General features: G+C 48.1%; 87 protein-coding genes and 1 rRNA gene. 55 read left to right on the top strand and 33 right to left on the bottom strand.

The window, feature by feature from the left end; genetic code table 11:
* Positions 1-407: 407 nt before the first annotated feature.
* Positions 408-1,139: an LPS export ABC transporter ATP-binding protein gene (lptB, locus tag ACYVFD_RS33915; RefSeq protein ID WP_461095042.1), complete on the top strand. Its 732-nt coding sequence runs from the start codon at positions 408-410 to the stop codon at positions 1,137-1,139.
* Between the two features lie 42 nt (positions 1,140-1,181).
* Here lptB and recO read toward each other — a convergent pair whose 3' ends face one another.
* Positions 1,182-1,874 carry a DNA repair protein RecO gene (recO, locus tag ACYVFD_RS33920; RefSeq protein WP_461095043.1) on the bottom strand — a complete coding sequence of 231 codons (693 nt, stop codon included), beginning with the start codon at positions 1,872-1,874 and terminating at the stop codon, positions 1,182-1,184.
* Positions 1,875-2,003: 129 nt separating this feature from the next.
* Here recO and ACYVFD_RS33925 point away from each other — a divergent pair, with 129 nt between their 5' ends.
* Both ACYVFD_RS33925 and ACYVFD_RS33930 read left to right on the top strand, forming a co-directional pair.
* Positions 2,004-2,840, top strand: coding sequence for a fumarylacetoacetate hydrolase family protein (locus ACYVFD_RS33925; RefSeq protein ID WP_461095044.1), 837 nt, complete (start codon positions 2,004-2,006; stop codon positions 2,838-2,840).
* A 44-nt stretch (positions 2,841-2,884) separates the two neighbouring features.
* Positions 2,885-3,475 (top strand): Uma2 family endonuclease, encoded by a 591-nt coding sequence (locus ACYVFD_RS33930; RefSeq protein ID WP_461095045.1) that lies wholly within the window; start codon positions 2,885-2,887, stop codon positions 3,473-3,475.
* Between the two features lie 23 nt (positions 3,476-3,498).
* Here the strand turns inward: ACYVFD_RS33930 and ACYVFD_RS33935 are convergent, their stop codons facing one another.
* Together ACYVFD_RS33935 and ACYVFD_RS33940 are read right to left on the bottom strand one after the other, a co-directional pair.
* Complete coding sequence (locus tag ACYVFD_RS33935; RefSeq protein ID WP_461095046.1) at positions 3,499-4,641, bottom strand: 5-(carboxyamino)imidazole ribonucleotide synthase; 1,143 nt, start codon at positions 4,639-4,641, stop codon at positions 3,499-3,501.
* Between the two features lie 90 nt (positions 4,642-4,731).
* Positions 4,732-5,436: a head GIN domain-containing protein gene (locus ACYVFD_RS33940; protein WP_461095047.1), complete on the bottom strand. Its 705-nt coding sequence runs from the start codon at positions 5,434-5,436 to the stop codon at positions 4,732-4,734.
* Between the two features lie 247 nt (positions 5,437-5,683).
* On the opposite strand from ACYVFD_RS33940, the gene ACYVFD_RS33945 reads away from it, so the two are divergent.
* Positions 5,684-6,382: an ABC transporter ATP-binding protein gene (locus ACYVFD_RS33945; protein WP_461095049.1), complete on the top strand. Its 699-nt coding sequence runs from the start codon at positions 5,684-5,686 to the stop codon at positions 6,380-6,382.
* Here ACYVFD_RS33945 and ACYVFD_RS33950 read toward each other — a convergent pair.
* Positions 6,347-7,219, bottom strand: a complete 873-nt coding sequence (locus ACYVFD_RS33950; protein ID WP_461095051.1) for an aminotransferase class IV — start codon at positions 7,217-7,219, stop codon at positions 6,347-6,349. The two genes, ACYVFD_RS33945 and ACYVFD_RS33950, sit on opposite strands and share 36 nt — an antisense overlap.
* Positions 7,220-7,260: 41 nt before the next feature.
* On the opposite strand from ACYVFD_RS33950, the gene ACYVFD_RS33955 reads away from it, so the two are divergent.
* The 8 genes from ACYVFD_RS33955 (at position 7,261) to ACYVFD_RS33990 (ending at position 14,834) form a co-directional block, all read left to right on the top strand.
* A complete protein-coding gene (locus ACYVFD_RS33955) occupies positions 7,261-8,769 on the top strand; it encodes a TolC family protein (RefSeq protein WP_461095052.1) in 1,509 nt (502 codons plus the stop codon).
* 88 nt (positions 8,770-8,857) lie between these two features.
* Positions 8,858-10,276, top strand: coding sequence for an efflux RND transporter periplasmic adaptor subunit (locus ACYVFD_RS33960; protein WP_461095054.1), 1,419 nt, complete (start codon positions 8,858-8,860; stop codon positions 10,274-10,276).
* Between the two features lie 140 nt (positions 10,277-10,416).
* Positions 10,417-11,421 carry an NAD(P)H-dependent glycerol-3-phosphate dehydrogenase gene (locus ACYVFD_RS33965; protein WP_461095056.1) on the top strand — a complete coding sequence of 335 codons (1,005 nt, stop codon included), beginning with the start codon at positions 10,417-10,419 and terminating at the stop codon, positions 11,419-11,421.
* A 514-nt stretch (positions 11,422-11,935) separates the two neighbouring features.
* Positions 11,936-12,523: an RNA polymerase sigma factor gene (locus ACYVFD_RS33970; RefSeq protein WP_461095057.1), complete on the top strand. Its 588-nt coding sequence runs from the start codon at positions 11,936-11,938 to the stop codon at positions 12,521-12,523.
* Between the two features lie 95 nt (positions 12,524-12,618).
* The gene (locus ACYVFD_RS33975) at positions 12,619-13,632 is read left to right on the top strand and encodes a S1C family serine protease (RefSeq protein WP_461095058.1); all 1,014 of its coding nucleotides are present in this window, start codon (positions 12,619-12,621) and stop codon (positions 13,630-13,632) included.
* A 70-nt stretch (positions 13,633-13,702) separates the two neighbouring features.
* Positions 13,703-13,987 (top strand): hypothetical protein, encoded by a 285-nt coding sequence (locus ACYVFD_RS33980; protein WP_461095060.1) that lies wholly within the window; start codon positions 13,703-13,705, stop codon positions 13,985-13,987.
* Positions 13,988-14,107: 120 nt separating this feature from the next.
* Positions 14,108-14,356 carry a MoaD/ThiS family protein gene (locus ACYVFD_RS33985; RefSeq protein WP_461095061.1) on the top strand — a complete coding sequence of 83 codons (249 nt, stop codon included), beginning with the start codon at positions 14,108-14,110 and terminating at the stop codon, positions 14,354-14,356.
* A 67-nt stretch (positions 14,357-14,423) separates the two neighbouring features.
* Positions 14,424-14,834 (top strand): molybdenum cofactor biosynthesis protein MoaE, encoded by a 411-nt coding sequence (locus tag ACYVFD_RS33990; protein WP_461095063.1) that lies wholly within the window; start codon positions 14,424-14,426, stop codon positions 14,832-14,834.
* A gap of 79 nt (positions 14,835-14,913) precedes the next feature.
* Here the strand turns inward: ACYVFD_RS33990 and ACYVFD_RS33995 are convergent, their stop codons facing one another.
* A complete protein-coding gene (locus ACYVFD_RS33995) occupies positions 14,914-16,035 on the bottom strand; it encodes an endonuclease/exonuclease/phosphatase family protein (RefSeq protein ID WP_461095144.1) in 1,122 nt (373 codons plus the stop codon).
* 196 nt (positions 16,036-16,231) lie between these two features.
* On the opposite strand from ACYVFD_RS33995, the gene ACYVFD_RS34000 reads away from it, so the two are divergent.
* From ACYVFD_RS34000 to ACYVFD_RS34070, 15 genes are all read left to right on the top strand, one after another.
* Entirely contained in the window at positions 16,232-16,744 is a 513-nt protein-coding gene (locus tag ACYVFD_RS34000) for a ribosome maturation factor RimP (protein WP_461095064.1), read from the top strand.
* 90 nt (positions 16,745-16,834) lie between these two features.
* Entirely contained in the window at positions 16,835-18,079 is a 1,245-nt protein-coding gene (gene nusA / locus ACYVFD_RS34005) for a transcription termination factor NusA (RefSeq protein ID WP_461095066.1), read from the top strand.
* Positions 18,080-18,246: 167 nt separating this feature from the next.
* Positions 18,247-21,711, top strand: coding sequence for a translation initiation factor IF-2 (infB, locus tag ACYVFD_RS34010; protein WP_461095067.1), 3,465 nt, complete (start codon positions 18,247-18,249; stop codon positions 21,709-21,711).
* A gap of 251 nt (positions 21,712-21,962) precedes the next feature.
* Complete coding sequence (locus ACYVFD_RS34015; protein WP_461095068.1) at positions 21,963-22,316, top strand: S-adenosylmethionine decarboxylase family protein; 354 nt, start codon at positions 21,963-21,965, stop codon at positions 22,314-22,316.
* Between the two features lie 5 nt (positions 22,317-22,321).
* Positions 22,322-23,611, top strand: coding sequence for a DUF4178 domain-containing protein (locus ACYVFD_RS34020; protein WP_461095069.1), 1,290 nt, complete (start codon positions 22,322-22,324; stop codon positions 23,609-23,611).
* Positions 23,608-23,802, top strand: coding sequence for a hypothetical protein (locus ACYVFD_RS34025; protein ID WP_461095070.1), 195 nt, complete (start codon positions 23,608-23,610; stop codon positions 23,800-23,802). Before ACYVFD_RS34020 ends, ACYVFD_RS34025 begins: the two co-directional genes overlap by 4 nt.
* Positions 23,803-23,815: 13 nt before the next feature.
* Complete coding sequence (locus ACYVFD_RS34030) at positions 23,816-24,022, top strand: DUF350 domain-containing protein (RefSeq protein WP_461095072.1); 207 nt, start codon at positions 23,816-23,818, stop codon at positions 24,020-24,022.
* Entirely contained in the window at positions 24,015-25,562 is a 1,548-nt protein-coding gene (locus ACYVFD_RS34035) for a polyamine aminopropyltransferase (protein WP_461095074.1), read from the top strand. The genes ACYVFD_RS34030 and ACYVFD_RS34035 overlap by 8 nt, the downstream gene beginning before the upstream one ends.
* Positions 25,552-27,198 (top strand): FAD-dependent oxidoreductase, encoded by a 1,647-nt coding sequence (locus ACYVFD_RS34040; RefSeq protein ID WP_461095076.1) that lies wholly within the window; start codon positions 25,552-25,554, stop codon positions 27,196-27,198. The genes ACYVFD_RS34035 and ACYVFD_RS34040 overlap by 11 nt, the downstream gene beginning before the upstream one ends.
* Positions 27,195-28,244, top strand: coding sequence for a hypothetical protein (locus ACYVFD_RS34045; RefSeq protein WP_461095077.1), 1,050 nt, complete (start codon positions 27,195-27,197; stop codon positions 28,242-28,244). The genes ACYVFD_RS34040 and ACYVFD_RS34045 overlap by 4 nt, the downstream gene beginning before the upstream one ends.
* On the top strand, positions 28,241-28,945 hold the full coding sequence (locus ACYVFD_RS34050; protein WP_461095078.1) for a metallophosphoesterase: 705 nt from the start codon (positions 28,241-28,243) through the stop codon (positions 28,943-28,945). The genes ACYVFD_RS34045 and ACYVFD_RS34050 overlap by 4 nt, the downstream gene beginning before the upstream one ends.
* A gap of 201 nt (positions 28,946-29,146) precedes the next feature.
* Entirely contained in the window at positions 29,147-31,246 is a 2,100-nt protein-coding gene (locus tag ACYVFD_RS34055; protein WP_461095080.1) for a BatA domain-containing protein, read from the top strand.
* A gap of 43 nt (positions 31,247-31,289) precedes the next feature.
* Complete coding sequence (locus ACYVFD_RS34060; RefSeq protein ID WP_461095081.1) at positions 31,290-31,955, top strand: SGNH/GDSL hydrolase family protein; 666 nt, start codon at positions 31,290-31,292, stop codon at positions 31,953-31,955.
* A 256-nt stretch (positions 31,956-32,211) separates the two neighbouring features.
* Entirely contained in the window at positions 32,212-32,727 is a 516-nt protein-coding gene (locus ACYVFD_RS34065; RefSeq protein WP_461095083.1) for an inorganic diphosphatase, read from the top strand.
* Positions 32,728-32,733: 6 nt separating this feature from the next.
* The gene (locus tag ACYVFD_RS34070) at positions 32,734-33,228 is read left to right on the top strand and encodes a DUF421 domain-containing protein (protein ID WP_461095084.1); all 495 of its coding nucleotides are present in this window, start codon (positions 32,734-32,736) and stop codon (positions 33,226-33,228) included.
* Between the two features lie 68 nt (positions 33,229-33,296).
* Here the strand turns inward: ACYVFD_RS34070 and ACYVFD_RS34075 are convergent, their stop codons facing one another.
* The 3 genes from ACYVFD_RS34075 to ACYVFD_RS34085 all read right to left on the bottom strand — a co-directional run bounded on the left by ACYVFD_RS34075 (position 33,297) and on the right by ACYVFD_RS34085 (position 36,594).
* Positions 33,297-34,781: a DEAD/DEAH box helicase gene (locus tag ACYVFD_RS34075; protein ID WP_461095085.1), complete on the bottom strand. Its 1,485-nt coding sequence runs from the start codon at positions 34,779-34,781 to the stop codon at positions 33,297-33,299.
* A gap of 132 nt (positions 34,782-34,913) precedes the next feature.
* The gene (locus ACYVFD_RS34080) at positions 34,914-35,687 is read right to left on the bottom strand and encodes an SDR family NAD(P)-dependent oxidoreductase (protein ID WP_461095086.1); all 774 of its coding nucleotides are present in this window, start codon (positions 35,685-35,687) and stop codon (positions 34,914-34,916) included.
* 91 nt (positions 35,688-35,778) lie between these two features.
* The gene (locus tag ACYVFD_RS34085) at positions 35,779-36,594 is read right to left on the bottom strand and encodes a phytanoyl-CoA dioxygenase family protein (protein ID WP_461095087.1); all 816 of its coding nucleotides are present in this window, start codon (positions 36,592-36,594) and stop codon (positions 35,779-35,781) included.
* A gap of 179 nt (positions 36,595-36,773) precedes the next feature.
* On the opposite strand from ACYVFD_RS34085, the gene ACYVFD_RS34090 reads away from it, so the two are divergent.
* Positions 36,774-37,913, top strand: coding sequence for a BamA/TamA family outer membrane protein (locus tag ACYVFD_RS34090; protein ID WP_461095088.1), 1,140 nt, complete (start codon positions 36,774-36,776; stop codon positions 37,911-37,913).
* A 79-nt stretch (positions 37,914-37,992) separates the two neighbouring features.
* On the opposite strand, the gene ACYVFD_RS34095 is transcribed toward ACYVFD_RS34090, so the two are convergent.
* Positions 37,993-39,201 (bottom strand): aspartate aminotransferase family protein, encoded by a 1,209-nt coding sequence (locus ACYVFD_RS34095; protein ID WP_461095089.1) that lies wholly within the window; start codon positions 39,199-39,201, stop codon positions 37,993-37,995.
* Between the two features lie 43 nt (positions 39,202-39,244).
* On the opposite strand from ACYVFD_RS34095, the gene ACYVFD_RS34100 reads away from it, so the two are divergent.
* The 3 genes from ACYVFD_RS34100 to map all read left to right on the top strand — a co-directional run bounded on the left by ACYVFD_RS34100 (position 39,245) and on the right by map (position 43,229).
* The gene (locus ACYVFD_RS34100; protein WP_461095091.1) at positions 39,245-40,441 is read left to right on the top strand and encodes a hypothetical protein; all 1,197 of its coding nucleotides are present in this window, start codon (positions 39,245-39,247) and stop codon (positions 40,439-40,441) included.
* 249 nt (positions 40,442-40,690) lie between these two features.
* Positions 40,691-42,391: a sodium:solute symporter family protein gene (locus ACYVFD_RS34105; RefSeq protein ID WP_461095092.1), complete on the top strand. Its 1,701-nt coding sequence runs from the start codon at positions 40,691-40,693 to the stop codon at positions 42,389-42,391.
* Positions 42,392-42,467: 76 nt separating this feature from the next.
* Positions 42,468-43,229, top strand: a complete 762-nt coding sequence (gene map / locus ACYVFD_RS34110; RefSeq protein ID WP_461095093.1) for a type I methionyl aminopeptidase — start codon at positions 42,468-42,470, stop codon at positions 43,227-43,229.
* A gap of 51 nt (positions 43,230-43,280) precedes the next feature.
* Here the strand turns inward: map and ACYVFD_RS34115 are convergent, their stop codons facing one another.
* Complete coding sequence (locus ACYVFD_RS34115; RefSeq protein WP_461095094.1) at positions 43,281-44,507, bottom strand: DUF4249 domain-containing protein; 1,227 nt, start codon at positions 44,505-44,507, stop codon at positions 43,281-43,283.
* A gap of 197 nt (positions 44,508-44,704) precedes the next feature.
* Positions 44,705-45,607, bottom strand: a complete 903-nt coding sequence (locus ACYVFD_RS34120; protein WP_461095095.1) for a DUF2911 domain-containing protein — start codon at positions 45,605-45,607, stop codon at positions 44,705-44,707.
* Between the two features lie 64 nt (positions 45,608-45,671).
* Between ACYVFD_RS34120 and ACYVFD_RS34125 the strand changes: the two genes are divergently transcribed.
* Positions 45,672-46,205 (top strand): NUDIX hydrolase, encoded by a 534-nt coding sequence (locus ACYVFD_RS34125; RefSeq protein WP_461095097.1) that lies wholly within the window; start codon positions 45,672-45,674, stop codon positions 46,203-46,205.
* Between the two features lie 85 nt (positions 46,206-46,290).
* Complete coding sequence (locus ACYVFD_RS34130; RefSeq protein WP_461095098.1) at positions 46,291-46,710, top strand: hypothetical protein; 420 nt, start codon at positions 46,291-46,293, stop codon at positions 46,708-46,710.
* Between the two features lie 69 nt (positions 46,711-46,779).
* Here the strand turns inward: ACYVFD_RS34130 and ACYVFD_RS34135 are convergent, their stop codons facing one another.
* From ACYVFD_RS34135 to ACYVFD_RS34155, 5 genes are all read right to left on the bottom strand, one after another.
* Positions 46,780-47,367, bottom strand: a complete 588-nt coding sequence (locus ACYVFD_RS34135) for an O-methyltransferase (RefSeq protein ID WP_461095099.1) — start codon at positions 47,365-47,367, stop codon at positions 46,780-46,782.
* Between the two features lie 91 nt (positions 47,368-47,458).
* Positions 47,459-47,971 carry an O-acetyl-ADP-ribose deacetylase gene (locus ACYVFD_RS34140; protein WP_461095101.1) on the bottom strand — a complete coding sequence of 171 codons (513 nt, stop codon included), beginning with the start codon at positions 47,969-47,971 and terminating at the stop codon, positions 47,459-47,461.
* A gap of 23 nt (positions 47,972-47,994) precedes the next feature.
* The gene (locus ACYVFD_RS34145) at positions 47,995-49,698 is read right to left on the bottom strand and encodes a S8 family serine peptidase (protein ID WP_461095102.1); all 1,704 of its coding nucleotides are present in this window, start codon (positions 49,696-49,698) and stop codon (positions 47,995-47,997) included.
* Entirely contained in the window at positions 49,652-50,350 is a 699-nt protein-coding gene (locus tag ACYVFD_RS34150) for a hypothetical protein (RefSeq protein ID WP_461095103.1), read from the bottom strand. The genes ACYVFD_RS34145 and ACYVFD_RS34150 overlap by 47 nt, the downstream gene beginning before the upstream one ends.
* A gap of 13 nt (positions 50,351-50,363) precedes the next feature.
* A complete protein-coding gene (locus tag ACYVFD_RS34155; protein ID WP_461095105.1) occupies positions 50,364-51,293 on the bottom strand; it encodes a LysR family transcriptional regulator in 930 nt (309 codons plus the stop codon).
* 111 nt (positions 51,294-51,404) lie between these two features.
* Between ACYVFD_RS34155 and ACYVFD_RS34160 the strand changes: the two genes are divergently transcribed.
* Positions 51,405-52,382 carry an EamA family transporter gene (locus ACYVFD_RS34160; RefSeq protein WP_461095106.1) on the top strand — a complete coding sequence of 326 codons (978 nt, stop codon included), beginning with the start codon at positions 51,405-51,407 and terminating at the stop codon, positions 52,380-52,382.
* Between the two features lie 88 nt (positions 52,383-52,470).
* Here ACYVFD_RS34160 and ACYVFD_RS34165 read toward each other — a convergent pair whose 3' ends face one another.
* The 5 genes from ACYVFD_RS34165 to msrA all read right to left on the bottom strand — a co-directional run bounded on the left by ACYVFD_RS34165 (position 52,471) and on the right by msrA (position 56,956).
* Complete coding sequence (locus tag ACYVFD_RS34165; RefSeq protein WP_461095107.1) at positions 52,471-52,974, bottom strand: hypothetical protein; 504 nt, start codon at positions 52,972-52,974, stop codon at positions 52,471-52,473.
* Between the two features lie 94 nt (positions 52,975-53,068).
* Complete coding sequence (locus ACYVFD_RS34170; RefSeq protein WP_461095108.1) at positions 53,069-54,121, bottom strand: hypothetical protein; 1,053 nt, start codon at positions 54,119-54,121, stop codon at positions 53,069-53,071.
* A gap of 103 nt (positions 54,122-54,224) precedes the next feature.
* On the bottom strand, positions 54,225-55,238 hold the full coding sequence (locus ACYVFD_RS34175; RefSeq protein WP_461095109.1) for a hypothetical protein: 1,014 nt from the start codon (positions 55,236-55,238) through the stop codon (positions 54,225-54,227).
* Between the two features lie 76 nt (positions 55,239-55,314).
* Complete coding sequence (locus ACYVFD_RS34180) at positions 55,315-56,007, bottom strand: hypothetical protein (RefSeq protein ID WP_461095110.1); 693 nt, start codon at positions 56,005-56,007, stop codon at positions 55,315-55,317.
* A gap of 280 nt (positions 56,008-56,287) precedes the next feature.
* Entirely contained in the window at positions 56,288-56,956 is a 669-nt protein-coding gene (gene msrA / locus ACYVFD_RS34185) for a peptide-methionine (S)-S-oxide reductase MsrA (protein WP_461095111.1), read from the bottom strand.
* Positions 56,957-57,103: 147 nt separating this feature from the next.
* On the opposite strand from msrA, the gene ACYVFD_RS34190 reads away from it, so the two are divergent.
* Positions 57,104-57,700 (top strand): MiaE family protein, encoded by a 597-nt coding sequence (locus ACYVFD_RS34190; RefSeq protein WP_461095112.1) that lies wholly within the window; start codon positions 57,104-57,106, stop codon positions 57,698-57,700.
* A 565-nt stretch (positions 57,701-58,265) separates the two neighbouring features.
* Complete coding sequence (locus ACYVFD_RS34195) at positions 58,266-61,316, top strand: PD-(D/E)XK nuclease family protein (protein WP_461095113.1); 3,051 nt, start codon at positions 58,266-58,268, stop codon at positions 61,314-61,316.
* Positions 61,317-61,384: 68 nt separating this feature from the next.
* Here ACYVFD_RS34195 and ACYVFD_RS34200 read toward each other — a convergent pair whose 3' ends face one another.
* A complete protein-coding gene (locus ACYVFD_RS34200) occupies positions 61,385-63,190 on the bottom strand; it encodes an acyl-CoA dehydrogenase (protein ID WP_461095114.1) in 1,806 nt (601 codons plus the stop codon).
* A gap of 154 nt (positions 63,191-63,344) precedes the next feature.
* Here ACYVFD_RS34200 and ACYVFD_RS34205 point away from each other — a divergent pair, with 154 nt between their 5' ends.
* From ACYVFD_RS34205 to ACYVFD_RS34220, 4 genes are all read left to right on the top strand, one after another.
* Positions 63,345-63,875, top strand: coding sequence for a DUF2911 domain-containing protein (locus ACYVFD_RS34205; protein WP_461095115.1), 531 nt, complete (start codon positions 63,345-63,347; stop codon positions 63,873-63,875).
* A 347-nt stretch (positions 63,876-64,222) separates the two neighbouring features.
* Positions 64,223-65,098, top strand: coding sequence for a hypothetical protein (locus ACYVFD_RS34210; protein WP_461095116.1), 876 nt, complete (start codon positions 64,223-64,225; stop codon positions 65,096-65,098).
* A gap of 87 nt (positions 65,099-65,185) precedes the next feature.
* Entirely contained in the window at positions 65,186-67,141 is a 1,956-nt protein-coding gene (locus tag ACYVFD_RS34215) for a sialate O-acetylesterase (RefSeq protein ID WP_461095117.1), read from the top strand.
* Between the two features lie 61 nt (positions 67,142-67,202).
* Positions 67,203-67,916, top strand: a complete 714-nt coding sequence (locus ACYVFD_RS34220) for a hypothetical protein (RefSeq protein ID WP_461095118.1) — start codon at positions 67,203-67,205, stop codon at positions 67,914-67,916.
* Positions 67,917-68,047: 131 nt separating this feature from the next.
* Here the strand turns inward: ACYVFD_RS34220 and ACYVFD_RS34225 are convergent, their stop codons facing one another.
* On the bottom strand, positions 68,048-68,422 hold the full coding sequence (locus ACYVFD_RS34225) for a co-chaperone GroES (RefSeq protein ID WP_461095119.1): 375 nt from the start codon (positions 68,420-68,422) through the stop codon (positions 68,048-68,050).
* 159 nt (positions 68,423-68,581) lie between these two features.
* Positions 68,582-68,791 carry a membrane protein insertion efficiency factor YidD gene (yidD, locus tag ACYVFD_RS34230; RefSeq protein WP_461095145.1) on the bottom strand — a complete coding sequence of 70 codons (210 nt, stop codon included), beginning with the start codon at positions 68,789-68,791 and terminating at the stop codon, positions 68,582-68,584.
* A gap of 166 nt (positions 68,792-68,957) precedes the next feature.
* Here yidD and lgt point away from each other — a divergent pair, with 166 nt between their 5' ends.
* The 4 genes from lgt to ACYVFD_RS34250 all read left to right on the top strand — a co-directional run bounded on the left by lgt (position 68,958) and on the right by ACYVFD_RS34250 (position 74,668).
* Positions 68,958-69,803: a prolipoprotein diacylglyceryl transferase gene (gene lgt / locus ACYVFD_RS34235; protein ID WP_461095120.1), complete on the top strand. Its 846-nt coding sequence runs from the start codon at positions 68,958-68,960 to the stop codon at positions 69,801-69,803.
* A gap of 287 nt (positions 69,804-70,090) precedes the next feature.
* A complete protein-coding gene (locus ACYVFD_RS34240) occupies positions 70,091-72,157 on the top strand; it encodes a S9 family peptidase (protein ID WP_461095146.1) in 2,067 nt (688 codons plus the stop codon).
* A 65-nt stretch (positions 72,158-72,222) separates the two neighbouring features.
* On the top strand, positions 72,223-73,884 hold the full coding sequence (locus ACYVFD_RS34245; RefSeq protein WP_461095121.1) for a M1 family metallopeptidase: 1,662 nt from the start codon (positions 72,223-72,225) through the stop codon (positions 73,882-73,884).
* A gap of 154 nt (positions 73,885-74,038) precedes the next feature.
* On the top strand, positions 74,039-74,668 hold the full coding sequence (locus ACYVFD_RS34250) for a transposase (RefSeq protein ID WP_461095122.1): 630 nt from the start codon (positions 74,039-74,041) through the stop codon (positions 74,666-74,668).
* A 71-nt stretch (positions 74,669-74,739) separates the two neighbouring features.
* Here the strand turns inward: ACYVFD_RS34250 and ACYVFD_RS34255 are convergent, their stop codons facing one another.
* The 3 genes from ACYVFD_RS34255 to ACYVFD_RS34265 all read right to left on the bottom strand — a co-directional run bounded on the left by ACYVFD_RS34255 (position 74,740) and on the right by ACYVFD_RS34265 (position 78,788).
* The gene (locus ACYVFD_RS34255; RefSeq protein WP_461095123.1) at positions 74,740-76,140 is read right to left on the bottom strand and encodes a S8 family peptidase; all 1,401 of its coding nucleotides are present in this window, start codon (positions 76,138-76,140) and stop codon (positions 74,740-74,742) included.
* A 58-nt stretch (positions 76,141-76,198) separates the two neighbouring features.
* The gene (locus tag ACYVFD_RS34260) at positions 76,199-77,146 is read right to left on the bottom strand and encodes a carbohydrate kinase family protein (protein WP_461095124.1); all 948 of its coding nucleotides are present in this window, start codon (positions 77,144-77,146) and stop codon (positions 76,199-76,201) included.
* A gap of 106 nt (positions 77,147-77,252) precedes the next feature.
* Positions 77,253-78,788, bottom strand: a complete 1,536-nt coding sequence (locus ACYVFD_RS34265; protein WP_461095125.1) for an MFS transporter — start codon at positions 78,786-78,788, stop codon at positions 77,253-77,255.
* 227 nt (positions 78,789-79,015) lie between these two features.
* Here ACYVFD_RS34265 and ACYVFD_RS34270 point away from each other — a divergent pair, with 227 nt between their 5' ends.
* Positions 79,016-80,452, top strand: coding sequence for a BamA/TamA family outer membrane protein (locus tag ACYVFD_RS34270; RefSeq protein ID WP_461095126.1), 1,437 nt, complete (start codon positions 79,016-79,018; stop codon positions 80,450-80,452).
* A 63-nt stretch (positions 80,453-80,515) separates the two neighbouring features.
* Here the strand turns inward: ACYVFD_RS34270 and ACYVFD_RS34275 are convergent, their stop codons facing one another.
* Both ACYVFD_RS34275 and ACYVFD_RS34280 read right to left on the bottom strand, forming a co-directional pair.
* The gene (locus tag ACYVFD_RS34275; protein ID WP_461095127.1) at positions 80,516-81,229 is read right to left on the bottom strand and encodes a LytR/AlgR family response regulator transcription factor; all 714 of its coding nucleotides are present in this window, start codon (positions 81,227-81,229) and stop codon (positions 80,516-80,518) included.
* Positions 81,226-82,236 carry a sensor histidine kinase gene (locus ACYVFD_RS34280; RefSeq protein WP_461095128.1) on the bottom strand — a complete coding sequence of 337 codons (1,011 nt, stop codon included), beginning with the start codon at positions 82,234-82,236 and terminating at the stop codon, positions 81,226-81,228. The genes ACYVFD_RS34275 and ACYVFD_RS34280 overlap by 4 nt, the downstream gene beginning before the upstream one ends.
* Positions 82,237-82,809: 573 nt before the next feature.
* Between ACYVFD_RS34280 and ACYVFD_RS34285 the strand changes: the two genes are divergently transcribed.
* From ACYVFD_RS34285 to ACYVFD_RS34310, 6 genes are all read left to right on the top strand, one after another.
* Positions 82,810-83,475 (top strand): DUF4395 domain-containing protein, encoded by a 666-nt coding sequence (locus tag ACYVFD_RS34285; RefSeq protein WP_461095129.1) that lies wholly within the window; start codon positions 82,810-82,812, stop codon positions 83,473-83,475.
* A 240-nt stretch (positions 83,476-83,715) separates the two neighbouring features.
* The gene (locus ACYVFD_RS34290; RefSeq protein WP_461095130.1) at positions 83,716-85,257 is read left to right on the top strand and encodes an aminotransferase class V-fold PLP-dependent enzyme; all 1,542 of its coding nucleotides are present in this window, start codon (positions 83,716-83,718) and stop codon (positions 85,255-85,257) included.
* A gap of 300 nt (positions 85,258-85,557) precedes the next feature.
* Positions 85,558-87,522, top strand: a complete 1,965-nt coding sequence (locus ACYVFD_RS34295) for an SPFH domain-containing protein (protein WP_461095132.1) — start codon at positions 85,558-85,560, stop codon at positions 87,520-87,522.
* A 119-nt stretch (positions 87,523-87,641) separates the two neighbouring features.
* Entirely contained in the window at positions 87,642-89,396 is a 1,755-nt protein-coding gene (locus ACYVFD_RS34300; RefSeq protein WP_461095133.1) for an ABC transporter ATP-binding protein, read from the top strand.
* Positions 89,380-91,143 (top strand): ABC transporter ATP-binding protein, encoded by a 1,764-nt coding sequence (locus ACYVFD_RS34305; protein WP_461095134.1) that lies wholly within the window; start codon positions 89,380-89,382, stop codon positions 91,141-91,143. Before ACYVFD_RS34300 ends, ACYVFD_RS34305 begins: the two co-directional genes overlap by 17 nt.
* Before the next feature lie 60 nt (positions 91,144-91,203).
* On the top strand, positions 91,204-91,785 hold the full coding sequence (locus ACYVFD_RS34310) for a hypothetical protein (protein ID WP_461095136.1): 582 nt from the start codon (positions 91,204-91,206) through the stop codon (positions 91,783-91,785).
* Between the two features lie 21 nt (positions 91,786-91,806).
* On the opposite strand, the gene ACYVFD_RS34315 is transcribed toward ACYVFD_RS34310, so the two are convergent.
* From ACYVFD_RS34315 to ACYVFD_RS34330, 4 genes are all read right to left on the bottom strand, one after another.
* Complete coding sequence (locus ACYVFD_RS34315) at positions 91,807-92,940, bottom strand: energy transducer TonB (RefSeq protein WP_461095137.1); 1,134 nt, start codon at positions 92,938-92,940, stop codon at positions 91,807-91,809.
* A gap of 75 nt (positions 92,941-93,015) precedes the next feature.
* Positions 93,016-95,028 carry an alpha-amylase family protein gene (locus ACYVFD_RS34320; protein ID WP_461095138.1) on the bottom strand — a complete coding sequence of 671 codons (2,013 nt, stop codon included), beginning with the start codon at positions 95,026-95,028 and terminating at the stop codon, positions 93,016-93,018.
* 124 nt (positions 95,029-95,152) lie between these two features.
* The gene (locus tag ACYVFD_RS34325) at positions 95,153-96,223 is read right to left on the bottom strand and encodes a branched-chain amino acid aminotransferase (protein WP_461095139.1); all 1,071 of its coding nucleotides are present in this window, start codon (positions 96,221-96,223) and stop codon (positions 95,153-95,155) included.
* A gap of 114 nt (positions 96,224-96,337) precedes the next feature.
* Complete coding sequence (locus tag ACYVFD_RS34330; protein WP_461095141.1) at positions 96,338-96,889, bottom strand: cob(I)yrinic acid a,c-diamide adenosyltransferase; 552 nt, start codon at positions 96,887-96,889, stop codon at positions 96,338-96,340.
* Positions 96,890-97,132: 243 nt separating this feature from the next.
* Between ACYVFD_RS34330 and ACYVFD_RS34335 the strand changes: the two genes are divergently transcribed.
* The 4 genes from ACYVFD_RS34335 to ACYVFD_RS34350 form a co-directional block, all read left to right on the top strand.
* Positions 97,133-97,642, top strand: coding sequence for a hypothetical protein (locus tag ACYVFD_RS34335; protein ID WP_461095142.1), 510 nt, complete (start codon positions 97,133-97,135; stop codon positions 97,640-97,642).
* A complete protein-coding gene (locus ACYVFD_RS34340) occupies positions 97,635-98,852 on the top strand; it encodes an S-adenosylmethionine:tRNA ribosyltransferase-isomerase (RefSeq protein ID WP_461095147.1) in 1,218 nt (405 codons plus the stop codon). Before ACYVFD_RS34335 ends, ACYVFD_RS34340 begins: the two co-directional genes overlap by 8 nt.
* A 110-nt stretch (positions 98,853-98,962) precedes the next feature.
* Entirely contained in the window at positions 98,963-100,264 is a 1,302-nt protein-coding gene (tyrS, locus tag ACYVFD_RS34345) for a tyrosine--tRNA ligase (RefSeq protein ID WP_461095143.1), read from the top strand.
* A 435-nt stretch (positions 100,265-100,699) separates the two neighbouring features.
* Positions 100,700-100,819: ribosomal RNA gene (locus ACYVFD_RS34350) — 16S ribosomal RNA — on the top strand; the annotation flags it as partial.

Genomic DNA, 100,819 nt, shown 5'->3' on the forward strand with positions numbered 1-100,819 from the left:
GCCGTAGCCCGTTTGAAGGTTTTAGCGAACAGAGTACCTTTGCTCAGGAGTTGACGCAGGTGATTCTGATGTTCATCGCTCAGCATTACGTGTTGCTTTTTCATACTCCTAAAATACTATAATACTTAGTTTACAGTGTAATAAGGTAGAAATACCGCAATAAGGATGGTCATCATGCGAGCTCAATTTTACTTGACACCCGCCCAATTTTCGATAGTATATGGCTAATCTGCGATTCGAAAGGCGAAAGGGTCGGCAATAGCTTCCTAATAAATGTTAATAATAGCCACCTGGACTGGATCGGCGTCAAAAATGCTTGTCAGTACGTAGGAATAGCCCGACCTTTGTGGCTGTGGCTGCGTATTGAGCGTAGTCGGGTTCAGGCTGTTTTGCTGTTGTGTATCCGAATGATCCTCAGAACTGAAAATTTAATAAAGAAATACGGCTCCCGGCTGGTCAACAATAACGTATCGTATCAGGTCGAAACGGGCGAAATTGTGGGGCTCCTCGGACCAAATGGTGCGGGTAAAACGACCTCCTTTTACATGGCGGTAGGGCTCATCAAACCCAATAGCGGTAAAGTTTTTATTGACGATACCGATGTGACCGACTTGCCTATGTACAAACGAGCGCGACTGGGACTGGGGTATCTGGCGCAGGAAGCATCTGTCTTTCGGGATTTATCTGTCGAAGAAAATATCCTGGCTGTGCTCGAAATGACCAGTTTGCCCAAACAGCAACAGAAAGAAAAGGTCGAAGAGTTGCTGGAAGAATTTAGTCTGACACACGTACGCAAAAGCAAAGGCAAGGTGTTGTCGGGGGGCGAACGTCGCCGTACGGAAATTGCCCGTGCGTTGGCTGTCGATCCCAAGTTTATTTTGCTGGATGAACCGTTTGCGGGTGTCGATCCCATTGCTGTGGAAGATATTCAGAGCATCGTGGCTAAGCTCAAACATCGCAACATCGGTATTCTCATTACCGACCACAACGTAAACGAAACCTTGTCTATCACCGACCGGGCCTATTTGCTCTTTGAAGGCAAAATCCTGAAGCAGGGTACCGCCGAAGATTTAGCAAACGATGAGCAGGTTCGTCGGCTATACCTGGGCCAGCACTTTGAGCTGAAACGGAAAATCTAAGTAGAGCGGACTGTCGGCCCTTGCCGTGGAAACTGCTTTACATTATCCCAACACTTCTCGTAGAACCGGCAGTGATTTTACTTCGCCGATCGAATCGATGTGGATCTGGTAATACGCTACCAGCGCATCCACTAATTCATTTCGGGCAGATCGGGCAAGTTTAATGGAGGTGCCAAATGGCAGACGAAGCATCGTATTGAGCGCTACCTCCATCTCGGTGTCAGGCAGAAAAGGATACGAGTTTTCGCGGAGCTGATTTTCAAATTCGCGGGCCGATTCAGGGCCGAAGCCTAAATAAAACGAAAGCTTGAGCAAAAAGGCGAGGTGGAAGTTCTCGAAGTTCGTTTGCGCCTGTTCGAGAAACAAAACTGAATTGACCAGGTATTGGAATAGCATCGGGTTTGGTGCTTCTTCTTTCAGGACCTTGTTGAGTAGTTCGGTCACAAACAGCGCAATGGTCGATTTGCTGACATCGAAGGGAATGCTTTGAAAAGGATGACTTGTTTTAATCTCCGACAATCGATGTAAATCACGGTCGGGTTTGTTATAAACCACCATATCCAGCAGGGTAAGCGGCTGAAACAAAGCGATTTTGTTAGTCTTACTTCGGGCGGTTCGGACACTGTTGACCAGGTACCCTTGCAGGCCAAATTCTTCGGTGTAGATTCGGGCAATAATGGAGGTTTCGCGGTAACGTATGTAACTAAGGGCAATTCCCTGCGTCTTTTGCAGCATTTGAGTTGACCGCCGAAGCGGGAGTGCGTGAGTCTACTAAGATAACTCTTTTTCCACAAAATTCCGGATAGAGCGATAAAGTAAAAGTGGAAACAAACTTTCTTTGCAAAAGGTACTTCCTTTTAGTCTATGAAACTATATAAAACCCGTTCCGGCATCGTTGTAGAGAACGAAAATGCGTTTTACACCATGCCCGATGCAGATTGGGATGAACTGGTAAACCGGGATGATTTACACGAATTTTTAAATACGTTTACAGCCCTTCCGCCCATATCCGATGAAGGGCAGGCCTGGATACAGGCTGGATTGCTGGCTCCCATTAGTCGGCAGGAAGTCTGGGCGTCGGGCGTAACGTACCTGCGTAGCCGGGATGCCCGTATGGAGGAATCCAAAAAATCGGGGGGCGATAATTTCTACGACCGCGTTTACGATGCCGACCGACCTGAGTTGTTCTTTAAAGCAACGCCCGAACGGGTAGTAGGGCCGGGAGCAAATGTTCGTATCCGGGCCGACTCGAACTGGAATGTACCCGAACCCGAACTGACCTTATTCATAACTTCGGCTGGGAAAATTGTAGGCTATACCTGCGGCAATGACATGAGTTCGCGGAGTATTGAAGGCGAAAACCCGCTATATCTGCCACAAGCCAAATCCTATGATGGCAGTGCGGCTCTGGGCCCGTGTTTATACGTCCCCGAAGCGCCTATTTCACCAGAAACGATGATCCGTCTGGAAATTGTTCGGAATGAACAGGCTGTATTTTCCAACAGTATTGCCATCAGTCAGATGAAGCGGCAACATACCGAACTGGTTTCGTTCCTCTTTCGGGAGTGCTCGTTTAAAAATGGCTGCTACCTGATGACTGGCACCGGTATCGTGCCTTCCGATGATTTTACCCTTCGTTCGGGCGATGAAATCAGCATTACTATCGATGGCATCGGTACATTGACCAACGTGGTTGAATAGGCGCAGGTTTTCCGTATTTTTGGCAGAAACCTGCGTTTTCAGTCATGATTACTAACCTTTCGCAACTTGATCCGAATGGTATATATACCTACGCGGATTATCTGAAATGGCGTTTTGAAGAAAGTGTAGAGCTTATCAAAGGTAAGCTCTACAATATGTCGCCTGCCCCCCGTGCAAAGCATCAGCGAATAACTATGCGTATTTTACGGGATTTGTTCAATCAATTTGATCAACGGTCCTGCGAGGTATTCGCAGCTCCTTTCGATGTTCGCTTGCCGAATCCAGACTATGAGCCGGGGTTCAATAACAAAATTCATACGGTTGTTCAACCTGACATCAGTATTATCTGTGATCCTGATAAAATCGACGAGTTTGGATGTGTTGGCCCTCCTGACTGGATTATTGAGATAACATCACCGTCTACGCACAAGAAAGATTTCAACGAAAAATTTGATTTATACGAATCGGCTGGCGTTCGGGAATACTGGATTGCGGTCCCTAAGAGTGCAGAAATCTATACATATGCTTTGAAAGATGGACGTTTGGAGGAAGGAGAGGTATATGAACAACATACCAAAGCTACCTCCAAACTCTTTCCCGAATTATCGATTGACCTTGACTGGATTTTTGCCTGATTCAATAAATCGAAGGGGATAGGTTATTCGGAGGTAATCACTTTTATGCCCTTCCGAACCTCGCCAACTTTTTCGCGTAAAGCATCCAGAGAATCGTCCATAACCGTAACGTGTCCCATTTTTCGGAAGGGTTTGGTAATGGCTTTTCCGTAAAAGAAGGGGAATACACCTGGCATAGCCAACAGCGTTTCCAACCCTTTGTACTGTGCAGGTCCTATATGGCCATCTTCACCGAGCAGATTGATCATGGCGGCTGGCTGATAGGCCGATGTATCCCCTAACGGGTAATTCAGAATGGCCCGCCAGTGTTGCTCAAACTGCGAGGTTACGTTGGCGCGGATTGTTTGGTGGCCGCTATTGTGAGGACGAGGAGCCACTTCGTTGATTAACACATTGCCTGCTTTGTCAAGAAATAATTCGACCGCCAGTAACCCTACAATTCCAAAAGCGTCGGCGGTTTTACGGGCAATGGTCTGGGCTTTCTGATTAATATCATCCGTTATTTCGGCAGGAGCGAAGAGGTATTCAACCAGATTGAGTTCAGGGTGAAATACCATTTCGACAGTCGGGAACGTCTTTACCTCTCCCTGCTCATTCCGGGCTACAATTACAGCCAGTTCTTTTTCGAAGTCGACGGCTTTTTCCAGTACACCCGGCGCATCGAACGCTTTACCAACATCGGCCACAGTCGCGATGCGCTGTACACCCCGACCATCGTAGCCATCGCGACCGAGTTTATGAAAAGCTGGTAAAAAATCAAGCTGTTGAATCTCAACCATGGCGACATCGGCTCGGTTGTCGGTCAGGATAAAATCGGCAGTTGGGAGGTTATGGTCCCGGTAAAATTTTTTTTGAAGGCGTTTGTCCTGAATGGTGCGAATGACCGATGGCTGAGGAAACACACGCTTGCCTTCGCGTTCGAGGGCTTCCAGGGCTTCTACATTAACGCGTTCGATTTCGATAGTTAAAACATCGACTGTTTGTCCAAACTGGTAAACGGTGTCGTAATCGGTCAGTGATCCCTGCGCAAACTGGCTGCATAGGTGCCGACAGGGAGCTTCGGCATCAGGATCGAGGATATGAACGCGGAGGTTCCAGTCAATTGCGGCTTGTAACAGCATCAGGCCAAGCTGGCCCCCGCCTAATATACCAATAGTAGGTGTCACTTCTAGTGAAAGAGCGAAAGAGTGAAAGAGCGAATTCGGGAGTAAAGTTACCGTTTCGCTCTTTCACTCGTTCGCTCTTTCGCTCTTTTTCTAATCTCTCCGCTTAATATCGCCACCCCCCGACTCGCTTTTCGACAGCACTTTGGCCGAACCAGAGTAATAAATATCGGCACCACCCGATGCTTTCATGGTCAACTCCTGGTTGGCATTCACGTACACATCTGATCCTCCCGACGAATTCGCATTGCAGACATCGACGGTTAGTTTCCGGGCATCCAGGTCGGCACCGCCAGAGCCGTTTGCATTGAGCGTCCGGGCCGAGCCCTGTAATGTTGCATCAGCGCCACCCGATGCCGATACGTTCAGTTCATCGGCTTTAAGTTCTAATTTTACATCTGAGCCGCCCGATGCCTCAAGGTTCAGATCGTTGAAGGTCAGGCGTCCTTGCCCAAATACATCAGCACCACCTGATGCGTGTAAATTCGACAGTTGTTTAAAGGTTACGTAGGCTTTCACGTAGTTGTTACGGCCGAAATTCCAGCCGCTGAACCCTTTACGCTCAATATACAGTTTCAGTGTACCGTTTTTGACTTCGGTAATTACCCGATCTTCATCAACCCCTTTGGCTTCGAGGGTCACCTTCTCCGAATTGCCCTGGGTTAGGTATAGATCGATACCGCTACTGACACTCAGGCCGGTGAAACCCGAAACTGATCGGTCTTTTTTCCAATCCTGCGCATTCAGCGTATAAACACTGGTTGTTAGAATAATTGTCGTTAAGAAGATGGCTTTCATTGCTAAAATGGTTTTTGGATTTTTGAAGAAGATGACAAAACTTTCGGCTACGTTGCATGGCAGACAAAAAAGATGTCCGATTTCAATGGTAGCTTTGTCCGTTACCGGACGGTAGAAAATAAGAATTCTCTATACAGCTCTATTAGTCAATTGGTTGTGAATTTGGCACGACGGTTGAGTAACATTGGTAAATGGCAATAGAGCGATCTCTTAACTGAACTAATATAATTTCAAAAGTAAACTAAATATGATTCAACTCCGCAACGTCTCGAAGTTCTACCCAGCGGGTTTTGGCCGGGTGTATGTGTTGCGCAATATCAACCTCGACATTGCCCAGGGCGAGTTTGTTTCCATCATGGGACCGTCGGGATCGGGGAAATCGACCCTGTTGCATATCCTGGGTTTATTGGAAGAACCTTCCGAAGGCGAATACTTCTTTGATGACCAACCTGTACAGAAACTGTCGGAGAAGCGTCGGACAGAACTGCACCGTACCCGAATCGGCTTTGTGTTCCAGGCCTATCACCTGATTGATGAACTGACAGTCTACGAAAATATCGAAACACCATTACTCTATAAAGGCTTGAGTGGCTCGGAGCGGAAAAGCCGCGTAGCCGAATTGCTCGACCGGTTCAACATGGTCGCCAAAAAAGACCTGTTCCCATCGCAGTTATCGGGTGGTCAGCAGCAGTTGGTCGGTGTTGCACGGGCATTGGCCGCTGAACCATCGGTTATTTTTGCCGATGAACCAACGGGTAACCTCCATTCCGATCAGGCCCGCGACATTATGGAACTGTTCCGCGAACTGAACAAGAAAGATGGAGTAACGATCGTACAGGTAACTCACTCCGAAATCAATGCGGAATACGGCAATCGTATCCTGCGACTGAAAGATGGCTGGCTGGAAGATTCAGCTGTGAAGTTGAGCGAACAGGACGTTAAGTAACGCTTTCGCATCCGGCGACGAAGCCACCCTGATGCTGTTTACCTGGCGTATCCACTGAATGCCCATCACGTTCGTGCAGAACACGACTTCGGCCTGTGTAAGTATTGCTGGTTGGAATAGTCCTTCCTGAACATCGATGTCAGTACGAGCGGCTAGCCGGAGCAATTGTCGACGCAGTATACCGTTGATACATCCTGTTTCGAGCGAAGGCGTAAAAAGGGTATGCTGATTAAACCAGAAAAGGGTAGACGCTAAACATTCGGCCAGATTGCCGTTGGTGTCCAGCAGAATGACGTCGTCGAATCCATGCTGTTGTTTGTGCAGTCCAGCCAGTACATACGGAAGGCTATTGATGGTCTTAAATGCTGAGACGGGGGATTTCGATACCCGATAATCTTCGTAAATACCCACCGTCGCTTTATCGCTAACCGAAAACGGACTGCCTGGTTTGGTCGTAATCAGCAGATTGAACTGGTTCTGGGTTGGTGTATATAAGCCACCCGGCTGGCGCCAGACCTGAACCTTGATCCGGGCAGGCTGATCGGTCAGGTTATTGGCCGACAAGAGCGTCTGAATCTGTTGGAAAATTCGTTCGGCGAAGTGAGTTTCGGGTGGGTTCAGTCGGAGTGCAGCCATTCCTGCGGTGAGCCGGGCCATGTGGTCAGCCCAGAACCAAACCTGTTGATCTTCGTACCGAATTGTTTCAAAAAGACCATCGCCATATTGAAAAGCCCGGTCATTGGCCGACAGGCAAAATTCATTCTCAGAAAGTACATCCGAATTATAAACCAGAAACATCCTTAGTTTGCGCCGTTTATCCCAAAATGATAGTGGCACCGAAGGTAAGTTTGTAACATTGAACCATCAAAATTATGAGTATGCAGCGCGTGCTTTTTTTAGGAATCGGAATCGTTGGGTGTTTACTAACCACCAGCCTGACGACTGTACGGGCGCAGAGCGCATCGACGGCTGTAACGGCATCGACCGGTGCTGCCAAAACAGATACACTGCCCGTGTTGAATTTGCCGCAGTGCATTGAAATTGCTCTGAAAAATAATATCACCGTTCGTCAGGGACAGTTACAGGTACAAAACAGTAACCTGCTCCTGAAACAGTCCAAGTATAATCAGTTACCGACCATTAACGGCTTTGCCTCCCAGGGATTTAGTGCGGGTCGGAATATTAACCCTGGAACCAACCAGTTTACCGATGTAGCCGTACGGTCCAATAACTTCCAGCTTTCCGGTTCGATGCCTATTTTTCAGGGGTATCAGCTTCGGAACCTGATTCGGCAGAACCAGACCATTGTTCAGGCTACCGAGAAAGAACTGGCCGCTACCGAAAATAACGTTATCCTGAATGTGATTCAGCAGTACCTGAACGTACTGACCGGGGCCGAGCAATTGAATGTTGCCCGTCGGCAGGCCGAGACGTCGCGATTACAGGTAGATCGTACGCAGCGCCTGGTCAACGCAGGTTCGGCTCCTGAAGCCAATCTATATGAAATTAAGGCGACACTGGCCAATGACGAACTGGCTATTGTAAACGCTCAAAATACTGTCGATCTGGCAAAACTGGCGCTTCTTCAGGCGATGAACCAGCCGGGTGGACAACCCTTTGAAATCGAGTATATCAAGCTTCCCGACCCACGTATCGAAGGATATGAAGTATCGGCTCTGCAGGTATATGAAAGCGCTCTGGCTACTCAGCCACAGGTTATTGCTGCAGATTTGCGGACGCAGAGTGCTAAAATTGGCATCGATGTAGCCAAAGCCGGCCTTTATCCACGACTCTCCGTCAGCGGTAATTTATCGACGCTTTATTCTACAGTAGGGCTTCAACGTTTTGTTGCCGATGGAACGACTAATGTGAATTCAACAAGTGCCCTGGTAACCTTGGGTGGTATAACGCAACCCGTTACGATCAGCACGACCTCGCCGGGGGGCTATAATGAAACCTATCGCTTTGGGGAACAATTGAGTAATAACCTCAACCGGGGCGTTTCGCTGAACCTGAACATTCCGATTTTCACCAACCGCCAGTTCCGGACGAACGTAACGAGTGCAATCATTCAGCAGCAAAATGCCCAATTGATTGCCGATAACACCCGCTTGCAGTTGCGTCAGCAAATTGAAACGGCGTATACCAACCTACTGGCGGCATCAAACCGGTATCGGGCCACTGAAGCGTCGGTAGCTTCGCTGGAGCGAGCGTTCCAGGCTTCCGAAAGTCGGTTCAATGCCGGCGCAATCAATGCCGTTGACTATAGCCTGGCCAAACTTCGGCTGGACAATGCACGGGCGCAGTTGGTGCAGGCAAAATACGACTATGTTTTCCGGACGAAAATTTTAGATTTTTACCAAAATAAACCGCTTAGTTTTAATTAATGAGCGAAAGAGCGAAAGATAGAAAGAGTGATCGTTACCGATCGAAAACACTCTTTCGCTCATTCATTCTTTCGCTCTTTTATTCATTATGAAGAAGAAATCGAACCGTATCTGGTGGATATTAGGTGGCGCACTTGTACTGATCATTGGTGGCCTGGTAGCGGCCAAACAGTCCGGAATTATCGGAAAACCCAAAGCTACTGAAGTCGATTTTGCTTCGGTCAAACGATCCAATATAACCGAGCGGGTAAGTGCATCGGGTCGTGTGCAGCCGCAGGTTGAGGTGAAAATCAGCCCCGATGTATCAGGGGAAATTATCGGCCTGTATGTCAACGAGGGCGATCCCGTAAAAGCCGGACAACTATTGTGCCGCATTCGTCCTGACAACTACGAGTCCATGATGGCCCGCGCTAAAGCCACTGTCAACCAGAGTAAGGCGCAGCTTGAACAATCCAAAGCATCGGTAGCGCAGTCGAGTGCGCGATTGATTCGGGCTAAGGCCGACTACGAACGCAACAAAAAACTCTTCGCCGATAAAGTTATTTCATCCGCCGATCTGGAAACCAGCGAAGCCAACTACAATGTGGGCCAGCAGGAAGTAGAAGCGGCCAAAGCTAACGTTCGGGCGGCTCAGTTCAACATTCAGAGTGCCGAAGCCAACCTACGTGATGCCAGCGAAAACCTTCGCAAAACCACCATTTATTCGCCCGTAAACGGAACTGTTTCCAAGCTCAACATTGAGTTGGGCGAACGCGTTGTAGGGACCTCGCAAATGGCCGGTACCGAAATCATGCGCATTGCGAACCTGCAAAACATGGAGGTACGCGTGAATGTCAACGAAAACGACATTGTTCGGGTCAATCTGGGCGATACGGCCGATATTGAAGTGGATTCCTACACGACGGCTGGTCGCAAATTCAAAGGAGTTGTGTATGAAATAGCCAATACGGCCAATGGAATGACCAGTTCATCGGGATCGGCGGCTGCCGCTTCAGTATCGAGCGATGCCGTAACCGAATTTGAAGTAAAAGTCAAAATCCTCAATAATTCCTACGCCGATCTGTTGGCCGAGAAAGATAAAAAAGGCTATCCGTTTAAGCCCGGTATGACCGCTTCGGTCGAAATTATTACTGACCGCAAACTGGGCGTACTCGCTGTTCCGATTGCGGCTGTCACAACACGGGGGGCCGACTCTACAGCCATCGACACGGAGAAAATGGCGGATAATAGCAATGGGACGGTGGCCGAAAAGCCTGCCAATCAGACGGAAAAGAAAGACAAGCCTAAAGAAATCGTCTTCGTCAATGTCGGTGGTAAGGCCAAACAGCGCGAAGTCAAAACGGGTATTAGTGACTTTGAAAATATCGAGATTATATCGGGCCTGAAACCGGGTGAGCAGATCATTTCGGGGCCATTTATTGCCGTGTCGAAGAAGCTGAAAGACGGCGAGCTGATCACCAAGCGCGACCCCAACAAGAATAAGAAAAAAGAAGAGAAAGACGAGTAAATCAGAACCGGGATTGAAGGGATTAGAGGATTAAACAGATTTTGTATTTTACGATAGCTTCCATGAAGCATTGAACAAAATCTGTTTAATCCTCTAATCCCTTCAATCCCGGTTCTGATTTTATTTCTTTTCTTTACCCCATGAAAGTAACTCAACCCGTTCGACTGACTATGGTGGGGGGAGGAAGCTGGGCTACCGCGCTCATTAAAATCCTCTCCGAAAATAATGTCAATATAAAGTGGTGGCTTCGCAAAGCCTCTGATGCGGAACACATTAAGAAGTTTGGCCATAATCCCAGCTACCTGAGCGATGTACAGATTAACACGCGGAAGGTAAAAGTTTGTACCCGAATCCGGGATGCCGTCCGCGATAGTGAATGTATCATCCTCGCCGTTCCAGCCGCTTTTGTAGCCGATGCACTTAAAGGGTTAAAGCCAGAACATGTTGCCGGTAAATACATAGTCTCGGCCATTAAAGGCATGATTCCCGATGCCAATCAGCTCGTAACGGATTGGGTCAGCGATCAATATGGCGTTCCGACTGAGCGTATATCGGTCATAGCCGGACCCTGTCATGCCGAGGAAGTGGCCCTTGAAAAACAATCTTACCTGACCATTGCTTCATCTGCTCCTGCTTCGGCCGAGAAGGTAGCCAATCTGCTTCGCTGCCGGTTTGTACAGACGACACCCGTCGATGATATTTACGGAATCGAGTATAGCGCGGTTATGAAAAATATCATTGCTCTGGCTTGCGGCATTACCCATGGCCTGGGTTATGGGGATAATTTTCAGGCCGTGCTGGTATCCAATGCTATGCAGGAAATCCGGCGATTTGTCGATGCGATCTATCCCAAGCATCGTGATTTAAGTGGTTCTGCCTACCTGGGTGATTTGCTCGTTACCGCCTATTCGCCATTTAGCCGAAATCGAACGTTCGGAACCTTAATTGGCCGAGGGTACACGATTCAGTCGGCCCAGGCCGAAATGAATATGATTGCCGAAGGGTATTATGCGGTAAAAAGTATTCATGCCATCAACCGTAAATTTGGTGTTGATATGCCCATCACGGATGCCGTCTACAATATTTTATACGAACGCGCGGCCCCTACGCTGGAGATGAATTCGCTAAAAGGTGTGTTGATGTAGAAACGTGATACTTCGCGTCTCATTGGCGTCAACAATAAACCATCAATTCAGCATACGCAACTGGTTGCGTCGCTACAATTAGCCAAAATAAAAAGCCCCCTGACCTGTCAGAGGGCTTAATACCGTATATAGCGATGTCGGTAAAAGTTACCGGCAGTTGTGCCTTAGCAAAAATTACTTCGCGCTATCAGCAGACATCGTCGAAGCCGAATCCGTAGCCATGGTAGAGTCTGTAGCTGCAGTAGAGTCAGACATCATGGTCGAGGTAGAATCGGTCGTAGTCGACTCGGTTTCAGTTTTTTTCGAGCTGCAAGACGTAGCTAGGGCGATCATAGCCATGAAAAAGAAGGCAGATTTCGTGATTGCTTTCATAGTTTTGAGAATGTTTTCGTTTAAGTGATTAATGATTAATGTCAACCTTAATACCCTATTGGAAAAAAGGTAACCCAACTTTTTTTAATTTTTTTTTGGGTTACGTATCAGGCATTTTTGTATTAAGTAATGACTCGACTAAATGAAGGAAAGTAAGCACCCCGTGTTGGCTGATGAAGAGTTGCTTATGGGGTTGGCTAGTGGCTCCGACGACGCCCTCGTGCAGTTGTATCGGCGGTACTTTCCGATGGTGCTTCACTTAGTGATGACCAATAGTGGTACCGAGGACGATGCGAAAGATATTTATCAGGAAGCATTGATTGTGCTGTATGAAAAAGTGAGGAGTGGCTCACTGGAGTTGCATTGCCAGGTAAAAACCTACCTGTATTCTGTAAGCAGGCGATTGTGGCTTAAACAACTGGCACAGCGGAGTCGATTTATGGTGCGCGATGTTGACTCGCCGGTGTCGGACGAAGTAGCGCTGGACCATCTGACTGATGATCTGGCTGCACACGAAGAACGTGACCGCCAGTTTGACCTGATGGCTGATTCGCTTGACCGACTTGGGGAACCCTGCCGGACACTATTAGAGGATTTTTACATCCAGCATCTGAGTATGCAGGATATTACCGAAAAGTTTGGCTATACCAATGCCGACAATGCCAAAACGCAGAAATACAAATGCCTGATGCGGCTGAAGCGGCTCTTCTTTTCGGAGTATAAACAGTGAGAAAAAAGTTATAAAATCATAGAGTTATATACTAGTAACGTGTATCTCTATCGCTACAACTATATAACTTTTGAACGCTACAACTTTTCTTAAATATGGACGAGGAAAGAGATATAGAGAACGCTTTGCACGCTTATGGCGAGCGAATTCGGTTTAAACAGCGACTGGCTAAAATTCATGCAGGAACCGACATGGATGCCATGCGTCGGGCGGCTAATTCGTATCAGTCTGATCTGGAAGAGTCCGGGCAAATCCGTGGCTTATGGAAAACCTACCGTACTACGTTGGCGGTGGCGGCCTCAGCGGCTATTATTACTACATTTGGCTCTATTTTCCTGTATCGCTCGTATCAGCAAAGTCATAAGCAGGAACAGCAATATAGCCAGTTAAGTAAAGAGATTCAGGCTGTTAAGTCCTCTCAGCGAAAACTGTTAAGTGACCTGAACGGACGTAGCCGTGCGCTGAGCCTAAACCCTGGTCAGGTGGCCGGTACGGGTTTTTTGTTAACCGGTGATGGATATTTCGTGACGAATAATCACATCGTTCGAGAGGCCGATTCGGTATATGTACAGAGCAATAAAGGCGAAGTGTATAAAGCCCGGGTTGTTTATGCCGATCAGGCACACGATCTGGCTTTTCTTCAACTTTGTGACGACAGTGCTTTCCGACCCCTGCCATCGGTTCCGTATAGCTTCGATGCCCACTCATCCGATTTAGGGGAACGTGTTTACACGCTAGGGTATCCGCGCGAAGAGATCGTATATGGCGAAGGGTATTTAAGCTCGGGTACTGGGTATCGAGGTGATTCAACCGCTTATCAGGTAGCTATCGGTGTCAACCCCGGAAACTCGGGCGGGCCGCTTCTGAATGAGAAAGGTGCCGTAATTGGCATTATCAGTGGTAAACAAACCACATCGGAAGGGGTAAGTTTCGCTGTAAAAACGAACTATTTACTTGAATCCCTAAATAGTATCCCTGCCGACTCGCTGAAAGGGCAACCAGTGCGGTTGAACCGGAAAAATACACTGGCGACTTTGCCTCGTAAGCAGCAGATCAAGCGTATGCAGGACTATGTTTATCAGGTAAAAGTGTTTAAGCATAAAGAATAAAAAACGGCCATTATGGCCAAACAATGCGTACCCTGTTTAGGTTATTGAGGTTAAATATAACTCAACAACCATGAAAAAACTCGCAATACTGACTACTCTGCTCGTGATGTCGACTGGCATCGTCGTGTTCGCTCAGGATACCAAGGAAAAGGCAAAAGAAGCCGCTCATCAGGCTAAGGAAACAACTAAAGCGGCCGGTCGTAAAGTAGGACGTGAAGCCGATAAAGCCGGTGACAAGATATCGACTGCCGCCAAAAACACGAAAGAAGACGTAAAACAGGGTACCGATAAAGCACTCAACAAGGCCGATCGTAAAATGAAAAAGGCCGAACGGAAGCTGGATAATTCGAAATAGATTTTAGCTCAACTCAAGAAACGGTGCCATCTAAAAGGTGGCACCGTTTTTTATTGCCTTCAACGAACTTCAATCCGCTCCTACGATGTTATTCCGATACGTCTTATTTTTGATCCGTTTATGAATTCATCGGTTTCGGTTTTATTGTTCGGAATCACCCGCGATCTGACAGGGCAGTCGTCTGTATCGGTGCCTCTGTTGGCAGAAGCTCGTGTTAGTGATTTATTGAGTCAATTGCACCAGCAATATCCTGCTTTGGCTGGTATTCGATCCATATTAGTAGCTGTTAATGGAGAATATGCAGAAACCGACCATGTCCTCAGCGTTAACGACGAAATTGCATTGATTCCTCCTGTTAGCGGAGGGTAAACGAATGATGAATTATGAATGATAAATTATTCGGAATACAACACATTTATAACTTATCATTTATTTGATGGTCACACTTACTTCAGACCCTATCGATGTAACCGCTGCTCTACATGATTTGCAGTCGTCACAGGCGGGGGCTATTGATTTTTTTCTTGGGGTTGTTCGGGATAATACCCAACAGCGTTCGGTTGATCGTCTCGAGTATGAAGCCTATGACCGGATGGCCATCTCCGAAATGCAAAAAATTGCTGACGAAGCCCAGCAACGATGGCCCATTCTTCGATATACTATCATTCATCGGACGGGGATTCTACAAATTGGTGAAATCGCTGTTCTGATTGGGGTGGCTACCGCTCATCGGGCCGATGCCTTCGAAGCCTGCCGATTCATTATCGACACTATCAAACAAACCGTACCTATCTGGAAAAAAGAAGTATTTACCGATGGCGAACAATGGGTAAATGCCCATCCATAAAGTAGTTAGGAGCGAGGAGTGAGAATGGCTGACGCACAGTTTTTATGATGCGTCAGCCATTCTCACTCCTCGCTCCTAACTACTTTAAGAGATATGTTCCCGCAATGGGATAGTGGTCGGAGTAGGTGACGGTGTTGATCGTCTCAAAATTCAAGACGGGCAGTTTTGGGTCGTGAAACTGATGATCGATACGGATGAATTTAGGCAATCGATTATAAGAAAAGCCAAAACCTCGTCCAGCATCTTCAAAACTATTGGGTAAGACCCGACGCATTCGCTCGTAGACGACACTGTAGGGTGTATCGTTATGGTCGCCGGTTACAATGACAGGATAAGGACTCAGACGGATAACCTTTTCTACCTGTCGTACTTCATCGTTTCGGTTGATAAAACCTAGACGCAGCGCACTCAAAACACCACGGGTTTCGTGTTGTACCCCTTTCATCTCGTTCTGCCGAAGTACCCGACCTACCCGAATACCCATCGAATGCAGGTGAACGTTAATTACACGGATGGTATCTTTTCCGATTTTAATATTGGCCCAGACCAGTCCGTTGTGGCCATCAAAGACTTCCTGGCCGGAGGCAATAATGGGGAATTTTGAAAAAATAGCGATGCCAATATCGCCATGAGGTTTGTGCGCTGCTTCAGGATGTAGTAAAGCTGTATAAGCGTATCCTGCCTGCTCAAATCGGCCAAGGAGATCATAGGCCGGTATATTAGCCTGCGTAAATGCTTCCTGAAAGCATTTGATCGGAGCATCATAGCGCAGAACAAAGTTCAGCATCTGTTGCGGGAGTATCTTGTTTGCTTTTGACGATGGCTTGTCACCGTCGCCAAACTCGCTAAACTGATGAACGTTGTAGCTAAAAACTTTTATAGAAGTTCCCTTTCCTGGGGAGTCAACAGGCGAATGCCAGACAAATGTGCGGGAGCCTAACAGAATAACACCCAGGATAAGAACAAGTCCCGATAGCCAACTCCGCCAGGGCCGGGAGGTCAGCCACAGGCAAACGACAACCAGGTTTAATCCCCAAACGATGGGTATACTGATCATGATCATTCCGGCCGACCAGTGCTCAATCTGTAAACTGTACAGTAACCAATAGGCAAGGCAGGTATACGCAGCCAGCATTAGATTGATCGACCAAAGCAACGACCGAAAAAAAAAGGCAATGAGTTGTCCGACCCGAGTTCGTATTGTCATATTGGTGGGCTAGAGAGCGCCAAATAGCTAGTTTCTGAGCCAAAAATAAGGTTTTGCTTTGGCAACGTATATAAGCGAGTTCACCTGATACTTGCTAAACCCACAAAAACCTATTATATTTGTGGCATTAAAACCATATGGCATTGATTAAAAAAGGGAGTCGCACTCCCTTTTTTGTTAGCCCTACCTTATGGACGATAAAGCAAAAGTAACCGAACTGCTCCAGCCTTATTTAAATAATGAACAATTCTATATTGTTGATTGTCAAGTAGCTGGTCGGCAGGGAGGCCGGATTAAAGTCACTGTCCTGCTGGATAGCGATGAAGGAATTACTATTGATGAGTGTGCCGAAATCAGTCGTAAATTAGGCATACAAATGGATGAGATGAATTTTTTTGGTGATTCACCTTTTACGCTAGAGGTTTCATCACCAGGGGTCGATTATCCGTTAAAATCAATGCGTCAGTATGTTCGTAATATTGGCCGTCAACTGGCAGTGACATTGACGGACGGAAAAACGCAGAAAGGTAAATTGGTTTCGGTAGCCGACGAACATATTGTTCTGGATATTGAGCCAGAAAAAAAGTCAAAAAGTAAAAAGAAAAAAGAAGCTGATTTACTGGTTGAACCGGCACCGGTTGGCCCTACGCCAATCCCGTTTGAGCAGATTAAAAAAGCGAATGTAGAGGTATCTTTTAAATAAAGTCGTCAGTAAATAGTCAATAGTCATTAGTGAAAGCAACTTTACTAGGACTATCGGCCGAAGACTACCGGCTCTTCACTAACTAATAAAATGACCAGTGGACTTTTAATTGAATCGTTTGCTGACTTTGCCCGGTCGAAAAATATTGACCGGCCTACGATGATCGCTATTCTGGAAGATGTTTTCCGGACAATGATTCGTAAAAAATATGGCACCGACGAAAATTTCGACGTAATCATCAACGCTGAAAGCGGTGACCTCGAAATGTGGCGGACACGCGAGATTGTCGATGATAATTCTGAGGATATTTGGGATTACGATAAAATTCCGCTTGCCGAAGCCCGCAAAATTCAGGATGACTTCGAAGTTGGCGAACAGGTAGCCGAAGAGGTAAAACTGGAAGATTTTGGGCGCCGGGTTGTACAAACAGCTCGCCAGACACTGATTCAGAAGATAAAGGATATGGAAAAAGAACTCCTTTATCAAAAATACAAAGATCAGGTAGGCGACCTCGTTAGTTCCGAAGTATATCAGCTTCTGAAGCATGAAATTATTCTGGTCGATAGTGAAAACAACGAACTGAGCCTACCCCGAACGGAACAGATCCCGAAAGATCGTTACCGGAAAGGCGAAGCGGTGAAAGCTGTGATTAGCCGGGTCGACATGCTGAATGGAACGCCTAAGATTGTTTTGTCTCGCACATCGCCCGTATTTTTGGAGCGCCTTTTTGAAATTGAGGTACCTGAAATTTACGACGGACTGATTTCGATTCGTAAAATTGTCCGGGAACCGGGCGAACGGGCTAAAGTCGCTGTTGAATCGTACGACGACCGCATCGATCCAGTTGGTGCCTGCGTTGGGATGAAAGGGTCGCGTATTCACGGGATTGTTCGTGAATTGGGCAACGAAAACATCGACGTAATCAACTATACCGAAAACCTCGAACTGCTCATCAGTCGCGCATTGAGTCCAGCTAAGATCAGTTCGATGCAGATTGATCGTGACAACAAGCGGGTGTCGGTTTTCTTAAAACCTGATCAGGTGTCGCTTGCTATCGGGAAAGGTGGTCAGAACATTAAGCTCGCCGGACGGTTGGTAGATATGGAGATTGATGTATTCCGCGATAATGAAGGTCAGGAAGACGATGAAGACGTTGACCTGATGGAGTTCTCCGATGAAATCGACGACTGGATGATCGAAGAGCTTCGCAAAGTGGGTCTGGATACGGCCAAGAGCGTACTAGCCCTGAGTAAAGAAGAACTCGTTCGCCGGACCGATCTGGAAGAAGATACAGTTGAGGAAATTCTCAATATTCTAAAACAGGAGTTTGAGTAAAGTAAAATGTACAATGAATAATAAAAAATGAACAGCTAGATAGTAGTGAATCCGTGTTCATTTTTCATTATTCATTGTACATTCTTAAAATAAGGGATTTTAATTCCCGTAACTATTGTTCATACCATAGGAACAACCATTAAATTTGCCGAATATAGACCGAACGTATGGCAGAAGAAAAGTCAATGCGCCTGAGCCAAGTGGCAAAAATTCTCAACAAAGGGCTTTCCTCTGTTGCGAGTAGTCTGTCTGCCAAAGGGTTTAAGGTTGAAGTAAATCCTAACACCAAAATCAACATGGAACAGTTGGAGGTGTTAGCGAAAGAGTACAAATCAACGGAACTCCTGAACGGAGCTCGCCGGACCGAATCGTCGGTTACCGTTGCCGAGCCACCGCGTTCTCGGGAGGAGGATGTCGTTGCCTGGCGTCGTGATGATACCGGACGACCAATTGTCGAAAAGAAACCCGAACCAGCTCCGGCTGAGTTGCCTAAAACTCCAACGGCAGAACCTCGCTCAATGCCACAAACGGCTCAGACAGGTTTGCCAGGATTGAAAGTGGTGGGTAAAATCGATTTGAATCCAAAACCAGCAACTCCGCCTGTGAACCAGGCGAAAGCAACACCACCACAGGAAGTAAAAACACCTGAACCACCGAAACCAGTCGAGAATCGGCCTCAGCCGAGTAGCGTTGTTACGCCTATACCTGAGCCACCGAAACCCGCTGTGGTTCAGCCACAAGCTGAAGTTGTAAAACCTGTAGAGACACCACCAGCCCCAACGCCAGTTGTTGAGGTGAAACCCACTCCAACACCTGTACAAGTGTCTCCGCCAGTCAATACACCAACACCGTCCGCTCCAAAGGAAACTCCCCCTGTCGTTGTAAGCCAGCCGAAACCGCAGCCTGTTCCGGCTCCGCAGGTAAAAGCAGAACCGGAAAAACCCGTTGTTACGCCAGAGCCTCCCAAGGCTACGCCTGCACCGACACCACCTGTACAATCCAAATCAGAGCCTCCACAGGCTAAACCGGCGGTTACTCCTGCTGTGGCAAACGATGATGAGGAGAATGTACCTACCGAAACCATACGGGCAGCCGGTAGCCATCAATTGGGTGGATTGAAAATTCTGGGTAAAATTGAGCTTCCTGTCAATAACCCTCGTCAGGGACAAGGTGGAGGTAATAATAACAATAACGCAGACAAGAAAAAGCGCAAGCGGATTCGTGGTGGGCGTGAAGGAGCATTAGGAAGTACATCTCAACCCCAACAGGGTCAGGGCGGACCAACTAACCGGAATGACCGTGGCCCTCGTGATGGTGATCGGGGACCTGCTAACCGGAATCCAAATGATCGTAACCAGAACGATCGTAATCAGGCAGGTGGACAACGCGATGGCAATCGCCAACCGAACCAGGCGGGTGGACAACGTGATGGCAATCGCCAACCGAATCAGGCGGGTGGACAACGTGATGGAAACCGTCAGCAGAATCAGGCTGGTGGGCAACGCGATGGAAACCGGCCACAAACTCAAAATACGGACACTGACCGTAACCAGTCCAATGCTAATCGCGGAGGAGCCGGACAGGGTCAGGGTCAAACTGCGAATACCAATAACCGCAATCAAGGTGGCGGAGCTGGTGGACGTAATACCAACAATAGCGGTCGTGACCGAGACCAGCGGGGTAATCGTGGAGGCAATGACCGGAATAATAATCGCCGTGAAGCACCTACGCAGGCCGATGTTCGGAAAGCCATTCAGCAGACCAATGCCCGAATGCAGGGCAATACGCCTAATCGGGGAGCCGATCGCCGACGTGACCGCCGGAATCAGCGTGAAGAAGATCGTCGTTTGTTGAACGAACAGGAAGAACTGGAAGCAAAAACGCTGAAAGTGACCGAGTTTGTGTCTGCTAATGACTTGGCATCGCTGATGGATGTGTCGATCAACGACGTTATCTCAGTTTGTCTGAACTTGGGTATGTTCGTGTCGATCAACCAGCGGTTAGATGCCGAAGCGATCACCGTTATTGCCGATGAATTTGGTTATGATGTTCAGTTTGTATCGGCAGAAGATGAAACCGAAGCCGGTATCGATGTTGAAGCCGATGATCCGGGAGATTTACAGCCACGTGCACCAATTGTAACCATCATGGGGCACGTTGACCACGGTAAAACCTCGCTGCTTGACTATATTCGTCGGGCGAAGGTAGCGGCTGGTGAAGCGGGTGGTATTACACAGCACATCGGTGCCTATAGTGTAAAAACCTCCGACGATCGAATGATCACGTTCCTCGATACACCGGGTCACGAAGCTTTTACGGCCATGCGGGCACGGGGAGCTAAAGTAACTGACGTAGTTATCATCGTGATCGCTGCCGACGATAGTGTGATGCCGCAGACTCGTGAGGCTATCAACCACGCACAGGTAGCTGGTGTTCCCATTGTATTTGCTTTCTCGAAAGTAGATAAACCGGGGGCCGATGCTGAGAAAATTCGTACCGAACTGGCAGCCATGAACTTCCTTGTTGAAGAATGGGGCGGTAAATACCAGGCGCAGGAGATTTCGTCGAAATCGGGTATGGGCGTTGACGACTTACTTGAAAAAGTGTTGCTTGAAGCCGAACTGCTCGAGTTAAAAGCGAATCCTGACCGTCGGGCTCTGGGTACAGTGATCGAAGCATCTCTTGATAAAGGCCGTGGATATGTATCGACCGTTCTGGTTGAAAATGGTACGCTTCGTCAGGGCGATATAATGCTCGTAGGCGCTCACTATGGCCGTATTCGGGCGATGACCAACGATCGTGGCGACCGGATTAAAGAGGCTGGTCCATCGACTCCTGTTCAGATTTTAGGTCTGCCAGGTGCTCCGCAGGCAGGAGATAAGTTCAACGTAATGGAAACGGAGCGTGAAGCCCGCGAAATTGCGAACAAACGCGAACAGCTTCTTCGTGAGCAAACCTTACGGACCCGCAAACACATCACCCTGGAAGAGATCGGTCGCCGGAAGGCTATCGGTACCTTCAAAGAGCTGAATGTAATTGTGAAAGGTGACGTGGATGGTTCGGTAGAAGCCCTGTCGGATTCGCTGCTTCAACTCTCGACTGAAGAGGTACAGGTGAACATCATCCACAAAGCTGTGGGGCAGATTTCCGAATCGGATGTACTGCTGGCTTCGGCATCGGATGCGGTCATCGTTGGCTTCCAGGTTCGTCCGTCGTCGAGTGCACGTAGACTGGCTGAGCAGGAGCAGATCGAAATCCGTCTCTACTCGATCATTTACGACGCTATCAACGAGGTGAGAGATGCCATGGAAGGCTTGCTGGCACCAACCGTTGAAGAAGTGATTGTCGGTAATATTGAAGTTCGCGATGTGTTCAAGATCAGTAAAGTAGGTACGGTGGCAGGTTGCTACGTGACCGAGGGTACGATCAAGCGGAACAACAAAATCCGGATTATTCGCGACTTTATCGTAATCCATACCGGCGAAATCAGTGCGCTGAAACGCTTCAAGGACGATGTGAACGAAGTGAAAACAGGCTACGAATGTGGCTTGAGTATCAGAAACTTCAACGACATCGAAGTTGGTGACATAATCGAAAGCTTCGAACTGAAAGAAGTTAAACGTACGCTATAGTCCGAACCGGGATTTATATGATTTAACTGACCGACTTTGATTTAATTGGTAGCTTTCTACGAAAGCAGAATCAAAGTCGGTCAGTTAAATCATATAAATCCCGGTTCAGAATTGCCCCAACAGGTTTTGCCGGTTGGGGCTTTTTTATGCTTGTTAGCCAATCCAATAATCGAATTTCTATTTTTTGAGTAGATTAGCCGAGCCGATCATTTTTTGAGTAGATCGTTCACTGCCGGGCTTAACCTATTCACATGACTGCCTATCGACCAGGCTTGCACGTACTGGCTACCTTCTCGTCTACGGCCGATCAACTGATCGATGCTGTGGGGTGCCAGAAAATTTTCGACCAGTTGATTGAGTCACTTAATCTCTCGAAAGTTGGGGAAGTGTATCATATGTTTCCCAATGGAGGGTTTACGGCTGTTGTCTGCCTGACCGAGTCGCATGTGTCTATTCATACCTGGCCCGAATTAGGGATCGCCACCTTCGACGTATTCCTGTCAAATTATCTGCATGACAATACAGCAAAAGCTCGTCAGTTTTATGATGGAGTAGTGCGTCACTTTTCAGCCACCGAACTTTCTAAACAGGAACTCACCCGATGACTGACATGGCTACCTTCGGCCAGACACCTCCGTCGGCCACGCTTGATTGCCCGAAGTGCCAAACTGAAATTACGTATTACGATGTAGCGGGGAGTTCCTATTATGGGTGCCCGGCTTGTCATGCGTTTTTTTGGTATGAGTTTGAGAATCCACCACAGATTCTGACAGCCTTTTCCATTTCGGCTTCTCCGGTTGTGTTACCGATCGGAACGGAGGGTTATATCAACAACCAGTTTGTTCGGGTGGTTGGCTTTATTCATAAGCGAGAGACCGGGACAACCTACGATTGGGTTGAATACATGCTGTTGCAGAAAGATGGAAGCTACTGTCAACTCTCTGAATATGACGGACATTGGATGCTCATTGAGCCGACAGGAAAGCAGTATCAGGCATACCGTGATCAGTCTTATTATGTACGGGCGGAAGATCGGCAGTATAAACTTTTTAGTCAGTATAAAGCTGAAGTTATCAATGCAGTCGGTGAGTTTGACTGGAATATTCTGGCCGATGAACAATTAGCGATTTCTGAATACATTCAGCCACCTTATATGCTGGTTCACGAACAGGACCAGCAGCGATCCGATTGGTATAAAGCTCGTTATGTAAAACGGGCTGAACTGGCAACGGCCTTTGGCATAACCGAAAAAAGTCTGCCGCAACCTGTTGGGGTAGGGGCAATTGAGCCAAGCGATGCGAATAAGGATGTTTGGAAGGCCACCTGGCGATTTACGAGGCTGACGCTGGTTTTGATTTGTGTGCTCCAGGTTGTTTTGATGATTGCCAGGCCATCGAAAGAATTAGTGAATCAGTCACTCTATACTCAACCCGATTCGGCTGGTGTCAGTAAACCCGTCATTACCTCTACGTTTGAGGTGAATGGACCAACGTCACTGGTCATCGACTTGGCGGCAACTAGCCTCACCAACCACTGGCTTGAGTTAAGTATCAACCTGATCAATGAACAATCGGGCCGGGTGTATGAAGTTTCTAAGTCGCTGGAATTTTATGAAGGGGTGGATGGTGGTGAAAGCTGGACAGAAGGAAGCCGAATCGAAGAGGCTATTCTGTCGCGGGTGCCATCAGGACGATACCACATGAACATCTACCCCGTATCGGAAAAAGATCAGACGATTTCGTATACTGTACGGGTTCGCCAGAACAGAGGACTAGGGTCGAATCTAGTTGTATTTGTTTTATTACTGGCTATTTACCCGATCATACTCGCTTTCCGTCTCGGATCGTTCGAAACCCGGCGGTGGGCTAATAGCAACATTGAAAACGAAGAAACAGAATGAACATCGAGTTTTCAAAAATCAAATTCTACGTTCTGGTGGTACTGGTCGCACTGGGTGTGTTTACATGGGCAGGCTTCACCGGTACGCGTCTGTTAGGCGATGATAACCTGAGTGACGATAAAGACAATAGCTACTACGGAAGCTCGGGGCGTTCCTATGGTTCCAGCCATCGACATTTCTATCACAAATAACCTCTACTCCCACATGGAATATAAGTACATAACCGCATCCGTCGTTTACTCGCTGCTGGGTATTATTATTCTGATCGTCTGTTTTGTGGTGATCGAAAAAATTGCCCCCGAAAACCTCTGGAAAAAAATTGTTGACGAACAAAACGTAGCCCTGGCCATTTTAGCGGCTGCGTTTATGATTGCGGTGGCCATAATTATCAGTTCGGCCATTCATGGTTAACGCCCGGAAACAGGTACAGTCAACGTCGGAATTGCGTCCATTGCACTGGTTATTGCTGGTGTCGGTGTTTGTCATTGCTACCTGCGGACTCATCTATGAGCTGGTAGCAGGAACTTTGGCGAGCTATTTATTAGGTGATTCCGTTACGCAGTTTTCAACGATCATTGGGGTGTACCTTTTTTCGATGGGCATTGGTTCCTGGCTCTCGAAGTACCTAGACGGGAATCTATTAAAATGGTTTATTCAGATTGAGGTTCTGGTAGGGCTGGTAGGTGGTTTTAGTGCGCCGTTGCTATTTGTCTTATTTGAACAGGTTGCCTCCTTTCGATTGCTGCTTTATCTCCTGGTTGGGCTCACCGGCACCTTGGTCGGACTGGAGATTCCGTTGCTGATGCGCATTCTGGAGAACCAGATTACTTTTAAAGATCTGGTGTCGCGCGTGTTTACCTTCGATTATATCGGCTCGCTGTTGGCTTCGCTCGTATTCCCATTGTGGCTTGTACCCCAATTGGGCCTGATCCGCACGTCGTTGTTTTTTGGCTTGTTAAACGTGGGTGTCGCTGGCTTTCTACTCTATCGATTTACCGAAACGCGACCCTACCGACCTACTTTTGCGGCTGTTTTAGTGCTGAGCATAAGTGGATTAACGGCTGCGTTTGTGTATGCCGAACAAATTATGGCGTATAGCGAAGGGGCTACCTTTCAGGATGCCATCATTTATAGCAAAAGCACGCCCTATCAACGCATTGTGCTGACCCGAAACAATCGTGAATTACGGCTTTATTTGAATGGGAATCTGCAATTTAGCTCGGCCGACGAATACCGCTATCACGAAGCGCTGGTGCATCCGGCGATGCAGGCCCGGCCAACTGCCCGTCGCGTGCTCGTATTGGGTGGGGGCGATGGCCTGGCAGTACGGGAGTTGCTGAAATACCCCGTGATTCAGCAAATACGACTGGTAGATCTGGACCCGGCTATGACTTCTCTATTTCGTCAAAACCCGGTTCTGGTAAAGCTCAATCAACGGTCACTGCTGTCGCCTAAAGTGCAGATTATCAACAGCGATGCCTTTACGTGGGTGCGGCAGGATACAACGCACTATGATGTGGTAGTTGTCGATTTTCCTGATCCCTCCAATTACTCGATTGGAAAATTATACAGTACTACATTCTATGCTGAATTGGAAAAGCGACTGGCCCCAGACGGGCTAATCGTGGTGCAATCTACCTCTCCTTATGTGGCCCGAAAATCGTTCTGGTGCGTTCGGAATACCCTGGCTGCGGTAGGCTTTCAGACGATCCCATATCATACGTATGTTCCCTCGTTTGGTGAATGGGGATACGTGTTAGCCCTTCGAAATAAGCATTGGCGAATTGGAGATTCTCTCCCGAACGGATTGCGTTACGTCAATACCCAAACCCTTCGCGATATGCTATATTTTCCGCCCGATATGGCAGAAATGCCAACGGAGGTGAATAAATTGAACAATCAGGTTCTGGTACAGTCGTTTGAGGAAGAATGGGCGCCCTATGGACAATAATTCCGATTTGACCAACCGTCGTCAGTTTCTGGTGCAGGCTGGCACAGGTGCTGCCGCGCTACTGGTTGGCTCTACTGCTTTGCCTTCCTGCGCACCGGCCCGTTCGGTTAGCCATATTCAGGGACGTATTCTCGGAGCGAATCATCAGGTCGGGCATAAGCTACGGTCAATTGCAGATCTAGCCAAATTGCCGGTTAGCGAGCAAGTTTCAACCGATGTGCTAATTGTGGGCGGTGGTGTTGCCGGTTTGTCGGCTCGTCGGTGGTTGCAGAAGCAGGGAGTTCGGGACGTAATGTTACTGGAAATGGCCTCGCAAACGGGCGGGAATGCAGCTTATGGACAAAACGACGTTTCGGCCTATCCATTAGGTGCTCATTATCTGCCTGTGCCCGATATCCGAAATGAAGAATTGCTCCAGTTTCTTCAGGAGTGCGAGGTGATTACCGGTTATAACGACCAGAAGCTGCCCATTTATAACGACTATTTTCTTTGCCACGATCCGGAGGAGCGTTTGTTTATCAATGGATTATGGCAGGAGGGATTGGTGCCAGATGCTGGTTTGCCGAAAGAAGATAAACAGCAGATCGCTCGTTTTTTTGCGTTAGTAGACCGACTAAAACTAGCCAGAGGAACTGACGGTCGTGATGCCTTCGCCATCCCCCTCGAACAATCGTCGACTGATGATCAATTTCGTTCATTAGATACCCGTTCGTTTGCCAGCTATCTGACTCAGGAAGGCTTTACCTCGCCTTATCTGCGTTGGTACTTGAATTATGGTTGCCGTGACGATTATGGAGCAACGCTTGAGAACACATCGGCCTGGGCGGGGTTGCATTACTTCGCATCGCGTAAAGGAAAAGCAGCCAATGCCAATGCCTCTTCGGTACTGACCTGGCCACAGGGCAACGGCTTTCTGGCCGATCAGTTGCGCGATCAGGCCGATTCGCCGATCCGATCCAACCTGCTGGCCTATGACCTACAGTATAATCAATCAGGCGTAACGGTTCGAGCCTATAATGCATTGACGAATGAAAATCTTGTGCTAAAGGCGAATCGGGTTATACTGGCAACACCGCAATTTATCAGCAACAGATTACTTCAAAAGCTTGCCCCGGAACGTAGTGCTTCGGTAGAATTTCAGTACGCTCCTTGGCTAGTGGCCAATCTGACTGTATCAGGTTTGCCGCAGGGGAGGGGATTACCGCTCTGCTGGGACAATGTGCTGTACAATACGGCGTCGGTCGGGTACATCAACGCCAATCAGCAGGATTTGCGCGACAGCCCCCAAAAAGTAATCACTTACTACAAACCCCTGACCGATACGGAACCCGATTTGGCCCGTCGAACAGCCTATGCAACTCCCTACGAGCAATGGCTTTCTCAAATTCTGGATGAACTGGAGTTGGCCCACCCCGGTGTTACGGCTTATGTGTCGCAGGCCGATGTCTGGTTGTGGGGGCATGGTATGATTGTACCATCACCCAGCTTTATTTGGGGCGACGAACGGCAGAAAGCGGCTCAGCCATTGGCCGACCGTATATTTTTCGCGCATTCCGACCTGAGTGGCATCTCTATTTTTGAGGAAGCCTTTTATCAGGGTATCCGAGCGGCCCGGGAGGTGGTCGATGCCGTATGAACCAACCCTGGATCAAAAACCCCCGTTTCGATGGTGTGTTTATGCTGGCTCCACCATTTGTAGCACTCAGTATTGTGCTGCTATTGCCCGAGCGGTTTCGTACTACCGACGAAATGCCCCTGATCGGCTGGGTACTTTTAGTAATGCTGGTCGATGTGGCCCATGTATATAGTACCTTATTTCGGACCTATGCGAATTCTACACGTTTTCAGAAACAGAGACTACTATTTCTGGCAGTACCCCTGATTTGCTATCTGACGGGAGCAGCCTTGTATACTATGGGTGGGCTTTGGTTCTGGCGAATATTGGCGTATCTGGCAGTCTTCCATTTTGTTCGGCAGCAGTATGGGTTTCTGCGTATTTATAGCCGAACGGAAACAAGCCCTGCCTGGGTGGTTTGGCTTGATACCGTTGTAATTTACGCAGCTACCCTGTATCCTATCCTTTGGTGGCATCTAACTCCCAATCGTCATTTTACCTGGTTTGTGGAGGGCGATTTTATCCAGCATGAAGCCGAAACCTTGAAACGGCTGCTGACCGGATTATATGTTTGTTTACTGATTGGATATGTAGGCAAAGAAGGGTGGCTCTACCGGCAGCGTGCGTGGTTAAATGTACCCCGAAACTTACTAGTTCTGGGAACGGTTGTTTCCTGGTATTTTGGTATCGTTCAGTTTAATGGCGATCTGGCCTTTACGATGCTCAATGTAGTATCTCACGGAGTTCCATACATGGCGCTCATCTGGGTGAGCGATGGGAAAAATGTGTTCCCTGAAAAAAAAACTACTTCTTTTTGGCTGAAATGGGCTTCCAGAAACCGTTGGGTCACTTTTCTTGTTGTACTCATTTTGCTGGCTTATCTTGAAGAAGGTTTGTGGGATGGCTTGATCTGGCGGGAACATGCAACTGTTTTCGGCTGGTTTCAGACACTCCCGGCCGTATCCAACAAGCAATTGATGGCGTTGCTGGTACCCTTACTGGCATTGCCGCAAATGACCCATTACGTGCTGGATGGCTTCATCTGGCGCGGCAAACAGAAATTATGACTATTCTTACCATTAGTGACATTCATGGTCGAACCGTTTGGAAAGAGATCAATACCGCTACCTATGATCGAATTGTTTTTCTAGGCGATTACACCGATAGTTATGTGTTCGATGATGAAACAATTTACAACAACCTGCTCGATATTATTCAGCTAAAACAGAGCCAGCCTGATAAAATCGTATTACTCATTGGAAACCACGATGCGCAGTATATGCATTTTCCGCATTATCGGTGCTCGGGATTTCGGGGATTAGCGCAACCTGCTCTGAGTGAGGTATTTGATGAGTATGGAATGCTATTTCAGATTGCGTATCAACAACGGACGTACCTCTTTACGCACGCAGGTGTAACGAATCGATGGCTGGCCCGGTTGCTGGCGAATACCGATAATCATACACTGACCGTAACACCGGATTATGATCTGGCAGAGTTATTGAACGACGTTCATCAGCGGTCTATGTCTTACAGGAATTTGTTGTTTGAAGTAGGCCCCCGGCGTGGTGGTCATGATCCATCTGGAGGGCCAATCTGGGCGGATCGGTATGAAACTAAGCTTGACTATCTGACTGGTTTTCATCAGGTTGTAGGACATACACCTATAAATGAGTTTACTACATTTGGTGATGCCTACGGGTCGATTACCTATACAGATGTGTTGCAAACCAAAACAGCATTTTACGAAATCACAATCCCTGACTAACTTAGACTCAAAGAAGCGATTGGCTTGGCAAATCTGCTTCCGAAAAAACGAAAGGCCTATGGCGATTCGTTTAAAATAAAGAGATCATTACGTGGTCATTTATCGTCATTGATAGTCATTTATTCTAGTAAGCAACGAATGACCACGAATGACGATAAATGACTACCGAATGACCATGAATGACTTTCCCGTTTCGTCTGAATGAATTTCCTATATCCTACATTCCTGTTTGGCCTGATGGCCGTATCGGTTCCGATAGCCATTCACCTGTTTAATTTCCGACGAACCCGGCGGGTATTTTTTACCAATGTAGCCTTGCTGCGGACGGTTCAGACAGAGACCAAATCATTTCGGCGGCTAAAACACTGGCTTATTCTGGCCTGTCGTTGCTTATTCCTGATTTGTCTGGTGCTGGCGTTCGCGCAACCCTTTATTCCGAGCAAAAATAAACTGGGTTTATCACGGCAGGGCGTTACGAGCTTATACGTCGATAATTCGTTCAGTATGCAGAATGAACGGAATACCAAACGGTACCTCGACATTGCCATCAGCAAACTGGATGAGTTACTTACCCTTTTTCGGAATGCCTCTTCACTGCAATTGATAACCAATGATTTTTCGGCGGCTGAGCAACAGGCCGGTACGGCTGAATCGGTGCGCGACCGGGTTACCTCTATTCGTTTTGCCCATACACCCCGTACACTGGAAACGGTTTATCGTCGGCAGCGAAATCTGCTGAGTTCGCTGAATCCAAGCGGGCGAAATCAGTTGTTTTGGTTTTCTGATTTTCAGAAAAGTACAGTGGGTGATCTGGCAAGGCTGAAGATCGATACGACCGATCGACTGTTTATTGTACCATTGGATGCCCAGTCTACTAAAAACGTATATGTCGACTCGGTCTGGCTTAGCACGCCTTTCATTCGCGAATTGCAGAACAATAGCGTAAATGTCAAACTAAATAACGCAGGTCGGGAAAATGTCAAAAACCTGCCTATCCGACTTTATCTGGACGATACACAAACCTCAACTGCATCGGCTACGCTGGCTCCGGGTGGATCGGTTACGGTAGCGCTTAATTTCAACGTCACGTCGAAAGGATTCCATAAAGGGCGCATCGTCTTCGAAGATTTTCCCATTACGTTCGATAACCAATACTTTTTTGTGATCGAAGCGTCGCCCGCTGTTCGGGTATTACACTTGTTTGAACAAAAAGCCAGTTCGCCTACCCGTTCGACTGATTATGTCGATGCAGTTTACTCAAACGATAGTCTCTTTGTCCGGCGGAGTTTCAATGCGCAGAATTTCGATGTCGGCCAACTGAAAGAAACTGACCTGGTTGTGCTGGAAGGTGTTTCGGACATAAGCGGTACATTACGAACCGAACTGGAACGATTTGTCCGGCAGGGGGGAAGCCTGACGATCATTCCGCCCATAAATCCTAACGCAGCTTCATACGAGCCTTTCCTGCGGACACTGGGTATCGGCAGCATTCAGGTAACGGCATCGACTGGTGGGACGCCATCCCCATTGCCCGTGGCCGACCCGGACCGACGAAACCCGTTCTTTATCGATGTATTTCAGCAGAGTTACCAATCTGACCGATTGAATATGCCGATGGCAGCTCCGGTCTGGCGGTGGAGTTCGGGCGATCGACTACTAAGCCTACGCGATGGAAGCCCCTTACTGACACGTACAACGGTTGGTGGGCAGGGGGCTCGTCAGGGAAGTGTTTATGTGCTGGCTAATCCACTGTCGTCGGCTTATGGTAATCTGGCCGAACACGCCCTGTTTGTGCCTGTCATGTATAAAATGGCTGCGATGAGCGTTCGCCCCCAACGGACGGCCTATTCCTTCGGCGATAATCTGATTACCATTCCCGTGGCGAATCCGTCTGAAAAGACGGTTTATAAACTGAAACATGATAAGCTTGAAATCATTCCGATCCAGCGCGTTGTTGGCAATCAACTATTGCTCGAAATGCCGAAGAGCAACGAACTGGCGGCCGGACAGGAAGTAGAAGCAGGTTATTATGCGCTACAACTGGATGGGAAAACTGAGCGGTTGCTGGCCTTTAATCATGGTAACCAGGAGTCATCGATGGACTTTTATTCGGCCGACGAGTTACGCCGTACGTTTGGCAGCCAGCCCAATGTAGAGGTATTCGACAGTATTCAGGATGGGGATTTTGTGCAGGTACTGGAACAGGAAAATCTGGGCAAAAGTCTCTGGAAATATTTTCTGCTGGCTGCCTTAGGCTTCCTGCTGCTCGAAGCAGGGCTGGTGCGATTTATGAAAGGGTAGAAAGGTTTCAGGTAAATTTGCGCTTCCGCTATCTTTGCTGACTATGAAAACACTCTTTCGCTTTTTTGTGATGCTAGTAGCCGTTGGCTTGCTGGCTATGACGGTTGCTAAGCCAACTCGCGTCGTTTTTTTCGGTGATTCCATCACCCAGGCCGGTATCAAGCCCGGCGGCTATATCGATAAGTTGAAAACCATGCTCCCAGCCGATCAATATGAATTGATTGGGGCAGGTATCGGAGGAAATAAAATTTATGACCTGTTCCTGCGTATGGACGACGACGTGATCGCCCAAAAGCCCGATGTCGTCGTAATTTGGGTTGGAGTCAATGACGTCTGGCATAAAGCCACATCAGGTACCGGCACTGATCCTGATAAGTTTATCAAATTTTACGAAGCGGTTGTCAAAAAGTTACAGGCAGCTAATATTCGGGTGGTCTTGTGTACACCAGCCGCCATTGGCGAAAAAACAGACATGACCAACCAGCAGGATGGCGATCTGAATCAGTATAGCCAGTTTATTCGTAATATCGCTAAACAATCTAATCTTCCATTGGTCGACCTGCGTAAAGCGTTTCTGGACTATAATCTCAAAAACAATCCCGAAAATAAAGACCGGGGTATCCTGACCACCGACCGCGTCCACCTCAACGATGCGGGCAACCAGTTTGTGGCTGAGCAAATGCAGAAAGTGCTGGCTGCTGCTAAGTAATTACGAATTAATCTTTTTTAGCCGTGCCACAGTTCCAAACTGTGGCACGGCTTTTTTGTGCCTAGTGTAATGCATTTAGGTTTTGTTAATAGACCGTTTGTAGGCAAAATGACTCAATCAACAAACTATTAGGGTATGCTATAGTTATGGGGCTAAGGCGACTTAACAATTTCGTAACATAGGTACAATATGGTTTGAATTAACGTTTCATCCGAAGCGAACCATTGAAGTGACAACCTAGTAAACCGTAATACATATGAAACTTCCGAAGGCATTTGTTGATGAAAAAGCTGGACACGTAAATGTGATCATCGAAACGCCCAAAGGCAGCCGGAATAAATACACCTTCGATCCTGAAACCGAGCTGTTTAAGCTGAAAGGTATACTCCCTGCAGGTACGGCTTTTCCACTTGATTTCGGATTTATACCCGGTACGAAAGCTGATGATGGTGATCCTGTGGATGTATTGGTGCTAACCGAGCAGGAATTGGTATCCGGCTGTTGGCTGGAGTGTCGATTACTTGGGGTACTTGAGGCCGAACAACAGGACAAGGAAGGTAAAACTGAGCGTAATGACCGATTAGTAGCTGTTCCGCTGGTATCGCACGACTACGGACCGATAACAACCATCGACGATATGGGTGAAGAGCGTCTGAACGACATAACCCATTTCTTTGAATACTACAATGCTATGAAGGGCGGGAAATTTAAGCTTAAAGCCTACCATGGCCCTGATAAGGCAATCTCGCTTGTGAAGAAACAAACCACCTGACCGACTATGATGACCGAACTATTTGGCGATTTGCTTCATAAAGACGATCAATTGACCGATGGCCAGATGATATGCCGGGCAGTTGTCGCATTTCTGCTGACTGTTGCGTTGGTACGGTTGGCTGGTCGTCGTTCGTTTGGGATGCGTTCGCCCTTCGATACCGTTATTTCGCTTCTTTTAGGGGCTACGCTTAGCCGGGGTATCGTTGGTGCGTCATCATTTACGGGGGTACTGGGCGCTTGCTTGGCACTGGTTATCCTGCATCGATTACTCGCTTATTTGTGCATCCATAGTCCAGTATTAAGTCGTTTGGTAAGTGGTAGGAATAAGGTACTATACGAAAATGGCCATTTCAATCACAGCAACATGGAGGCTATGCTGGTAAGCGAACAGGATTTGCAGGAAGCCGTCCGGTTAATTGGTCAGAAGTCTACGATAGACGAGGTGAAAGCAATATTAATTGAGCGGAACGGACAGATAAGCGTAGTAAGGAAAGAATAGAACTTCCGGCAACAAAAAGGCCAGTATATCCTAACCTGGGATATACTGGCCTTGTAATGAGAATGTTATTAATAATTCTTATCGGAACCGAAATTTAGAAAGCGGCTGTTTCCGCTCCCACGACCGGGTTTGTTTTCGGGAGCACCCTGTTTCGAATGATGTTGTTTAGTCTCCGAGGGACGTCCGAATGATCGATTTTTATCTCGCTGTCCATCGGGACGATTTCCTTGATTCCGTACCTGATTTTTGTTGTCGGAGGGGTTCTGCTGCCGATTGGTATGGACACTCGGACGTTGGCGCGACTCCTGTTTTGGTTGACTCCCTGATCCATTCGGACGGTTAGCTTGCTGAGCGTTCCGCCGATTTTGCCCCTGACGTTGTGGAGGAGCAGGTGTTACTGCGGCTGTGGCAACATCGAGCACATAAGGATGGTCCGTAACGACGGGAACATTTTTGCCAATCAACTTATGAATGTCTTTCAGATAGGCCGTTTCTTCAGCATCACAAAACGACAAGGCAATGCCATCGTGCCCCGCCCGACCTGTTCGGCCAATGCGGTGGACATAGGTTTCCGGGATGTTGGGCAGTTCGTAGTTGATTACGTGCGAAAGCTCATCCACATCAATACCACGGGCCGCAATATCCGTAGCGACTAATACTCTTGTTTCGCGGCTTTTGAAATTTGAAAGAGCACGCTGACGAGCATTCTGTGATTTATTCCCATGAATGGCTTCGGCCTGAATTCCCGCTTTCAGCAAATCTTTGGCGACCCGATCAGCACCGTGCTTGGTACGGGCAAAAACCAGCGCCGACCGGATGTTGCGGTCGTTCAGGATATGAACCAACAACTTTCGCTTGTCTTCTTTACCCACAAAATACATTGCCTGCTGAATGGTATCGGCTGTCGATGAAACCGGCGTTACCTCAACTTTGGCTGGATTGTGCAAAATCGTGTCGGCCAGTTTCGCTACATCAGGGGGCATTGTGGCCGAGAAAAACAGCGATTGACGACGTTCGGGCAAACGCACAATAACTTTTTTGACATCGTGAATAAAGCCCATATCGAGCATACGGTCGGCTTCGTCGAGAACAAAAAACTGAACATCACGAAGGTTGATAAAGCCCTGGTTCATCAGGTCAAGCAGACGGCCGGGGGTAGCGATCAATACATCGATGCCGGCTTTTAAGGCATTAACCTGAGCATGTTGCGAAACCCCACCAAAAATTACCGTATGACGTAGATCGAGGTGACGGCCGTAGGCGGTGAAGCTTTCGGCAATCTGTATGGCCAACTCGCGGGTTGGGGTCAGGACCAGTGTTTTGATGCGTCGGGGTGTTTTCGGATTTTTCGCTCGTTCCTCATTAAGTAACTGCAAAATGGGAATCGCAAAAGCGGCTGTTTTACCCGTGCCGGTTTGCGCACAGCCCAATAAATCACGGCGGCCCAGCAAGATGGGGATAGCTTGTTCCTGAATGGGGGTTGGGGTGGTGTATCCTTCCTCGGCAAGTGCTGTAAGGATAGGATCTATTATTGATAAATCGGAAAATTGCATGTAATGGTTGGACGTCGGCAGGCAATAAATCCGGGTTTATGGAAAGTTAGCATCCAGCGTCTTGATATAGTTATATGTCTACAACTACGATGTAACAAATAAAGTGCCATTTACTGGCGAAATGCAAAATGACTACTCGTAAATACTGCCAGCCGTCTTTTCAACTAGCCCTTTAGGAAGTAGCCAGGCCATAAATTTACCCGCTTTATTCAGGAGGCCCGTTACTAGTTCCGTTTGCCCTGCTAAGGTTGCCGAAACAGCTTGACGAGCCACTTCCTGGGGCGTCATGTTTACTTTTTCGGCGGCTTTTCGACCTTTCTCACCAATTTGAGCACGATCAACGAAGTTGGTATCTGTAGACCCAGGACAGACACAGGTAACTGATACCGATGAGCGTTTTAACTCCTGATGAAGGCCCCGGCTAAATTGGAGGACAAACGCTTTTGAGGCAGAATACAGACTCAGGCCTGGTACGGCCTGATAAGCAGCCGAACTACCAATGTTCAGAATATAAGCTTTGGGCTGTTGCCGGAGTACAGGCAGAAACAGATAAGTCAGCTCTACAAGAACCGTCATGTTGACCGCCATCATGTCCGTATGCTCGTTAAGCGGGTGCTTTTCGAAGGGGCCACTTAGTCCATAGCCTGCATTGTTGACCAGCATCTGAACTGTATAGCCCTTCTGCTGACACCAGGTATATACCTGTTGAGCCGCTCCGGTTGCGGCCAGGTCTACTGCCAGGAAATCGGTTTTGATTGTATGTTCACTGGCGAGCTGACCAGCAGCTTCCCGTAGCAATGTTTCGGAGCGAGCTACCAGTAAAAGGTCAAATTTTTGACGGGCCAATTCGGTAGCAATGGCTAAGCCAATGCCCCGGCTAGCTCCAGTAATAAGGGCGTAGGCCATAAAAAAGGGAGGAAAGAAAAAAGGAGAAGGGAAAAGGGAAGAAGCCTTACGTCGGTTTCTTTCTCCTTTTTCCCTTCTCCCTTCTCCTGTCTTAAATATTGACTTTCGAAATAAAACGGTGATAGAACGGCGTTTTGCTGTTCTCGTCCTTAGGCATGTATTTGCCCGTTACAACCGGAACGTACATCACCCGCCGACGGCTGGCTTCACCGAAATAAGGCGATTGCTGTGCCCGGTGCCAGAGCCGACCGTCGTGTACCGACAGGTCACCCGCATTGATGTCGAAGCCAACTTCATGTTTGTCGGGTTCGTTGTCGACGAAATACTTTTTGCGGAACAGCATCTTTAAAATTCCCTGCTTGTGTGTGCCTGGAATTACCCGAAGGCCACCGTTTTCATAGGGAGTAGCATTCAGGTGGATGCCTACGTTGAGCATCGGCATGATGCGCTGGCCGAGGAAAATGTCGCGGGGGCTATCGGTATGCCAACCCATCTGCGAGAACTTACTGTTGGGCGTACGAACGTAGTGGTTCAGAATAAGTCCGTCTTTTTCGATTTCAGCAATACGTCCTTCGTAGGGCTGAAGCAGGTCGACAACAGCCTGAAGACGAGGGTCCTGTAAAAATTCATGAAGGGCAGTACTATGCTGCGAGAGGAAGCACATGCGCTGAATCATGGAATTGCCTTCCTCATCCTTACCAAATTTTAACGGAACACCATTTACCTTATCTCGTCCTTCGTCAAGCCATTGTTTTTCGATTCGCTCCGTTTCACTGATAAAAAGTTTAACTGTTTCGGGTTCAATGAAGTTACGGAATACAATGACACCATATTTGTTGAAGAACTGGCGTTGTTCCGGTGTAATAGATTCGCCCAATGTAAAAGGCGGTAAGTTTAATTTGCTCATATCGGTGGTTTACTAATCGGAGGTTCCGTAGTTGATGCCAACCCGTCGGCTGCCCCCCTATTGAACGGGTGCAGACTGTATCGGTGAATAAAAGCCCAAATCTACGAAATTTACAATTTTAGGATTACTTTGCCGCAATTTAATTAATGCGAGTTTAATTAACGGTTAATTCGTTTACAGTGTCAATTTTACTTGATAAAAGGTTGGTATTGCTGTTAATCAGTCAATTATTGGGCCTAGGGCAACTTATTCAGGCGCAGCCCGACACCATTCGTGTTCCGCGTGAACCCATTCCCAGTCAGCTAATCCGAACGCGAAATACGCTGATTTTGCCCTTAGTAGCCCGTTCCATCGAAACAGACTGGTCTTTTGGGCTGGCGGGTTCATTCACGTTTCGATTCAATAAACACGATACCCTCACCCGTACATCAAACACGCAGGCACTGGCATTATACTCCCTTCGAAAGCAATTTATTGCGGCTGTGAATGGAACAACTTATTTTCCGGGCGAACGAATTATCCTAAATCACCAATTGTCCTATAGCTATTTTCCCGACAAATTTTGGGGACTTGGGAAAGATGCGCCCGACGAGCATGTTGAACCCTACATCTTCAAGCAATATTACATTTACCTGCATTTTCAGCGGAAGCTTAAAGAACGCGTTTTTGCCGGACTGATTTATGAGTATCAGCGATTACTGGATGTTGATTATCAGGCGGGTGGTCTTTTCGATCAATTGGCGGTTATTGGTCGTCAACCCTATCACATCTCCGGAGCCGGGTTAAGTCTGACCTACGACTCGCGGAATAATGCATTTGCTCCTGATCGGGGAGGATTTTTACAGGTGTACTTCAATCACTTCAATCCGGTGTTTGGCTCAAATTTTCGATATACCAACTACGTCATTGATTTTCGGCGTTTTCTTCGAATTTATCGACAACAGGTGCTGGCCATTCAAGCCTACGGGTTCTTTAATAGAGGGGATACGCCCTTGCGGAGTTTAGCCAGCTTTGGTGGGTCTAATAGCATGCGGGGGTTTTACGATGGTCGCTACCGCAGCGAAGATCAGATTGTGGCTCAGGCGGAGTATCGGGTCCCCTTATTCTGGCGATTGGGTGCGGTCGGATTTTTTGGCGTTGGCAATGTAGGCGATAACCTGCGGGAATTGAATTTTCAGGAACTTAAATACTCCTTTGGGGGAGGTCTCCGCCTGTCGCTGAATCAGAAAGAACGGCTAAACCTTCGTATCGACTACGGTTGGGGCATTGGCCAAAGCGTATCGAACGGCTTGTATTTTCAGCTAGGCGAAGCGTTTTAATTGGTATTGTCAGGTATGGTCAAGAGTAGTCAAGTATTGTCAGGAATCGTTACGTATTACCCCTAACCACCTTTGACCATCACTTGACCTTTTCAATTGCTTGCAGAATTACCCCACACGCTTCCCGGATTTGTTCTTCCGTAATGAGTAGAGGAGGAGCTATCCGCATGGAATTGTTACAGAACAGGAACCAGTCGGTGATGACGCCCAGTCCCTTTTGACTGCTTTCAATAGCACGGTCGATGATGGGTTTTAAAATCTCGAATGAATCGAATTCAACGGCCAGCATCAGCCCTTTTCCGCGTATTTCCCGGATGCTCGGATGACTGAGCAACTGCCTGAACAACTGGCCTTTGGCTTCCGCCTGATCGTGTAATTTTTGTTCCTGGATGACCTGCAACGTGGCCAGTGATGAAGCGCATGATACAGGGTGCCCGCCAAATGTTGTAATATGCCCCAGAATCGGATTGGTCTTAAACACGCTCATCAGATCGGACGAACTAATGAAGGCGCCAATGGGCATACCTCCGCCCATTCCTTTGGCGCAGAGTAGAATGTCGGGTATAACCGAAACGCCCTCAAATGCCCAGAAGGTACCCGTACGCCCGTAACCAGTCTGAATCTCATCGAAAATCAATAAGGTTCCCGTCTCATTGCAGCGTTGGCGAAGCGCCTGGAAATAGGCGGCTTCCGGCACGCGGATACCCGCTTCGCCCGCAACCACTTCGATGATTACGGCAGCCGTACGATTCGTAATTTGATCAAGATCAGTCGGATTGCCGTGTCGAATATGCCGAATATCGGGTAGGAGAGGACGGAAGTTTCGTTTAAAATTTTCATCACCGGAAAGCGAAAGAGCTCCCTGGGTTGAGCCGTGATAGGCGTTGAAACAGCTAATGATTTCGCTCCGGCCGGTATACCGTTTAGCCAGTTTCATAGCTCCTTCAACCGCTTCGGTCCCCGAATTGGTAAAGTACACATTGTTCAGGCTTGGGGGTAATGTTTGGGCCAGTGCGTGCGCCAGTTGGGTTTGGGACGTCTGGATATATTCGCCATATACCATCAGGTGCATATACTTATCCAACTGCTGCTGAATGGCTTCCAGAACACGCGGATGCCGATGTCCAACGTTACTCACCCCAATGCCCGAAATGAGGTCTATATAGCGTTTGCCGCTGGTTTCGTATAAATAAATGCCTTCAGCCCGGTCGATTTCCAACCCTAACGGGAAATCGGAGGTCTGAGCTATGTGCTGGAAAAATAATTGTCGGTGAGTAACCGTTTGCATAAAAAATATCAACGCCAATTCTTCAACCTTAACGTCATCAATCGTGAAAACAGTTCTCCTCGTTCTGCTCTTTTGCCCATTTATCCTACAGGCGCAACTTATTAAAATAACGCCAGAAGATACTTATCGAAAACATTCCTACCTGATGCTTCGCGATGGTTCGGTCGTACGGGGGCAGATTGTCCGACAGGATAGTTCGATCATCAGTGTTCGGGTTCGGGGTGGTGATCTATCCTATGTTGAGGCCGATCAGGTAGTGAAAATAGTAGCTGATCGGCCGAAAGAAGAGGAAATGGAGCGGAATGATCGAATTGCTTCGGCAGTCTTTTTGCTCAAGGATGGCACTCGGCTGCCCGGCACATTTGTGAAGAAAAATGAGACCATGATTACCGTTCGAAAAGCGAATGGTCAGTTAACATATTTTGAACCAGAACTGCTCGTACGGGTCGATACCGTATGGAATGAAGGCGACGCGGTAAATGGATCAGACCAAACGGGCTATGTTAATCGGTTCTCACCGTTTATGTTGTTGAATCCTACTGCGATTAACGCTGAGAAAGGTCGGTTTTATTACCGCAACACCTGGCTATACAACGAGTTTGATTACGGCATTACCAAATTCTGGAGTGTTGGAGCAAGTTTTGCCACACCGATCCCTTTTCTGACTCTGGAGGCCGATGCGCCGTTTGCCTACGATGGCTTCCTGACCACCAGTTCTAGGTTATTTACCAAACTAAGCGTATCCCTCAGTGACAAAATTCGACTGGGCGCCAATGTTATCTACCAGGATAAAAGTATTTATGGCTATTATACAAGGGGGCCATTGACGTTCAATGTGTTGGCAACCTTTGGCAGTACCCAGCGAAATGTAACAGCAGGATTTGGGCTGATCGATTATGGTAAGTATCGGTATTATTATGCTACGCCGATGTCTTCGCCAAACTATTTTAGTGTACCCATTGATAATCAGCTCTATATAACGTTGGGCTTTATGCAGAAGGTATTACCTGGACTAACACTGATCAGCGACAATCGTATCAATTTAGGAGACTTCCACTATTATCCAAACGACTTGGGCGAGCGGGTATCCTTATCGTTTGCGTTCCGGATCGATCGACGTCGGCATGCCTTCGACCTCGGATTTTACACGCAGATTTTCAGGAATGGACTAGACTATAAGGAACTGCCCATACGTGGGTTGCCTTATCTAAGCTACAACCTTTTGATTGGGCATGAGTAGGTAGATGCGATTCTGGCATTTCGTTTGTACGGTCTAAATAGAAATCAGCCATTCCTTCGAGTTATTCGAAGTCGATACATCTATTTCCGCTAATTTCGCCGTTATAGATCCGACAATCCATTCATTCATGACCCGTAACCCATCCGATTTGCCTCCTTTTGTTCGCTCCTGGCCTCAGCTCTATGCTATCGTCATCGGTAGTTTAGTGGCCGAAATGCTCCTATTTTACGCTTTAATGCGCTGGTTATCATGAGTATTCTGGATTGGAGTGTACTCTTAATTACACTGGTGGGCATTATTGCTTATGGCATCATTCGAAGCCGTGGAAGTAGGAGTATGAACGATTACCTGCTGGCCGGGCATTCGTTGCCGTGGTATCATGTGGGGCTATCGGTGATGGCTACGCAGGCCAGCGCCATTACGTTTTTGTCGGCACCGGGACAGGGGTTTACCGACGGTATGCGGTTCGTACAGTTCTATTTTGGACTCCCGCTGGCTATGGTTGTCCTGTCGGTGACGTTTGTGCCGATCTTTCATAAGCTAAAAATTTTTACCGCCTACGAGTTTCTGGAATCCCGTTTCGATACGCGGGTTCGTACCCTCACAGCGGGGTTGTTTTTGCTCCAGCGTGGCTTATCGACGGGGCTGTCCATTTATGCGCCTTCTATCATTTTATCGACCATTCTGGGCTGGAATATTTACCTGACCAACCTAATTATGGGCGGTATTGTGCTGATTTATACCGTTACGGGAGGTACAAAAGCCATTTCCTACACACACTTGCAGCAGATGGCCATTGTAACCTTTGCGATGGCCCTGGCAGGTTACCTGACCGTGAAACTGCTGCCCGATGGCATTGGCTTTGTCGATGCCTTGCACGTAGCAGGTAAGGCCGGACGAATGAACCTGATCGACCTGAAATTTGATCCAAATAGTCGGTACAATATCTGGTCGGGACTGATTGGTGGCTTTTTTCTGCAACTGTCCTATTTCGGTACCGACCAGTCGCAGGTGGGGCGGTATTTGACGGGCGAAACCATCGGGCAAAGTCGGCTTGGCTTGCTGATGAACGGGCTGTTGAAAGTACCGATGCAGTTTTTGATTTTGCTAGTAGGGGTGCTGGTGTTTGTCTTTTACCAGTTCAATCCCTCGCCCATCTTTTTTAACAAGCAGGAAACCGACCGATTAAAGCAAAGTGCCTACGCCCGCGACTATCAGCTTGCCGAAATCAAACACCAGAATCTGGCAACCCAACGCCAACGGGCTGTCCTCGATATGCAGGCTGCCCTGCAAACCGACGACCAGGCTGGTCAGGAAGCGGCCGGTACGCGGATTCGGGAAACCGACGAAGCACTGAAAGGGGTCAAGACTGACGTGACCAACCTCATCAAAAAGGCAAACCCAGCCGCCGATACTAACGATGTAAACTATGTGTTCCTGCGATTTGTATTGGACTACCTCCCGCACGGATTGATCGGATTGCTGATTGCCGTCATTTTTGTGGCCTCAATGGGGTCGATAGCTTCGGCCTATAACTCACTGGCTTCCAGTACGGTTGTAGACGTATATAAACGCCTGCTACGGCCCGATGGCGATGATGCTTTTTACGTACGGGCATCGCGCTGGGTCACCATCGGTTGGGGTGTTTTCTGCATTATCGTGGCCCAGTTTGCCAATCAGTTCGGCAGTATGATCGAAGCGGTCAATATCCTGGGGTCGTTGTTTTACGGGGTTATTCTGGGCGTGTTTGTGGTTGCCTTCTACGTCAAATCTATTGATGGCAAGGCCACATTCTGGGGAGCTATCCTTGCGGAAATATTAGTAATATTAAGCTGGTACTTCGAGCTAACTGCTTTCCTGTGGCTCAACGCCATCGGGTGTCTGCTAGTAGTAGGAATTGCCTGGGTCTTGCAGCGTATATGGGGAAGAGAAAGTATTCCAAACGGATAAATGGTTGTATAATTTTAATGGATATGAATCTTGTGGACTACTAAATTGTAGATTATACAACCAGAACCACAACGCTATGTCATTGAAATCGGAGGAGGACCTGATCGGTGTGCAGCAGATTAGCTACATTGTTGGCTCAACCCTGAAGTGCATGCAGCAATATGCCCGACCAGGAATGTCGACGCTTGAATTAGATCAATATGGACGCCAACTGCTGGAACAGCATGGTGCCCGATCAGCGCCTAAGCTCACCTATGGCTTTCCGGGTTGGACCTGTATCAGTTTAAATGAAGAAGTCTGTCACGGCATCCCGTCGGCCAGGCGGATTCTCCAGGAAGGCGATTTAGTCAATATCGATGTGTCTGCCGAACTCGATGGCTATTGGTCCGACAATGGAGGATCGTTTGTGGTGGGGCAGGATATTCATCAGCATAGTGATTTAGTCGAAGCCTCAAAGCGAATCCTGGCCAAAGCGATCAGCCAGATTCGAGGAGGGGTGCAATTGGCCGAGATTGGTCGTTTAATTGAAACGGAAGCCAAACGAAATGGGTATCGGATCATTAAGAATCTGGCGGGTCATGGCATAGGCCGGAGCCTGCATGAAGAACCGCATGAAATTCTCTGTTATTATGATCGATCCAACAAAACCCGTTTTCGAAAGAATTCCGTTGTAGCCATTGAGACGTTTTTATCCACCAGGGCCACTTATGCCCATGAGAAGGGAGATGGCTGGACCTTGGTCGCCAAAGACAGTTTTGCCGTGCAGCATGAACAAACGATTGTCGTAACCGATGATCAACCAATTATCCTGACAGCCGCGAACCAGTTATGGGATTAAAGGATTGACAGCTTTATTGCTATCGAATACAATCCACTAATACAGCAGCAATTAATCGCGCCAACCAATTGGCTTGTTGGGCGTACGACCATCACTAGGTACACAGGTCGCCGTCGGATATTCCTTGGAGCCATAGCCTCCCGTATTAAAGGGTTGCGAAGGTGGGCGATTGTTCAAAGCGATAAACAAGCCCGGAGGACGGCCTGTTGCATCCTTCCGGTCGATCCAGTCCAGCGCCACCGACACCGATGAGGCCGTAAAGTAGCCAATCACGCTTTCATGCTCATTATCCACGTTGCGTATATTTCCCACTAACCCCGTTGGCGGAGTAGCCGCCACGCCACCGTTATTTTGTGTCTGCTCCTCTACTGTCCGGTAGTACTGATAGGCTGCCTTCGTGAGCGAGGATTGGCGAATCTGCACCAAACAGGCATTCTGTTGATAAAATGGAATCTGGGCTACTGAGCGCCCCAAAATCAGCCCGCCGTTGCTATACGCATCATCGAACACACTAGTGGTATAATTACGCAAAATTTCCCAGCATTGCGTGCGACACTGGTAATCGTTGACATAGTACCCATTATCTACCTTCTGACCATAACAATCTTCAATGAGGATTGGTGGGTTCGTATCCATTAAGGAGATCACATACTCGTTATTGATACAGGTACGACACCAGTCCTGTTTCTCCCATAACAGCCAGTCCCAGCGGTAATAGTTGTGTTGATCAGCCGGGTCCTGAAAATCAATGGTAATTTCGTGCGCCCCCCGGTATTGATTGATGGTGCCATCGGCAAGGAAAGCGGGCAAACTGGCGGGGTTAAATTTTGTATGGACGCGGTCAATGGGAGGGACTGGTGCCATTACTTCGGTCATTGACCGATACTGCGTACCGTCCGAGAGGGTAAAGCGCAGTTGATAGGCGTGGCCAGGTTGGGCCTGAAAGCCTGCCGGGGAGCGGTAGGCCCCCACCGTGTCGGTCTCGGTGAAGACCAGTACCTGGGCTGAATCAACCACGACCTCGACTCGGGCTTTGGTAATGGGCAAGCTGCCAAAGCGGCCAGTTAGCGGGTCCGATTTGGCACGGTTAATATAAATTTTTTGGTCCTCATTGAGGTTGGTTAGCGTGCCATCGACTACTATCACGTTGACTCGTTGAGTTAAGGGAATTTCCAGCAAATCGACGCAGGCGGTTGGTAAGATAAGCGCCGTCAAGCCGACGAGTAGAACTAGACTAGCAGCACGCATAAACAGGAAGGTGTAGAGTAAGTAAAACATAGTAAGTGGAGTGTTCTACTTATTCTAGTTAATTTCTAGTCAATTATCAAGATTTGACCACTAACCAGCACATAACCATTTCTGACAATATTCTTTTTACATGAGGATAGTTACAACTCAGCGCTTAAAAGGTTATAAAGACAAATGCAGGCCGAATTGGCCTGCATTTGTCTTTACCCAAGAAGGTGAATACCGGATTATGCTTTTTTCTTGCCTTTGCCGCCTTTCATAGCTGGCATAGCCGGAACTTTAGCGGTGTATTCCGAAATGCTTTTCTCAATGCCATCTTTGAAGAACGGGAAGGCACCATCATTAGAAGATTGGCCCAGTGACAAAGCCTTTTGGGCTAGTGGCAATGCTTCGGCATATTTGCCCATCTTGCCCAGGATTTGCGATTTTACGTATAGATTCCGGTAGTTTTCGCCAGCCGCAATCGACTTGTCGATCCAGCTTAACGATTGGTCCAGATTGCGACCTTTTGAAAGATTATAGCTGGCAGCAGCCTGCAATACAGCCGGATCGTCGGGTTTGTCGGTAACGGCTTTGTCTACATTAGCAGCCGAATTAGCGGCCACATCTACTTTCAGATCGGCAACCGCTTTGATGTTGGCCCACACGAAATTTAGTTTGGCAGTGCTGTCGCTTACGTCGCTGAAACCGATAGTAAAGGTCTCCACTTTCTCGCTGCTTTCCATCGGAGTCAGGGTCACGCGCAGGGCGTCTTCTTCCTGCTTATACGATTGTTCGGTACTCGTCTTGTTTTTGCTGAAAATCAGCGTAGCTGAGCCTTCTTCTGGAATCGACAGGATGGCGTAGCTACCCGCCGAAAGTGTTTTGCCGTTGACCATCACATCGGTCGTCGTCGTAAACAGGGTAGGTGAGTTGGCACCGGTTCGCCATACCTTTCCGAGGGGAACAAACGAAGATGTAAACGGTTGACGGCCTTTCAAGCTTGGCCGCGAATAAGTTATGGTCATGTCGGTAGTGCCGACTGTTTGCATAACGGAGGCACCAGGGCTGGGTGAAGGCAATTTAATTTGTGCGGTGGCTAACTGAGCTGCCAGACAAAAGGTTACGGCTGTAAGCGATAACTTGTGCATAATAGTCGATAGAGTATTAAAAATACGGAAGCAAATTGCAGTTTTTACCTAACAAAAGCAACGAATGCACCGAAAGCCACTGTTAAGTTTACTTTACCAGCATACCCCCCTTGATTTGAACGAGCAGGCCATGACAGAGGCCACTATTGCCTTTGTTGAGCAACATCCCGACTGCTTCGAACGCTCATTGCTGATTGGGCACATTACTGGATCGGCCTGGATAGTTAGCCCCGATCGACAACAAATCCTATTGATTCATCACCGCAAACTCGACCGTTGGCTGCAACCGGGAGGCCATGCCGATGGCGACCCCGATGTAGCGGCTGTAGCCCTGAAAGAAGCACAGGAAGAAACCGGACTTCAATCGGTTCGACTACTCAGTCCAGCTATTTTTGATGTAGATATACATACCATTCCCAAGCGGAATGACGTGCCAGAACACGTACACTACGACATCCGGTTTTTGCTGGAAGCTGACCCGTCTGAAACATTTGGCTTTTCTGACGAAATAAAGAATATTCAATGGTTTTCAATAGAAAACGCTTATTCGTTAGCCGATTCGGAGTCTATTTTGCGATTACTGCGTAAAAAAGTGTAAAAACTATAAACCTAGTAGCTATTTTAATCGTTTTTTAATGTGACGAGGTATTAACTTTGTTGTACAACAAAACCAAAGAAAAACGATGAAATCGCTAACCTTTCTGCTTGTCGGCATCGGCATCCTGTCGATAGCTGGTCAAGCCAGTGCCCAGACGAATCGGGACGATGGTCAGAAAAAGCCGTTGAATAATCCTATGTACTCGACCGCCAATTACAAGCATCCGAATATGGCTGCTGCAGCGAGTCGATGGGAGAAAAAAGCGGGTGTTGCGGTTCAGAAACCCTCGCCCTCAGATGCACAACTGGCTAACTATAAAAATCAGCATCCAGCCGTACAACCAGTAGGCGGGGTTACGGTCGATCATACGCCTTCGACGAGTTTAGCTGATCGGAATTATAAAATTCAACGGGTCAGTGAGCCTCGCGAATCGTCGGCCGCCAATGAGTATATCGTGAAAAAACGGAATAAAAAGACGGATAGCACCACTGTGGGTGAAGACTAAACTAATGGATAATGTACAATGAATAATAATTGCAAATCAACCCATTATTTATTGTACATTATCCATTCCTCATTTGGCTTTCCAGATCAACAACTCACCGTTACCAAGCGGAACTAAGGACGTATCGAGACCAGGTGATTGCTGAACCATGCTTATAAAGTCGGCCAATTCTGCTTCGTGTGATACGGCATTATCTACTACTATCAATCCACCCGGTCGTAAAACAGTAAGCAGTTGATTCAGCCAGCCGACATACTGATTCCGTTCGGAGTCCAGAAAAATGAAATCAACGCTATTCGGCAAACAGGTTGGTAGATAATCTTCGGCGGGGGCTACCACTTGCGTAATCACATCATCGACAGCCGCTCGCTGGAAATTTGTGCGAGCCTGTGCAACTTTCCACTCATTCATTTCAATGGTAGTTACATGCCCGTTCGTAGTGCGTACCGCATCGGCCAGCCAGATGGTCGAATACCCATTAGATGTACCAATTTCGAGCACATCCTTCGACCCGGTGGCTTTGATCAGTAAGGCAAGAAAAGGGCCTGTATCGGGTGTGATGTTAAGCATTCGCTCATTACGCTGCGAAGTCTGTTGATCGTTGGTCTTCCCAAACTGCGCCAATTGGTCCAGAAAAGAAAGTAAAGTTTGATCCATATCGAATCGCCTGTTTAGGATGGAACACAGATTGTTATGATGATGATTTTAATCCATACTAATCATAATCATCATAACAATCTGTGTTCTATTAGTTTTGCGAATATAGCCTTTGCTCGTAAAGCGCTCGATTCTCGGCATCGAAGCAGACAAAAATAACCTCTTGTAGAGAGGTAGGTTGCTCTATAAATTTTCGAACGGCGGCAAGGGCTACCTCGGCGGCTTTGTCTTTAGGGTAGCCGTAAATACCTGTGCTGATGTTTGGGAAGGCAATACGCTGAAGGCTATAATCGGCGGCTATTTCCAGCGATCGTCGGTAGCAGCTCGCCAGCAGCTCAGCTTCGCCATGCGCTCCTCCTCGCCAGACTGGACCTACGGCATGGATGATGTAATTGGCCGGTAAACGATACCCTTTCGTCAGTTTTGCATCGCCTGTTTTGCAGCCGTGCAGCATCCGGCATTCAAAAACGAGGTCGGGCCCGGCTGCCCGGTGAATTGCCCCATCTACACCGCCACCGCCAAGCAAGCTAGTGTTGGCAGCATTGACAATAGCATCTACAGCCTGTTTGGTTATATCGCCCTGAATAACTTGTAGGGTTGTCATAGGGATAGTTTACTGTTTCAGGTTTACTGTTTCACCAGCTTCAGGGTGCGTTTCTTATCACCGGCTACGAGGGTCATCACGTACACACCGGCTGGCAGGCTGAGGTCAGGGAGTACCAGGGAGGTAAGACCGGAATTCACAGAGCGCTTTTGCCAAAGAATGCGGCCTTTTAAGTCGGTGAGCGACGCATCGACCAGGGTACTGGGGCTAATATCGCTCCACTGAAGTTGTAAGGGGTCACTGTTGCTAAACGGATTAGGAAACGCAATCAACGGTATACTACCCGGATCGACACCCAGTGGAATGAATGATTTTGCAATGACAGACGCTCGCTCAAAGTTTGGAATACCATACCCTAACTGGTTATCGGGAGTAGTATATTGACTCCCCGATTTTCGAAGCGCATCCGTTATTTGTGTAGCCGTCAGGCGGGGGTATGCTTGCCATAAACCTGTGGCTAAACCCGCCATTAAAGGAGTAGCAAAGGATGTACCATTGCCGGAAGCAATTGAACCAGTTGGATAGCCTACCACAGTGCTTAAACCCTGAGCATCCAGATCGGGCTTGACCCGCCCATCGGCCGACGGACCAAATGAACTGAACGAGGCTCGCTGACCGGTTGTGCCAACAGCGCCAATTGCTAGTACCGATACAGCATCGGAGGGGGCTGACAAGTAATGCCAGCCACTATTGCCCTCATTGCCAGCCGCTACGACAACCACCATGCCAGTTTCGGTAGCGATTTGAGCCGCCCGGCTGCAAAGAGCCGTTTTGCCATCCATGTTCTGGTAGGTATAGCTGGTCGATGCGTCGTCAAATTGCGTATAACCCAGGGATGAACTGATCACGTCGACGCCAGCACTATCCGCGTATTCGGCTCCAAACAACCAGTTGGCTTCTTCGATCTGGCGTTCGCTGGCGGCATCTTCGGTTCGGAGGAGGATGAATGAGGCTTTATAGGCAGTACCGTACAATTGGTTGTCGGCAGTGGCAGCAATAGCCGACAGACAGGATAGGCCGTGCGAATCGTCTTCATAGACACTACTCTCTTTTTTGACAAAATCGTACGTAGCAAGTATACGTTTTTCGTCGAAAAGGGGTTTCAGAAAACTGACTTTGTCGGCATTCTGAAATCCGGCGTCGAGCACACCGATGAGCATGCCTTCGCCATGATAGCCCTGCTGATGCATTTTGTCGGCACCGATCTGGGTGATTTGTGGCTGCGATGAACCATAATTCAGCGGCTGAACGTCACCAAATTTATTGAGTCCATTCGCAGCACTGGCTGAGGGGATAACGGAGTCGGTAGCACTCACACGCGCACTGGCCAGAGAGCGGCCAAACTCCAGCCCTTTCACAAACGACAACTGCTGGATCGTGGCAATCGTGGCATCGTTGGTTTCGACCAGAACGGCATTAAGCCAGCGCGACGAAAACCAGATTTTAGCACCCGCCTGTTGTAACTGAGTCACATAGCCAGGGTTGACGGGCAGATCGCGTTCCAGAACGGGAATGTTTTGCTTCTGCCGACGCGAGATAGACCGTTGCGACAGAAATTTATCAGGTTGGTTAACACTGTAAGGTGAATTGGCTTTGTCGCGCAGCAGCACCAGGTATTTGCGGTTCTGGCCGAAAGAGTCGAGATGGCTCAGGAGGATGAGTACAAGTAATCCAGCCAGTTTAGTCAATGCCATACGTTCGAACGCGGTAAATTTGTCGAGTGCCATAATCAATCTGTTGATGCCCAATGCAGGTTGGCGAAGCCGTACAAAACTGCAGGTGGGTCCGTTCTTTATACACTAATCCAACCCCTCGGGCATACACATCGATGCGTTTGTCCTGCGACACCAGCGTTGAGTCGTCCTGAGCAACCACCGTTACCGTATTGTCGAATTGTTTTGTCAATACGCGATACGGTTGATTTACGTTGCGGGCTACATACTCATCCGCATCGAAACCGGAAAGCTGGTTGCCATTCCAACTCGCCTGATTGCTTATGGGAAATAACAAGCTAACAAAATCTCTGCCGTTTTCCGAACGTATGGCTTCATTATTGACTAACCGGGCCGACCATACAGAGTCGGGTTGCCAGACCTGGCTGTCGTCGGCCCGTTTGTAGCGAATCAATCGATAAGCCTGCTGGCCAGTCACACTGGAATACGCTTGGCCGATCCGTTCTTTCAGTTGATAGGTTCGACTCATTGAAGAAGCAGATGGGAAAAATTGCTCCTCCTGTACGTCATAAACCCAGAACCGACCTGTTTCAAGGGGAAAGTAGTCATAGTCCGTCGATACTGGCTCCTGTAGGGATGGCTGGCAGGCCGACAGGAGAAGCAGACAGGTAAAGCAGATTAGCTGTGCGGATAGAAGAAAAACCATAGCCATTCGACGGTTAGGCAAAATAACCAGACGTAATTTCTTCGGTGCAGGCATATCCCTCACGCTCGCTCATATAGGAAGCCAGGTGCTTGATGAAGGCGGTCGTATAGGGCGGAAGTTGTTTGTTCTTCAGGGTGGCTGCATACCAGGTGCGGAGAATACGCTGTTCCGTAACCCGAACCGTTGTCAGCTGGCCCGATTGAATGTAGGGTTTTATGACCCAGGTGGGCAGAACGGCCACGCCCAGGCCCGCTTTTACCATTTCCAGAATGGCTTCGGTCAGCGTAATCTTGTACACTTTCTGAGGACGACGATGTCTGAAAAACATCATGAAGTTAGAACTCTCCTCGTCCGGGATGTTATACATGATGTAATTATAATCGGCAAATTCGTCAATCTCGACCCAACAACGATTGGCCCAGGGATGATCGGGGGCGACAACGGCAACAAATTCATCCTGAAAAAGGGGCGTATAGGCAAATTTTGGATTCTCGTCGCCTTCGGTAATGGCTACGTCAATTTTGTTTGCCAGCAAATACTGATCGGCCGCATGGAAAGGTGCTTCCAGTTCAACCTTTACATCGACTTTCGGGTAGATAGTCTGGTACTCGCGCAGAAAGCCTGCCAGCCAATGGTAAGAGGTATAGCACTGCGTGCACAACCGAACTTCACCCGATTCGGAGTCGGTCAGGCAGCGGACTTTGGCCCGTATATCGGCTACTTCCTGAAGGATTTTTTCGGCGGCCTCCAACACCACTTCACCCGCTTGCGTAAGGAGCATCTGCTTTTTATCGCGAATGAAAAGCTGGGTATTGAAATAGGTTTCGATCTCCTTTAACTGGTGGCTGAGTGCCGATTGAGTAAGAAAGAGTCGATCAGCCGCTTTGGTCAGGTTACCACTGGAAGCTACCTCTTTGACCATCTGAAGATGCCGGATTTCCATGATGAGCAGAATTCATGATTTCTACAAAAATAATTCGCTTTACTCATGATTCAAAGTACATTACCTTTGAGTTAACAAACTCGTAGACAACACCTGAAAACAGAAAAAGCTATGAATCAAACTATCACAAAAGCAGCTTCGCCTATACTGGTTATCAGCGCGTTTGCTGTCGTATATATTGTTTGGGGATCCACCTACTTTTTCATCCAGATGGCTATTCAGGACTTCCCGCCCATGCTGATGGGAGCCTTGCGGTTTCTGGCAGCGGGTTTGTTAATGCTTCTGTGGGGTATTAGTAAAGGAGAGCCTTTGTTCAATAAAAAAAGTATCCTGACCTCGGCTGTGGTGGGTATTCTGCTGCTGGTCGGCGGTAATGGAGCCGTTATCTGGGTCGAACAGAGTTTGCCGAGTGCATTGGTGGCTATCATGGTGTCGTCGGCTCCGCTCTGGTTTGTTCTGCTCGACAAACCCAACTGGAAGACAAATTTCAAAAGTCAGGCGACACTCGCTGGTTTGTTGATCGGCTTTATCGGGGTAATTCTGCTATTTAGCGAGCAACTGAGGGATCTGTTCACGGGCAACTCCAGCCAGGCCAAAACGATAGGTATGCTGCTCCTGATTGGCGGTTCAATAGCCTGGTCGTCGGGGTCGCTCTATTCAAAGCACAACCCATCGGAAGGCGGGAAAACGGTAAATGTAGCCTGGCAGATGCTCATTGCGGGGCTGGTTTTTTTACCGGCCAGCCTGCTCAATCAGGAGTTCGAACGGGTTCAGTGGGCGCAGGTATCTGTTCAGGCCTGGCTGGCATTGGGTTACCTGATTCTGTTTGGGTCGATCGTTGCGTACAGCGCCTATGTATGGCTGCTTCAGGTACGTCCGGCTACGCAAGTCAGTACTTATGCCTACGTCAATCCGGTCATTGCCGTGATCCTTGGTGTATTGTTTGCCAATGAACCAATTTCGTGGGTACAAATTGCCGGACTTGTTGTTATTCTGGGGAGCGTGCTGCTGATCAATCTGCCAAAATACCGTCAGGAAAGGGCCGCTAAGCAACTTGACGCAAAACGATTGTCGATTGCCAGTGACTAGTCGATTCGCTACAGGCCTAGGTGCGACCCCGATGGGGTCGAATTGGATATGAACGGTTTGAGCTAGGCATAGCCCTTATTGATAACCATCAAAAAATACGGCTCCAGGCGAATCGGATAATGATCAGGAGCGTGATAAACCCGACAGCAATGTACGTAAAGGGAATGTAGGTGATGGCGTAAATACGGGTTCGGTCGATGAACCACATGATGCCCATCACTGCAGCCATCAACGTCAGAAAACCGGATAGTTTGCCAAAGCCCGGTATAAAATCAAAGGGGATTTTGCGCCGGATGAGCATCAGCGTCGCAATCATGGTTAAAATCGGTAATACCTGTAATGCCAGGTTCATATCCCACACACTTTGCCGCTCAAACAGAAAGAGATAGATATTCAATGTAACGGCAAAAATGCCCGGAATACAGGCCAGATACACCAGCACAGCATACACGTATTTCCACTTTATAATTTCCTCGGCCGTAGTCCCCGACCATAAATTCACTAAAAAAGCCCCTGTCGGTATCGACGTCAGGAGCAGAAACAGCAAAGCAGGTTGGCCCGAAATAGCCTGAAAAACGTCACGGAGGGTCATAGGGGGAGGAATGATTGAATGATAGAATGAGTGAATGATTGAATATGGCTCAGCCTAAGTTATTCAATCATTCACTCATTCTATCATTCAATCATTATTTAAGCGTCAACAGATAGCCGATGGTGAAATTCGCATCCCAGTCGAATACGAACTGGTTACAGCCGGTGGCGTCGGCGATGGCTTTATAAATGTTCAGGCCTGCTTTCGATTTGGCACTTTCCAGTTTATAGGCCGATGGCGCATCCAGTACCGTATACCGTTCTTTGCCTTTACGTACCGATTTGGCCAGCTCGAAGGGAACGCCACCGATGATAAAGCAGGTTTGCCGATGGTCGGAAGGGATTTGTTTGGCTTTAGCTTTCACTGCATCAGATACCGCTGTATCGCTGGTGCCTTCGCTATAATACTTTGAGCCGTAGGTTTCCAGCGCTTTGATCGAGCCGCCTTCTTTCCACGAAATTTTAGTGTTGCCCGAGCCGATGTCGGTGACGAACGAGTTGCCTTCATAAGAGTCTGGTAGCACGGCTCGTAGGCCCAGGCTACCTTCCTGTTCAGGCGTTACAGTATTGACGAAATAGTTCAGTGATTTCAGCACTTTGATAATTTTCTGTGTGCCTTCAGCTTTAACGGCTCCTGAGCTAACTACGAAATGGATATTCCGTCCGCCCACGCCAAAGTCCAGCATCTTGCCGATATAACTTTTCAGGCCAGTCCGTACGTCGTTGTCAGTTGCCATATTCTCCAGCACCAGGCTATTGCCAAATTCAGCCTTTTCCAGCTTCCAGCGTTTTTGGTCGTCAATTCGAACAACAAACGAGTTGAATCCACTGGCTCCTAATTCAACCACCCCTTTCAGAACGCCATTTTGAGGTTCGGGAGCCGTGTACGAAAAATCCTTCTGGGGCTGGCTGCTACTCGCTTCGTCAGACGAACTCGATGAAGAGGCTGTCGATTCATCTACGGATTCCTCGGCCGTTTTGTCGTCGGCGCGGGGCATAGTTTGCGATTCGGTATATTCCTTCTCTTTGTCTTTCGACTGGAGTTTTTTCAGCGCGTCGCTACCTCCAAAATAACGGAAAGCGAAAAAAATGGCGGCCAGAATCAGGGCCGTAATAAGCAGCCGACCGGCTACGGTTAAACGTTGCATAGGAATGTTAATTTTGAATGATTGAATAATTGAATGAGTGAATGGATGGAGAGGCTGTGAAATTTATTCAGGCATTCGATCATTCACTCATTCAAAATTGAAATTAGTCTAGCAGATTCTTGTACCCGGCGTCTTTCTGTGGGGCGGGGCCGAGGTTGACGGTTTGGGGTGGGGCATCTAACTGGACCATCTTGAATTCCCCTTTGTTGTAAGCTTCAAGTAAGGCCTGGCCTTTGTCGGACAGGATACCGTTCTGAATGTCGACCCCATTGATAAAGTCCATCGACAGATCCATCGCCCGTTTCATTTCGCCGAGTTTGTTGCTCATGTCATCCTGGATGTACTCCATCGACTGATCGAAATAAAACTTCTTGTCGGGATCACCTTTGAAGATGCTGACGGCCGTTTTGAGGGCATTTGAGCTTTCCTTAACGATCTGATACTCGGTTTCTTTCAGGCGAACCTTGATCTCAGTTTCCTTGATGATATAGTCGGCACTCTGGTTTACTTTTTCCATGAATGCCAGCACCTGCTTCATGTTGCGCTGGAGTGGTAGCAACTTCTCGTTCATCTCCTGCAAACCGGCCCCCTCAATGGTGGCCAACTGAGCTGCTTCGCGCATACCTGGCTTCTCCGTCATCGAGTTGGCTTTGTTGGCTTCGGCAAATTTCTGCTTGATAGCCTCATTGTTTTCGTTGATCCGTTTGTTCAGTTTGACCAACTGACCAGCCAGCGTATTGATCTGCCCCTGCATTTTTTCGCGCTTATCTTTCAAATCCTGCACGTAGATTTTCATGATGGCGATTGGGTTCAGTTGAATCACCGTGCCCGTAAGGCTGCGCATCATCGACTTGAACAGGAAGAAGATTGCCGTCCGAACGTCTTTGCTGGTGAACAGGAAGATGAGTACACCCAATGCGCCCAGCAGCAGCGACAGTTCGAGTATGTTCGAGGTGGCCCGGATCAGAAATTCCAGAATATCGTTGAGGTGCCAGAGACCAAAACCGGCGATTCCCGCCAGTACAATCATGCCCAGTACCCCTTCGGGTCGGTTCCAGAACGATTTCTTTTCGGGACTAGAACCTCCGCCAAGTTGAGAAAAATCAGGAGTTGCCATGTTTTGATATAGGATGTAAGATGTATGCTCTATGATGTAAAATGCTTTTTGTACATCCTACCTCATATTTCATATATTATTTTAAGTACTGTGTCATTTTGGCGATGTCGCCTTTAATTTGGTCCACAAAGTGAGCAAACGTGGTTTCGTAATTTTGTTTGTTCTGTGTGATCTTGCCGCTTTGCTCAGTGATTTCTCCGCCGATGTTGGTTAGTCGGGCTGTATTGGCGTCGATCTGCTTCTGAATCTCAACCAGTTGTTTAGCCAGCGCATCGTTTTCGGTTTGCAGTCGTTTTTGTTCGTTTTGCAAGCCGCCAACCCGTTCGGCCAGGGCTGCTTCTACGCTCTTGCCAAACGCATCCCGGTCTTTATTCAGCGCTGCAATATAACCATTTGCCGTATTGGTCAATGTGGTCATATCAGTACCGCCCCCCATTGCCTTAAAGCTGGCCCAGGCTGCCTGATACTGTTTGTCTTCGGGTAGTCCCAGACTCGACAGGCTGCGTAGTGCCTCCCGAAACTCAAAGTAGTCGGGGCCGGGGGGATTGTTCTGCGCCAGTACAGTCGCAAAGTGCTCGGCAAACTTCGAATCCACCGAACCGGCTGGAACCGGAGTCGGAGCCGCTGGTGCTGGATTCGACGGCGTGGGTACCGGTCGGGGCGAAGCTGGTCCTGTTGCCGGAGCTGTACCTGTTGCTACGCCGGAGTCTTCTTCCTTGATGAAGAAGCTCAGAATTTTACTCCCAATGGATTTATCAGATTCTGGCATAAGAGTCAGTCAGTTAGCGGAATGCCCGGTTAGTTAATTGGTTAAGTGGTTGACTGGTTCGTTGGTTGATTGACGAAGCAATGTTACAAGGTTCAGTTGAATCCCACAATATCAGATTAGGCCGAACGGTTGCGGGAATGGGGAAAAGGTCGTAGAACGGGCCGAATGTTAGCAAAGGTTTGCTGTTTCAAGCTTCATGTTTCATGTTGACTGGTACATGAGTTTCTATTCGTTTGCCAAATGCCCTTATAGCCAACTTGAAACGTTAACCCTGAAACGATTACTTGTTCACCCAATCCTCCATCCGGTCCCGAAAGGTTTCGACTTTGGGTTTGGAAACGAGTTGGATATACATATTGTAATCATTGTGTTCATAATAATCCTGGTGATAGACTTCGGCCGGGAAGAATGCTTTGAATGGCTCGACCTGCGTAACCACCTTGGCCTTGTGATGACCTGATGCATTTTCGCGACGGATAGCGGCATCTATTCGGGCTTTCTCGTCAGGCGTCCGGTAGAAAATAGCCGATCGGTAATGTTTGCCAATATCGGGTCCTTGCCGGTTGAGCTGGGTGGCATCGTGCCCGGCAAAGAACGCGTCGAGCAGCACATCGTACGAGATCACTTTCGGATTGTAGTAGACCTGCACGGTTTCGGCATGGCCGGTCTGGTCGGTACCGACCTGCTCGTAGGTGGGGTAGTCGAGGTCGCCACCGGCATAGCCAGAGACCGCTACCCGAACTCCTTTCAGCGACTTCATTTCTTCCTGAACTGCCCAGAAACACCCTCCGGCGAAGGTTGCAATAGCTTCGCCGGGTTGAAGCGTGGGTATTTTGGCCGGATTGATATCAATTGTCGTACTGGCCGGTTTGTCAGTTGATTGTTGATGGCAGGCCGATAGCTGGTAAGTAGCAAAAACCAGTACAACAATGTTGGTGGTTAATTTCATAAAGGGATGACTATAATCAAGTAACAAAAAAGCAGGTTAGGGGTTTATTACGCCATCAATTTGTCGATGACTGGTTAACTTTGCCTCGTAAACCTTCCCGGAACGAACCGTGGGGAAGGTGATTTCCCAATCCAGCTATCGACGTTTATGTCGCTAACAACCTTAGGCCTTGAGCTGCCAACTGATCCCCGATGGGTCAACATTGCCGAAATGAATATCGGCGATATATTGATCGATCATGCCTATTGCGAACAGAAAGCGGCTTCCTCCTGTATTTCGTTGATTGTACAATATTCCGATAAAGAAGCCATCGTTGAAACGCTCACACCGATTGTTGCCGAAGAGTGGGGGCATTTCCAGCGCGTATTGAAAGAGCTTCGCAAACGAAACATTCCACTGGGTCGCCAGCGTAAAGACGAGTACGTGAATCAACTCCGTAGCCGACTCCGCCGACCCATTGGCGACCAGAAGGAACAGTTGATGGATAATCTGCTGATCAATGCGCTCATCGAAGCCCGAAGCTGCGAACGGTTTAAACTGCTGTCTGAAAACATTGCCGACGAAGGCCTACAGAAGTTTTACCGAGAGCTCATGATTTCGGAAGCGGGACATTACCGCACCTTCATCGAACTGGCCGAAACGTATCTACCTGCCGAGCGCGTTCGTCAACGCTGGAAAGAGTTCCTGGCCGTTGAAGCCGACATCATGGCCAACCTGGAAGTACGGGGCGATCGGATGCACTGAGTATAGCCCAAACTCTGACTTTTGAATTGTCCGGGCCAACCCTAGAATAGGGGGGCTGGGTAATAGATGAAGGGGGACTTCTAATCGTACCTGAGTAGAATTGAAATGGTAAAGTGTTATGACTTGAGCCAACTGATCACCAACCGCAGAATGCAGTAGTGACACAGAAGCGAGAAAAAGATGGCCACCAGCCAGGTAGTGACAAAAATAGGGTCAAATGATTTTGTACGATTCATGGTTACGGAGATATGGTAACATAAAGAATTGTGCATGTAAATTATACTTGCTGATTTTTGTCAAATAGTAACAATAAGTAAAGTTACTTGACTGATTTTTATCATGTAGTTTTATTGACATACAGAAAATTTGATTGAGGCACGGCTCAACCGTCAGTCTCTATTTCTATGTGAGAGACGTTTTATTGAGTAACTGGATGCCAATAGCTTATGAATAGTGAAGGGCTATTTCAGCAAATTGTCGGGCTTTCGGGCGGGAAATCGACCGTGTGAGGGTTATCTTTACTGATTGGCTGCGTGATGCAGTTTGATTTTGTACGCACCGACCCATGACGTTTCTTCAGCAAACGGCCAGACGAATTTTTGAAACCCACGGCCCCAGCCTGAGCGATGTTTGGGTGATTTTACCAACCCGCAGGGCCGTTTCCGTTTTTCTGGATGAATTAGCCGCGCTATCCGACCGTCCATTTCTGGCCCCTCATGCGCTGGCTGTCGACGATTTTATCACCCACGCGGCTGGTGTGCAATTGATCGATTCCGTCAGTCTGCTGTTTGAACTGTATGACGTGTTCAAAGCCATTGACCCGCAGGTTGAGTTTGAACAGTTTATCGGCTGGGCTTCGGTATTGCTGGCCGATTTCGATCGGATTGACCAGTACCTTATTGATACCAGCGAGCTGTTTAGCTATCTGACAGCCGCCAAAGCGCTCGAACGCTGGCAGGTGGATCAGCCTTCGTCGGCGAAACCCATATTCGAAACGCCGGGCACGTCACGTTATTTCCGTCTTTTCGAAAATCTGCATATCGCCTACAACGACCTGCACAAACGGTTGGCCGAGCAACGATTAGCCTACCGAGGCATGGCATATCGACTGCTGGCGCAAAACGTTGAGTCGCTGATCCGCGATAATCTGGCCTATGAGCGAATTTATTTTGTAGGATTCAATGCGTTAAGCCGTGCTGAGGAGCAGATCATTCGCGTACTGATCGATGCCCAAAAGGCCGAGTTGATCTGGGACGCCGATCAGTATTATATCGCCGACTGGCGGCAGGAGGCCGGGGAGTTTCTGCGACGATACCGGGATGACGGCTGGTTTTTCTCAAAACAAAATCGGGAGGATTTGGCTCAACTGTCCGATAATTTGCTGAGTACCGAAAAGACTATCCGGATTGTGGGCGTACCCAATGCTAGTATGCAGGCGAAGGTAGCCGGTAAAATTTACAGTGATTGGCAACGTGCAGAGGGCATGGAGGAGCCAGTCAGTCCCAAGCCCTCTGCCCAAGGCTCTCTGCCCGCTGCCCCAAGCCCCAAAACAGCGATTGTTCTGGCCGACGAAACCCTGCTCATTCCGGTGCTGTATGCGCTGGATGAAAACGTAACGGATCTGAACGTCACCATGGGGCTATCGCTGCGTTCGTCGTTACTTTTTACGTTGATCGATACCCTGTTCGAAATGCAGCGAACGGTACACGAGTTCCGGTCGAAAGAGGATCGAAATGGACGGGTAGCAAAGTACCACCATCGGCATGTAGTCAAGCTGCTCAATCATCCGTTTGTGAAGCAGTATGAACGCATTCGTGGCCTGATGTGGCCGGGCGATGTGCTGGAGTCGGGTGAGGAGCGGCCCCCCGAGCCATTGTTTCAGTGGATGGCCAAAGAAATTGTGCAGAATCAGCGGGTGTATCTGACCGAGAGCGAACTGAAAGTGCTGGGGCAGAATGACCCACTCGTGCAGGTGTTGTTTGCTCGTTGGCCGGAAAGCGAGCCTATGCGGGCTGTCCAGGTCTTTTATGAATTGATTGAGCTGCTCCGTGATGTGTATCGGGTCAGTCAGGATGCTATCGAAATCGAATACCTGTACCTTTTTTTTACCCTACTCAAACAACTCGAAGCGACCCTGGAACGGCAGCCTCATCTTACTCCCCATGCCCTTACCCCTTCGCCCAACGCTACTGTCACCGTGCGTAGCTTCCGGCAGTTTTTGTATGAGCTGATCCGGCAAACGAGCATTCCGTTTACCAGCGAAGGCAAAAGTCAGTTGCAGATCATGGGGATGCTCGAAACGCGGGCACTTGACTTCGAGCGGGTAATCATTTTGTCGGTCAATGAAGGCGTTCTGCCCCAGGCACGTCGACTGAACTCACTGATTCCGTTCGATATTGCTACCGAACTGAAGTTGCCCACCTATCGGGAGCAGGAAGCCGTTATGGCCTATCACTTTTACCGATTGCTTCAGCGGGCCAGCGATATCGTACTGCTCCATACAACGTCGACGGATGCTTATGGGGGGAGTAAAGGTGAACCCAGCCGGTTTATCCGACAGATTGAGCATGAACTCGTTCCCCGTGCCAAAGGAAATATCCGGCTTAGCTACCCAGCGGTTCGGTTTGGCCGGGCAGGAACCAATACGGTAGCTGATCTGACGGATTTACGCGTTCCCAAAACGAGCGCCATTCGCAAACAGCTCATCACCATGCTGACCACGAGGGGGTTATACCCTTCCTACCTGAACCAGTTTATTAGCTGCTCCATGCGGTTCTACTTCAGCCGGATCGTGAACATCGCTGAAGAAGACGATATTGAAGAGAAAATGGGAGCGGCTGAGTTCGGTAGTTGGCTGCATATGGTGCTGGAGCGACTGGACAAAGAGTACCGGCTAAAAGCATTGCCCATCGATGAAGCGATTATCAAGCACCTGCTCGAAGAGGAATTTGCTAAATCGATGAAAGGGCGGGTGATTGAATCTGGCATGAATTTGCTGCTCTATGAACTGGCGCAGAAACTGATGCTCGATTTTCAGCGTGAGCAAAGCAAATTGACCGGCCTCACGGTGATTGCGACCGAACAAACGCTGGATACATTTCTGGATGTACCTCTGGAACTAGGAGTGTCGATTCGGGTACGCATTGCCGGGAAAGTCGACCGGATAGAACAGTATGGCGGACAAATTCGGATTGTCGACTATAAAACCGGGCGCGTTGATCTGGCCGATAAAACACCTCCTGACCTGACGGAAAAGTTATTGAAGGATGGACGAGAAGAAAAAATGCGTCAGTTGTGGATGTATCGGTATCTGGCGCTCAAAAACATCAGTCATTTGGGTGGACTGCCCCGCGACAGGGCAAAGCAGGATATTTTTCCGGCTGCCGGACTTCCCGTCGAAGCCGGGTTTTATTCGTTTCGCGATCTGAGTGGCGGCTTTAAAACTAACCCCGTCCGATTCGGTGCGAACGACGATCCCGATCAGTACATCGCCGATTCCGAAGCAATTTTGCAGCAGCTCATCCGCCAGATTCTCGACCTGAGCGAACCCTTCCGAAAAACCGACCGACTCGAAACCTGCCAATACTGTGATTTTAAAGGCATTTGTGGACGTTGATAGAACACAGATTTTTATGATCTATTATGATTTACACTGATCATGAAAATCTGTGTTCTATCAAAAATCTATAACGCTAATTCTTTCTCCGTAACAATGGTCAGCACCTCGGGGTCTTTTAGTCGAACGGCCAGCCCTAGTGTTTTGGGTACTTCATAATGGAAGAAATACTTCATCGTATGGATCTTTCCTTCATAAAAGGCCAGTTCATCTCCATCTTGATTTTGAGTCAGTAGAGCCTGTTTGGCGACTACGGCCTGCTTGAGCCACTGCCAGGCAACTACTACAATACCAAAGAGTTCGAGGAACAACGTGGCATCGGAGAGATACCGTTCCATATTGCCCTGCTGGGCATAGGGCATCAGGCTGGCCACTACATCCTGCGTTCGCTTTAGCTCGGCCGTTAGCTTTTCGGCGTAGGGTTTCAGGTCGTCGTGGGTGCTGGCGTCGGCGATGGTTTTGCTGATTTCGGCAAAGAGCAACTGGGGGCCTTTTCCGCCTTTCATAGTCATCTTACGACCCAGCAAGTCCTGCGCCTGTATGCCCGTTGTGCCTTCGTAGATTGGCGTGATGCGAATGTCGCGGTAAAGTTGCTCAACCGGGAAATCTTCCGTAAACCCGTAACCACCAAACGTTTGCAGGCTCTGGCTAACCGATTGGACGCCCATTTCGGATGGGTAGGATTTCGCCACCGGCATCAGCAGATCGAGGAGCAGAAACGTGTTTTCCTTCTCTTCTCCTTCCGTTACCTCATGGAGGTCATACAGCCGGGCGGCTTCGAGCAGCAGCGATAGCGACCCTTCGGTAACGGACTTCTGGAATAGCAGCATCCGTCGGACGTCGGGGTGATTGATAATGGCCGTTTGTGGCGAATCCAGGTGATTCTTCTCGTTCAATCGCCGACTTTGGGGGCGCTCTTTGGCGTATTGAAGGGCAGCGTAATAGGCGGCCGTGGCTATGGCCGCTGCCGTCATGCCGACTCCAATACGCGCTTCGTTCATCATCTGGAACATATACGGTAACCCCTGATTCGGTTGACCGACCAGATACCCGATGGTGTTATCGTTCGAGCCCATGGTCAGGTGCATGGCCGGAACGCCTTTCTGCCCCATTTTATGATAGACCCCGGTTGAGGTGACATCATTGTCGACAAAATTGCCCTGCTCATCGGTACGGTACTTCGGCACAACAAACAGGGAAATTCCTTTAGTCCCTTTGGGGGCGCCATCGATGCGGGCCAGCATCAGGTGAATGATGTTTTCGGTGGCATCATGATCGCCCGCCGAGATAAATACTTTTTGTCCCTTGATTTTATACGACCCATCAGCTTGTGGCGTAGCCGAGGTAATCACATCTGACAACGATGATCCGGCCTGAGGTTCGGTAAGCGCCATCGTTCCCTGCCAGACTCCGCCCAACAGATTTGGTACGTAGGTTTCGACCAGCTCAGGCGAGCCAAACGAAGTAATCAGGTGAGCAGCCCCAGAGGTTAGTCCGGTGTACATCATGCCGTTGTTGGCCGCCATCACGATAAAGCCGACGCAGGAGCTGATCATTTCTGGCAGTTGCTGGCCGCCATGGTCGAACGAAAAACCGGCCCCAATCAATCCGGCTTCCCCCATGGCTTTAAGGTACTCCTTTATTTTAGGATGCACCGTCACCTTGCCGTCTTTAAGTTCGGGCTGATTTTTATCAACTTCCTTCAAATAAGGATGCATGAGCGTATCGGCAATGTAGGTTGCCGAGTCCAGCACCAGGTTGAAGGTTTCGCGGTCGTGAGCGCTGAAATAATCGTATTTAGTTAAATCTTCCGCTTTAAATACTTCGTGCAATAGAAATTGCAGATTACGCTTGCTGAAATAGGTCGTTGCCATATTGGGCTTTCGGATTAGAATAGTAGCCTGATAATTGGCTATTGGTAGGGATAAAAATACCACGTTTTGGCCTACAATTTGTACCAACATCCAAAAACTATCATTTACTTTAAGCTGTTTAGTAAAGACAGTTAAACAACTTACCAGGTTAACCATGAAAAAACTAATTGCATTAGTTGCTCTCTTACTGACCATTGCATCATTTAGTCGTGTTCAGGCTCAGTCACAGGCAAGCCCGAAAATGACTGCCGAAAGTCCGGATAAGAGCATTAAGGTCGTGTATGGCCAGCCTTCTAAAAAAGGACGGGTAATCTTTGGGCCCGAAGGCTCAAGCAGTCTGGAGAAGTACGGGAAAGTATGGCGCACCGGGGCCAATGAAGCTACAGAAGTGACATTTAAAAACGATGTGATGTTTGGCGGTAAAATGGTGAAGGCAGGTACCTACGCACTATTTACAATTCCAGGCGAGAAAGAATGGAGTGTGATTCTGAACAGTCAGCTAGGCGAATGGGGAGCTTTCGGATATGACAAAATCAAAGATAAAGATGTCGCAAGTATCAAAGTGCCGGTTTCGATGAATAAAACACCTATCGAGAAATTAACCATTACTCCATCGAACAGCAGCATTGCCATTGCCTGGGATAACATGACGGTTTCGGTCCCTGTTATGAAACATGGATCATAAAAAACGTGACCGGTTAGTCAGTAAAGTTCTCAGCGTGATTTTTAAAAAACCCAGTTTTGATAACTGGGTTTTTTACTTTATACCTGGTAGAAAAATAAGTCTTTGTCTTTATAAATTAGTAGCTACTGACGAAAAAAATGAATCGTATGAAGCAAATGGCATAAGTGGCTGTTTGTGAGTGCGTTTGCTGGCTCAAGGGCATATTTTTGACCAAATCGGGCAGGGAAATCGGAGCCTTATTGTACGTTTAGTAATTTTAATCGCTTTTTATAAAAAAAAGGTCTGTAAGTAATTAACAAACAACTATTTATCGCGTTATTTGCGATGACATATAACCGCAATCTCTTATGATAAAACACTACTTGCTGTATGTACTGCTCGGCCTGGCCGTACTACCCGCCTGTGGTCAGGGGGTTACGGACTATTATCAGTTGCCCGAAAATGGGCAGCAATATAAACGGTTGCTGAGTCGTTATGGTGGTCCTCAGGTGCGCGACCGCTGGTATGTAGCCCTCGAAGGCTTCGTCCGGACTGACCGTGCCCAGCTCGATAACTCGCTGAATGGCCTAATTCAAAGCGATCTGGTTGGTAAAGTGAGTTGGGGTGTTGTCGTTGGGTGGGCTTATCAGGAGCGCTGGATGGTAGAGGGTGGTTATTCCCGAATGCCGATCCATTCGCAAATGTCGATCAGTAACACAATTCCGACCGTATCGTTCCGGTATTCAAATGATCAAAACGCGTTTGTTCTCAGGGGCAAACGATTACTAATATCGACCAGCAAACCCTGGCTACGGTCGGGTTTTTGGGTAAGCGGTGGCATGTGGGTGGTACCGAATACCACCCAGCAGGAGGGGGTCGTCTCGCTAACAGGCAAACGTTACGCAGGACGTTGGGAAGCCTCCGAGATGTTCCAACTGACAACACAGACGACTACCAATGCCCAGACAGCCACCTTAGCTGAACTCGGTGCAGAATATAATGTCCGCCTATCCAATGCACTGGATCTAGGTTTATCTGTTCGTAAAGTATGGGGTCTTGCTAACTCCGTAACGTCGGATGTAACGTATACCGCGAATCGTTCAGCTCCCCAGCAGACTCAATTGCAGGGCGCGGGTTCGGGTATGAGCTATGGCGTTACTCTTCGCTATAATTTTGCTGTTCGACGTGCCCTGTCCAATGTTCTGGAGGTACAAGGAAAGACCAGACTGGGTAAAATTCGGTAAGCATTTTCTATAGATGTATAAGGCAGTAGGCGGCTTGATTGGCCGCCTTTTTTATGCATTGTTATCAACTCCTTATCCTTTACATACATGAAACGTTTCGCTTTGTGGTTCTGCTTTGCCAATGCCTTTATCATCCAGACCACCTTAGCTGATGTCCGATTGCCCAATGTGTTCGGCTCTCATATGGTACTCCAGCGACGAAAGCCCGTGCCTGTCTGGGGATGGGCCGATCCTGCCGAAAAAATTTCCTTAACGTTCAATGGGCAAACCAAAACCGGCAAAGCAGACAAAGGCGGCAAGTGGCAACTTATGCTCGACCCAATGGAAGCTGGTGGGCCGTATCAGTTAGTAGTAAAGGGTAAGAAAAACACCGTTTCGTTCGATGATGTGCTGCTGGGTGAAGTGTGGGTCTGTTCCGGCCAGTCGAATATGGAGTGGCCATTACGGGCGGCTGCTAATGCAAAGACCGAAATTCCCTTGGCCAACTACCCGAATATCCGTCAGTTGCTGGTCAAAAAAGACATTAGCTTGACACTTAAAGACAATATAGAAGGGGAGTGGAACGTATGTACGCCCGAAACGGCTCCCAACTTTACGGCCGTTGGTTATTTCTTCGCCAAACAACTTCAGAGAGAGCTAAACGTACCCATTGGCCTCATCAATACCTCCTGGGGAGGAACCCATTCCGAAACCTGGACCAGTCGCGAAGCCCTGAATCAAAACGACGATTTACGAATGGTTGCTAATAAATTACCAGCTACTTATGAGGACGTGTTAAAAAGTGGTTCCGAACGTACCCAGAAGCTGATCCATGGGCAGCAGGAAAGCCTGCCAACGGCTGCCGAAGTGAAAACCTGGCCTAATCCTGCCCTGAATATAACGCAATGGAAATGGATGAATGTGCTAGGTGACTGGGAGTGGAAAGGCTTACCCACGTTAGATGGAGTCGTCTGGTTTCGCCGGGAAGTGGTCATTCCGGAAGGTAGTAACCTGAAACGAGTGACGCTACAGTTTAGCCCCATTGACGATCAGGATTCAACGTATGTCAATGGACAGTTAATCGGATCAGGCAAAGGGGCTACGCCAAGATCCTATGCTTTACCCGAGGGGTTGCTGAAACCGGGTCGAAATGTGATTGCCGTACGGGTTCAGGATACGGGTGGAGCAGGCGGTTTTATGGGCGAAGCCGAACAGCTTCGTCTGTCGGGTGAGTCGTTGACCATTCCATTGGCTGGGAACTGGCAGTACCGAATTGCGTCAGTCAGTGAATCGTCGTATAAACCGGGGCCTAATACCTACGCAACGCAGTTGTTTAACGCCATGCTGAATCCACTCATTCCATATGCTATGGCCGGAACGATCTGGTACCAGGGTGAGTCGAATGCGGGCCGGGCGTACCAATACCGGAAAGCGTTTCCGCTGATGATTCAGGACTGGCGGCAACACTGGGGGTGCGACTTCCCATTCTTGTTTGTGCAGTTGGCCAGTTTCAATGCATCGAATGGCGATAGTCGGAAAGGAAGCACCTGGGCCGAACTGAGGGAAGCCCAAACTATGACGCTCCAACTACCAAACACGGGTATGGCGGTTACGTCCGATATTGGCGAGCGGTCAGACATTCACCCGAAAAACAAGGAAGATGTAGGCAAACGGTTAGCCACCGAAGCCATGCGCATTTCGTACCAGAAAGCGGGTGTCAGTACTGGCCCTATGTTCGACAAGTTGACCGTCAGTGGAAACAAAGCTACGCTCACCTTTCAGAATGTGGGGGCTGGGCTACTGGTGAAGGATAAATACGGCTATCTTAAAGGCTTTGAAGTAGCTGGTGCCGATCAGAAATTCTATTTCGCGAAAGCTGAAGTTCAGGGCGGCTCGGTTGTTGTTTATGCCGATTCGGTTGCTACTCCCGTAGCCGTGCGGTATGGTTGGGCTGACGACAATGGAGATGTAAATCTCTACAATCGGGAAGGTTTCCCGGCGGTACCCTTCCGAACGGATACCTGGAAAGGGATTACCGAAGCCGCTAAATTTGGTGAACAGTAATGCGGTTGGCCTGACTCCGATAGTTGCTGGATAGGCCAAACCGTTTTTTAAATCGACAGATATGAGTCGCTACCTTTATTGGGTCTTGTTTGGGATTCTGCTTCTAAGTGCCATTAAGGCGGAGGCACAGGTTGAGTATGGCTACAGCCGGACGATTCGCATTTACGCGCCGAATTTTAAGCCCTACAATGACATCGAAGGTTCGCCCTTTGTGCCGGGCGATAGTGTTCAGAATGGCTGGTTGGTGTATGGCCGAAAGCAGGTGCCAGCCCGATTGCGCTACAATAGTTATTCGGGTGAGGTCGAATATGTAGAAGGAGGTAAAGTGTTGACCCCAGTCAATTCGGTGGCTGAGTTTGGTATCATTGCTGCCGATACACTACGATTTAAAAAAGGGTTTCCGGCCGTAGGGTCATGGTCACCAACTGATTTTTACCAACTCGTATACGATGGTCGAACCACGAAACTGGTTAAACGAATTGTTTCAGTAATCAAACAGAATACCGAAACAATGGCCAATGATTTTGGCAAGAAACGCTTTCAGCAACGCGATGAATATTTTGTGTGGCTAACGACTGTGAAGCCACCAGCTGATAGCTACGTTGAAAAATTATCGGAAGGAACTATGAAGGCTGTGACCATGAACAAAAAAACACTGCTAAGCCTATTTCCACAAAAAGCTGAACAAATTGACCAGTATTTGTCTGATCAAAAGATGAAGCTTAAATCTTGGATGGAGTTTGCCAACGTATTAAAGTATCTGGACGCCTTATGATTCTGAACCGCACAGGCGGCCCTGCAGGATTGGTCTGATTAATGGATTAACATGATTTTGTCAGTCACTTTTTTATGACGAAATCGTGTTAATCCATTAATCAGATCAATCGTGCAGTGCTGCCTGTGCGGTTAGAGATCTTCCAGGCGTTCCAGCATCAGGATGGAGGATTGAGGGACGATGACGTATTGTTCCCCTTCGTATTGAACGTCGATGGCATTCCGTTGCAGGTAAATCGCCAGATCGCCCTCCTGCGCCTGAAGGGGCATGTATTTTACTTTCTCCTCGGTTTCTTTCCAGGGTTCATCTTCCGTAGGTACTGGAATGGGGTAACCTGGTCCGACCTTAATAACGTAGCCAGCCTGAACCTGTTCTTTTTCCTGAACCGTGGGTGGTAGATAAAGTCCACTGGCTGTACGATCGGTAGGATCTTTGGGTTTGATCAGGACGCGGTCGCCTACAACAATAAGGCGTTTCAATTTATTATCAGCAGTAATTCCTAGCATAATTAATCGGGAACAGGGCCGCCTGAGCGGTCAACAGTCAATAGAGGTTTGATGGCAGTTGCTGAAGCCTAGACAAAAATCGGGCAATGGCTGTAAATACGTCAAAATGTCAGGATAATAAACGGCTAGTACTAACGATACTGACTACCAGCTACTAAATTAAGGAACAGGATCATACCCATGCCCACCCCAGGGATGACAGCGGCTGATGCGTTTCAGGCCCAGCCAGGTACCCCGTAGTGGCCCATGCTTCCGAATGGCTTCAATCGTATATTGCGAACAGGTAGGGGTGTAACGGCAGGCATTTGGAAAGTAAGGTGATACCGCTGCCTGATAAACTTTGACCAATCCGATTAAAAATGATGTCATCATACACCCTTAAACAGTAAAAGAGTCAAAAACTTTCCCTCAATATGTATCTTTGCTTTCAGTTGGTTTATGATTTACGGTTTACGGTGGACTGACGTGAATATTCTTGGTGCGTCAGTCCACTGTAAACCGTAAACTATAAATCATAAACGCATTTTCACTTCTTATGCTTCAATACATTATTTGGGAAGTCAATCCCGAAATTTTCCACATTGGTTCTTTTTCAGTACGTTGGTATGGTTTGTTGTTTGCGCTGGGTTTTCTGATCGGGATGCAGATCATGAGCTATATCTACAAAAAAGAACATAAGCCAGTTGCCGATACCGATACACTGCTGATTTACATGGTAGTGGCCACTATCCTGGGTGCCCGGATCGGTCATTTCCTGTTTTATGAGCCCGATGTATTACTACACCATCCTTTAACGGTCATTACACCGCCGTTTGCGGGGCTGGCCAGTCATGGAGCTACCATCGGTATTCTGACCGGACTTTGGCTTTATTCGCGTCGGAAACAAAGTCAGTTAACCAATCAGACCTTTTTATGGGTAACAGATCGGATTGTGATTGTGGTTGCTCTGGCTGGGGCCTGTATCCGGTTCGGTAACCTGATGAATTCTGAAATTGTAGGCCGGCCAACCGATGTGCCCTGGGCGTTTGTATTCATGAATAATAGTGAATACGCCAAAATACCTCGCCATCCGGCGCAATTGTACGAATCGATTTCGTGTCTGGTGCTATTTTTTATTCTGTTGTGGTTCTGGAATCGGACCAAAGAGCGGACCCCGCGAGGAAGTATGCTGGGGATTTTTCTGATCTGGGTGTTTAGTCTGCGGTTCTTCTACGAATACCTGAAAGAAAATCAAGTGGCTTTTGAAGATAACCTCCCACTGAATATGGGGCAATGGCTGAGTATTCCAGCCGTATTAATGGGCGTCTATTTCCTGATTCGCAGCTATCGGACTCCCGTTGTTGTACCTGATCCCGAAGAGTCGAAACCAATAGAATCGTAATTGAAATCTAATTTAAGTAGAGCCAGCGATCGGGCCAGACAGAGAAGTCAGGCTCGATCGCTGGCTTTTTATGTGAGTACCTAATCCGCTTTATCGGGTGAATTGAGAAATCTGTGTATTTTTGGAGATTACTGATTGTAAATCACACTTCATCTGTGAAACCATCCTCTAATTATTTTCGCTTCTTTTCAATTGCTTTTGTTGCTAATCTGGTAAGCTATTCGTTATGGGCACAGATTCCCGGTCGACAGACACACTGGTCGGCCGATGGAAACGCCTATGTGGCTATGGAACAGGGCGAAATGGTCAAAACCGATCTGCGGACAGGTACGAAAACGACCCTTTTACCGAAAGCTACATTACAACTGCCAGGCCGGGAGCGAGCCATGGCTGTCGTCGATTTTGCTTTTTCCAACGACAGTAGCAACGTCCTTTTATTTACGAATACGGCCCGTGTCTGGCGCTATAATACGCGTGGTGATTATTACCTGATCAATCGAGCCTCGGGTGTGGTTCGGCAGGTTGGAAAGGAGCGACCATCGCAATCGCTGATGTATGCCAAATTGTCGCCCGATGGCCGTAACGTTGCCTATGTGAGCGACCATAACTTGTTTGTTGAAGAGGTAGCAAACGGTACAACACGCCAACTCACAACGGATGGGACGCGCAAACGGATCAATGGGACCTTCGACTGGGCCTATGAAGAGGAGTTCGATTGCCGCGATGGCTTCCGATGGAGCCCCGATAGTAAACAAATTGCCTACTGGCAAGTGGATGCTACGGGCATTCGGGATTACCTGATGCTCAACACCACTGATTCCGTCTATTCACATGTTGTTCCGGTCGAATACCCGAAAGTAGGGGAGTTGCCTTCACCGGCCCGCATTGGTATAGTTACCATATCAGGCGACCGGAATGCGGTACCACCAACAACCTGGCTGGCCATTCCCGGTGATCCGCAACAGCATTATTTACCCCGGATGGCCTGGTTGCCCAACGGGAGTGCGTTGATGGTGCTGCAGTTAAATCGTAAACAGAATGAAAGCAAGCTTTTTGTTTGTGCAGCTTCGGGCCAGTCGGTAACGCCAATTTATACCGAAACCGACAAGGCCTGGGTCGATGTGCAAAATGAACCCGGTAGCTGGGATTGGATCGATGGCGGAAAAGCCTTTTTGTGGCTAACCGAGAAAGATGGCTGGCAACATATTTATCGAATCAGTACAGATGGAAAAAAAGAAACCCTGTTGACGCCCGGCTCGTACGATGTATCCAGAGTTAGTCACATCGACGAATCGACCAACCAGATTTACTTTATTGCCTCTCCTCAGAATACCAATCAGCGGTATTTGTACCGTACCCGGCTGGATGGCAAAGGCAAAGCAGAGCGTCTGACACCAGCCAATTTTTCGGGTACCAATACATATGTTGTTTCGCCCAATGGCCGATTTGCCCAGCACACCTTTACCAATTACCAGACGCCACCCGCCCGTGAGTGGGTGACCCTGCCTGCTCATACCGTGATAAATGGGCAGGCGGCCATCAAAACCAATACGACGCCCAAGCCAAATGTTAGTTTCTTTCAGGTCACCACCGACGATGGTGTTACCCTGGATGGCTGGATGGCCAAACCAACTGATTTCGATAGCACAAAAAAATATCCGGTCGTTTTTTACGTCTATGGCGAACCTGCTAGTAGCACCGTCAACGATGTATTTTCGGTAGGGCAGAACCAACTGTTCAACGGCGATATGGCGAAGGCTGGCTACCTCTATGTAGCGCTTGACAATCGGGGGACACCGAACCTGAAAGGTGCTGGCTGGCGGAAAGCCATTTACCGGCAGATTGGTCGGGTCAATATCCAGGATCAGGCCATGGGGGCGAAGAAGTTGCTGTCGCAGCATGCTTATATGGATACCAGCCGGGTAGCCGTTTGGGGCTGGAGTGGTGGAGGAGCCACCACACTGCATTTGCTTTTCCGGTATCCGGAGATCTATAAAACCGGTATAGCGATCGCGGCTGTGGGCAATCAGTTATTGTACGATAATATTTATCAGGAGCGATATATGGGCTTACCCCAGGAAAATCGTGAGGATTTCATAGCCGGATCGCCGGTAACCTATGCCAAGAATCTGAAGGGTAACCTGTTGTACATTCACGGTACGGGCGACGATAATGTGCATTACGACAACGCTGAAGTACTGATCAACGAATTGATTAAATACAACAAACAGTTTCAGGTGATGCCCTATCCGAACCGTACGCATGGTATTTCGGAAGGAGAGGGGACTACGCTGCATTTGCGGACATTATACACCAACTATCTGCTGAAAAATTGCCCTCCCGGCGCCCGTTAATGGATATAAATCAACCATCAAGGCTACTTTTATTAGTCTCGAATGGGGTTCAGAAAGTCAAGATCATGCAACAAACGAAGCGATACCGTTCTGCTCTGATTCGACTGGCAACAGTCTGCCTGCTTATTTTGCCGTTTGTGGCTTCAGCACAGCGGATGGAATTCACGCATGATGATACGCTTCGAGGGTCCATCACACCCGAACGGGCATGGTGGGATCTGACGTTTTATCACCTGAAGGTTCGGGTGCAACCCACCGATAGTACACTGTCGGGCTCAACTACCATTCGGTATCGGGTTTTGAAGCCAAACAAGATCATGCAGGTCGATTTGCAACGTCCATTACGCATCACCCGTGTAGAACAGGATGGAAAACCATTGACCGTTCGGCAGGATGGCAATGCCTGGTTTGTAACGCTGTCAAAAGCACAGACTCCGGGTCATAATGAATCGATCACGGTTTTTTACGCGGGCAAACCGCACGTAGCCAAGCGCCCGCCCTGGGATGGTGGGATGGTCTGGAAACGTGATAAAGCCGGAAACTGGTTTATTGCTACGGCCTGTCAGGGGCTAGGGGCCAGCGCGTGGTGGCCCTGCAAAGACCATATGTACGATGAACCCGATTCGATGGCCATCAGCGTAACGGTACCCGAAGATTTGATGGATGTGTCGAACGGACGGCTTCGGCGGGTCACAACTAACACTGATCATACCCGAACGTTTGACTGGTACGTGCAAAATCCAATCAACAACTATGGTGTCAACCTGAACATTGCCCGGTATGAGCATTGGGAAGAAACCTATGCGGGTGAGAAAGGACCGTTAAGCCTGAATTATTATGTGTTGCCTGAGCACCTGGACTCGGCAAAAGTACAGTTTCAGCAGGTGCCTAAAATGTTGAAAGCGTTTGAGTATTGGTTCGGACCATACCCGTTTTATGCCGATGGCTACAAGCTGGTTGATACGCCTTATCTGGGGATGGAGCACCAAAGCTCAGTGACCTACGGCAACCGTTTTCGGAATGGCTACTTAGGACGGGACCTATCGCGAACGGGTTGGGGGCTGAAGTGGGATTTTATCATCGTGCATGAATCGGGCCATGAGTGGTTTGCCAATAATATTACCTACAAGGATATTGCCGACATGTGGATTCATGAGAGCTTTACCAACTACTCGGAAAATCTGTTTACGGAATATTATTATGGTAAGGACGCTGGTGCGCAGTACGTAGTCGGTTGCCGTGCCAACATTCGTAATGACCGACCGATCATTGGCATCTATAATGTCAACTACGAAGGCTCCGGGGATATGTATTACAAAGGAGGAAACATGCTCCACATGATTCGGCAATTGGTCGGCGACGATGCCAAATGGCGACAGATTCTGCGAGGTATGAACAAAACGTTCTATCATCAGACCGTGACGAGTGCTCAAATCGAGCAATACATGAGTCAACAAACGGGACTGAATCTGAAACCCGTTTTCGACCAGTATTTGCGTGATATTCGGATCCCGGCACTTGAATACAAGCTTGTTGATGGAGGATTGCAGTACCGCTGGACTAACTGTATGGCTGGCTTTTCGATGCCTGTTCGGGTATGTTTTAATGAATCAGGGCCGTTTCAACAGCTACAGCCAACTACCCAATGGAAAACCGTCTCGGTTAAGGATGTAACCTCCCTGTTGCCCGACTCAAATTATTACGTAAACTGTAAACAGGTTAATTGATTGACCCGGTGACTTTTACCAGTCATCCGCGATCTAATCGATTAATTCTACATTAAATCAGAATCGCGTTTACTCAAAAGATACGCTTGCGTATCCGAAGAAAGTGTAGATTTCTGATAATTAATCCTTTACCCCATTCTTATCTAAATTGACTATGCGAACAAATCGACATTTTTTATGGGCCGGATTGCTACCGGTGATGTTGCTGATCGGGTGTGGCGGAAGTAAAGAAAAGGAGGAAGAAGAGAAAAAAGATGAAGAATCTGTTTCGGCCTTAGGTGCTGTCGGCGCGCTGAAAGACATTGCATCGAAGGCTGAAGAGATGCAGAAGAACGGCCCAGTCGAAACGGTTGATTTCCGAAAACTAAAAGAACTACTTCCGGCCGATGTAGATGGATTGCCCCGCAAAGAAGCAACCGGTGAGAAAAATGGTGCGGCAGGTTTTGTGATCTCGACCGCCAATGGCAAGTATTCGAATGACGACGGTAGCGAAAGTATTGAACTATCTATTGTCGATGGAGGAGGTACGGCTATGATGATTGGACTGGCGGCCTGGTCGGTGGTCGAAATCGACAAGGAAACGGAACATGGCTACGAAAAAACGAGCACAATGGGCGATAACAAGTCGTACGAGAAATATGACAATGACAGTAAAGACGGGGAAATAAACGTACTCGTCAATAAACGATTCATTGTCTCAGCGAAAGGCCGTGGCGTTAGCATGGATAAACTTAAATCGGCCCTTGAGGACATTGACCTCGATAAAGTAGGTTCGTTGAAGTAACTGATTAGGGCATAAAAAATGGGTGGATTTGGTTCTCCACCCATTTTTTATGCCCTAATCAGTTCTAATTCTTATTTAGACAAGGCAGCAAAGGCATCTAATCGACCCCCCGTGGCCGTTTTACCCGCCAGCGATGGCGTTGCGACTGTGCTCGACAGAATAGCGTTTCTGATTTGGGCAACGGTAGCGCCAGGGTGCGTGGAGGCATATAAGGCAACCGCTCCGGTTACGTGTGGAGTAGCCATCGACGTGCCACTATACGATGAATAGGTATTGTAGGCAGTGGTTGAGTTAATTGCCACGCCAGGGGCGCCTAAGTCAACAGTTGTTGCGCCATATTGGGAGAAGCTGGCCAGGGCACCTGTTTGATCGATGGCAGCTACGGCAATAACGTTAGGCAGGTCATAGTTAGACGGGTAGCTCGCTTGTGTGTCGTTGTTAGTACCACTGTTTCCGGCAGCCGCAATAAATAAAATACCGGCATTGTTGGCACGACTGATGGCATCATAAAGCGCCTTCGAATAGCCTCCGCCACCCCATGAATTGTTCGAGGCAACGACATTGATACCCTTCGTTGTCTTCAGCATAGTCAGGTAATCAACGGCTTTCACAGCATTGGCAGTGGTGCCCCCATTGCGGCCTAAAAACTTCGCCGAAATCAATTTTATATTCCAGTTAAGTCCAACCACACCAGCACCATTGTTGGCTTTAGCGCCGATGGTGCCAGATACATGCGTACCATGGTCATCCAGTTTGCCATTGGTTCCCCCATCGTAGATGCTGTTGTCATTATTGGCAAAATCCCAGCCATTAATGTCATCGATATAGCCATCATTGTCGTTATCGACGCCATTTACAGGATCATTCGGGTTAACCCACACTTGCCCGCTTAGGTCAGGGTGCGTTAGCTGAATGCCTTCATCGATGATCCCTATATAAACCGATGCTGATCCTGTAGTGCCAGCAGCCCAGGCCGCAGCAGCGTTACTGCCATATTGATTGGCAGGTGTTGTCGACGGACCATACATTCCCCAAAGCGAGCCATTCGTGAAATAGGAATCGGTGGCTGTGGCTGTATAGGTATAAATGTAGTTCGGTTCGGCAAACGCTACTCCTGCCATGCCATTGAGATCGTCAATAGCTTCTAATACATTCTTATTCACTTTAACTAGCGTAACGCCTTCTTTTTTACCGGCACGTTCCATGGCTTTCGTTAAAATCTTTTCGAAGGGTTGCCCTTTGATTTTATCAAACGCTTTTTGTTTAGCCTTGTCATCCGCATCTTCTGAAAACTGGATGAGCAGTTCACCATCGACATAATCGGTCCCGGCGCTAAGTCGGGCGTTGGCAGATGACGATGATGAGGCTACGGGAGTAGTTGGGTCTACAGGCTGACAACCTACAATGGATAGGGAAACAGTGGCGGCAATAGCCATCGTACGGATGGCTAGTTGATAGGTAGAACGATTCATAATGAGATATGTTAAGAAACTACTACTTAATAAGTATTATTACTTAAAAAGGAGTAAGTTACTCAAAATTTTCATATAGCAATTTTCGGTCTACTTTTTCTGGTAAAGGTCCTTGTCGGGTGAGCTTCATTTTGGCTAAAGCGGCTCCCGCATGAGCACAGTTGCCGGGCGCATAGCCATCCAGGTGTGCGGTCAAAAAACCCGCCCAATACGCATCACCCGCTCCGGTTACGTCGACCACATCGATCTTTTTACCTGCAATGCGAGCTTGTTTAGCTCCACCATCATAGGAGACGAGACTGCCATCAGCTCCCAATGTCAGGCATATCATCGTCGCTCCCATCTGATGAAAATCGTTAATAACCCGTTCGGGAGTCTGTCGTTCGCCATAAAGCCGTTCTATGTCATCTTCACTGACCTTTACCAGGGCTCCTGCCGCAAAATAGTCGGTCAGAACACGCCAGGCTTGCTGGCGATCAGGCCAGATTGTTGGTGCGTAGTTCGCATCGATACTAATCTGGCAGCCAGCCGCCTGTGCCCGTCGGGCTGCATCGACGATGACATCCTGTGCCGGTTGACGACTTAACGCAAAGCAGGTGGTATGGAAGAGTTGAGTCTGAGACAGCAAAGAGTCAGAAATCTGTTCCGCACTAAGCTGGCAATCGGCATGTCGATAGGCGACAAAATCGGGCGTACCCGCTGTACGCGATACCACCACAATGGTTGTTGGTTCGAATGGATCTGCTGTAATAAACTGTGTATCAACGCCCGATTCCTTAATCTCCCGAGTTAGGTATTTTCCGATGCTGTCATTGCCGACACAAGCCACCAACGCGACCTGGTTGCCGAGTCGAGCCATATTGGCGGCCATGTTGGCCGGACTTCCACCCTGATACCGGCGGAAATCCTGGGCGTCGACTAAATTAGTGGATACATGATGCCCAATAAAGTCAGCCAGCAGTTCGCCAACGGAAAGAAGGGCATAAGGGCGGGTAGAAGTTGTCATGTAAAGGAATTACGTTTTATCAGATACGAGTTACGAAATATTTGTGATGCGAATATGATCAGTATCGTCAATAAATCGTAACCCGTGCCTAATAAAACGTAAAGCACTAGTGCCCGGCTGGCTCAACAGGGAAAGGAACGTCTTTGATTTTTAGGTTCTCTTTAACCAAGAAACAGGAGCCTGCTGCGAGTAGCAGGCAAATACCTGCCAATACCAGGGCATTGCGGGGGTCATCGCCAAGTACCGGTTTGTAGTATAGCGGTACGGTGAGCATTCCGATAAACTGCGGCACGCAGATGAAGCCATTGAAAATTCCCATATAAACTCCCATCCGCTCTTTCGGCACTGCTGAAGCAAGCATCAGGTAAGGCATCGACATGATTGATCCCCAGGCGAGGCCGATGATCGCCATTGCAATAAGATAGATCATCTTATCATTGGTCGTTAGTGTCAGAAAAAATCCGACTGCGCCAATGCTCAGGAAAAGAGCATGCGTGGCGCGGGCGCTTCCAATGGCTTTGGCAATACGTGGAATGAAAATAGAAATAATGGCGCAGGAAACGCTAAACATGGCGAAACATAATCCACCCCATTTGGTGCCCGCTTCAAAACCCGCTTTGTTGGAAACGGCATCAGGTGCGTTGAAGGCATACTTAGCGGTTGCCAGCGACAGGTATTGCCACATGAGTGGCAACCCATACCAGGTAAAAAACTTCACCCACCACAGTTGCCTCATAACCGTAGGCATGGCCGACAACGAAGCCAGAATCTCTTTGAAGACAGGCATCATCAGCACCAGATAGCCACCAGCCAGTACGCCCATTCCCCACAGTAATCCTACGCCAATTCCATTGATACGAGCCGAGAAACAGAACGCCAGAAAAGCGGCTCCGATCGTCAGAGACAGATGCCAGAATGAGATCGATTTTTTTTCTTTATCGGTAAATACATGTGGCTGTTTGTAGCTGTCATCAACGGGTGGGTACTCCTTGGTTGTGCGCATGGTCCAGAAAACCGAAAGCACAATGGCGGCAGCTCCGATGTAGAATGGATACCGTACCGAGTTAGGAATACCATTGGCCAGTTGACCTTCCGACATAACCATCGATATACCCAGGAGGGGTAAAATATACGGCATCAGGTTGGCCAGCGTTTGGCCAAAACCGACCATAAACGACTGAACAGCGAACCCCGTGGCCCGCTGTTTATCATTGAGCATATCGCCTACAAAAGCCCGAAACGGCTCCATGGCCGAGTTGAGTCCTGCGTCGAGCATCCACATTAAACCCGCAGCCATCCACACAAACGACGAGTTTGGCATGAGGGCCATCGCAATACTGCCCAGCAGCGCCCCAACCAGAATAAAAGGCTTCCGTCGGCCCCAGGTTGGCGACCAGCTACGGTCTGAAACCGTACCAATGATGGGCTGTAAAAGCAGGCCGGTCAGTGGACCCGCCAGCCATAAACCTGGAATCGACGCTTCATCGGCACCTAAGTACCGGTAAATAGGGCTCATGTTGGCCTGTTGAAGCCCAAAACCGTATTGAATGCCCAGAAAACCAAAACTCATATTCCAGATCTGCCAGAAAGTGAGACTCGGTTTGTCCGTTGTAGAGGATTTTTGAACAGTTTCCGTTTGCATGGATTGTTGTATCTTTAAAGAATCATAGGTAAAGGAATGGACACTGAAGAATGCATAATGTACAATGGATAATGAACAATGAATGAGCAGGAAATCCCGTTTCACTCAATATCCATTACCCATTGTACATTATGCATTCTTCAGTGTCCATTCACAATTATACGTAGCGATTTGCAGGATATGGAGATATTCTTGTCTTATTTTTTTGAAAAGACGTACTTTTGAGAATGATTCCCAAAATGTGGCTACCCGTTTTACTGGTCGTAGCGGTGTTCTTAGTGTCTTTTCAAACGGCTTTTGCTGGTTTGTCGATTGATTCGACTCAGCTAGTTATAATACGCTCTGTAACCCTCAAAGGAAATTATCGTACCCGTGATCGGATTATCCTTCGGGAAATGACCCTGCATGTTGGTGATTCGGTTAAGCTGGCTGACTTGCCCGACCGCCTAGCCTGGGACCAGCGCAATATCAATAACACAACTCTCTTCGTCACGGTCGACATAGGAACAGCGTTGAGCCCATCGCCCGACTCGACTCAACTGGCAATGCTCGACCTGACAGTGACCATGAAAGAACGGTGGTACTTCATCGCGTACCCGGTGTTTGATCTGGCCGACCGTAACTTTAACGAATGGTGGTATGACCGGGGCCATGATTTTAACCGGGTAATTTATGGCGGGCGATTGAGCTACCGAAACGTAACCGGCACCAACGACCGGCTTCAGGTCGCTATCGAACGGGGATTTTTACAACGAACGGTACTGTCGTATGCCACGCCCTATATCGACAAGGCCCAGAAAATAGGGCTACGTGCCGATCTGGTGTACGTGACCAACAAGGAAATTCCCTTTCGAACCCAGTTCGATAAGTGGGTGTATGTGAAATCGGAAGATGTACTTCGCGAGCGGGCTTATGCCACCGTGATTCTGACGCACCGAAGGGGTCTGTATCATTATCATACACTCAACGCCACTTATACCCGCAATACCATTGCCGATACCATTGCCAGACTGAATCCCGATTATTTTCTGGATGGCCGAACCACGCAGCAATACTCATCCCTTGGTTATAGCTACCGGTACGACCGACGCGACAATGTGGTATATCCGTTGCAGGGAACGCTGTTTGTCGGCGGATTGACCGTGTCAGGTTTACTGCCCAGCGATAATTTTCGATTTCTGGATATGTCGGCGTCGATTACGCGATACTGGCCGCTGGGAGGGAAATTTTATGGGGCCGTCAATTTTCGGGGGCGCTCCACCTGGCCGAATCACCAACCTTATTTTAACCTCCGGGGACTGGGTAATTCCAGCGATATGATTCGGGGTTATGAGTTGTATGTCATTGACGGGCAGCGGACGATCATCTGGCGAAATAGCCTTCGGTATCAGCTCTTTAATGTGCGGAAGCAGCTTAACTGGCTACATGTTCGTCAGTTCAATACAGTGCCTATTGCTGCTTATCTGACAGCTTTTGGCGATACAGGTTATGTTCGCAGTACCGTTGCCGAGCAGTATCAGAGCAATTTGGCCAATAAATTACTGATAGGCACAGGCATGAGTCTCGATATTGTTACGTTCTATAATCTGGTACTTCGTTTCAGCGGTACCATCAACGCCCAGGGGACTACCGGCTTTTTCTTCAATCTGGCGCAGGAGTTGTGAGATAAGATCTTTCAGGGGGAGGATAGATACCAGGCAGGTCTTAAACTATTGATAGGTAGCAGTTTATCGCTTCAATAGGTGCTGGTTCACCAGCTTCATCAGCGTGTCGCGATGGTTACGACTCATGGGCAGGGTTTTGGGGCCGAGTTTAACCTCATTGCCTTCAATGGCATCAATTCTGGACCAATTGACCAGAAACGACTGATGAATCTTGATAAACGTTTCCGAAGGCAATTGCGCTTCCAGACTTTTCATGGTCAGGTATGCCAGGATCGTTTTTTGTTCTGTATAAATACGCACATAATTGCCCACGCTTTCAGCGTACAGAATGTCGTTCAGGGCCAGCTTTTCAATTCGTTTGTCGCTTTTAATAAACAAATGCGAGATCGGCAGGGAGGCCGTAGAGCCCTGCCTGAGCTGCTCGTAATCCTTCGCCTTATGAACTGCTTTAAGAAACCGACTGAAGGCAATGGGCTTTAATAGATAATCGATAATATCGAGTTCATACCCTTCCAGGGCATAACGAGGAAACGCGGTTGTCAGAATCACCAGGGCATCCGTGTTCAGTTTCTGGAGGAATTGCAACCCTGATATTCTGGGCATCTCAATATCCAGAAAAATGAGGTCAGTGGTATGGGTTGTTAAGAATAATTCGGCTTTCAGGGCACTCTCAAAACTACCCTGCCAATCCAGAAAAGGCACCTGCTCGACAAATTCATGCAGGAGTTTACGGGCAATGGGCTCGTCGTCCACAATGATGCAGCGAAGTTTTTTCATAGTGCCAGGGTTAAATGCACCTGATATAGATTCTGGTCTTTATTGATGGCTAGTTGATACCGATCTTTATAAAGCAGTTCTAACCTGCGCACGGCATTCGACAAGCCAATTCCACCTATTTCCGATTCGGTTTCCTCATACGAGTTTTCGCAGTCGAAATCGATTCGGCCTGCTTCTTCGTTTAACCGAATGTTGATCTGGTTGCGGAGAGTATCGTCGCGGGAAACGTACTTAAATGCATTTTCGACGAAGGCCATGAAAATCAACGGCGCAATTTTGACGCCACCGTTCTGATAAGTCAGGTTGGCGTTGACCTGCATATTATCGTTGCTGCGGGCTTTTTGCAACGCTACGTAATTTTGAAGGTAATTGATTTCTTTCTCCAGCGCGATCAGATCCACATCGGCTTCGTATAGATTATACCGTAATAAATCGGAAAACTGTACCAGCATATCCCGTGCTTCTCCATTACTTCTGTCGATAGACCCATACACTGAATTGAGCCCATTGAACAGAAAATGCGGGTTAATTTGCGAGCGGAGGTATTTTAGCTCCGTTTGCAACTGGGTAATCTGGCTATTTTTGATCTGTTCCTGCTGGTCCGACCATTGCTGGGTAATGTAAAGCATGGAGACGATGACGGTGCAGCAAAGGCCATACACAAAGGTGTCCCAGAAACCCGCGCTAGTCTGGATTACATCATCGTGAAAAACAGACCCATGAATGAAAGGATTGTAGTGACCGACTGATATGGTGTACAAAAACAGCAATCCAATGAGGCCAGCCGCATAGATACTAAACCGTTTCTTTTCCAGCAGGTAAGGAATTAACAGCGACCGGTTGGTGATAATCAGCAAGGTAAATAAGGAAAAGTGTACCAGTATCGTAAACAGATACGAAAAGCAGCTCAGTACTGTATCGCCTGTATACACGGGCTTCTCTATCAGTAAGGCACCGATATAAGCCAGCAAAAAGAGCAATTGATAACTGTACCGTTTGGAAAACATGGCGGATCTAGAACCTGTGTCTGGATAAATGTATAGAATGGTTTACACAAACAAAAAAAGTCAGATGGGTGGTATTCCACTTTTCACGAAATTCCTACCTGTTATCCAGCAATGTGAGCATCTTATCCTACAAATTTTTTATATCTAACCTGTTTGAGCTTTTATTTGAGAGCGTTTTTTGTCATTCTGACCGGGACGCGTAGTCGAAGGAAGAATCTTAACGTATCCTTACTTTTTAGTCGAGAAACAGTAAGATTCTTCCTTCGACTACGCGTCCCGGTCAGAATGACAAAAACGCTCATTCGCAACATTTTTTCGAAAGTTTAAACAGCTTCAACCTATCGAATTGACTATCGCCTGTAAGACCAGATGAGTGTGGTTTCTGTCCGAAACGTACTGGTTTGTAAGCCTTAAGCCGATTTCAGGGAAAATCGTCCAGTTATGTAGGCGAAACGGACAGTTATCACAATTTTTTTTCTGCGTCTTTGCCCCTATCTACTTTTAGATCGTCATGAACATCAGGGCAAAGGCTGTACCTGAACCGTTTTAAACCATTAGCCAATCGAAAAACTCATGAAACCGATCATTGCCTTTGGCGAACAGGTAGAAGGATACAATATTCCGGTACTCAATGAACGCGAAATCAGAGCAGCCGCCGGACTTTATTTTGTGACGATCTTTTTGGCCTTGATGTTTATCCTATTTAAAGGCGACTTCTTACTGGTTAAATATACACTCACCGTATTTCTGGCAGACCTGCTTGTTCGGGTATTCATAAATCCGAAGTTTTCCCCTTCCTTAATCATCGGCCGTTTGATTGTTCAGAACCAGGTCCCTGAATACGTAGGGGCGAAACAAAAGAAATTTGCCTGGATTATTGGTATCGTTCTTTCCAGCACGATGTTCATGCTGTTGGTGGTTGTCAATGCCTATAGTCCTATAACAGGTCTGGTTTGCCTGATCTGTCTGATCTTTCTCTTCTTCGAAACAGCGTTTGGGATTTGTCTGGGATGTAGTTTCTATCGGATGGTTTATCAGGAAAAAGCCCAGTACTGTCCCGGCGAGGTATGCGAACGGAAAGACAGACAACCCATTCAGAAAACCTCATGGACTCAGTGGCTGGTCGTATTGGGTTTTGTGGCGTATATCACGCTGACCGCCTTTCTGTTTAACGACCAGTTTAGTAAAAAGCCCCACAATATGTTTAGAAACTCCCGCTCGGAGACTGCGGCCAAATAAACACGGTCAACTGACCTAATCTGTTCACACCTATTCAGGGTAATGTAAACGTAGTCATCTAGCATTACCCCACGGTCTGAGTCCTCACAGACCGTTCGTCCGGCAGGCAAATCGGGCTGGCGCATAAGCGTTCTGTGAGGACTCAGACCGTGGAAGAAGAGTCCGCCATCGACTACGCGTCCCGGTCTGAATGACAGAAAACACTCAAAGGCTTTTATTACAGTGTACTCAGGATAATGTATGGAAAGTACATTAGCGGATTTCTTTGCGCCTTTTCGCCGAAACATCATCGGGCGGGACCAACATTTTGAGTCGCCGTTTGGCCAGCAAAAACTGCTCTATGCCGACTGGACGGCCAGTGGCCGAGCCTATGGCCCTATCGAAGTATGTCTGCAAACACAAGTTATGCCTTTTCTGGCCAACACGCATACCGAAACGACGTTGACGGGAAGCCTGATGTCGCATGCGTACGTAACGGCCCGGCAAATTATTAAGCAGCATGTTCATGCCGATACTGAGGATCGGTTGCTTTTTTGTGGGAGTGGCATGACGTCGGCCGTTACCAAGTTGCAGCGGATCCTGGGCCTACGGTTGCCGGATCGCATAGTCGATTACCTGAATAAGACTAGCCATTCTGATACGGGTCGTTCGATTATAGAATCATACCTGACTATCGACGAAGCACTGAGGCCCGTGGTTTTTATAAGCTATATGGAGCATCACAGTAATCAGATCAGTTGGCTCGAAACCATCGCAACCGTCGAAATTATTCCACCAGATGAACAGGGTAATGTCGATCTGGCGTATTTCAGAACATTACTGAACCGATACCGGGGTCGAAAAACGAAAATAGCGGCCGTTACCGCCTGCTCGAACGTAACCGGGATTCAAACCCCGTATCAGGCCATTGCCAAATTAATCCATGAGTACGATGGCTACTGTTTTGTTGATTTTGCCTGTTCGGCCCCTTATGTCACCATCGACATGCACCCACCCGAAGAAGGTGCTCATTTAGATGCGATTTACTTTTCGCCCCATAAATTTCTGGGTGGACCCGGTGCCGCTGGTGTGCTGGTATTTAATCAGAAGCTCTATAAAAATCACATACCAGACCAACCCGGCGGAGGTACTGTTGTCTATAGCAATCCCTGGCAGGTCCATGCCTACGTCACCGATATTGAACAGCGGGAAGATGGGGGTACTCCGCCCATATTACAGGGCATCAAAGCAGCCATGTGTATTCGCCTGAAGGAGGCTATGGGTGTCGATAATATGCTGAAGCGGGAAAAAGAACTACTCCATCGGGCATTTGAGCGTCTGGCAACCATTCCGAAGATTCATGTGCTGGAAGGTCGTCAAAAAGAGCGGCTCGGTATTATTTCTTTTCTGGTCGAAGGCGTTCATTATCAACTGGCTGTCAAATTGTTGAATGATCGGTTCGGTATTCAGACTCGTGGTGGGTGTTCCTGCGCGGGTACCTATGGACATTGGCTGCTGCAAGTCGATCAGGAGCGCTCGGCGCAGCTTTTGCAGTTGATTCAGGCGGGCGACATGTTGAGCAAGCCCGGCTGGGTACGGCTATCGCTTCACCCAACTATGACCGATGCCGAGCTGACGTTTATACTGGATGCGCTGGAATGGATGGCTACCCATACGCAGGAGTGGATGGGCTATTATTCGTATGATGCTAAGTCAAATCAATACATCATCAACGGGGAAACTACCCAGCCACCACGATTAGTGGAGGAGTGGTTTCATCCCGCTCACTGGGATGGCAGGTAAGCCTATCGACTCTTGCTAATAGCCGATTATCCGCATCGGCTACTCCGCACATTATTGTGCTTGCTTCTATTAGCCGCTCATCAATTCCCCAGTCCAGTCCGGCCCTGGCGTAACCAATCATCCGATTTCTGATACACAGAAACGCCCTGTATTTCTACATTTGACCCGTCAATCTGACAGTCAAATCACTACGCCAATGTAGACCTAACGTCTTCATTCTCCGATCGCTAAATGAGTCATTCGACTCTGACGTATTTCCACTTACATTTCATTTCTTAACCATTTAACACCATTTTATTCATGGAATTTTTACCGCTTGTGTCGACGTGGGGCTGGGTAGTCCTGCTCTTTATGGCTGTTGTACTCTACAAATTAGTACTTCGCTTTCTGTTCGGTATGGTCATTGTGCCGGAAGACCGCATTGGTCTGGTCACGAAAAAATATGTACTCGTTGGTACCGATAAAGGCTTGCCCGATGGGCGTATCATTGCTACAAAAGGTGAAGCCGGTTATCAGGCACAAACCTTAGCGCCAGGTTTGTACTGGTGGATGTGGCCCTGGCAATATGGCATTACGATGCAGCCTTTTACGGTTATCCCCGAAGGGAGAATCGGCTTGGTGCTGTCGAATGATGGGGCTGAATTACCAACGGGTAACATTCTGGCTCGCCGGGTCGATTGTGACAATTTTCAGGATACCGAACGCTTTCTGAGCAGTGGCGGGCAGAAAGGGCGTCAAACGGCTATGCTGACACCGGGCACCTACCGGATCAATACATTCGCGTTTACGATTACTATTGCCGACATGACCGTGATTCGGGAAAATATGGTCGGAATCATTACAACGCTCGATGGCGCTCCCTTACAGCCGGGGCAAATTGCCGGTAAAAACGTAGAAGGGCATAATAACTTCCAGGATGTCGATAGCTTTCTAAAGCATGGCGGTAATCGGGGGTTACAACCTCAAGTGGTACTGGCTGGTTCGTACTACATCAATCCATGGGCCATACAGATCGAAGAAATTCCGATGACCGAGGTGCCGATTGGACATGTGGGCGTCGTGATCTCGTACATCGGCGAGGATGGCGAAGACCTGACCGGCGAATCGTTTAAACACGGTAACATCGTCCGGAAGGGATTCCGGGGTGTCTGGATGGAACCTCTGGGGCCGGGTAAATATCCGATCAACACCTACACTATGAAAGTAGAAGGTGTACCCACCACAAACCTGGTACTCAACTGGGCCAACGCCCGAACGGAAGCCCACGCTCTCGACCGTAATCTCTCGACCATTACAGTTCGCTCGAAAGACGGTTTCCCGTTCAACCTCGACGTGGCTCAGATCATTCACATTCCATCGGCCGAGGCTCCGAAAGTGATTGCCCGTTTTGGTAGCATGACCAACCTGGTATCGCAGGTGCTGGAACCAACCATCGGTAACTATTTCCGTAACTCGGCCCAGGACTCCGACGTGATTGCCTTCCTGAGCACCCGGAAAGAACGGCAGGAAGCCGCTCGCGAGCATATCCGCGCCGTACTGGAAGTGTATAACGTGAACGCCGTCGATACGCTGATCGGTGACATTGTGCCGCCCGATAGCCTGATGAAAACCCTGACCGATCGGAAAATTGCCCAGGAGGAGGAAAAAACCTACGAAACCCAACGGATGGCGCAGGAAAAACGGCAGGGCATGGAACGCGAAACGGCCCTGGCCGATATTCAGCGGGAAGTGGTGAAGGCACAACAAAGCGTCGAAATTGCCCAGCGTACGGCCGATGCCGCCGTAAAAAAATCGGAAGGCGAAGCCCGCAGTCTGAAACTACAGGTAGCGGCCGAATCCGAAGCCACGAAAATTCGGGCTGAAGCCAACGCTGAAGCACGTCGACGTCAGGCGGCAGCTGATGCCGAGGCCACCAAACTTACCGCTGATGCCGAAGCCGAACGAATTGCCAAAACGGGTAATGCCGAAGCCGAGAAAATTCTGGCCATTGGTCGATCGACGGCCGAAGCCTATGAATTGCAAGTGCGGGCAATGGGCGACGAAAACTTTACCCGCTTCAAAATCACCGAAGAAATTGGTAAAGGGCAAATCCGCGTCATCCCCGACATTATTATCAATGGGGCAGGTAACGGTTCCGATGGCTCACTGAATGGGCTGATGGGACTGCAACTGCTGGAACAGATTGAAGAGCGAAAAACGGGTAAGGCTACCAAAATTGTTGATGTGTCCAAAGTGGTAGAACCAAAAGCGGGCGACAAGAAGTAAACAGAGTAAATATTTCAGGTTGGCCGACGCTGCATGTGGCGTTAGCCAACCTGAAATTTTTAACCCCAAACCGATACGCTTTTTGCTACCTTTGCCGCATCCTTCACCCAAGGCTATCTATGAGCCAACCTGTTCAAAAAAAAGAAGCGGCAAAGAGGGCACCATCTCCGTTGTTGGGTCTACTAAAACCCTATTCCAGAACGATTTTTTTGCTGATCTTCCTGGCACTGGCCAGCAACGGCATCAACCTGGTGCTGCCCATGATCATCGCTCAGTCGATTGATGCGTACAGCGCAGGGCATTTTGTGCTGAAAACAACACTGATTCAGTTTATAGGAGCAGCTTCGTTTATTTTCGTATTTTCCTACCTGCAAAGCATCGTACAAACGCGCGCATCGGAACGGGTCGCGAAAGATCTTCGTACGCAATTAGCAGACAAGATTTCACGGCAGAGCTTTGCCTACATTCAGAAAGCCAATCCATCGAAACTATTAACGAACCTGACGTCGGATATTGATTCCGTTAAGACGTTTGTTTCTCAAGCGCTGGTTTCAATTGCTTCATCGTTGTGCCTTATTATCGGAACCAGCATTTTACTGTTCACGATCAAGTGGCAACTTGCGTTGGCAGTCCTGGCCATTGTACCGATTATTGGTATCACCTTTTACCTGGTCCTGAAAAAAGTACGCGTGCTGTTCATTAAAAGCCGTGAAGTCATCGATTGGCTCAATAAAGTCATTAACGAAAGCATCCTCGGCTCAGCCTTGATTCGCGTTATTAATTCGCAACAGCTTGAGTATGATAAGTTTCTGGCAGCCAACACGAATTCCAAAGATCTGGGAATTTCCATTTTACGCTTGTTTGCGACACTGATTCCCGTGATCTCGTTTACCGCTAGTATGGCAGGATTGACTATTCTGATACTGGGTGGCCATTTTGTTATCACGGATCAGATGTCGCTGGGAGATTTTGCGGCCTTTAGCAGCTATCTGGCCTTGTTAATATTCCCAATTATTATCATCGGATTTATGAGCAACGTGATTGCTCAGGCATCTGCTTCGTATCAGCGTGTAAATGAAGTATTGCAAGCTCCAGAAACGGTACGGAACGGGACTGTCGATGCTACATTGACAGGCGATGTAGCGTTACAGGATGTATCAGTTTATTATGGTGATAAGCCCGTATTGAGAGAGATTTCGTTTGCCGTGAAAGCCGGTACGCGAACGGCAATTGTTGGACCAACGGCGGCAGGAAAAAGTCAGCTTCTATTTCTGCTGACAGGACTCATTAAGCCTACAGACGGTAGCGTGAATTATGACGGAAAACCGATTGATAGTTACGATGAAGACGTTTTCCATCAGCAGGTTGGGTTTGTCTTTCAGGACAGTATTATTTTTAATTTGAGTCTACGCGAGAACATTGCCTTCAACGAAGCCGTCACCGAGGAGTCGATGAATAAGGCCATTGCTACGGCTGAATTGCAGGATTTCGTTGATTCGCTGCCCGATAAGCTGGAAACAGTTGTATCAGAACGAGGAAGTAGTTTGTCGGGCGGACAGAAACAGCGCATTATGCTGGCTCGGGCACTTGCACTGAACCCGAAAGTATTGTTGCTGGACGATTTTACGGCGCGGGTTGATGCCAATACGGAGCAAAAAATCCTGGCCAATGTGCAGACGAATTACCCCGGTATGACGCTGATTTCGGTGACGCAGAAGATTGCCGCTGTTGAAAATTACGAGCAAATTATTTTGCTCATGGAAGGTGAAATCATTGATAAAGGCAACCATCAGGAGTTAATGGCCATCAGCCCCGAATACGTTCAGATCTATCAATCGCAGCGGAGTACAAACCAGTATGAATTACGATCTTAACCAGTTTGTTGGGCAGAAGGAAGAGAAAAACGCTACCTATAAGGCGCTTCGTAAACTACTGACACTCATCAAAGACGAGCGAAAAACGCTGATTCTGGCCTTTTTAGCGCTCCTCATCAATTCGAGTCTTAGCATGTTAGGGCCCGTATTGGTAGGTCGTGCTGTAGACCGGTACATTCAAACCAAACAATATCAGAGACTACTTTTGTATGGAGGAGTATTGTTTGGGATGTATATCGTCACCTTTGGTACGAACTATCTGCAAACGAGACTAATGGGTGAGGTTGGGCAGCGGACATTATTCCGGCTTCGTAATGCTGTATTTAGCAAATTGCAGGAATTGCCCGTCGCGTTTTTTAATCAGAATAAAGCCGGGGATTTGATTTCGCGCATTAATAACGATACCGATAAGCTAAATCAGTTTTTTTCACAGTCGTTGATGCAGTTCATGGGTAGCATTTTTACCATGATCGGTGCGGGTATTTTTCTGCTTTCCATTAATCTAAAACTGGGTGCTGCTACATTATCCCCAACGATCCTGATCCTGATTTTTACGCAGGCAACTTCGGCCTGGGTGAAACGTAAGAATGCCACCAACCTAAAAAGTATAGGTAGCCTGAGCGCAGAAATCCAGGAGAGCCTGACCAATTTTAAGGTTATTATTGCCTTCAATCGGCGCGATTATTTTCGCAAACGTTTTGAAGAGGCTAACCAACAGAATTATCAGACAGCCATCGGCGCTGGATTGGCCAATAACGTGTTCATGCCCGTATATAGCTTCGCAGCCAGTATGGGACAATTGATTGTGCTCACATTTGGTATTTACCTGATTTCGGTTCACCAGTTTACGGTGGGTTTGCTCATCAGTTTTCTATCGTACGTTACGAATTTTTATAATCCGCTTCGGCAGCTGGCTGCCTTGTGGGCTAACTTCCAAACGGCTTTGGCAGGCTGGGATCGAATCTCGCATTTGCTGGCCCTGCAAACCAATTTACAACCTGTAGAAAACCCGCTTATACTGCCGACTTCATCACTACTGTCGTTTCAGAATGTGTCGTTTGGTTATCCCAACGGCCACGAAGTACTGCATAATATCAGTTTTACGCTGGAGCGTGGGAAAACCTATGCACTGGTAGGGCCTACGGGTGGTGGCAAAACCACTACTGCCTCGCTCATTGCCCGCTTATACGACCCAAGCAGCGGAACCGTATTGCTCGATGGCAAAGACATTCGGGCCTACAGCGCTGAAGAACGGACGCGGAAAATCGGATTCATTTTGCAGGAGCCATTTCTGTTTACCGGAACCGTTCGGGAAAACATTCTGTATGGCAACGAACAATATCGACAGTACTCCAATGAACAATTAACGGAGGTGATTCGGCAGGCCAACCTGGAAGGACTGCTGGAGCGATTCGACGAAGGGCTGGAAACCAAAGTGCAGACAACCGGTGATACTATTAGCCTGGGTCAGAAGCAATTGATTGCGTTCATTCGGGTTGTATTACGTAATCCTGAACTACTCATTCTGGACGAAGCAACCGCCAACATCGACACCGTAACCGAACAACTGCTGGAAGAGATTTTACAGAATTTGCCCGAAACAACCACCCGAATTATTATCGCGCATCGCCTGAATACCATCGAAAGCGCTGATGAGATCTTTTTCATCAACTCCGGTCAGGTTACCCGTGCCGGTTCACTCAGCGACGCTGTCGATATGCTGTTGCATGATAAACGGGTGAGCTAGTGTAATGCGGGTGGAAACCCGCTAATAAACCACCATTTCGGGTTCCACCCGCATCAGTATATGAAAAAAACAGCTCTACTTCTTCTCAGTATTTCCTTATTGCTCACGCAGCAAGCCTGCAAAAATCGCCAACAAACGAGTACGCAAACGGCCGACACGACTGCATCAACGGCTTCGTCACAATCAGCTACCGACGTGGTGATCACTGATCGGCTGGCCGAACTAGGACTGACGCCCGATAGCGATTGGCGCGGCATTAATCTGGGTGATGATTTTGAAAAGGTTAAAGGAGCTGAAAAAGGCGAGCCCTTCGAGAATGACGCTGACCACGTCGGTTACACCATTGAGTTCAAGAACCTTGAATCGGCCGATATGCTCTACTATCAAACGGCCAAAAAAGTGTCGGCCATTGATGTAGACTTATTTTTGAACAATCGTGAATCGGTGACGGCCTACCAGAAAGAACTGGAATCCTATTTTACCGCTCATTACGGAACGCCAAAACCTGGCAAAAATGAGGGTCAATGGATGAGCCCGAAAGGAATTTCAGTAACCATGAAAGACGTGTCGAAAGGCAAGGATTTTGGCCTGAAAATCAAGATGGCCGTTGGCGATAGATCAGCTACTGCTTCGGCAAAATAGCTTATCTAGCAAGGTTAGGGGTTATTTGTAATAGCCCCACACTTCACGCGATGAGATACCGGGTTTCGAAATGGTCGTTTTTACGGTAAATTCTTCCAGCACCGTTTTACCCGCAAGGCGGTCATCAGCCAGTTGATTGACCGGAATGTGCGGCTCGCTCGACTCCTTCGTATTGGTGAGGATAAAGGCAACCGGCAAAATATAACTGCCCTGAAGCTCAAAGTTGACGGGTGGCATATTCGCCAGTGCATTTTTTACAACCAAATCGAACCGGAAACCCGCATTGTCGGGGCTCAGAATGATTACGTTTGTAATTTGCCCCTGATTATTAATGTCGAAGCCAGCATAAACCCGCCCGTATATGCCCTGATTTTGCGCAAAAGCCGGATAGGTAATTTTTTGATGGAGTACCTGGATAAAGGTAGGATTGGCCATCAATGGCGATTTAGTTGTGCGGTCGCCCTCCATCAGACGATTATAGTACCCCAGAACGTCGATGAGTGCCTCAGGTGTAAGCGTCTTAGCGGGTAATTGAGCTTTAAGTTTGTCGGCCTGTTCATACAGAACAGCCAGAATGGTATTACTCTTGGCCAGATTAATCAGCTCAGGTTTGGCTTCCCCTTTCTGAATGTAATAATCGATTTTGGTAATATAAGCACCAGTCGTATAAATGTCCTTTCTGTAGCTATCAAGCCTACCATAGGCTCTAAGGTGTCGAGTAATTCCTTTTAATAGTTTGGTTTTTCCGTCAGACAGCACCAGTAGGTAAGGCCGGAAATTGGTGGCGGATACGGTGCCCTGAGGATGAATAAAACGATCCGAGTTTATAGTGAACGTTTCTGGAGTAATGATTTTAACTGTGGAGTCGCCCGGAAATCGATAAAGCACTTCATTCGTCACCAGGTTATAGGCCAGCTCGGCGTCGACCTGTTTTCCATGTTTATCCAGCAGCACAGTACCGGGCTGCCAGACCGGATAGGTTAGAAACGGGCTACCCTGATACGTTGTCTGCGTTCGGGCACTGGCGTTGATACCGCTTGAGTAGGTGTCAAACGTAGTAAAGACCTGACCGCTTTCATTCTGATACACTGTAAACTGACTGTATAACTTTGGCGACCAGCCGATGAACAGCAACAAAATAAACCAGATTTTCATAGCGGTAGATAGAATGTTTGCCTAAATAAGCAAATGGTATTTATCTGGCAAAATAGTAGACGAATTTAATTTCAATTAATCCACAACTAATACCGAATGAAGAGCTAGTTGGGGTACTGTTACGGTGGCAACACCATTGGCATACTGAACCGATAATCGCTTATTTTCGGGCTGCTGAACAATTCGTTTCGGCTTCCGATCAGTGCGTAGGCGAACAACTAAATTGATAAGCGGTGGCACCTCATCGTACGTAAACACCTGTGGGTCAGCATGACGGCCTCCAGTATTGACCAAGTTCACCGTCAAGCGATTATGTTGTTTTCCCAGCACAACATGTACCAAATGAGAGCCACTAACCTCAACGAGTGGATTGGGTAATGACGGTCTGGCCAATGAAGCGACGAAATTCCGTAAAGCTGAAGATTGATGAATGCGATAATCAGCACTAAGGTCAGCATAGATCGCCGTTAGCTTTCCCTTGCCCATCGACGTTTCGGAGGCCACTACACCGCCAATGGGCTCGTTGGCTTCTGATGCCAGAAATTGCGCAATCGGATGGGTCGTCTTACTGGCAATCCAAACGGGCAGAAATGGGCCCGTGAGCATCAGTGTTTTACCGTTCAACAAGATGGTTTTGGGAGTTGATGACTTTTGAATAGCTCCCGTCGTTATGCCAAGTTCGGTGGCAAATTGCTGCGTATTCCGGGCGCCAATGATGAGCAAATGTCCGCCTTGTTGTGCATAGTCGAGCAAAGCTCGTCGGAAGTTTGGACTGAGTGAATCCTGTTGCGAGAGCACAATGAGCGGGTACTCATGCATACGCCCCTGTAAATGCTGTTCGGAGAGCACTTCGACGGGAAATTGCGCATCGAGCAAGGCGGTCAGTACGCCATTGATCCGACTGGTTTGTCCGTTGCCAAAAAGCGATTGATTGAACGCCCGAACGGTTGAATTGGCATACACCACCGCCACTTGTTGAATAGGGGTAGTGCCTTCGCAAAATGGCTGCCGCGCCCGAACGAACCGGCTGAGTTCGGTCATGATTGACAGTTCACGCAATGGAATAGCCCCCGTGCGACTTTGCTGGTAATAGGCTTGAAAACCGCCACCCAGCGAAAGAATCTGGGCCGCATCCTGCATCAGATGAACGGCTGATTTCTGGTCACCCTGTCGATTTGGGTTGAAAGTGTACCAAAAACTCCACGACATTATATCCCAGGGTTTTCGATACAATTGACTCTGAGCAGCCAGAATTCGCCCTTCCAAAGCGGCTGAGTTAACACTATTTCCCGGCGTCAGATCGCCCGACAGGTAATCTATATTCGTATTAACTGGCTCTGGCATCATAGAGGAATACGCCCAGTTCGAAGCAATGCGAAAGGTTGGGTGTTGCTGATGTACTCCGTTGACATATTTATCTATGTATTGCACAAAGGACTGGCGGGCAAATTCCCGAAAGGCTACGTAGCCAGGATCTTTTTCGGAGCGTGGTATCGTAGTTATTCCTGTTGATTCGCGAAACCGACGGAGCGCCGTTGGCGAGTAATCGAGTATGGTCGCCCAGCATTCGCCATCGACCCAAACGCCGTCGGCACCATAGCTGGCCAACTCGTTCAGTTGCGGAGTCAGCAGCGAATCTGCGTAAGGCCCATGAACGGAGGTTTTTGACCGATCAATTGAGCCATCTGCTTTTCGTGCTGCCCAGTTGGGGTGTTTGGCAATAGCTGCGTCGTCGTAAACACCCGAATAATGCAGATACAGATCGACGCCATGTTTGCGGGTAACACGTCGGTAAAAAGCCAGCGGGTCGCCGGTGATACTTCTGGATGGTGTTGCTGTTGGTACGTTCGAGGGATAGCTGCTGATGCCCGCATGGCCTTTGCAATCCACTTGAATAAAATCCGGCTTAACAGCGATTAGCAGTGAATCGAGTGACTGTTCAGAAAGGTTTTTACCAATTGTCGTATCGTTTTTCGTCGCATGAAAATCAAAATGCAAACCGAAGTAGCGTTTGATTGACCGAGTTGGCTGGCCGATTGTCTGTACACAGGTAAAAAGTACGAGGAAAGCCGTGGTGATCGATTTCACAGAATGGATTCGATTATAATTAAAATAAGCAGAGGAAGCACAAAATACACAAAGCCTACTCTGTGATTTCGTACTTCCTCTGCTTATTTTAAGGCGTCTTTTCTATGGATAAAAAAGCGATTGATTACACCTTGTATACCCAGCCGAACTGATCGGCGATTTTACCAGTCCGTAAGTCGGTTAGATAATTTTTTACGCGAACAGCAAACGAGTCTTCAGGAGCAAACTCCGGCAGCATATGGTCTTTGCCATTGTAACCGATGAGTGAATAAGGCGATACCACTACGGCTGTACCAGCTCCAAAAGCCTCTGTCAACCGACCGGTTTCAATACCACTGATCACTTCCTCAATCGATACCTTACGTTCTTCAACCGGTACGTCCCAACTGCGGGCAATCTGGATGATGGTATCGCGGGTAACCCCTTTCAGGATCGAATCCGATGTGGCTGGGGTTACCAGTTTACCGTCGATCACAAACATGATGTTCATGGTACCCGACTCCTCAATGTATTTGTGCTCACGGGCATCAGTCCAGATCAACTGGTCGTAGCCTTGTTGCTGAGCCATCATGGTTGGGTACATTGACCCGGCATAATTGCCAGCACATTTCGCATAGCCAACTCCACCCGGAGCCGAACGAATGTATTCGGTTTCAACTTTCAGTTTAGGTGGATTGGTGTAGTAAGCGCCAACTGGCCCAGTGAAAATGCAGAACCGGTACGTTTTTGATGGAGCAACACCCAGATAGGTGTCGGTCGCAAACATAAACGGCCGTATATAGAGTGAACTGTCTGGCGTGTTGGGAACCCAGCCCGCATCAATACGCAGTAGCGCTTCCAGACCACCCATGAATACCTCTTCGGATAGCGTAGCCATGCACATCCGACGAGCCGATTCGTTCATCCGCTCAAAATTGGCATGTGGCCGGAACATCAGCACCTCACCGGCATCATTTTTAAATGCTTTTAACCCCTCGAAAATCGACTGACCATAATGTAGTGACGACAGAGCAGGGCTTAGGGTAAAATTGTCGAATGGCACAATCATCTGGTTCTTCCATTCACCATCGACAAAATCGGCCACGAACATGTGATCCGAGAAATGTTTTCCGAAAGGCAGATGATTAAAATCTACCTCCTGAAGGCGGGAGCGTTCCGCTTTCCGCAGTTCAATTTGCAATACGTCCGTCGTCATAACAGCTTGTGGTTTTGAGCTAGCCTGCTGAACATCAGGCTGCGGCAAAGCTAAAAAATTAGATCCACTAAATTTAGTTGTCAAGACAACTTTTTTTTCAGTGGTCGAAAAAGATTAGATTCTGGGTTTCCAGGCCACCTCTTCAGCGTTCAATTCCTGTGCCATTTTTCGGCCTAATACAAATAAGTAATCGGATAATCGATTAATGTATTGAAGTACCTGCTCATCAACCGGCGATTGTTCATGGAGAGCAATCACGAGTCGCTCTGCCCGTCGGCAAACGGTCCGGGCCAGATGACAGAACGATACCGCCTGATGGCCCCCAGGCAGTATAAAGGCCCGCAGTTCAGGGAGTTCGGCATCCATTCCATCCATCGCCTGTTCAAGAGCCAGTATATCCTCGGGTACAATAACAGGTATAGCGCGTTTAGTAGCCTTTTCGGGGTCGGTAGCCAGTTCAGCGCCAACCGTAAACAGCCGATCCTGAATTTCCTTTAATAATCCTTTCCGATTCTCATTTACTGGCTGATCACGTACCAGGCCAATCCAGGCGTTCAGTTCATCAATCGTGCCATAGGCATCAATTCGCAAGTCGGCCTTGCTAACCCTCCGCCCCCCAATAAGCCCTGTTTGCCCTTTATCCCCCGTTTTTGTGTAAATCTTCATCGTATGTAAAGAGCGAAAGAGTGATAGAGTGAAAGAGCGGTTATAGCCTCGTGCGAGAAAAATGTGTTGGTTGGAGAAGCCATGAGTCAGATTGTTCTACGATTCGAGGGAACGAAACTAACGGATTTCACCCATTCCAGCCTTACCTTTGCCCCCTGATTTTAACGAGTCGATTCAAGAGGAGGGCTTATTCATCGCTTCGGCGGCCCGCTCTTTCACTCTATCGCTCTTTCACTCTTTTACATGAACGCAGGTACTTTTTTTGTCCGGGCATGGCGTATTTTGTCCATTATCGGTTTTGTAGGTTCTTTATTTGCCAGTTATATCTCGTATCCCGAAGAGGTCGCTGTTCGGTTCGATGATCTTAAGCAGCCCATTCAAACCATCAATCGAGAAGTTATTTTCTACCTCTCAATAGCCATTTTTCTGATCACTAATACGGTTGGTAGGTTAATTTCGAAGCTCTTTTTACGAGTGCCAACAGCACAGATTCCAGTTCCTCATCCAGGTAGTTGGGCCAGTCATCGTTCGAAGTTAAACGAAATATTTACCAATTGGTTTTATGCCCTGATGGCGGCTGTCAATACAATAGTAGCCTTAGGTCTATTTGTCCTATCCTTGTTAAATCGGGGCGATCGAAGTCTACAGCCCTTTGATTATGCCTGGTTACTGCCGGTCAGTACAGTTATTCTTATTGCGGTATTGGTTGGGCTACCCGTTCGCTTGTTCATGAAACCCGGCCATGATGACTGAACCCAAGGAGTTGTTGCTGAGCCAGTTTCAGTACGATCTGCCCGATGAGCGAATTGCCCGTTTCCCGCTAGCACAGCGTGATGCATCAAAGCTTCTCGTTTATCGCAGTGGTCAGCTAACACATGAGCAGTTTTCCTCCCTGCCTGCATTGATGCCGAAGGACAGTTTTCTGGTTTTCAATAATACCAAAGTCATTCCGGCCCGGTTGCATTTTACAAAATCTACCGGTGCAGTTATCGAACTGTTTTTGTTGAGCCCGTATCCGAACGACTTACCGATTACACAGGCAATGGAAGCGACTAGTTCGGCTATCTGGCAGGGCATGATTGGCAATCGGAAACGCTGGAAGCCCGATGAAACGCTGGTCTTGCATGGGGCAGAGGGCGTCGGGCCTGGGGTAGAGATTATGGCCAGTTGGTATGATTATGACCAATCACTGGTTCAGCTCAGTTGGCAACCAGCCGAACTATCATTTGCCCAAGTCATTCACTATGCGGGCGAAATTCCGTTGCCGCCGTATCTGAAACGCGACCCGACTGAGGCAGACCGAGACACCTATCAAACCGTTTATTCAAAACAGGAGGGAGCTGTGGCTGCGCCAACCGCCGGACTGCATTTTACACCTGCTGTGTTTGATAACCTGATTCAGCAAGGGATAGAGCATGACTACCTGACCTTGCATGTAGGCGCTGGGACGTTTCAGCCCATCAAAACGGAAAATATCCGGCAACATCATATGCATACTGAGCAGGTCGTCTATACGCAGCAAAACCTGCGAAACCTGCTTCAGCATGTTGGGAAGATTATTCCGGTTGGTACTACCTCCATGAGGGCGCTGGAAAGCCTATACTGGATGGGAGCCAGGTTAATCAATGGAGAGCCTGACCCGTTTCGGCTTGACCAACTGTATGCGTACCAGCTTCCGATAGCTGATCAACCTGCTGTAGAGGCATCGTTGACAGCTGTGTTGCAGCACCTGATCGAGACGCAGCAGGAAGCACTCGTTGCCCATACAGGGATCTATATTACACCCGGCTATGTACTTAAGTTGTGTAAGGGAATTATCACCAACTTTCATCAACCCGGTTCAACGCTCATTCTACTTATTGCCGCTCTTATCGGTGATGACTGGAAACGGGTCTATAAAGAAGCCTTACAAAACGACTATCGCTTCCTGAGTTACGGCGATTCGTCGCTCCTTTTACCATAAACCACTAATTTTGTAAACGAATTTAAAGAGCGAAAGAGCGAAAGAGTGAAAGAGCGGATACTAAACGCCTTCTCAAACCGCTCTTTCGCTCTTTCACTCTTTCGCTCTTTATGAATTTTATCGAAGAACTTCGCTGGCGAGGTATGTTGAACGACATGACCCCCGGCACTGAAGAACAATTACAAAAAGGAATGATAGCCGGTTATATCGGCTTTGACCCCACAGCGGCCTCACTACATATTGGTAACTTGGCCACCATCATGCTGCTGGTACACCTACAACGAGCCGGACATAAACCGTTTGCCTTAGTCGGAGGAGCCACCGGAATGATTGGCGACCCATCTGGCCGTTCAACGGAGCGCGATTATTTATCCGAAGAAACATTACGTCGCAATCAGGAAGGAATACGGGCTCAACTGACTCGTTTTCTCAATTTTGATTCGGGCGAGAATGCGGCCGAAATGGTGAATAATTATGACTGGTTCAAGGAGATGTCATTCCTGAATTTTTTACGGGAAGCAGGCCAGCATATCACCGTTAATTATATGGTGGCTAAAGATTCCGTAAAAAAGCGGCTGGAAACAGGCTTGTCATTTATGGAATTTTCCTACCAACTCCTTCAGGGATACGATTTCTATTGGCTTTACAAGAATAAAGGCGTTCGACTGCAAATGGGCGGATCGGACCAATGGGGTAATATTACAACCGGCACTGAACTCATCCGACGGAAGGAAAGCGGATCGGCTGATGCTTCGGAAGAGCATCTTGCTTATGCCTTGACAACGCCGTTGATCACAAAAGCAGACGGAACAAAGTTTGGTAAGTCGGCTGGAGGAAACGTATGGCTCGACCCTGCTATGACGTCACCGTATCAGTTCTACCAATTCTGGCTTAATGCAACGGATGAAGATTGCCCAAGGTTTATTCGTGTGTTCACGCTCCTATCTAAAGAAGAAATCGAAGCGTTGGAACAACAACATACCGAAGCGCCACACCTACGTATTTTGCAAAAAGCAATTGCTAAAGACGTTACCATTCGAGTGCATTCGCAGGCTGGCTATGATCTGGCCGTGAAAGCGTCAGAAGTTTTATTTGGGAAGGCAACGCTCGATACATTACGCTCCATAGAGCCTCATGAATTTGACGTTATTTTCGAAGGAGTACCGCAAACAGAAGTGACGGTTGATGAACTAGCCAGCTGCAAGGACATTACGGATTTGCTGTCGGTAGCCAGCCGGGGTGAAGTCTACGCATCGAAAGGTGAAGCTCGTCGGGCTATTTCACAAAATGCGGTAAGTTTAAATAAAATAAAAGTGTCTGATCCGATGGCTCCAGTAGCGTTAGAATGGCTACAAGGGCGGTATATCCTGGTGTCGAAAGGCAAGAAAAATCATCTTTTGAAAAAAGTTTAAAAATTTTATTTCTACTAAGTGGTTGATAGTGGGGGGCTTACCGAATATTGTTTGGTAGGCCCTCAATTATTTTGGAAAAGGGTCTTGACAAGGGTGGAAAAAGGCCCTACCTTTGCAGTCCCAAATCGAAAGAAATGGGGCTGAATAAGAAGGCAATGGCCTGCTAATCAGTCAGTTAAGTGCAACACCCTGAAAATCAAGTCAAAAAAATATTTTCAGATTTCACTTGACAAACCGCAAAAAGGGACGTACCTTTGCACTCCCAAACATCGAGAAGCACTTAAATACTACTTCTCACCACGCTCGACCAATGGGTCAGGCGGCAAGTTCTTTGACAAACTGACAGCACAATACGACTCAACCTGGGGATGTTCGCATCCCGGTTGAACAACATCGTCACTCTTCTTTTTAGAGGGTAAGTGACAAACAATATTTACGATGGAGAGTTTGATCCTGGCTCAGGATGAACGCTAGCGGCAGGCCTAATACATGCAAGTCGAACGGGCCGCAAGGTCAGTGGCAAACGGGTGCGTAACGCGTAAGCAACCTGCCTCA

This window comes from Spirosoma gilvum, from assembly GCF_054776815.1.

Excerpts from the sequence above, each read along its gene's own strand:
- ACYVFD_RS34295 (WP_461095132.1), top strand. The coding sequence starts at position 85,558 with ATGGAATTTTTACCGCTTGTGTCGACGTGGGGCTGGGTAGTCCTGCTC.
- ACYVFD_RS34330 (WP_461095141.1), bottom strand. The coding sequence starts at position 96,889 with ATGAAGATTTACACAAAAACGGGGGATAAAGGGCAAACAGGGCTTATT.
- msrA (WP_461095111.1), bottom strand. The coding sequence starts at position 56,956 with ATGAAATTAACCACCAACATTGTTGTACTGGTTTTTGCTACTTACCAG.
- ACYVFD_RS34270 (WP_461095126.1), top strand. The coding sequence starts at position 79,016 with ATGATTCCCAAAATGTGGCTACCCGTTTTACTGGTCGTAGCGGTGTTC.
- ACYVFD_RS34220 (WP_461095118.1), top strand. The coding sequence starts at position 67,203 with ATGAGTCGCTACCTTTATTGGGTCTTGTTTGGGATTCTGCTTCTAAGT.
- ACYVFD_RS34095 (WP_461095089.1), bottom strand. The coding sequence starts at position 39,201 with ATGCAAACGGTTACTCACCGACAATTATTTTTCCAGCACATAGCTCAG.
- ACYVFD_RS34165 (WP_461095107.1), bottom strand. The coding sequence starts at position 52,974 with ATGACCCTCCGTGACGTTTTTCAGGCTATTTCGGGCCAACCTGCTTTG.
- ACYVFD_RS34015 (WP_461095068.1), top strand. The coding sequence starts at position 21,963 with ATGACTGCCTATCGACCAGGCTTGCACGTACTGGCTACCTTCTCGTCT.
- ACYVFD_RS34240 (WP_461095146.1), top strand. The coding sequence starts at position 70,091 with ATGGAACAGGGCGAAATGGTCAAAACCGATCTGCGGACAGGTACGAAA.
- ACYVFD_RS33945 (WP_461095049.1), top strand. The coding sequence starts at position 5,684 with ATGATTCAACTCCGCAACGTCTCGAAGTTCTACCCAGCGGGTTTTGGC.
- ACYVFD_RS33975 (WP_461095058.1), top strand. The coding sequence starts at position 12,619 with ATGGACGAGGAAAGAGATATAGAGAACGCTTTGCACGCTTATGGCGAG.
- ACYVFD_RS34195 (WP_461095113.1), top strand. The coding sequence starts at position 58,266 with ATGACGTTTCTTCAGCAAACGGCCAGACGAATTTTTGAAACCCACGGC.
- ACYVFD_RS34055 (WP_461095080.1), top strand. The coding sequence starts at position 29,147 with ATGAATTTCCTATATCCTACATTCCTGTTTGGCCTGATGGCCGTATCG.
- ACYVFD_RS34050 (WP_461095078.1), top strand. The coding sequence starts at position 28,241 with ATGACTATTCTTACCATTAGTGACATTCATGGTCGAACCGTTTGGAAA.
- ACYVFD_RS34000 (WP_461095064.1), top strand. The coding sequence starts at position 16,232 with ATGGACGATAAAGCAAAAGTAACCGAACTGCTCCAGCCTTATTTAAAT.
- ACYVFD_RS34170 (WP_461095108.1), bottom strand. The coding sequence starts at position 54,121 with ATGCAACGTTTAACCGTAGCCGGTCGGCTGCTTATTACGGCCCTGATT.
- ACYVFD_RS34275 (WP_461095127.1), bottom strand. The coding sequence starts at position 81,229 with ATGAAAAAACTTCGCTGCATCATTGTGGACGACGAGCCCATTGCCCGT.
- ACYVFD_RS33960 (WP_461095054.1), top strand. The coding sequence starts at position 8,858 with ATGAAGAAGAAATCGAACCGTATCTGGTGGATATTAGGTGGCGCACTT.
- ACYVFD_RS34030 (WP_461095072.1), top strand. The coding sequence starts at position 23,816 with ATGGAATATAAGTACATAACCGCATCCGTCGTTTACTCGCTGCTGGGT.
- ACYVFD_RS34335 (WP_461095142.1), top strand. The coding sequence starts at position 97,133 with ATGAACGCAGGTACTTTTTTTGTCCGGGCATGGCGTATTTTGTCCATT.
- ACYVFD_RS34020 (WP_461095069.1), top strand. The coding sequence starts at position 22,322 with ATGGCTACCTTCGGCCAGACACCTCCGTCGGCCACGCTTGATTGCCCG.
- ACYVFD_RS34140 (WP_461095101.1), bottom strand. The coding sequence starts at position 47,971 with ATGACAACCCTACAAGTTATTCAGGGCGATATAACCAAACAGGCTGTA.
- ACYVFD_RS33970 (WP_461095057.1), top strand. The coding sequence starts at position 11,936 with ATGAAGGAAAGTAAGCACCCCGTGTTGGCTGATGAAGAGTTGCTTATG.
- ACYVFD_RS34040 (WP_461095076.1), top strand. The coding sequence starts at position 25,552 with ATGGACAATAATTCCGATTTGACCAACCGTCGTCAGTTTCTGGTGCAG.
- ACYVFD_RS34070 (WP_461095084.1), top strand. The coding sequence starts at position 32,734 with ATGATGACCGAACTATTTGGCGATTTGCTTCATAAAGACGATCAATTG.
- ACYVFD_RS33990 (WP_461095063.1), top strand. The coding sequence starts at position 14,424 with ATGGTCACACTTACTTCAGACCCTATCGATGTAACCGCTGCTCTACAT.
- infB (WP_461095067.1), top strand. The coding sequence starts at position 18,247 with ATGGCAGAAGAAAAGTCAATGCGCCTGAGCCAAGTGGCAAAAATTCTC.
- ACYVFD_RS34250 (WP_461095122.1), top strand. The coding sequence starts at position 74,039 with ATGCGAACAAATCGACATTTTTTATGGGCCGGATTGCTACCGGTGATG.
- ACYVFD_RS34200 (WP_461095114.1), bottom strand. The coding sequence starts at position 63,190 with ATGGCAACGACCTATTTCAGCAAGCGTAATCTGCAATTTCTATTGCAC.
- ACYVFD_RS34155 (WP_461095105.1), bottom strand. The coding sequence starts at position 51,293 with ATGGAAATCCGGCATCTTCAGATGGTCAAAGAGGTAGCTTCCAGTGGT.
- ACYVFD_RS34315 (WP_461095137.1), bottom strand. The coding sequence starts at position 92,940 with ATGAAAATCTGGTTTATTTTGTTGCTGTTCATCGGCTGGTCGCCAAAG.
- ACYVFD_RS34035 (WP_461095074.1), top strand. The coding sequence starts at position 24,015 with ATGGTTAACGCCCGGAAACAGGTACAGTCAACGTCGGAATTGCGTCCA.
- ACYVFD_RS33940 (WP_461095047.1), bottom strand. The coding sequence starts at position 5,436 with ATGAAAGCCATCTTCTTAACGACAATTATTCTAACAACCAGTGTTTAT.
- nusA (WP_461095066.1), top strand. The coding sequence starts at position 16,835 with ATGACCAGTGGACTTTTAATTGAATCGTTTGCTGACTTTGCCCGGTCG.
- ACYVFD_RS34085 (WP_461095087.1), bottom strand. The coding sequence starts at position 36,594 with ATGAGCAAATTAAACTTACCGCCTTTTACATTGGGCGAATCTATTACA.
- ACYVFD_RS33955 (WP_461095052.1), top strand. The coding sequence starts at position 7,261 with ATGCAGCGCGTGCTTTTTTTAGGAATCGGAATCGTTGGGTGTTTACTA.
- ACYVFD_RS34120 (WP_461095095.1), bottom strand. The coding sequence starts at position 45,607 with ATGCACAAGTTATCGCTTACAGCCGTAACCTTTTGTCTGGCAGCTCAG.
- ACYVFD_RS34115 (WP_461095094.1), bottom strand. The coding sequence starts at position 44,507 with ATGTTTTACTTACTCTACACCTTCCTGTTTATGCGTGCTGCTAGTCTA.
- ACYVFD_RS34325 (WP_461095139.1), bottom strand. The coding sequence starts at position 96,223 with ATGACGACGGACGTATTGCAAATTGAACTGCGGAAAGCGGAACGCTCC.
- ACYVFD_RS34340 (WP_461095147.1), top strand. The coding sequence starts at position 97,635 with ATGACTGAACCCAAGGAGTTGTTGCTGAGCCAGTTTCAGTACGATCTG.
- ACYVFD_RS34130 (WP_461095098.1), top strand. The coding sequence starts at position 46,291 with ATGAAATCGCTAACCTTTCTGCTTGTCGGCATCGGCATCCTGTCGATA.
- ACYVFD_RS34045 (WP_461095077.1), top strand. The coding sequence starts at position 27,195 with ATGAACCAACCCTGGATCAAAAACCCCCGTTTCGATGGTGTGTTTATG.
- ACYVFD_RS33985 (WP_461095061.1), top strand. The coding sequence starts at position 14,108 with ATGAATTCATCGGTTTCGGTTTTATTGTTCGGAATCACCCGCGATCTG.
- ACYVFD_RS34105 (WP_461095092.1), top strand. The coding sequence starts at position 40,691 with ATGAGTATTCTGGATTGGAGTGTACTCTTAATTACACTGGTGGGCATT.
- ACYVFD_RS33930 (WP_461095045.1), top strand. The coding sequence starts at position 2,885 with ATGATTACTAACCTTTCGCAACTTGATCCGAATGGTATATATACCTAC.
- ACYVFD_RS34280 (WP_461095128.1), bottom strand. The coding sequence starts at position 82,236 with ATGTTTTCCAAACGGTACAGTTATCAATTGCTCTTTTTGCTGGCTTAT.
- ACYVFD_RS34210 (WP_461095116.1), top strand. The coding sequence starts at position 64,223 with ATGATAAAACACTACTTGCTGTATGTACTGCTCGGCCTGGCCGTACTA.
- ACYVFD_RS34290 (WP_461095130.1), top strand. The coding sequence starts at position 83,716 with ATGGAAAGTACATTAGCGGATTTCTTTGCGCCTTTTCGCCGAAACATC.
- lptB (WP_461095042.1), top strand. The coding sequence starts at position 408 with ATGATCCTCAGAACTGAAAATTTAATAAAGAAATACGGCTCCCGGCTG.
- ACYVFD_RS34265 (WP_461095125.1), bottom strand. The coding sequence starts at position 78,788 with ATGCAAACGGAAACTGTTCAAAAATCCTCTACAACGGACAAACCGAGT.
- ACYVFD_RS34160 (WP_461095106.1), top strand. The coding sequence starts at position 51,405 with ATGAATCAAACTATCACAAAAGCAGCTTCGCCTATACTGGTTATCAGC.
- ACYVFD_RS34135 (WP_461095099.1), bottom strand. The coding sequence starts at position 47,367 with ATGGATCAAACTTTACTTTCTTTTCTGGACCAATTGGCGCAGTTTGGG.
- recO (WP_461095043.1), bottom strand. The coding sequence starts at position 1,874 with ATGCTGCAAAAGACGCAGGGAATTGCCCTTAGTTACATACGTTACCGC.
- ACYVFD_RS34310 (WP_461095136.1), top strand. The coding sequence starts at position 91,204 with ATGAAAAAAACAGCTCTACTTCTTCTCAGTATTTCCTTATTGCTCACG.
- ACYVFD_RS34180 (WP_461095110.1), bottom strand. The coding sequence starts at position 56,007 with ATGCCAGAATCTGATAAATCCATTGGGAGTAAAATTCTGAGCTTCTTC.
- ACYVFD_RS33980 (WP_461095060.1), top strand. The coding sequence starts at position 13,703 with ATGAAAAAACTCGCAATACTGACTACTCTGCTCGTGATGTCGACTGGC.
- ACYVFD_RS34190 (WP_461095112.1), top strand. The coding sequence starts at position 57,104 with ATGTCGCTAACAACCTTAGGCCTTGAGCTGCCAACTGATCCCCGATGG.
- ACYVFD_RS34255 (WP_461095123.1), bottom strand. The coding sequence starts at position 76,140 with ATGAATCGTTCTACCTATCAACTAGCCATCCGTACGATGGCTATTGCC.
- lgt (WP_461095120.1), top strand. The coding sequence starts at position 68,958 with ATGCTTCAATACATTATTTGGGAAGTCAATCCCGAAATTTTCCACATT.
- ACYVFD_RS34075 (WP_461095085.1), bottom strand. The coding sequence starts at position 34,781 with ATGCAATTTTCCGATTTATCAATAATAGATCCTATCCTTACAGCACTT.
- ACYVFD_RS34150 (WP_461095103.1), bottom strand. The coding sequence starts at position 50,350 with ATGGTTTTTCTTCTATCCGCACAGCTAATCTGCTTTACCTGTCTGCTT.
- ACYVFD_RS34225 (WP_461095119.1), bottom strand. The coding sequence starts at position 68,422 with ATGCTAGGAATTACTGCTGATAATAAATTGAAACGCCTTATTGTTGTA.
- ACYVFD_RS34245 (WP_461095121.1), top strand. The coding sequence starts at position 72,223 with ATGCAACAAACGAAGCGATACCGTTCTGCTCTGATTCGACTGGCAACA.
- yidD (WP_461095145.1), bottom strand. The coding sequence starts at position 68,791 with ATGACATCATTTTTAATCGGATTGGTCAAAGTTTATCAGGCAGCGGTA.
- ACYVFD_RS34060 (WP_461095081.1), top strand. The coding sequence starts at position 31,290 with ATGAAAACACTCTTTCGCTTTTTTGTGATGCTAGTAGCCGTTGGCTTG.
- ACYVFD_RS34145 (WP_461095102.1), bottom strand. The coding sequence starts at position 49,698 with ATGGCACTCGACAAATTTACCGCGTTCGAACGTATGGCATTGACTAAA.
- ACYVFD_RS34285 (WP_461095129.1), top strand. The coding sequence starts at position 82,810 with ATGAAACCGATCATTGCCTTTGGCGAACAGGTAGAAGGATACAATATT.
- ACYVFD_RS34025 (WP_461095070.1), top strand. The coding sequence starts at position 23,608 with ATGAACATCGAGTTTTCAAAAATCAAATTCTACGTTCTGGTGGTACTG.
- ACYVFD_RS33925 (WP_461095044.1), top strand. The coding sequence starts at position 2,004 with ATGAAACTATATAAAACCCGTTCCGGCATCGTTGTAGAGAACGAAAAT.
- ACYVFD_RS34305 (WP_461095134.1), top strand. The coding sequence starts at position 89,380 with ATGAATTACGATCTTAACCAGTTTGTTGGGCAGAAGGAAGAGAAAAAC.
- ACYVFD_RS33965 (WP_461095056.1), top strand. The coding sequence starts at position 10,417 with ATGAAAGTAACTCAACCCGTTCGACTGACTATGGTGGGGGGAGGAAGC.
- ACYVFD_RS34260 (WP_461095124.1), bottom strand. The coding sequence starts at position 77,146 with ATGACAACTTCTACCCGCCCTTATGCCCTTCTTTCCGTTGGCGAACTG.
- ACYVFD_RS34125 (WP_461095097.1), top strand. The coding sequence starts at position 45,672 with ATGCACCGAAAGCCACTGTTAAGTTTACTTTACCAGCATACCCCCCTT.
- tyrS (WP_461095143.1), top strand. The coding sequence starts at position 98,963 with ATGAATTTTATCGAAGAACTTCGCTGGCGAGGTATGTTGAACGACATG.
- ACYVFD_RS34205 (WP_461095115.1), top strand. The coding sequence starts at position 63,345 with ATGAAAAAACTAATTGCATTAGTTGCTCTCTTACTGACCATTGCATCA.
- ACYVFD_RS34215 (WP_461095117.1), top strand. The coding sequence starts at position 65,186 with ATGAAACGTTTCGCTTTGTGGTTCTGCTTTGCCAATGCCTTTATCATC.
- ACYVFD_RS34175 (WP_461095109.1), bottom strand. The coding sequence starts at position 55,238 with ATGGCAACTCCTGATTTTTCTCAACTTGGCGGAGGTTCTAGTCCCGAA.
- ACYVFD_RS34065 (WP_461095083.1), top strand. The coding sequence starts at position 32,212 with ATGAAACTTCCGAAGGCATTTGTTGATGAAAAAGCTGGACACGTAAAT.
- ACYVFD_RS34300 (WP_461095133.1), top strand. The coding sequence starts at position 87,642 with ATGAGCCAACCTGTTCAAAAAAAAGAAGCGGCAAAGAGGGCACCATCT.
- map (WP_461095093.1), top strand. The coding sequence starts at position 42,468 with ATGTCATTGAAATCGGAGGAGGACCTGATCGGTGTGCAGCAGATTAGC.
- ACYVFD_RS34080 (WP_461095086.1), bottom strand. The coding sequence starts at position 35,687 with ATGGCCTACGCCCTTATTACTGGAGCTAGCCGGGGCATTGGCTTAGCC.